Origin of the sequence: Glutamicibacter sp. BW78 (genome assembly GCF_002332245.1) — a bacterium.
Classification (GTDB): Bacteria; Actinomycetota; Actinomycetes; order Actinomycetales; family Micrococcaceae; genus Arthrobacter_H; species Arthrobacter_H rhombi_A.
Genome location: NZ_NRGU01000038.1, coordinates 167,561 through 282,037, shown reverse-complemented (window position 1 = coordinate 282,037; position 114,477 = coordinate 167,561). Strand labels below are relative to the sequence as shown.

General features: G+C 63.3%; 102 protein-coding genes and 1 pseudogene (2 of these 103 only partly in view). 42 read left to right on the top strand and 61 right to left on the bottom strand.

The annotated features are described in order from the left end of the window. Window positions 1–469, bottom strand: partial view of a 2-oxo-hept-4-ene-1,7-dioate hydratase gene (gene hpaH / locus CIK75_RS11595; RefSeq protein WP_087000223.1) — the 5' portion only. It extends 317 nt beyond the left edge of the window; only the first 469 of its 786 coding nucleotides appear in the window; its start codon is at window positions 467–469; the stop codon falls past the left edge of the window. Window positions 470–808: 339 nt separating this feature from the next. Between hpaH and CIK75_RS11590 the strand changes: the two genes are divergently transcribed. After that, a complete protein-coding gene (locus tag CIK75_RS11590; protein ID WP_087000203.1) occupies window positions 809–1,006 on the top strand; it encodes a CsbD family protein in 198 nt (65 codons plus the stop codon). Between the two features lie 144 nt (window positions 1,007–1,150). Here CIK75_RS11590 and CIK75_RS11585 read toward each other — a convergent pair whose 3' ends face one another. The 15 genes from CIK75_RS11585 to CIK75_RS11515 all read right to left on the bottom strand — a co-directional run bounded on the left by CIK75_RS11585 (window position 1,151) and on the right by CIK75_RS11515 (window position 18,351). Next, window positions 1,151–1,777: an FMN reductase gene (locus tag CIK75_RS11585; RefSeq protein WP_096224331.1), complete on the bottom strand. Its 627-nt coding sequence runs from the start codon at window positions 1,775–1,777 to the stop codon at window positions 1,151–1,153. A gap of 88 nt (window positions 1,778–1,865) precedes the next feature. Further along, the gene (locus CIK75_RS11580; protein WP_087000199.1) at window positions 1,866–2,159 is read right to left on the bottom strand and encodes a hypothetical protein; all 294 of its coding nucleotides are present in this window, start codon (window positions 2,157–2,159) and stop codon (window positions 1,866–1,868) included. 136 nt (window positions 2,160–2,295) lie between these two features. Beyond that, window positions 2,296–3,552 (bottom strand): sn-glycerol-3-phosphate ABC transporter ATP-binding protein UgpC, encoded by a 1,257-nt coding sequence (gene ugpC / locus CIK75_RS11575; RefSeq protein WP_096224330.1) that lies wholly within the window; start codon window positions 3,550–3,552, stop codon window positions 2,296–2,298. A 31-nt stretch (window positions 3,553–3,583) separates the two neighbouring features. After that, window positions 3,584–4,426 carry a carbohydrate ABC transporter permease gene (locus tag CIK75_RS11570; protein WP_096224329.1) on the bottom strand — a complete coding sequence of 281 codons (843 nt, stop codon included), beginning with the start codon at window positions 4,424–4,426 and terminating at the stop codon, window positions 3,584–3,586. Next, a complete protein-coding gene (locus CIK75_RS11565; protein ID WP_096224328.1) occupies window positions 4,426–5,385 on the bottom strand; it encodes a sugar ABC transporter permease in 960 nt (319 codons plus the stop codon). The genes CIK75_RS11570 and CIK75_RS11565 overlap by 1 nt, the downstream gene beginning before the upstream one ends. 46 nt (window positions 5,386–5,431) lie before the next feature. Further along, window positions 5,432–6,745, bottom strand: coding sequence for an extracellular solute-binding protein (locus tag CIK75_RS11560; RefSeq protein WP_096224327.1), 1,314 nt, complete (start codon window positions 6,743–6,745; stop codon window positions 5,432–5,434). 312 nt (window positions 6,746–7,057) lie between these two features. Continuing rightward, window positions 7,058–7,321, bottom strand: coding sequence for a Rho termination factor N-terminal domain-containing protein (locus CIK75_RS11555; RefSeq protein WP_096224326.1), 264 nt, complete (start codon window positions 7,319–7,321; stop codon window positions 7,058–7,060). A gap of 84 nt (window positions 7,322–7,405) precedes the next feature. Further along, a complete protein-coding gene (locus tag CIK75_RS11550; RefSeq protein WP_096224325.1) occupies window positions 7,406–9,040 on the bottom strand; it encodes a molybdopterin-dependent oxidoreductase in 1,635 nt (544 codons plus the stop codon). Between the two features lie 144 nt (window positions 9,041–9,184). Beyond that, window positions 9,185–10,042 (bottom strand): anti-sigma factor, encoded by an 858-nt coding sequence (locus CIK75_RS11545; RefSeq protein ID WP_096224324.1) that lies wholly within the window; start codon window positions 10,040–10,042, stop codon window positions 9,185–9,187. After that, on the bottom strand, window positions 10,042–10,623 hold the full coding sequence (gene sigK / locus CIK75_RS11540; RefSeq protein ID WP_087000186.1) for an ECF RNA polymerase sigma factor SigK: 582 nt from the start codon (window positions 10,621–10,623) through the stop codon (window positions 10,042–10,044). Before sigK ends, CIK75_RS11545 begins: the two co-directional genes overlap by 1 nt. 129 nt (window positions 10,624–10,752) lie before the next feature. After that, window positions 10,753–11,442 carry a fasciclin domain-containing protein gene (locus CIK75_RS11535; protein ID WP_096224323.1) on the bottom strand — a complete coding sequence of 230 codons (690 nt, stop codon included), beginning with the start codon at window positions 11,440–11,442 and terminating at the stop codon, window positions 10,753–10,755. Between the two features lie 333 nt (window positions 11,443–11,775). Next, window positions 11,776–14,319: a hypothetical protein gene (locus tag CIK75_RS11530; RefSeq protein WP_096224322.1), complete on the bottom strand. Its 2,544-nt coding sequence runs from the start codon at window positions 14,317–14,319 to the stop codon at window positions 11,776–11,778. A gap of 135 nt (window positions 14,320–14,454) precedes the next feature. Next, window positions 14,455–15,621, bottom strand: a complete 1,167-nt coding sequence (locus tag CIK75_RS11525) for a hypothetical protein (RefSeq protein WP_241895419.1) — start codon at window positions 15,619–15,621, stop codon at window positions 14,455–14,457. 370 nt (window positions 15,622–15,991) lie between these two features. Beyond that, a complete protein-coding gene (locus CIK75_RS11520; RefSeq protein WP_241895418.1) occupies window positions 15,992–16,684 on the bottom strand; it encodes a TetR/AcrR family transcriptional regulator C-terminal domain-containing protein in 693 nt (230 codons plus the stop codon). A 455-nt stretch (window positions 16,685–17,139) separates the two neighbouring features. Beyond that, window positions 17,140–18,351 (bottom strand): aromatic acid exporter family protein, encoded by a 1,212-nt coding sequence (locus tag CIK75_RS11515; RefSeq protein WP_241895417.1) that lies wholly within the window; start codon window positions 18,349–18,351, stop codon window positions 17,140–17,142. A 265-nt stretch (window positions 18,352–18,616) separates the two neighbouring features. Between CIK75_RS11515 and CIK75_RS11510 the strand changes: the two genes are divergently transcribed. From CIK75_RS11510 to cls, 3 genes are all read left to right on the top strand, one after another. Then, window positions 18,617–18,859 carry a hypothetical protein gene (locus tag CIK75_RS11510; RefSeq protein ID WP_096224320.1) on the top strand — a complete coding sequence of 81 codons (243 nt, stop codon included), beginning with the start codon at window positions 18,617–18,619 and terminating at the stop codon, window positions 18,857–18,859. Then, entirely contained in the window at window positions 18,856–19,053 is a 198-nt protein-coding gene (locus CIK75_RS16075) for a hypothetical protein (protein ID WP_143413339.1), read from the top strand. The genes CIK75_RS11510 and CIK75_RS16075 overlap by 4 nt, the downstream gene beginning before the upstream one ends. Window positions 19,054–19,130: 77 nt before the next feature. Continuing rightward, window positions 19,131–20,594 carry a cardiolipin synthase gene (gene cls, locus CIK75_RS11505; RefSeq protein WP_096224319.1) on the top strand — a complete coding sequence of 488 codons (1,464 nt, stop codon included), beginning with the start codon at window positions 19,131–19,133 and terminating at the stop codon, window positions 20,592–20,594. Between the two features lie 32 nt (window positions 20,595–20,626). Here cls and CIK75_RS11500 read toward each other — a convergent pair whose 3' ends face one another. Beyond that, complete coding sequence (locus CIK75_RS11500; RefSeq protein ID WP_158225960.1) at window positions 20,627–21,826, bottom strand: MFS transporter; 1,200 nt, start codon at window positions 21,824–21,826, stop codon at window positions 20,627–20,629. Between the two features lie 109 nt (window positions 21,827–21,935). Between CIK75_RS11500 and CIK75_RS16070 the strand changes: the two genes are divergently transcribed. Both CIK75_RS16070 and CIK75_RS11485 read left to right on the top strand, forming a co-directional pair. Continuing rightward, complete coding sequence (locus CIK75_RS16070) at window positions 21,936–22,544, top strand: XRE family transcriptional regulator (RefSeq protein WP_158225958.1); 609 nt, start codon at window positions 21,936–21,938, stop codon at window positions 22,542–22,544. Between the two features lie 81 nt (window positions 22,545–22,625). Further along, on the top strand, window positions 22,626–23,981 hold the full coding sequence (locus CIK75_RS11485) for an NAD(P)/FAD-dependent oxidoreductase (RefSeq protein ID WP_096224318.1): 1,356 nt from the start codon (window positions 22,626–22,628) through the stop codon (window positions 23,979–23,981). A 25-nt stretch (window positions 23,982–24,006) separates the two neighbouring features. Here CIK75_RS11485 and CIK75_RS11480 read toward each other — a convergent pair whose 3' ends face one another. The 4 genes from CIK75_RS11480 to CIK75_RS11465 all read right to left on the bottom strand — a co-directional run bounded on the left by CIK75_RS11480 (window position 24,007) and on the right by CIK75_RS11465 (window position 27,346). After that, window positions 24,007–24,681: an alpha-ketoglutarate-dependent dioxygenase AlkB gene (locus CIK75_RS11480; protein ID WP_096224317.1), complete on the bottom strand. Its 675-nt coding sequence runs from the start codon at window positions 24,679–24,681 to the stop codon at window positions 24,007–24,009. Further along, on the bottom strand, window positions 24,678–25,262 hold the full coding sequence (locus tag CIK75_RS11475; protein ID WP_096224316.1) for a methylated-DNA--[protein]-cysteine S-methyltransferase: 585 nt from the start codon (window positions 25,260–25,262) through the stop codon (window positions 24,678–24,680). Before CIK75_RS11475 ends, CIK75_RS11480 begins: the two co-directional genes overlap by 4 nt. Next, window positions 25,259–25,762, bottom strand: coding sequence for a sigma-70 family RNA polymerase sigma factor (locus tag CIK75_RS11470; RefSeq protein WP_096224315.1), 504 nt, complete (start codon window positions 25,760–25,762; stop codon window positions 25,259–25,261). The genes CIK75_RS11475 and CIK75_RS11470 overlap by 4 nt, the downstream gene beginning before the upstream one ends. An 81-nt stretch (window positions 25,763–25,843) precedes the next feature. Continuing rightward, entirely contained in the window at window positions 25,844–27,346 is a 1,503-nt protein-coding gene (locus CIK75_RS11465) for an amidase family protein (protein WP_096224434.1), read from the bottom strand. Window positions 27,347–27,507: 161 nt separating this feature from the next. Between CIK75_RS11465 and CIK75_RS11460 the strand changes: the two genes are divergently transcribed. Beyond that, complete coding sequence (locus CIK75_RS11460) at window positions 27,508–27,951, top strand: hypothetical protein (RefSeq protein ID WP_096224314.1); 444 nt, start codon at window positions 27,508–27,510, stop codon at window positions 27,949–27,951. A 102-nt stretch (window positions 27,952–28,053) separates the two neighbouring features. Here the strand turns inward: CIK75_RS11460 and CIK75_RS11455 are convergent, their stop codons facing one another. The 5 genes from CIK75_RS11455 to CIK75_RS11435 form a co-directional block, all read right to left on the bottom strand. Continuing rightward, window positions 28,054–29,772, bottom strand: a complete 1,719-nt coding sequence (locus tag CIK75_RS11455) for an ABC transporter family substrate-binding protein (RefSeq protein ID WP_158225957.1) — start codon at window positions 29,770–29,772, stop codon at window positions 28,054–28,056. A 43-nt stretch (window positions 29,773–29,815) separates the two neighbouring features. After that, entirely contained in the window at window positions 29,816–31,912 is a 2,097-nt protein-coding gene (locus CIK75_RS11450; RefSeq protein ID WP_096224433.1) for an ABC transporter ATP-binding protein, read from the bottom strand. 2 nt (window positions 31,913–31,914) lie between these two features. Continuing rightward, window positions 31,915–32,838: an ABC transporter permease gene (locus CIK75_RS11445; protein WP_086995551.1), complete on the bottom strand. Its 924-nt coding sequence runs from the start codon at window positions 32,836–32,838 to the stop codon at window positions 31,915–31,917. A gap of 8 nt (window positions 32,839–32,846) precedes the next feature. Continuing rightward, window positions 32,847–33,767 carry an ABC transporter permease gene (locus CIK75_RS11440; protein WP_096224432.1) on the bottom strand — a complete coding sequence of 307 codons (921 nt, stop codon included), beginning with the start codon at window positions 33,765–33,767 and terminating at the stop codon, window positions 32,847–32,849. Window positions 33,768–34,186: 419 nt separating this feature from the next. Continuing rightward, window positions 34,187–36,019, bottom strand: coding sequence for an alpha/beta hydrolase (locus tag CIK75_RS11435; RefSeq protein WP_241895416.1), 1,833 nt, complete (start codon window positions 36,017–36,019; stop codon window positions 34,187–34,189). Window positions 36,020–36,341: 322 nt separating this feature from the next. On the opposite strand from CIK75_RS11435, the gene CIK75_RS11430 reads away from it, so the two are divergent. After that, window positions 36,342–36,869, top strand: a complete 528-nt coding sequence (locus tag CIK75_RS11430; RefSeq protein WP_086995556.1) for a GNAT family N-acetyltransferase — start codon at window positions 36,342–36,344, stop codon at window positions 36,867–36,869. A gap of 66 nt (window positions 36,870–36,935) precedes the next feature. Here CIK75_RS11430 and CIK75_RS11425 read toward each other — a convergent pair whose 3' ends face one another. Then, complete coding sequence (locus tag CIK75_RS11425) at window positions 36,936–37,880, bottom strand: NADP-dependent oxidoreductase (protein WP_158225955.1); 945 nt, start codon at window positions 37,878–37,880, stop codon at window positions 36,936–36,938. Between the two features lie 249 nt (window positions 37,881–38,129). Here CIK75_RS11425 and CIK75_RS11420 point away from each other — a divergent pair, with 249 nt between their 5' ends. From CIK75_RS11420 to CIK75_RS16250, 3 genes are all read left to right on the top strand, one after another. Then, window positions 38,130–38,534: a VOC family protein gene (locus CIK75_RS11420; RefSeq protein WP_086995561.1), complete on the top strand. Its 405-nt coding sequence runs from the start codon at window positions 38,130–38,132 to the stop codon at window positions 38,532–38,534. A 234-nt stretch (window positions 38,535–38,768) separates the two neighbouring features. Then, entirely contained in the window at window positions 38,769–39,713 is a 945-nt protein-coding gene (locus tag CIK75_RS11415; protein ID WP_158225954.1) for an FUSC family protein, read from the top strand. Window positions 39,714–40,199: 486 nt separating this feature from the next. Next, window positions 40,200–40,343, top strand: a complete 144-nt coding sequence (locus tag CIK75_RS16250) for a hypothetical protein (protein WP_158225952.1) — start codon at window positions 40,200–40,202, stop codon at window positions 40,341–40,343. 74 nt (window positions 40,344–40,417) lie between these two features. Here the strand turns inward: CIK75_RS16250 and CIK75_RS11405 are convergent, their stop codons facing one another. From CIK75_RS11405 to CIK75_RS11375, 7 genes are all read right to left on the bottom strand, one after another. Further along, complete coding sequence (locus CIK75_RS11405) at window positions 40,418–42,208, bottom strand: HNH endonuclease signature motif containing protein (RefSeq protein ID WP_096224308.1); 1,791 nt, start codon at window positions 42,206–42,208, stop codon at window positions 40,418–40,420. 143 nt (window positions 42,209–42,351) lie between these two features. Next, complete coding sequence (locus CIK75_RS11400) at window positions 42,352–43,170, bottom strand: ABC transporter permease subunit (protein ID WP_343251901.1); 819 nt, start codon at window positions 43,168–43,170, stop codon at window positions 42,352–42,354. Continuing rightward, window positions 43,160–44,131, bottom strand: coding sequence for an ABC transporter ATP-binding protein (locus tag CIK75_RS11395; RefSeq protein WP_096224430.1), 972 nt, complete (start codon window positions 44,129–44,131; stop codon window positions 43,160–43,162). Before CIK75_RS11395 ends, CIK75_RS11400 begins: the two co-directional genes overlap by 11 nt. Before the next feature lie 92 nt (window positions 44,132–44,223). Then, a complete protein-coding gene (locus tag CIK75_RS11390) occupies window positions 44,224–45,522 on the bottom strand; it encodes a hypothetical protein (protein WP_096224307.1) in 1,299 nt (432 codons plus the stop codon). Between the two features lie 82 nt (window positions 45,523–45,604). Beyond that, on the bottom strand, window positions 45,605–46,867 hold the full coding sequence (locus CIK75_RS11385; RefSeq protein ID WP_206745478.1) for an MFS transporter: 1,263 nt from the start codon (window positions 46,865–46,867) through the stop codon (window positions 45,605–45,607). Next, window positions 46,857–48,098, bottom strand: a complete 1,242-nt coding sequence (locus CIK75_RS11380; RefSeq protein WP_096224305.1) for an amidohydrolase family protein — start codon at window positions 48,096–48,098, stop codon at window positions 46,857–46,859. Before CIK75_RS11380 ends, CIK75_RS11385 begins: the two co-directional genes overlap by 11 nt. 101 nt (window positions 48,099–48,199) lie before the next feature. Continuing rightward, the gene (locus tag CIK75_RS11375) at window positions 48,200–48,544 is read right to left on the bottom strand and encodes a helix-turn-helix transcriptional regulator (protein ID WP_086995590.1); all 345 of its coding nucleotides are present in this window, start codon (window positions 48,542–48,544) and stop codon (window positions 48,200–48,202) included. Between the two features lie 97 nt (window positions 48,545–48,641). On the opposite strand from CIK75_RS11375, the gene CIK75_RS11370 reads away from it, so the two are divergent. The 3 genes from CIK75_RS11370 to CIK75_RS11360 are packed head-to-tail and all read left to right on the top strand — an operon-like array spanning window position 48,642 to window position 51,056. Next, window positions 48,642–49,298 (top strand): NAD(P)H-binding protein, encoded by a 657-nt coding sequence (locus CIK75_RS11370; protein ID WP_096224304.1) that lies wholly within the window; start codon window positions 48,642–48,644, stop codon window positions 49,296–49,298. A 48-nt stretch (window positions 49,299–49,346) separates the two neighbouring features. Continuing rightward, the gene (locus CIK75_RS11365; RefSeq protein WP_086995595.1) at window positions 49,347–50,390 is read left to right on the top strand and encodes an NAD(P)-dependent alcohol dehydrogenase; all 1,044 of its coding nucleotides are present in this window, start codon (window positions 49,347–49,349) and stop codon (window positions 50,388–50,390) included. Between the two features lie 9 nt (window positions 50,391–50,399). Then, window positions 50,400–51,056 carry an SDR family NAD(P)-dependent oxidoreductase gene (locus tag CIK75_RS11360; RefSeq protein WP_096224303.1) on the top strand — a complete coding sequence of 219 codons (657 nt, stop codon included), beginning with the start codon at window positions 50,400–50,402 and terminating at the stop codon, window positions 51,054–51,056. A 14-nt stretch (window positions 51,057–51,070) separates the two neighbouring features. Here CIK75_RS11360 and CIK75_RS11355 read toward each other — a convergent pair whose 3' ends face one another. From CIK75_RS11355 to CIK75_RS11340, 4 genes are all read right to left on the bottom strand, one after another. Then, complete coding sequence (locus CIK75_RS11355) at window positions 51,071–51,766, bottom strand: HAD family hydrolase (protein WP_096224302.1); 696 nt, start codon at window positions 51,764–51,766, stop codon at window positions 51,071–51,073. A gap of 77 nt (window positions 51,767–51,843) precedes the next feature. Then, window positions 51,844–53,394 carry an iron ABC transporter permease gene (locus CIK75_RS11350; protein WP_096224301.1) on the bottom strand — a complete coding sequence of 517 codons (1,551 nt, stop codon included), beginning with the start codon at window positions 53,392–53,394 and terminating at the stop codon, window positions 51,844–51,846. 2 nt (window positions 53,395–53,396) lie between these two features. Then, window positions 53,397–54,464, bottom strand: coding sequence for an extracellular solute-binding protein (locus tag CIK75_RS11345; RefSeq protein ID WP_096224300.1), 1,068 nt, complete (start codon window positions 54,462–54,464; stop codon window positions 53,397–53,399). Window positions 54,465–54,583: 119 nt separating this feature from the next. After that, a complete protein-coding gene (locus CIK75_RS11340) occupies window positions 54,584–55,666 on the bottom strand; it encodes an ABC transporter ATP-binding protein (protein ID WP_096224299.1) in 1,083 nt (360 codons plus the stop codon). A gap of 424 nt (window positions 55,667–56,090) precedes the next feature. Between CIK75_RS11340 and CIK75_RS11335 the strand changes: the two genes are divergently transcribed. After that, window positions 56,091–56,453 carry a metalloregulator ArsR/SmtB family transcription factor gene (locus tag CIK75_RS11335; protein WP_096224298.1) on the top strand — a complete coding sequence of 121 codons (363 nt, stop codon included), beginning with the start codon at window positions 56,091–56,093 and terminating at the stop codon, window positions 56,451–56,453. Continuing rightward, window positions 56,450–56,929 carry an SRPBCC family protein gene (locus CIK75_RS11330; RefSeq protein ID WP_096224297.1) on the top strand — a complete coding sequence of 160 codons (480 nt, stop codon included), beginning with the start codon at window positions 56,450–56,452 and terminating at the stop codon, window positions 56,927–56,929. The genes CIK75_RS11335 and CIK75_RS11330 overlap by 4 nt, the downstream gene beginning before the upstream one ends. Before the next feature lie 27 nt (window positions 56,930–56,956). Here CIK75_RS11330 and CIK75_RS11325 read toward each other — a convergent pair whose 3' ends face one another. Then, on the bottom strand, window positions 56,957–57,529 hold the full coding sequence (locus tag CIK75_RS11325) for an OmpA family protein (protein WP_096224296.1): 573 nt from the start codon (window positions 57,527–57,529) through the stop codon (window positions 56,957–56,959). Further along, window positions 57,526–58,170, bottom strand: a complete 645-nt coding sequence (locus tag CIK75_RS11320; RefSeq protein WP_086995615.1) for a hypothetical protein — start codon at window positions 58,168–58,170, stop codon at window positions 57,526–57,528. The genes CIK75_RS11325 and CIK75_RS11320 overlap by 4 nt, the downstream gene beginning before the upstream one ends. A gap of 101 nt (window positions 58,171–58,271) precedes the next feature. Between CIK75_RS11320 and CIK75_RS11315 the strand changes: the two genes are divergently transcribed. The 3 genes from CIK75_RS11315 (at window position 58,272) to CIK75_RS11305 (ending at window position 61,743) form a co-directional block, all read left to right on the top strand. Beyond that, window positions 58,272–58,652 (top strand): MerR family transcriptional regulator, encoded by a 381-nt coding sequence (locus CIK75_RS11315; protein ID WP_096224295.1) that lies wholly within the window; start codon window positions 58,272–58,274, stop codon window positions 58,650–58,652. Window positions 58,653–58,870: 218 nt separating this feature from the next. Continuing rightward, window positions 58,871–60,382: a SulP family inorganic anion transporter gene (locus CIK75_RS11310; protein ID WP_096224294.1), complete on the top strand. Its 1,512-nt coding sequence runs from the start codon at window positions 58,871–58,873 to the stop codon at window positions 60,380–60,382. Between the two features lie 98 nt (window positions 60,383–60,480). Then, complete coding sequence (locus CIK75_RS11305) at window positions 60,481–61,743, top strand: amidohydrolase family protein (protein WP_096224293.1); 1,263 nt, start codon at window positions 60,481–60,483, stop codon at window positions 61,741–61,743. A 135-nt stretch (window positions 61,744–61,878) separates the two neighbouring features. Here CIK75_RS11305 and CIK75_RS11300 read toward each other — a convergent pair whose 3' ends face one another. Continuing rightward, entirely contained in the window at window positions 61,879–62,865 is a 987-nt protein-coding gene (locus CIK75_RS11300; RefSeq protein WP_158225950.1) for a type II CAAX endopeptidase family protein, read from the bottom strand. 133 nt (window positions 62,866–62,998) lie between these two features. Between CIK75_RS11300 and CIK75_RS11295 the strand changes: the two genes are divergently transcribed. Both CIK75_RS11295 and CIK75_RS11290 read left to right on the top strand, forming a co-directional pair. Beyond that, window positions 62,999–64,264 (top strand): histidine kinase, encoded by a 1,266-nt coding sequence (locus CIK75_RS11295; protein ID WP_096224291.1) that lies wholly within the window; start codon window positions 62,999–63,001, stop codon window positions 64,262–64,264. Next, on the top strand, window positions 64,252–64,932 hold the full coding sequence (locus tag CIK75_RS11290) for a response regulator transcription factor (RefSeq protein ID WP_096224290.1): 681 nt from the start codon (window positions 64,252–64,254) through the stop codon (window positions 64,930–64,932). Before CIK75_RS11295 ends, CIK75_RS11290 begins: the two co-directional genes overlap by 13 nt. A gap of 31 nt (window positions 64,933–64,963) precedes the next feature. Here CIK75_RS11290 and CIK75_RS11285 read toward each other — a convergent pair whose 3' ends face one another. From CIK75_RS11285 to arsB, 3 genes are read right to left on the bottom strand one after another with little or no spacing between them, the layout of a single operon-like run. Continuing rightward, entirely contained in the window at window positions 64,964–66,244 is a 1,281-nt protein-coding gene (locus CIK75_RS11285) for an FAD-dependent oxidoreductase (RefSeq protein ID WP_096224289.1), read from the bottom strand. Then, complete coding sequence (locus tag CIK75_RS11280; RefSeq protein WP_096224288.1) at window positions 66,234–66,698, bottom strand: arsenate reductase ArsC; 465 nt, start codon at window positions 66,696–66,698, stop codon at window positions 66,234–66,236. The genes CIK75_RS11285 and CIK75_RS11280 overlap by 11 nt, the downstream gene beginning before the upstream one ends. Beyond that, window positions 66,695–67,786: an ACR3 family arsenite efflux transporter gene (gene arsB, locus CIK75_RS11275; RefSeq protein ID WP_086995640.1), complete on the bottom strand. Its 1,092-nt coding sequence runs from the start codon at window positions 67,784–67,786 to the stop codon at window positions 66,695–66,697. The genes CIK75_RS11280 and arsB overlap by 4 nt, the downstream gene beginning before the upstream one ends. A 111-nt stretch (window positions 67,787–67,897) precedes the next feature. Between arsB and CIK75_RS11270 the strand changes: the two genes are divergently transcribed. Together CIK75_RS11270 and CIK75_RS11265 are read left to right on the top strand one after the other, a co-directional pair. Continuing rightward, window positions 67,898–68,284 (top strand): metalloregulator ArsR/SmtB family transcription factor, encoded by a 387-nt coding sequence (locus CIK75_RS11270; protein WP_096224287.1) that lies wholly within the window; start codon window positions 67,898–67,900, stop codon window positions 68,282–68,284. 40 nt (window positions 68,285–68,324) lie between these two features. Next, window positions 68,325–68,720, top strand: coding sequence for a hypothetical protein (locus tag CIK75_RS11265; protein ID WP_086995646.1), 396 nt, complete (start codon window positions 68,325–68,327; stop codon window positions 68,718–68,720). Between the two features lie 6 nt (window positions 68,721–68,726). Here the strand turns inward: CIK75_RS11265 and CIK75_RS11260 are convergent, their stop codons facing one another. Continuing rightward, entirely contained in the window at window positions 68,727–71,567 is a 2,841-nt protein-coding gene (locus CIK75_RS11260) for an FAD-binding and (Fe-S)-binding domain-containing protein (RefSeq protein ID WP_096224429.1), read from the bottom strand. A 118-nt stretch (window positions 71,568–71,685) separates the two neighbouring features. On the opposite strand from CIK75_RS11260, the gene CIK75_RS11255 reads away from it, so the two are divergent. Both CIK75_RS11255 and CIK75_RS11250 read left to right on the top strand, forming a co-directional pair. After that, the gene (locus CIK75_RS11255) at window positions 71,686–72,447 is read left to right on the top strand and encodes a GntR family transcriptional regulator (protein WP_096224286.1); all 762 of its coding nucleotides are present in this window, start codon (window positions 71,686–71,688) and stop codon (window positions 72,445–72,447) included. Between the two features lie 39 nt (window positions 72,448–72,486). Beyond that, a complete protein-coding gene (locus CIK75_RS11250; protein ID WP_198962438.1) occupies window positions 72,487–73,329 on the top strand; it encodes an NAD(P)-dependent oxidoreductase in 843 nt (280 codons plus the stop codon). Window positions 73,330–73,349: 20 nt separating this feature from the next. Here the strand turns inward: CIK75_RS11250 and CIK75_RS11245 are convergent, their stop codons facing one another. After that, window positions 73,350–74,276 (bottom strand): LysR family transcriptional regulator, encoded by a 927-nt coding sequence (locus CIK75_RS11245; RefSeq protein ID WP_086995656.1) that lies wholly within the window; start codon window positions 74,274–74,276, stop codon window positions 73,350–73,352. 140 nt (window positions 74,277–74,416) lie between these two features. Here CIK75_RS11245 and CIK75_RS11240 point away from each other — a divergent pair, with 140 nt between their 5' ends. The 8 genes and pseudogenes from CIK75_RS11240 to CIK75_RS11205 all read left to right on the top strand — a co-directional run bounded on the left by CIK75_RS11240 (window position 74,417) and on the right by CIK75_RS11205 (window position 83,971). Next, window positions 74,417–75,616: an FAD-binding oxidoreductase gene (locus CIK75_RS11240; RefSeq protein WP_086995658.1), complete on the top strand. Its 1,200-nt coding sequence runs from the start codon at window positions 74,417–74,419 to the stop codon at window positions 75,614–75,616. 43 nt (window positions 75,617–75,659) lie between these two features. Then, on the top strand, window positions 75,660–77,042 hold the full coding sequence (locus CIK75_RS11235) for a VOC family protein (RefSeq protein ID WP_086995661.1): 1,383 nt from the start codon (window positions 75,660–75,662) through the stop codon (window positions 77,040–77,042). Between the two features lie 54 nt (window positions 77,043–77,096). Next, entirely contained in the window at window positions 77,097–78,623 is a 1,527-nt protein-coding gene (locus tag CIK75_RS11230; protein ID WP_086995664.1) for an aldehyde dehydrogenase family protein, read from the top strand. A gap of 101 nt (window positions 78,624–78,724) precedes the next feature. After that, window positions 78,725–79,888 carry a Glu/Leu/Phe/Val dehydrogenase dimerization domain-containing protein gene (locus CIK75_RS11225; protein ID WP_096224284.1) on the top strand — a complete coding sequence of 388 codons (1,164 nt, stop codon included), beginning with the start codon at window positions 78,725–78,727 and terminating at the stop codon, window positions 79,886–79,888. Window positions 79,889–79,963: 75 nt separating this feature from the next. After that, window positions 79,964–81,481, top strand: a complete 1,518-nt coding sequence (locus tag CIK75_RS11220; RefSeq protein WP_096224283.1) for an alanine/glycine:cation symporter family protein — start codon at window positions 79,964–79,966, stop codon at window positions 81,479–81,481. A 31-nt stretch (window positions 81,482–81,512) separates the two neighbouring features. Continuing rightward, entirely contained in the window at window positions 81,513–82,529 is a 1,017-nt protein-coding gene (locus CIK75_RS11215) for an ornithine cyclodeaminase family protein (RefSeq protein WP_158225949.1), read from the top strand. A gap of 1 nt (window position 82,530) precedes the next feature. After that, window positions 82,531–82,877, top strand: a pseudogene (locus tag CIK75_RS11210) (VOC family protein). 326 nt (window positions 82,878–83,203) lie between these two features. Further along, the gene (locus CIK75_RS11205) at window positions 83,204–83,971 is read left to right on the top strand and encodes a hypothetical protein (protein WP_096224281.1); all 768 of its coding nucleotides are present in this window, start codon (window positions 83,204–83,206) and stop codon (window positions 83,969–83,971) included. A gap of 111 nt (window positions 83,972–84,082) precedes the next feature. Here the strand turns inward: CIK75_RS11205 and CIK75_RS11200 are convergent, their stop codons facing one another. The 7 genes from CIK75_RS11200 to CIK75_RS11170 form a co-directional block, all read right to left on the bottom strand. Continuing rightward, entirely contained in the window at window positions 84,083–85,111 is a 1,029-nt protein-coding gene (locus CIK75_RS11200) for a sugar phosphate isomerase/epimerase family protein (RefSeq protein WP_096224280.1), read from the bottom strand. Between the two features lie 52 nt (window positions 85,112–85,163). Beyond that, the gene (locus tag CIK75_RS11195; RefSeq protein ID WP_241895415.1) at window positions 85,164–86,285 is read right to left on the bottom strand and encodes a Gfo/Idh/MocA family oxidoreductase; all 1,122 of its coding nucleotides are present in this window, start codon (window positions 86,283–86,285) and stop codon (window positions 85,164–85,166) included. Between the two features lie 32 nt (window positions 86,286–86,317). Beyond that, window positions 86,318–87,157 (bottom strand): carbohydrate ABC transporter permease, encoded by an 840-nt coding sequence (locus CIK75_RS11190; RefSeq protein ID WP_096224278.1) that lies wholly within the window; start codon window positions 87,155–87,157, stop codon window positions 86,318–86,320. Next, window positions 87,150–88,154, bottom strand: a complete 1,005-nt coding sequence (locus tag CIK75_RS11185) for a sugar ABC transporter permease (RefSeq protein WP_096224277.1) — start codon at window positions 88,152–88,154, stop codon at window positions 87,150–87,152. Before CIK75_RS11185 ends, CIK75_RS11190 begins: the two co-directional genes overlap by 8 nt. A gap of 44 nt (window positions 88,155–88,198) precedes the next feature. Then, window positions 88,199–89,524: a sugar ABC transporter substrate-binding protein gene (locus tag CIK75_RS11180; protein WP_096224276.1), complete on the bottom strand. Its 1,326-nt coding sequence runs from the start codon at window positions 89,522–89,524 to the stop codon at window positions 88,199–88,201. A gap of 129 nt (window positions 89,525–89,653) precedes the next feature. Continuing rightward, window positions 89,654–90,760 (bottom strand): Gfo/Idh/MocA family oxidoreductase, encoded by a 1,107-nt coding sequence (locus tag CIK75_RS11175; RefSeq protein WP_096224275.1) that lies wholly within the window; start codon window positions 90,758–90,760, stop codon window positions 89,654–89,656. Further along, complete coding sequence (locus CIK75_RS11170; RefSeq protein WP_096224274.1) at window positions 90,757–91,485, bottom strand: sugar phosphate isomerase/epimerase; 729 nt, start codon at window positions 91,483–91,485, stop codon at window positions 90,757–90,759. The genes CIK75_RS11175 and CIK75_RS11170 overlap by 4 nt, the downstream gene beginning before the upstream one ends. Before the next feature lie 239 nt (window positions 91,486–91,724). On the opposite strand from CIK75_RS11170, the gene CIK75_RS11165 reads away from it, so the two are divergent. Continuing rightward, window positions 91,725–92,915, top strand: a complete 1,191-nt coding sequence (locus CIK75_RS11165; RefSeq protein ID WP_096224272.1) for an ROK family protein — start codon at window positions 91,725–91,727, stop codon at window positions 92,913–92,915. Here CIK75_RS11165 and CIK75_RS16245 read toward each other — a convergent pair. Continuing rightward, on the bottom strand, window positions 92,912–93,058 hold the full coding sequence (locus CIK75_RS16245; RefSeq protein WP_158225948.1) for a hypothetical protein: 147 nt from the start codon (window positions 93,056–93,058) through the stop codon (window positions 92,912–92,914). The genes CIK75_RS11165 and CIK75_RS16245 overlap by 4 nt on opposite strands. Window positions 93,059–93,342: 284 nt before the next feature. Here CIK75_RS16245 and CIK75_RS11155 point away from each other — a divergent pair, with 284 nt between their 5' ends. Further along, the gene (locus CIK75_RS11155) at window positions 93,343–93,783 is read left to right on the top strand and encodes a hypothetical protein (protein WP_096224269.1); all 441 of its coding nucleotides are present in this window, start codon (window positions 93,343–93,345) and stop codon (window positions 93,781–93,783) included. After that, a complete protein-coding gene (locus CIK75_RS11150) occupies window positions 93,780–94,076 on the top strand; it encodes a VOC family protein (protein WP_343251900.1) in 297 nt (98 codons plus the stop codon). Before CIK75_RS11155 ends, CIK75_RS11150 begins: the two co-directional genes overlap by 4 nt. A gap of 83 nt (window positions 94,077–94,159) precedes the next feature. Here the strand turns inward: CIK75_RS11150 and CIK75_RS11145 are convergent, their stop codons facing one another. Together CIK75_RS11145 and CIK75_RS11140 are read right to left on the bottom strand one after the other, a co-directional pair. Beyond that, window positions 94,160–94,348: a hypothetical protein gene (locus CIK75_RS11145; protein ID WP_096224267.1), complete on the bottom strand. Its 189-nt coding sequence runs from the start codon at window positions 94,346–94,348 to the stop codon at window positions 94,160–94,162. A 236-nt stretch (window positions 94,349–94,584) separates the two neighbouring features. Next, a complete protein-coding gene (locus tag CIK75_RS11140) occupies window positions 94,585–95,406 on the bottom strand; it encodes an APC family permease (RefSeq protein ID WP_096224265.1) in 822 nt (273 codons plus the stop codon). Between the two features lie 1,178 nt (window positions 95,407–96,584). Between CIK75_RS11140 and CIK75_RS11135 the strand changes: the two genes are divergently transcribed. Continuing rightward, window positions 96,585–98,069: a DNA cytosine methyltransferase gene (locus CIK75_RS11135; protein WP_158225947.1), complete on the top strand. Its 1,485-nt coding sequence runs from the start codon at window positions 96,585–96,587 to the stop codon at window positions 98,067–98,069. 786 nt (window positions 98,070–98,855) lie between these two features. On the opposite strand, the gene CIK75_RS11125 is transcribed toward CIK75_RS11135, so the two are convergent. From CIK75_RS11125 to CIK75_RS11105, 4 genes are read right to left on the bottom strand one after another with little or no spacing between them, the layout of a single operon-like run. Beyond that, a complete protein-coding gene (locus tag CIK75_RS11125) occupies window positions 98,856–99,752 on the bottom strand; it encodes a hypothetical protein (protein WP_096224260.1) in 897 nt (298 codons plus the stop codon). 1 nt (window position 99,753) lies between these two features. Continuing rightward, complete coding sequence (locus CIK75_RS16065) at window positions 99,754–101,628, bottom strand: hypothetical protein (protein ID WP_143413337.1); 1,875 nt, start codon at window positions 101,626–101,628, stop codon at window positions 99,754–99,756. Beyond that, the gene (locus tag CIK75_RS11110; RefSeq protein ID WP_096224254.1) at window positions 101,612–102,622 is read right to left on the bottom strand and encodes a PD-(D/E)XK motif protein; all 1,011 of its coding nucleotides are present in this window, start codon (window positions 102,620–102,622) and stop codon (window positions 101,612–101,614) included. Before CIK75_RS11110 ends, CIK75_RS16065 begins: the two co-directional genes overlap by 17 nt. Then, a complete protein-coding gene (locus CIK75_RS11105) occupies window positions 102,615–105,257 on the bottom strand; it encodes a Z1 domain-containing protein (RefSeq protein WP_143413336.1) in 2,643 nt (880 codons plus the stop codon). The genes CIK75_RS11110 and CIK75_RS11105 overlap by 8 nt, the downstream gene beginning before the upstream one ends. Before the next feature lie 331 nt (window positions 105,258–105,588). On the opposite strand from CIK75_RS11105, the gene CIK75_RS11100 reads away from it, so the two are divergent. Next, window positions 105,589–107,271, top strand: coding sequence for an NERD domain-containing protein (locus CIK75_RS11100; protein WP_096224250.1), 1,683 nt, complete (start codon window positions 105,589–105,591; stop codon window positions 107,269–107,271). A gap of 1,238 nt (window positions 107,272–108,509) precedes the next feature. On the opposite strand, the gene CIK75_RS11090 is transcribed toward CIK75_RS11100, so the two are convergent. Beyond that, on the bottom strand, window positions 108,510–110,153 hold the full coding sequence (locus CIK75_RS11090) for an MFS transporter (protein WP_096224246.1): 1,644 nt from the start codon (window positions 110,151–110,153) through the stop codon (window positions 108,510–108,512). A 103-nt stretch (window positions 110,154–110,256) separates the two neighbouring features. On the opposite strand from CIK75_RS11090, the gene CIK75_RS11085 reads away from it, so the two are divergent. The 4 genes from CIK75_RS11085 to CIK75_RS11070 form a co-directional block, all read left to right on the top strand. Beyond that, entirely contained in the window at window positions 110,257–111,486 is a 1,230-nt protein-coding gene (locus tag CIK75_RS11085) for an MFS transporter (RefSeq protein ID WP_096224245.1), read from the top strand. 224 nt (window positions 111,487–111,710) lie between these two features. Next, window positions 111,711–113,015, top strand: a complete 1,305-nt coding sequence (locus CIK75_RS11080) for a potassium transporter TrkG (RefSeq protein WP_342744367.1) — start codon at window positions 111,711–111,713, stop codon at window positions 113,013–113,015. Continuing rightward, complete coding sequence (locus tag CIK75_RS11075; protein WP_241895414.1) at window positions 113,008–113,706, top strand: TrkA family potassium uptake protein; 699 nt, start codon at window positions 113,008–113,010, stop codon at window positions 113,704–113,706. The genes CIK75_RS11080 and CIK75_RS11075 overlap by 8 nt, the downstream gene beginning before the upstream one ends. A gap of 81 nt (window positions 113,707–113,787) precedes the next feature. Beyond that, window positions 113,788–114,477, top strand: the 5' portion of a protein-coding gene (locus CIK75_RS11070; RefSeq protein WP_096224241.1) for a metal ABC transporter substrate-binding protein. The gene runs 267 nt beyond the window's last position; the window shows 690 of its 957 coding nt (coding positions 1–690); it begins with the start codon at window positions 113,788–113,790; its stop codon lies off the right edge, out of view.

Genomic DNA, 114,477 nt, shown 5'->3' with positions numbered 1-114,477 from the left:
TGATGGTGTCCACAATCGTCCGCCCCTCCATTTCGATCCGTGAATCCAGGATCTCCAGGGCGGGGGTGACGTATTCGGTGGCACGCAGCACGTCGAAGATCGTGGCGTTGGGGCCGGTGATGTCCTCCTTGAGGACAAAGGCCAACTCCACTTCGACGCGCGGATGGGTGTACTGCTTCCATTCGATGCTCGAGGCGTTCTCCAACACCATGTCATCGAAGATGATCCCGTAGTCGGGTTCGGTGATCCCGGTGGCGGCCTGCATGGCCCGTGAGGTGAGGCCGATCTTGCGGCCCGCCAGGCGTCTCCCGGCGGCTTCATGACGTTCGCGCCATAAGTTCTGGACCCGGTAGGAATCCTCGATGGTCATCTCCGGATACCGCGAGGTCAGCCGCTTGACCGGGGTGCGGCTGCGGCCGGCCTCGACCAATTCGTCGGCGATGGAAGTGATGGTCTCATCGTTGAGCATGTCGGAAAAACCTTCCTGATCCTGTCGGGCGGAGGGGCTGCGGGACGGTGATGGGCACGTGATGCCGTCCACCCACATCCTGCAGACATCGTATACGATCCACCGCGTGACGGACGTCATATCCCGACTTCCATCGTGCCCCAAATTCCTGCATCCGCACCATGGCGGCGACCCACCCCCGAAACCTCGAGCGCAGAGCACTTTCGCAGGCCCCCGCAGCTAGACGTATCCGTTGCACGGCGTTAACGTGGAAGGCAGGTGCACGGCCTTGAAGTCGTCGGCCGGCACCACGACTCCACGGAGTCGCTACCTAAGCAAAACCGATGAGAGGAATGCGCAATGGGTTTGGGAGACAAGATGTCCAATAAGGCCGAGGAGCTCTCGGGCAAGGCCAAGGAAACATTTGGCAAGGCCACTGACGACGAAGGCATGCAGGCAGAAGGCGTGGGCGATCAGGCCAGCGCCGGCGCCAAACAGGCAGGCGAGCACGTCAAGGATGCCGCGAAGGACGTCAAGGACGGCTTCACCGACAAGTAAATCAAAGCACGACGGCGGCGCTGGATTGGCTCACGGCATCTTCCCTTGAGGGGGTCTTGGAACGTGGGCGTGCCTGGCGTTAGCGGTTGAATGGACGTGAGGGGCGGACCGATTGGTCCGCCCCTCACGCGCGTCTGCGGATTTTTAGGTTTCGGGCCGGATATCGGCGAGCAGCTGTTCGAACGGCAGCGATTCCAGCGGGTTCCGGTGTGCCGCCGAGACGCCATGTCGGCCTCCCAACGCCCTGGCCAGTTCGGCACCTGCCCGGTCGGAGCGCTCTGCCAATGCTCCGGTCCCACTGCCGTGACCCCAGTCCCCGGGGGCAGCGAAGACCGCGGTGGGCATGGTGTTGGCCCTCAGGTAGCCGAAGATGGGACGCATGACATAGTCGATCACCATCGAATGCCGTGAGGAACCTCCCGTGGCGGCCAACAGGACGGGCTTATCGTCCAGGATGGTGGGATCAAGGACGTCGAGGAAGGATTTGAATAGGCCGCTGACCGAGGCGGTGAACACGGGACTGACGGCAATCAAGGCGTCGGCCGAGCCCACCTGCTCAATCGCCTTCGCCACATCAGGGGAAACCCATCCGGAGACCATGGCCTTGGCGATATCCACGCCCAACTCGCGTAGCTCGATGACGGAAACCTCTGTGTCGATTCCGTCGCCAGCCAGGGCGGCGACCGTGGATCTGGCCAACTGATCACCGAGCATCCGCGACGAAGAGGGAACTCCTAGTCCACCAGAAACGACGACGATCGATGCGCCCATGAGGGCCTCCTGCCACTGAAGTTGATTCTCTGCCTGCGCAGATAGAACCATGGACGTGGCAGGAGTATTCCTCCGGGCAGCGCCTCAGCTAGTCGGCCGGATGATGTTCGCGTGAGTTTCCGGTGCTAGCCCCTGGACGCGGCGGGAAGCTCAGGCTCAGCCGTTTCACAATGCCATAGGCCAGCATGTACATGCCGATCAGCAGGCCGAAACCGAGCGAACCTCCGGTATCCGCATTGCCCAGGACTGCCGCGTTCAGCAGCGCGCAGATCATCAGGACCAGTAGTCCGCCGGTAGCCATCGCGCCACCTCGGACACGGAAATCAGCGGTGGTGCCGCGTTGCCGACGGCCTCCAGTTGGAACCGTATGTGTGAACCCCATGACCCTCTCCTTCGAAAGCCGATTCGGCCCCGGACGAGCCGAATGGGTACTTCCACGGTAGGCCGGAAACTCCCGGTCCACAAGGGAGGCCCCGCCGGCCCCTCGAGCGGGGCCGGCGGGGGTGGAGCGTTTGCGGTCAGCCGGCGTCGGCGGCGTCCTGGGTGGCCCGTTCGATTTCTTCGGCCCGTTCTTGGTTGGCCTCCTCGGTCAACGCCGCACCGGCCTCGGCATCACGGGTCAGGTTCTCCCCTGTCGCGGGATCGAAGACGTGCAACCGGCGGGTATCGAGCCAGAGTTCGGAGACCCGTCCCCCACGGATCCGGCTCGCCGCGTCCAGGGTGACCACCACCTGCGGGCGCAATTCGTCGGCATCCAGATCGCGGGCCAGGGAATCGAGCATGTCCTTGACCTCGGGTGATGGATCGAAGTCGATGTACCCGTATTGTTCGTTGCCCAACCATTCGGTGTGGGTCAGTTCGGCGCTGAACGCGTTGCCGTGGACCAACTTGGTTTCCTCCACCAGGGAGGCATCCTCAAAATACTCGGGACGGATGCCCACGAGCACCACGTCCTTGCCGGCGGCCGTGGCAGCCGTCGCCTGCGGGACCTCGAAATCCCCGATAGCGGTCTTGAGCACATTGCCTTCGACGGTGGCCGGCAGGAAGTTCATCGACGGGCTGCCGATGAACCCGGCCACGAAGATGTTCGCGGGCTGTTCGTAGAGTTCGCGCGGTGAGGCGATTTGTTGCAATTCGCCCTTCTTCAGCACAGCCACCCGGTCGCCCAGGGTCATGGCCTCGGTCTGGTCGTGGGTGACATAGACACTCGTGGTGGCCAGGCGCCGCTGCATCTGGGAGATCTCCGCCCGCATCTGGCCGCGCAGCTTCGCGTCCAGGTTCGACAACGGTTCATCGAAGAGGAAGGCATCGGCCTGGCGCACGATGGCCCGGCCCATGGCTACGCGTTGGCGCTGCCCACCCGAGAGGTTGCCGGGTTTGCGATCGAGATGGTCGGTCAGTTCCAGGGTCAGGGCCGCTGCCCGTACCCGTTCCTGGACGTCGTCCTCCGTGAATTTGCCCTTGGCCAGCCGGAGCGGGAAGGCGATGTTTTCGAAGACGGTCAGGTGCGGGTAGAGGGCGTAGTTCTGGAAGACCATGGCCAGGTGTCGGTCGCGGGGGGCCATGTCGTTGACCCGCTGATCGTCGATGTACAGGTCACCACTGGTGATGTCCTCGAGGCCGACGATCATGCGCAGCAACGTGGACTTGCCGCAGCCTGACGGACCGACCAGGATCACGAACTCCCCATCGGCGATGTCGATGGAGATGTCGTTCACTGCCGGGAACCCGTCGTCGTACTTCTTGACCAGGTTCTTCAACGTAATCGATGCCATGGGTTGTCCTCTGCTTTCTCGGATCAGGGCCTCAGCCCTTGACTGCGCCCTGGGTCAGGCCTGAGACGATCTGCCGCTGGAAGCCCAGCACCAGGAGCACCACCGGGATGGTGACGATGATCGCGGCAGCGGAAATCGCGCCGGTGGGTGATTCGAATTGGGAGGCGCCGGTGAAGAACGCCAGGGCCGCCGGAACCGGTCTCGCCGCCTCGGTGGAGGTCAGCGAGATGCCGTAGACGAAGTCGTTCCAGGCGATGAAGAAGGCGATGATCGCCGTGGTGAAGACCCCGGGGGCCGCCAGCGGGACGATCGCCTTGCGGAAAGCCTGCCAAGCGGTGGCCCCGTCGACCTGGGCTGCTTGTTCCAGCTCCCAGGGGATCTGCCGGAAGAAGGCCGCCAGCGTCCAGATGGAGATCGGCAAGGTCAGTGACAGGTAGGGGATGATCAAGCCGAGCCAGGTGTCATACAGCCCGATGGTGCGCCAGACGTTGAACAGCGGGGTGACGATGGAAATGACCGGGAAGATCGAGACGGCCAGCGCGGTGGTGAGCACCATTTTCTTGCCCGGGAAGTCCAACCGGGCAATCGCGTAGGCACAGAGGGTGGCCAACACGACGGCGATCGCCGTGGAGATCAGCGTGATGCCGATCGAGTTGCGCAGCGAGGTCAGGAACAGCCCTTGGGCGTCACCGACGAGAATCTGTTCGTAGTTGACCCCCGACCAGTTGGTCGGCAACAGTTTGCCGTTGGAGAGGTCACTGGGCTCCTTGAAGGAGGTCGCAAGGATCGAAAACACCGGGAACAGGGCGTAGACGGCGACGACCAACGTGATGCCGGCCCAGATGAGCCGGGTTTTCGTCGTGGTCTTCTTCATCACTTGCCTCCCTGGTTTCCGGCGAGGTCAACCTTGAACAGCTTGATTGCCACGAAGCAGATGATCAGCACACACAGGAACAGCAGGACCGAGATCGCCGAACCCAGTCCGATCTCCAGTCGTCCAATCGAGGTGCGATAAGCCAACAGCGAGAGCACTTCGGTGCCATAGGCGCCGTTGGTCATGATGTAGACGTTGTCGAAAATTCTGAAGGCGTCCAGCGCCCTGAAGAGCACTGCGACCATGATCGCCGCCTTCATATTCGGCAGAATCACCCGCTGCATCCGCTGCCACCAGGTGGCCCCGTCAACTTCCGCGGCTTCGGTGAGCTCATCGGGGACCTGGGCCAGACCCGCCAAGAGCAGCAGCGAGATGAACGGGGTGGTCTTCCAGATTTCCGAGGCCATGATCACGAACAGTGCCGACCACGTCCCGGCAAACCAGTTGGTGTCTTCGCTGATTCCGGGAAGCCAGTTGAACCAGTGGTTGATGAACCCTGAGTTGATGTCGAAGGCGTAGAACCAGGCGAAGGCCGAAACGACGGTGATGATGCCGTAGGGAACGAGGATGGCGGTGCGGACGAACCCGCGGACCGACTTCAGCGCCTTATGCATCACCAGCGCGAGCGCAAAGCCCAGGATCAGTTCCACCACGACGGTGATGACCGTGATCAGCGAGGTGACACCCAGGTCCCTCAAGAACACCGGGTCGGTGAGGATGACCCCGTAGTTCTGCAGCCCGATGAAGCTCTTGTCCCCCGGCGCGGTGAGCCGGAAATTGAAGAGGGAATCCCAGACGGCTTGGAGGATCGGATACAGCGTGACCATGAGCATGACCACGAAGGCGGGACCGGCCAACATCCAGCCCAGACGGCGTTCGGCCCGGCGTCGTTCGGAGAGGACGACGCCGGTGTCGGCACGCCGTCGCCCGCCGGGTTTGGTCTGCACGGGGGTACTCATCTCGCCTCCTCCCGGAACTGGTTGGGACCGTTGATGCTTTTGCGCCTCATAGCAGCCTCTCCCCTCGCAGGACAGCGATGATGAAGTCGGTGGTCTTCTTCGGCGTCGTGGCCGGATCGACCCCTGACGGTGGCGCCCAGTTCTGCTGGATGCCGGTGGAGACCTCGTTGTAATACGGGGTCTGCGGCCGCGGAGCCGAATGCTTCAACGATTCCCTGATGGTCGGCGCCATGGGGAATGCCTTCTTGATCGACGGATCGTCATAGGCCGTCGAATCCGAGGGCGGGTTGCCGTTGGTCACGAAGTATTCGACCTGGTTCTCGGGCTTCACAATGCACTCGATGGCCTCATAGGCGAGGTCGGGATGGGTGCTGGCCGCCCCGACGCCGAGGTTGATGCCGCCCAGTGGTGGACGGGATTCCTGGTCGGATTGGGTCCTGGGGTATTGCGCCCACCCGATGTCCTTCACAAGTGACTTCTCCAGGCTGCCTGCCTTGACGCTGGCGTTGGTGGCCGGCCAGACGAAGGGCCAGTTGACCATGAAGGAGCCCTTTTTGCCCTGGAAGAGCAACATCGACTCGTTCTCGGCCTGGGTGGGAAGGCCAGGGGATCCCAGCCCTTTCTTGCCGATCGTCGAGACGATCTCGGCGGCCTTCTTCCCGGCCTCCGTCTCCAATCCGAGTTTCACATCATCGGCTGCGGCCTCGGGGTTTTGCACAATATGCCCGCCACTGGATTCAACCAGGGCATTGACCCAGACGGTCATCGACTCCGCCAGGGCACCCTGGACACCGAGGTACTTTTCCTCCTCTTGGGTGGCTTTGATCAGTTGGTCCCACGTCACCGGCTTCGTCATATCCAGCCCGGCGGCCTTCGCCACGGATTTGCGGTACCAGAGGATTTGGGTGTTGGCCCAGAAGGGAACGGTGACCAGTTCGTCCTTCCACTTCGCGCCGGCCAAGGCACCGTCGAGGGTGTTTTTCGTTGTCTTGTCCGCAGTTTTTTGTGGGACCGGCGCCAGGAAACCCGGTTCGGCGAGTTCGGGGATGAACGGCGGGTCCAGGCTCATGATGTCCAGCGAGGTGTCCCCCGCCGCCAAACGCCGGGCGAGTTGTTCACGCTGGGTCGCGGCATCGGAGGGAAGCAGTGAGGTTTCAATCCGGTATTTGCCGCCGGCGGCAGCGGTACAGGTTTTGGCGATCGCCGCTTGGCCACCGTCATCGGGGTTGATGTACCAGGTCAGCACCGGCGTCGAATCCGGGGCGCCGCAACCGGATAACAGCATGGCCGAGGCAACGGCGGAGACCGCGACCCAGCGGGCACGGCGCCGGAGGCGGCCGTGTTTCGAATGTTCTGGCATCAGTACGAGCCTCCCCGTCAACGTCCGAAAGACCCGAACAAATCCGGTCTGACCGGGTCGTTCACCCGACCTTATGCCTTCGGCGTGATTTGCGCCACACTCCGAGGGTTCGTGTCTCGGGGATGGGTCGGCGGCACTGTTCAGTCGTCGTCGCCGGCTGTGGCTTCCGACTCAGGGAGGTCCTGCCCTTCGGAGGTCTCGTGGCCCGCCTCGTCCGGCGGGAGGGCCTCAAGGGTTCTGATGGTTTCGCCGTGGCGGCGCGGCACATCAACCAACCGTGGGAGCGGATGCTTCGGGAGATCTTCCGTGGGCTCAGGAATTGCGCAACGCCTTAATGAGTTCGCCCTTTTTCAGCTCCGTGTAGCCGGTCAGGCCAATCTCGCGGGCGCGTTGGGTGAGCTGCTGGACGGTCCAGTCCTCATAGCTACCCGCTTCACCGCCCCGCTCCCCCACCTCGGATCGGCTGTCTCGTGCCGCCGCATTGGCGATACGCGCTGATTTTTGTTTCGAGTTGCCCTCATCGCGCAAGGCCTCATACATTTCCTCGTCCTTGATGGGTGAGGTGTTCTCTGCCATGGCGGTTCCTCCTCCTTTAGCTGGTCCGTCTCCTCCAGACTACGGATTCACCGGTGTCGGTCAATGGCGAAGATATCCTCGCGATCACCCCACGGTGAACTGGACCCGCTGCCAACCGCTGGCTCCGTTGGGGACCGGGTCGGCACGTTTTTCGGTTTGGACCGTACCGTCGGCGTCGATGGCCCGCACGGTGGCCGAGTGGGTGCCTTCCTTGGCGCCTTTCCACTCATAGGACCATTGGCGCCAGGTATCGACGGAGGCTTCGGTGGCCATGTCGACCTTCTGCCACTCACCATCGTCGATCTTGATTTCCACACCCTTGATGCCTCGTGTTTGGGCCCAGGCGGTCCCACCGAGCATGACGGTGCCGGCGCTGACCGTCGAGAACGGCCGGGGCACATCTACTCGCGAGGCAAGTTTGATGGGGCCGTGATCGTCCCAGCCGCGGGTCGTCCAATAGGCTGCCTTATCGGCGAACCGGGTGACTTCCAGGTCAACCACCCATTTGGTGGCCGAAACATATCCGTAGAGCCCGGGGACGACCATGCGCACCGGGTAACCGTGTTCGAGCGGCAGCGGTTCATCATTCATTCCCACGGCCAGCAAGGCCTGACGATCATCGGTGAGTACCTCCAGCGGAGTGGAGGCACTGAATCCGTCGATACTGGTGGACAGGACCATATCGGCACCCTGCTGCGGGCGGGCCCGCTCCAGGAGCTTGCGCAACGGGTAGCCCAACCACTTTGCGTTGCCGACCAGATCACCACCGACGGGGTTGGAAACGCAGGTCAGGGTCAGCCACGTTTCGTCGAGCTCCATGCCCAGCAGCTCGTCGAAGCCGATGCTGAATTCTTCCTCGACCATCCCGTGAACCCGCAGGGTCCAGCTGGCCGGGTCGATGCGGGGAACCGCCAACGCGGTGTCGATCCGGTAGAAGGAATCGTTCGGCGTTACGAAGGAAGGCATGCCCTTGACCTCGGCGCCGACACCCTCGGGTAGTGGAGTGGCTTGGTTGGCCGGACGGGGCAGACGTAGCGCTTCACGGGTGGTCGCGGCCGCGTTGCGGACCCCCGAGAGGGCACGTCCACCGGCAAGCATCACCCCTGCTCCGACTGCCGTCACGATGGAGACGGTCAGGAATCTACGTCGGGAGGAGGAGGCCGGTTTCCGTGCCTGATCGCCGTCGTGTTCTTCGGCCTCTCCGGGCGATGTCCGGGAGCCGACCTGGGCGGAGGAGGCCGCAAGGCGGCTGACGTACAGCAGGGCGGCAATGCCAGCCACGGCGCCCACGACGGTCGGTACGATATCCAGGATGCCGGTGGCGGGACGACTGAGGACGGCGGCGGCCATACCGACCGCCAGCACCAGGATCGCCCCTTGGGCCAGACCGAACCTGCTGCGGGCCAGCAGACCGATTGCGGCAGCGACGAGGGTGGCCACAATGCCCATGGAGATGAAGAGCGCCAGTTTGTCGTTGGTGCCAAAGGTGGCGATGGCGAAGTCCTTCAGCCACGGCGGGGTGATGTCGATGAACGCCCCGCCGAGGGCCACCAAGGGCGAGGAAGAAGTGGAAAAGAAGGCGGAGATGAGCTCGGCCACCCCAAAGAGCAGCCCGGCGGACACCAGTCCGGCAAGAGCGTGGGGCCACCGCCGCAGTAGGGTGCGGATTCTGCCTCGAGCCGCGGTACTTCGACCGGGCATTTCCTGCGTTTCCATCATGCGCCTTCCATCCTGCCTTGCGGCCAGCAGCCCCTTGCGGGGGCGACCAGCCTGCTTCAGATGCCAGGGACTGCCTTTCGGACCCATGGATCACAGAAGATTCGGAGCCCTGGCCGATCTGGATTGGAAGGAGGCAGCTGGAACTTAAAGTTTCTGCAGGACGATGGGTTCGGTCGTGGGCTGCGGCGATCCGCCGGCCGGCTCCACGGTGATCCCCACGTGGGTCGCCGAGGACAGGCCCCCTTCCATCAGGGCGGTATCCGTTGACCCGTTGGCGAAATCGAGCATGCCCATGGGAGCCGCCCCATCATCACCAATGAGCCAGAGTTCGTAGCCTTGATCTTGCGGCAGCTTCGGCAACCCTTCGGCGGTCAGCGCGGCCAACCCGGCCGACGCGGAATAGGTCACCGTGACCTGTGCGCCATCGTCCAGCGACTGGCTGGCCGATTTCACGTCGTCGGACGAGAAGATCCGCAACATTTTCTCGTTGCTTTGATCCAGTGCGCTCATCTGGTTCTGCAGCTGGTCCTGCTGATGGTTCTGGTTGATGACAACACCGGTCAGCCCGCCGGAGGTCACCAGAAGGGCAGCTGCGGCTACGGCCAGGTATTTGGTCCCGTTGCGGCTACCGGTGCCGGCCGCCCGTCGTCGTGCCCGGGCGGACCCCAGGTCCAAGACGTCGGGGGTGACCGGGGTGGCCTCGCTCGGCGCCTCCGTTTCGGTGGTCACGGAACCTTCACCGGTCGTGGCCGCCGAGTCATCACTCACGGCAGGCAGTTGTGGGGTCTGCCGGATGGCGGCCATGATGTCCGCCTTGACTCGTGGTGGAGGAGTCACCGGTGCCGTGTGTTCGGCCAGCCGGGCGGCTGTTTCGCTGAGCGAGCGAACCTCGCGCAGGGTTTCCTCGGAGTCCAAGGCGGCGTCCTCGAAGGATTCGCGTTCGCCGGCTTCCAAGGCATTGAGTGCATAGGCACCAGTGAGTAGGTGCAGTTGCCGATCCATCACGCTACTCCCAACTGGTCTCTGAGTTTGATCATTCCATCACGGATCCGAGTTTTCACGGTTCCCACCGGGGCTTCGAGCATCCCGGCGACTTCCTGGTGGGTATATCCTCCGAAGTAAGCCAATTCGATGGCTTGGCGCTGCGCTACCGAGAGGCATTTCAAGGCCTCTTGCACTCGCTCGCTTTCCATACGGGCCTCGACGGTTTCTTGGACGTTGTCGTAGCTTTCCTCGAATCCCTTGACCCCCTCGCGGAGGTCGCGATCCTTGCTGCTTTGGCTGGCACGGACCCGGTCCACGGCGCGGCGGTGGGCCATCACCATGATCCACGAAGTGCAGCGTCCCCGGTCGGCGTCATAACGAGCTGCGTGCTGCCAGATCTCGACGAAGACCTCCTGCAGGACCTCTTCGCTTTGTGACTCGTCTCGCAGAATGCGACGGATCAGACCAAAGACCCTGGCCGAGAGATCGTCATAGAGTGCCCCGAAGGCTTCTTCGTCGCCCTGGGCGATCCTGCCGATGAGTTCTTCATGGTCCAGGGGTGCGGGTTCGTCCGCTGTCCGGGCCCATGGCAATCTCATACCTGACAGTCTCGCATGACTCCCACCTGCCTGAATACCAATTCCCTTCCCCCATGGGTACCTCTTCGGGGTACACCACCGGCTCCGACGGCTGCTGCCGCCGGAGCCCGTGGCGATCCAGCTGCGGCCCTACTTCTTGGCGGCGTCCGGCATCATGACCTCATCGATGAGGTACACGGTGGCGTTGGCGGTCTGGACACCACCGCAGATGACGGAGGCTCCGTTGACCTTCATGTCATCTCCGCTGCCGGTGACCTTGACCGAATCACCTTCGACGGTCTTGTGGGTGCCGTCAATCTCATCGGGGGTCATCTGGCCGGGGACCACATGGTAGGTCAGGACCTTGCTGAGCATGTCCGAGTCCTTGACGACGGCGTTCAGATCCTTCTCGGGGATCGCGGCGAAGGCGTCATCGACGGGGGCGAAGACGGTGAACTCGTCACCATTGAGGGTGTCGACCAGGTCGACGTCCGGGTTCAGTTCGCCGGAGACGGCCTTGGTGAGCGTGGTGAGCAGCGGGTTGTTGGATGCTGCCACGGCTACCGGGTCCTTTGCCATACCGGCGACGGATCCTTCGCCGTCCGGAACCTTCTCGGCGTAGCCGGCGCAGCCGGGGCCGATCAGGTTGGCTGCCGGGTCCATCTCCGAGGCGGAGGAAGAGGATTCGGACATCGGTGCCGAGGAGGAGGATTCGGACATCGGTGCCGAGGACTCCGCCGAGCCGGCGTCGCTGCCGCCGCCGGAGCAGGCGCTCATGGCGAGCGAGCCCACTGCCATCAGGCCGAAGAGTGCTGCGTACTTGCGATTCATGGTCTTCATGACGTGTCTCCTTGCTGTCACGGCCAGCGGCCGTGCTTGCTTCCCGTTCCCCAGTGACGGGGGTGGGCTGTCATGAAGTCATTCGGAGCCCGGCAGGATATGGATTGGAACGAGGTGAAAAGTTTTTGAATTTCTTTTCCGCCACCCCCGATGGCCGGCCCATACCATTTCTGCCGGGCCGTGCCTAGGGGGACCCATGGGGAGTTCTCCCCATGGCGGACTACCCGCCGGTAGCCTAAAGTCGTTTCCACCGGCACCGGAGCTGTTTTCCCCCCAAAGTTGCTCCGGTGCCGGGCCTTTTAACTGGGCCCTCAGGCAGGGAGCCGTTCGTGCTCAGCGCAGTCGCCGACGCACCTCCGAGAAGCCCCGCACATAGGCGGTGGACTCCAGATAGTCCCCATGGGTGGCCGGCAGGAATTGGTAGGCCTGTTCCTGATAGGAAGCAGCTTCGATGTCTTCTCTTCCCCCACCCCCGAGATAGCGGGCAGGGAACCCCAGCGGGTCCGTCGGCCGGTAGAGGTTCAGCCACCGCTCCCCCAACAGAGTTCCCAAGGACCCCTGCAGCATCACGGCAGGGCCCGGATCCGTTTCCTCGGCGATCTCCCCGGCCAGCGTGGGAGGCCAGGGATTATGCGCGGTAGGTGACGGCGGGCCTGCAGGGACCAACGAGAGCTCACCGGGGCCGCAGACACCGGGGAAGAATCGGGCGAAGTAGCGTCGCAATTGGCATCCGTAACTCAACATTCCGATCCGGTCCTGGTCTTCCTCGGCCAGACCGCGGGCCGGTAGTTGGAACAGGGCACAGACGGCCAGCACAATCCCCATCGAATGCGCCGATACCACCAGGCCGCGTTCTTCCGGCACGGCGGCACCGGGCATCGTCCCCCGGGCTTCTTCCTGCGGATGTTCCCCGGTCGTGGCCTGGCGTTCCTCGGCAAACCAGTCGACGATGCGGTCGGCCAATTCGGGCACCACCCGCTCGGCGTAGCAGGAGGGCCCAAAGGGATGGGCCTGGGTGGGCAGGAAACACATGAGGTCCCACAACAGTCCGAGCGGGCGGGAGTCAGAGCGCCGCGACAACAGATACAGCGCCGCCACCGCGATCATGCCGGCCCACAGTCCTGCGTCGCCGAGCCCCCGGAGCAACGGCCACAGGCCCCCGGTCGTCGTCCGGTCAGGGCCCCAGGAAGGGATCAGCGCCAGCAGGCCGACGCAGATGCCGATGAATACTGCCCAACCAATCCATCCGATGAACACCTCCATGCGGCGCAGCAGGGCTGCCTGACGGCGCGCGTGGTGGACCTCCTCGGCGGAGTGGGTGATCATCGGGCTGGTCGTCCAGGTCCCTGCCTGTCGGACCAGGTGTTCACGAATCGCCGCGATTTCGGCAGCCCGCAGTTTCCTTCCCCTCCGGTGAATGGCTGCCTGGCGCAGGGCCAGCCAGGACAGTGCGGCCAGCAGGAACAGGAGAAAGCCTGCTCCTTGCAGGACATAGACCAACGGCGGTTTCGGGCCGCGTAACACCCATCCCGCACCCAGGACGACGGCGAAGGACAGCAGGAGGGCGAAGCCGGCGGCCAGTGACCCGAGGATGAACGGGCCACGGCCCTTCCACCCCAAGTATTTTCGCCCCTCCCCGGGGTCGCTCCCCGAACCGTCCGCCTTCCCTGTGCGGGCCGCCCATTCGGCACCCACCAGCAGGGCCACCAGCGTAACGGCCAGGGCGAGGACGACGACCATGGCCGCCGAAGCTCCGGCGCGGGTTCCGCGTCCGGCCCCGGGATCAGCGATCCCGGCGGCGAGGACAGCGACCAGGAGGCTCGTGCAGAGCACCAGGTAGGCGGCATGGCGTCGTGGCACATCCCCGGCGATCTGGGCCTGGGGTTTCACGATCCAGACGCAGCCGCCCAGCGTCAATAGCACCGCTAGTCCGGTCGCCACCGGCCAGACGGTCCCCGCCCAGGCTGCCGCACCACTGGCCGACTGCCACCCGTCGGCATGGTCGAACGCGAGGATCGCTGCCAGCCAGGCCAACGCAGCCCCGGTATGCAGGCGGCGCAACCGCTCCATCCCCGAACCGACCAACCACAGATCGCGTTGGGCCAAAAGCGGCGCATCGGGCCGGAGCGCCGATGCCGAACGAGGCGGCACCCGTCCCGGACGTGAGGGACCGGTGAGATAGCGGGTTCGCCCGAGCATCGGCAGGACGACGACGGCTGCCAGTGCCAGCAACGGCAAGCCCAGCAGCAGGGCATCCCGGGTTCCTGGTCCCAGCTCGCCTAGGGGTGCCAGCACGATCCGCGCCCCCGGGCAGCTCAGCTCCACCCCGGCCCCGATCGCTGTGGTGCCCGTGGCGAAGCATTGTCTGCCGATCATGTCTAAGGCCACCGTGGCCGCGGTGGTCACGAAGAGCAAGCTCAACAGCAGACCGTAGAGCCGCATCGTTCCGGCCCCCAGTCCGGTGCTGATGGTCCTGGCGATCCAACGATGTTCTTCGTCGGTCGAGTCCTTCTTCTCGGGGGCTTCACCGGTGCCAATCCGACTCCGGGACCAGTAGGCGGTGTTCGCCAGCCCGTAGGGGGCCAGCGCAAACCAGAGGAGCTTGACGAGGGCATCGCCGATTCTGCCCAGGGAGGGGATCCCGGTGAACCGGGACAGGCGTCCCCAGGCGTAGGCCTCGACGCGCCGGTCGGTCGGAGCGTTGTCGGGGGCCGGCTGGCGATAGGTGGAAAATCCGGCAAGTTGATCCCCGCGGATGGTTTCGACGCGTTGCGGCGTCGTTTCGAGCATCTCGTAGGACGGCGTGTTCAACACCCCATGGATGCGCAGTTCCAGTAGTTCGGACGTACTTCCGTGGTGTTCCCCGTCGGTTCCCATCGTGGCCCCTTCCGCCTCCTGCCCACGAGGCCAGTGAATCACGATCCAGCGGGTTCCGCCTTCGAGGCCGCGAGCAGCCCGGGAGGCAGGGGTGGGTGCCGCAGCCTCCGGGGACGGCCCGTGCCCGCATCCGGCTCATTCCGCAGCGGCGCTGCCGGTCTCGCGCTCGACGGTAATCTGCCGCCGCTCGTACTCCCTGTTGCTGAAGGTCGCCTGTCGAACGATTTCAGGGTCCGTCAGGCTGGAGCCCACGGCGCCGGCAATCGTCCCCATCGACGCCGAAAGCCACGCAAGGTTGAGGTAGTCGGCGGCCACGGCCTGGTGCCCCAGCTGGGCGCCGAGGTAGTCGATGTTGATTACCACCAGACCACCGATGTAGATCACGATAAAAAGACCGATATACATGGCGGCAACAGCGATGAACACCGTCCCTGTCGTGGCGGCATTGTAGACAACGTGTCGTTCACGGCTGCGGGCACCTTGCGGGCGTTCCCATAAGCGGTGGGATCCGATCAACCAAAGCGACATGATGGTCACCGACAAGCAGCTGATGCCTGCCAGCCTCCAGGGACTGAGGTAATCGGCCATGGACCAGATATTGGTGTAGAAGATGCCAAAGGCCCCCGTCGCGATGGCCGCAGCCATCGATGAGGAAAGTTTGGGCACCAGCCTCAGGGGGCGGTTGCTCCGGACCATCCCCGCCAACATGGCGAGCCTGCCCACAGGCCCCTTCACCGTTTCGACGGTGTCCAGCGATTCGGGTCCTTCCGTTCCGTCATCCACGGTGACGATATCGCGGATCGGTGACAGTGGTTGGGCCTGGGCTCCGCTGCTCCCGGACTCGTTGTAGAGGGCGATGATGGCTCGAACCACGATGCTTCGGAGTCGCCTGAACCCGGCCATGCCGAGAGTCGGCAGGACGATCATGGCCGAACCATGCGCGATGTTGAGCGTGGACATCAGTGGTTCGTCGAGCTGGTATTTCGGCAAGTCGGTGACATAGACGAGGTAATCCCAACGGCGCTCTTGGCGCAGCATGGGCGATGTGGCGACCAGCGCGACCGTGCCATCGGTGTCCAGCGGCAAGGAAGATTCCTCCACGACGACGACCCACTCGTGCGGTTCGTCGACCTGCCGTGAAAGGAGGTCAGGCAGAATCTTGGCCAATTTCTGTGCCTGGACCAACGGGAGACCGGGGTCGGCCATGAGCCCAACGGTCACGGTATTCGGCTCAAGGTCCGGGCGCTTCTCCTCTTGGGTTGAGTCCGCCATCGGGACCACGTCCTGCTCGCTGGTGTCCATGGGACCACTACTCCTTAGGGAATGTTCTTGAATCACCGCGACGGGCTGACGAGGCGTCAGCCCGGAACGCTGAGGGGGCACAATGAGGAGGCTGATCTGCAGCTTTAGGAAGTCAATGTAGCTGTTCGGACCGCGTATCGGAAGATCATTGGCTCACGGATGACCGCACTGGAACTGCTCGTCTCCGGGGCTACCTCCAGTGGGCATATCCGTTGAAATCTTGACAGCATAACAAGCGTGTTTACTTGGCAAGCTTATGGTGCAAACATCAAGAATGCCGACTGAATCCCGGGCTCCTCGTAGCTTCAAAAATTTGTGCCCAGACCAGCGAGCAACAGGGCTGGCCCCTATTTGCCATTCCGAAGCCACCTCAGGACTTGAGCAGCTCGATGCGGTTGAGGACGTCCTCCAGAGCCATGTCGAACTCCTGCTCGTTCCAACTCTCCGCCAAGAGCGACTGCATGCGGTGAAGGTTCGGGTATCCGCCGAGATCGGCTCCCCGGTTCTCCTGCGGCACTGCGCCAGCGTGTACCCCTTCACCCTCGAGGGAAACATGGAGCAGTAGGTTTCCCAGCAGAAAACTACTGAAGGACTGATATGCCTCGGCCGCGCGCCGATCGGAAAATCCGGAGGTGGTCAGCGCAGCCAGGAAGGACTCGATCCATGCCAAGCTGCGCAACGGGGGTCTAATCCACGGGGCACCCGTCGGGCGGGTGGCGAGGATGGGAAAGACTTGCGGATAGGCAATGGCCAGTTTCCTCAGTCCGTGGGCCAGACGAACCAGATAGTCCTGCCACCCTTGGCGTGGATCCACGAAGACGTCGGGGTCTTCTTGGAGTTCCATCAGAACCTGCTCGACGATGCCGTCCAGCAGATCTTCGCGGGACGGGACGTAGCGGTAGAGGGCCATGGCTTCGACCTGCAGTTCCTGCCCGAGCCGGCGCATGGTTAGGTGCCGCAGGCCATGTTTTTCAATGAATTTTGCTCCGGTCTCGAGGATCAATTCGCGGCTGAGCGGCGCCCTGCCCCGCTCAGCAGCGCTTGAAGGCATCTCCGGTGCCACGAAACCCCCCTAATATGAATCGTCGCGTGCAAGTCTACGACGTGGGATATTGCCCCTGCCAATCAGCCGGGAGGTCGAACCTGATCGGAAGAAACAAAAAAACGGCCATCGCGACATCCAGGAGCCTGGGTGTCGCGGCAGCCGCCTCGTCCCGCGGATCGGTCAACGACCGCTCCGCGGGACCTCGGGAAACGCCTAGACGCGGTTTTTGATGCCGCGCAAAACCCACATCACGGCACCAATCACGAGGATGGCGATTCCAATCCACAAGAGGAATTTCGCAGCCTCCACTGCGACGCCCAGTACAAGCAGAATTACTCCGACAATGATCAATGTAAGTACTAGTCCCATAACGTTCAGTTTACAGGATAAACCGCACCCTGTCACTACCGTCAGTCAGCCAAACCACACGTCATCCCAGGATCAGACGCAAAACCCATCTAGCACCCCGGCAACTACTTCTCGGGGTTGCTCCGACTCGCATCACGCGCTTCCCGGGCGGAGGCGACGTCGTCGACGATGACCACGATATGTCGCAGGCTGGTGATCAGCGCGCCGTAGAGTGGCCACCTGCGCTGGGGAAGTTCATGGTCCTCGGACATCGTCGACGCCAACGAGGTCAACCGGTCCGCCAGTGGTTCGACGTCGGCATCGGGGTCGGAGATCGATCGGCCGCAATCGCGCACGAGGATCACCCACTGTTCCCGGAACCGCTCGTCCCATTCACCGGAGGCGTACGTGGCGTCGCGCAGGGTGCGGGCCAGATGCCGCAAATGCGAGATGCCTTCATCGACCCTGGAGAGGATGTGCTCGTAGCTGACCTCTTGGCTGGACGCGGGCTTCCCGTTTTTGGCCGCTCGTGAGCGGCGCAGTGCCCGCAATCCACCCCGCGGGTTGGCACGGCGGCTTTCCCTGGCGAAGCGGACGGACTGCCACGCAGAGTTCAGCTCATCGGACATCGACTGGGTCTCCGAATACCAGGCGTCGGCCCGCTCCGTGTCCCACTCAGCGGAGAGCTCGTCCGCCATGTTGCCCAACACCTCCCCCATGCGCCGGTTGATGCTGTCCACATAGCGCGCCGCCTGCTGATCGCGCAGCGGGGGGATGATCAACAGATTGACCACCACGCCCACGGCAACCCCGAGGCCGACCTCGATGATCCGGTCGAGCAAGAGGGGTTCCTGACTGGAGAACCCGCTGCCCAGGATGAAAACGGCGGTGGTGGCGATGACCATTCCCTCGTCCCGGATCCACGAAACGCGTGCCCCAACCAGTCCGACAAAGAGAGCCACGGCAAACGTCCATGGTTCGACGCCGAGGTAGTTGCCGATCACGAACGAGAGTCCGACGCCGATGACGGAGGCCACGGTCGTCTGCACGCCATGGGACAAGGAGCGATACACCGTGGCGTGCACGGTCAACAGGGCAACCCACGGCGAGAGAAACGGCAACGGTGACTCCAGCACACTCGCCGAGAACCACCACGCTCCCGTGGCGGCGACCACTGATTTGAGGATCTGGAGCAGGTCGGTGACGAAGTCGGGGCGTTTCACCAACTGCTCGAGCCAGTGGCCTGCCCGGTGCATGACACCGGCGGACGCAGCATCGCCCCCGGTCCAGTCGGCACCCGTGCGCGCGCCGGGCTTTCCCGTCGCAGCTGTGGACATCATTTTCCCCTTTCGACTGGCGCTCGACGCGATCCGCGCCGCTCGAAGCAACACCGACACTACCTGTTGGCGCTACTGACCAGAATCCTGGAAGACACCGCAGGGAACGTCCTGGTCTTCGATGACCTGGGCCCCGCAACCATTGACCCGCCGCGCGGGCCAATGCTTCACTTCACACAGGACGCTCGGGGTACTCACCAAGCCTGTACCGCGCTGGCGCCGCCCATCGCGTGTGGGCGATCCGTCCGAACATTGGAGCAGAGCCATGTACCAGGAACAGCCCCTTCCGGAAGGCAGGGTGTCGATCCCCGGCGATCCGACGCAGCCGCCCATGCATCCCGAGCCCAGCCCGAGCACCGTCCCGGCCACCGACCCTCCCACCTCACCGGAGCCGGCCGAACCATGGCCAGAACCGTCCATCGACCCCATCGAGTTCCCGCCGGAGCCCCAGACCGATCCCCAGCGCGAGCAGGTCCTCCGCGACCCGGCAGGGTGGACGGGAGCATGAGCGAGCGACGAAGGACTCCTTTGCAGCGCGCGGAGCGCCGCCAAGCAGGCCCGCATAGCGGCGAAGAGGATGATTTCCGGAATATGACCCGGCGGCGCCAAGAAACCGAAGAGAAGCTTCGGCGGCACCTTGAAAGCGAACGCGATGGTGTTGCGGTAGAGCCCGACGAAGAACAGAAGGAGCCGGAGCGCTAACCAGCCGGCGGCAACTGCCGGTTCCCAATGACGGGCGCCTCCTTCCGGGTTCGTCCCCGGCGTGACAGGCTGAATCCATGATCTCCCTCGACGCCGTCGACACAGCTGCCCTGCTGCTCATTGGCCTTCACGCCGTTTTGGGTACCGTCGCCATCGTGCTGATCTCGGCCAACCGCCGTCCGTCCACGGCGGTCGCCTGGCTGTTGGTCATCATCTTCCTCCCCTTCCTCGGTGCACTGGTCTTCTTCCTCATCGGGCTCAGTCGGCTTCCCCGCAAACGCCGTGAGAAACAGCGGCAGGTCAATGAGCTGATTCTGGAACGTACCGAAGGGCTGCACCGGGTCGGCAATAGTTCCCAGTGGCCAGACTGGCTGCGTTCGGTGGTGACGCTCAACGAGAATTTGGGCGCCTTGCCCATGGTCGGCGGCAACCGCATCGATCTCCTCGACGACTACCAAGGTTGTTTCGAAGAGATGGCCCGGGATATCGACACCGCCCTGAACTACGTGCACGTCGAGTTCTACATCTTGGTCCACGATGATTCCACGGCACCGTTCTTTGCAGCACTCGCCCGCGCGGTGGCCCGTGGGGTGAAGGTCAGGGTGCTTTCGGACCATGTATCCGGCTTCATGGCTCCGCACCGTCGACATACCCGGACGGTGCTCGAGCATCTGGGAGCCGAATTCCACACCATGCTCCCGTTGCGCCCCTGGCGGGGACAGTGGCAACGTCCCGACCTGCGAAATCACCGCAAACTCGTCATCGTCGATGGACATATCGGCTTCACCGGGTCGCAGAATATGATCGACGCCGGATACCACAAGGCCAAAAACGAGAAACTCGGCCTGCACTGGCATGAGCTGATGGTTCGGCTGGAAGGCCCTGCGGTACGCGAGCTCGAAGCTGTCTTCGTCACCGATTGGTTCAGCGAAACGGATGAGCTGCTCTCGTTGGACACCACGCCAGTGGTTCTCCCCGAAGAGTCCGGGCTCCTCGATGCCCAGGTGCTACCCAGCGGCCCGAGTTTCGAGAACGACAATAACCTCAAGCTCTACGTCTCCCTGATCCACAAGGCCGAACACCGGATCGGCATCACCAGCCCATACTTCGTGCCCGAGGAATCGACCTTGTTGGCGATGATCACCGCGGCGGCCCGCGGTCTGGACGTCGAACTCTTCGTTTCCGAGATCGGGGACCAGAAATTGGTCCACCATGCCCAACGCTCTTATTACGAGGCCTTGCTGCGCGCCGGGGTGAAGATCCACCTCTACGCTTCGCCGACGGTGCTCCACGCCAAGCACTTCACTATCGATGACGATGTTGCGGTGATTGGTTCCAGCAATATGGACATCCGGTCCTTCAGCCTGAACATGGAGGTTTCCGTGATGATCCAGGGTCACGATTTCGTTCAGGGCGTGCGCCGTATCGAGGACGGCTACCGGGCCAATAGCCGTCAACTCGTTCTGGAGGACTGGACGGACCGCCCGGCGGGCGAGAAGATCCTGGACAACCTGGCCCGCCTCACTTCCTCGCTGCAATAACCTCCCCGCACCACAGCCTGGGGGAAGGGTCCTCAGGCGGCCTTGGTGTAGCCCGCGTCGATCAGCTCGTCCACCGTTTCGGGGACGCCCGGCTGGCCGCGTTTGACGGCCACGGCGACCCCGAGCGTGATCACGGCCACCACGGTGGCACCCACGAATGCCGCCTGGGTTCCTGGGCCGTCGATGAGGGCCCCTGCCACTGCTGAGCCGAGGGCAACACCGATGAGCTGCGCCGTCGTCGTCCATCCGAAGGCTTCGGCCACGTCGGCCGCGGGAACCCCCGATGAGGTCATCTGGGTCAACGCAGCAATCACCGGGGCGACCCCGAGGCCGGCCAGGAAGACCGTGCCCATGAGCCACCAGAAGTCCGTGCTGACGCTGGCCAGCGCCAGGCCGATGACGACGACGACCATGCGCCGTGCCGTGCTGTAGCGGTTGATGCGCTTGCGGCCCAGGTAGAGCCCTGCGGACAGTGAGCCGACGCACAGGACCCCGAGGATGATGCCCGACTGCGCTCCGCCTTCACCGAAGGTCGCCACGACCGAGGCCTCGACCATCGAGATGCAGCCGCAAATCAGGAATCCGATGACCGCTGCCAGTCGCAGGGCCGGCGAGCGCAACACCGAGCCGAAACGCCCCGTGGGCGGCGCAGCGACGGCACGGGAGATCTGTTCGGTGGTGATGAACCAGATGCCACCGCCGGTGACGAAGACCGCGGCCATGACCACACCCAGCGAGGTGTTGATGGTCAGGGAGACGAACGTGGTCAGTACCGGCCCGAGGATCCAGATGATCTCCTGCAGCGAGGCGTCGAAGGAGAACAGTGCCCCGCGGGCACCGGGAGCCACCAGCGAGGGGTAGATCGAACGGGCCGCCTGCTGGAACGGAGGGGTACTCATCCCGCTGATGAAGGCAATCACCGCGTACGCCGTCACGGACAGCCCGGGAAGCGCGAGCACCAGGATCGATACCCCGGAGAGCACCAGGGTGACCAGCAGGACCCGGTGCATACCGAAACGGCCGAAGATCCGACTGCTCAGCGGCCCGGCGACTGCCTGCCCGATGGCCAGTGCCGCCAGGACGAGCCCGGCGGCGGTGTAGGAGTCGTGGACGTGCTCGACGTGGATCAGCGCGGCCAACGCGAGCATCCCTGCGGGAAAACGCGCGACCAGTTGCGAGACCACGACGCGAAGGACGCCAGGGGCACGGAAAAGATCACGGTAGGAAGTCATCGAACCAGCATAACGAAGAGTGCACAATACTGCACTATGCAGTGCATCACCATGGGGAGTTGATGTCGGTTTGGCGTAGCATGGTCTCCGCTCCATGAAAGGAACCTCCGTGACTGGCAACCAGGACATCGCCACGCTGATCGGCCAACGCATTCGCGCCCGCCGCACGGCCCGCCAATGGTCCCTCGACGAGGTCGCCACCCGTTCCGGGGTGAGCCGTCGAACACTGGTGGCCATCGAACAGGGTCAGGCGAACCCCTCCATTGCCGTGCTGTCCGGCATTTCCGACGCGCTCGGGGTGGCCTTCGCCTCCCTCGTGGATGCCGGCGAACCCGATGCCTTCCAGGTCCGCAGGGCCGGGGAAGGACCGCTGCTCTGGGAGGGGGACGACGGCGGGACCGCGCATCTGGCCGGCAGCCTCGGCGGTGCCAATGTTTCTGAACTCTGGGAGTGGCGCATGGCGGTGGGTGAATCCCACCACAGCACCCCGCACCCGCCGGGCACACGGGAGTTGGTGGCCGTGCATTCGGGCAAACTGACCCTGGGGGTCAACGACACCTCGGTGGTCTTGGCTGCCGGGGATTCCGCCACCCATGGCGGGGACATCGAGCATAGCTACACCAATGACGGACGTTCGGCCGCCGTCTTCTCCGTGGTGGTGCATTACCCGGCAGCAACGATGTTGGAGGACCCCACCGGACCGTTGAGCCTGGCCTAGCTCTCTTGAGCATGCGACGTCCGCACCTCGATCGCGGGCCCACCCCTGTCCCCCACCCGTCGAAGATGGGACGGTGGGGACATGGAGAACACTTTTGATGTCATCATTCTGGGCATGGGACCCGGCGGCGAGGTGGCCGCTGGTCGTTTGCTCAAGGCAGGACTCAACGTCGCCGTCGTCGAGCGCGAGCTGATCGGTGGCGAATGCGGCTATTGGGCGTGCATTCCCTCCAAAACGCTCCTGAGACCGGCACAGGTCCTCGCCGAAGCCCGTTCAACTCCCGGGGTCACCGGCGCCGAACTCGACTGGGCAGCGGCCAGCGATTACCGGGATGACATGATCCGTCACCTCGACGATTCGGCCCAGGTGAAGGCCTACGAAAAACGCGGTGCCACCGTCATCCGAGGAGCCGGCCGCTTTACAGCACCCGGGCACGTTTCGGTCGGCGAGAGGGCGTTGGAAGCCACCCACGTCATCGTCGCCACCGGGACGACGCCGGTGTTCCCTCAGCTACCGGGGTTGGAAGACATCACGGCCTGGGCCAACCGCGAGATCTACACCGCGACGACGTTGCCGGCCCGTGTCGTCGTCGTCGGGGGTAGCGCCGTCGGGGTGGAGACCGCCACGTTCCTGGCCCGTTTCGGGGTGGACACCACGTTGGTCCACCGTGGTTCGGCGTTGCTGTCCCGCGAGGAACCGCGCGTCGGGGAATTGACCCTGGAACAGCTCGAAGGGGCCGGGGTCCGCGTCCTGTTGGATTCCTCTCCCACCCGCGCACGACGCGATGGCGAGGACAGCGTGCTTGAGCTCGAGGGCGGGGACGTGCCCGAGGTATCGGCAGACGTCGTCGTGTTCGCGACGGGACGGCGCCCGAACACCGGTGACCTGGACGTCGAAGCCGCGGGCATCACCCTCGGGGAGAAAGGCGAGATCGCCGTCGACGGTTCCTGTCGGGCCGCCGCGGGCGTCTGGGCCATCGGTGACGTCAACGCCATCCTGCCCTTCACCCATGTGGCCAAATATCAGGGACGCATCGTCGCCGACGCGATCCTGGGCCAGGAGCGCACCGCCCACTATGACGGGATTCCGCGGGTGGTCTTCGGCATCCCCGATATTGCCTGCGTCGGGCTAACCCACCAGCAGGCCACGCAGGAGGGCCTCTCGGTGGAATCCGTAGAACTGGATGTCACCGCGGCCTTGGCCAAACCGTGGATCGACGAACCCGAACCGGCTTCGCGTCTGGGCCTGCTCGCCGACACCAAGCGGCAGGTATTGGTCGGCGCCTGGGCGGTGGGTCCCGATGCAGCCGAGTGGATCCACCATGCTGCGTTGGCCATCCGCACCTCGATCCCGATCGAGACGCTGCGTGATCAGGTCCCCCAGTTCCCGACCTTCCACGAGGCCTACCTGGAAGCCCTGGGCCGCTTCACCTTCTGAGCCTCGGAGTGGCCCGGGCGCAGCGCTAGCTCAACCCGGTTTCGCGCAAGGTGATGTTGATGCGTCCGGTCTCCAGCCCGCAGCCCGCGGGGGCCGTCTCCGGATGCACCTTGGTGACCCCGTGGTAGGCGAGCCGGGAGGGGCCACCGAAGACGAAGAGGTCCCCGGAGACCAGGTCAATGTCCTCATAGGGTTTATTTCGGTTCTCCGTGTTCCCGAACCGGAAGCGGCAGGTGTCCCCGATGGACAGCGAGACCACCGGGGCCCGGGATCGTTCGTCCCGGTCTTGGTGCATGCCCATGCGGGCGGCGTCGTCGTAGTGGTTCACCAGGGCGGTGTCCGGGGTGTAGGCCTGCCCCGCCTGCGGGTCGCCGGTGGCCTCGAGAACTGCCTTGCGCCCGAGCCGGACCAGCCAGTCTGGGACGTCCAGCACCCGGTTGCCATTCACGTCCACCGCTTCACGTGTGTACTCATAGGGTCGCCAATGCCATCCCAGGCAGACGGTTTTCACGCTCATCTCATGTCCGCCGACCCGTGCCGAACGGATCGGTACCGGGCCGTTGACCCATTCGTGGAAGCGGTCAACGATCCAGCGCTGCTGGTCCAGCCTTAACCAGCCGGGCACCCACATCGCCCCGGGAGCCAGCTCGCGGCGCGGCCGGTGCAACAGGTCATCGCCGAACAGTGCCTCGCCGCTCATGCCGCGGCTTCCAGACCCAGCAAGGCCTTCTTGGCCTCCAGCCCGCCGATGTATCCGCCCAGTGAGCCGTCCGTGCGCACCACCCGGTGGCAGGGCACCACGATGGGCAGCGGGTTTCTGGCACAGGCGGACCCCACGGCACGAACCGCTTGGGGATTCCCCACCGAGTCGGCGACCTGCGCGTAGCTGAGGGTCTGGCCGTAGTTGATGTGCGGGAGGTAACGCTGGACCTCGAGCCGGAAGCCGGCCGACAGCGAGCGGTCCAGTTCCAGATCGAAGTGCCGGCGGTGACCGGTGAAGTATTCCTCGACTTCACGGGCCGCCTCGTCGAGCCGGGCCGTGCCGCGCAGGATGCGGGAGCCCAGGCGCGACGCCAGGGTTTCGACCACGGTGTCGAAGTCCTCGCGTTCAAAAGCTACCCGCACCAGCCCTCGTTCGGTGGCAGCCAGGAGCAACGGGCCAACGGGGCTGTCCACCATCCGGTAGGCCACGTCGAGGAGGTCTGCGGCATCGGCCCGTTCGGCCAAGTCCAGTCGCAGGGACGCTAGATGCGCCGCCTCATGGGGGGTGTCGGTGTTCATTTGAGAGTTCCTTCCCGGAAGGCGTCGGCCCCGTAGGTCCGGCGCAGGGTGTTCAATCCGTCGGCTGCTGCACGCCTCACGGCCTCGGCCGTACCGCCGATGAGCTCTGCCGTTTCGGTGTGTTTCATGCCGCCGAAGTAGTAGTAGGCCACCGCGAGTCGTTGACGGGTGGGCAGTTGCCCCACCGCGGCCCAGAGTTCGGGCTCGCCCGTCCCCGGGTTGCCCCACGCAGAGGCCGGCTCGGGCAGGTATTCGGCAGGAACTCCCTGACGGGCGCGGGTTCGGGTCACGTCGATGGCCTTGCGGTGGGCGACGGTAACCAGCCAGGCCTGCATATTCGTCTCCTCATCGATCCCGGGCCAGGCCTGCAGTGCTGCCAGGAACGTCTCGGACCAGGCGTCGTCGGCATCGGCTCCGGCCCCTAGGACGGCACGGCAAACGCGCAGCACGGTTCTCCCATGCCGTTGAACAACGGTTTCGAATGCCTGTTTATTCTTCATCACCCTGTAGACGCCTGACGGAGAGGAAACGTGAGATGCGTCTTTCAGCCTATTCTCCTCCAGGGCCCCACCAACTGCCGTTCACCCCTGTTCGGGGCCAACCGTGATGATCGGGCCTTGGGCTTGGCCGGTCCCGGGCACCAGATCAGGTCGCTGTCCGCCGCAGCCGGCACGGGCTTCGAAGGCCCGCGCGTAACGCAGCAGTTCGACATCGCGGTAGTGGTTAGTCGCCAACTGGAAGCCCACCGGGAGCCCTGAGGAACTCAGTCCTGCCGGGAGGGCCAGGACGGGCACCCCGGTCGCTGAGAGCAGGGAGGCGGAGCGCATCCAGTCCAGGTACGACGTCGATGCGGTCCCGTTGATTGCTGCCGGATAGCGCAGCGTCGCGTCGAAGGGCAGGACTTGGGCCGCCGGGCTGAGGAAGAGGTCGTAGCGGGAAAAGAAGTCTCGGGTGCCTGCGGCCAGTCGGGTTCTGGCCGCTGTGGCTTCGATGAGTTCGGTGGCGGTCAGCGACCACCCGGCATCGACGTTCCAGCTGACCTCCGGCTTGATCTGGTCGCGGTGGCTGTCCACCAGCGGGCCCAATCCTGCGGCGAAATCGGTGGCCCGCGTACGTGCGAACACCAGATCCGCCCCCGTGAAGTCGATGGAGGCTTCCTCGACGATCGCACCGGCCTCTTCGAAGTGGCGCATTTGGCTCCGCAGCACCTCCAGGACCTCGGCCTGTACCGGGACGCCGAGGCCGAAGTCGGGGCTCCACCCGATCCGCACCCCTCGCAGATCGCCGGGATTCCTACCGCCCCCCGCTCCCCCGGAGCCTTCGAAGATCCCGGCAAAGGAAGCCCCAGTCAGCGGCGCCGAGGGCAGCACCCGCTCGGAGGGACCAGCGGTGGCCGCCATGAACAGCGCAATATCCTCCACGGTCCGGGCCATCGGTCCGGTGCGCGAGAGCCAGGCCCAATCGTTGTCGACGGCGGGCATCGGGATCACCCCGTGGGAGGGACGGAACCCGACGACATGGCAGAACGATGCAGGAATGCGTAGCGAGCCTCCCATATCGGATCCATCACCCAGGGGTTGGATGCCGGCGGCGAGGGCTGCGGCCAGCCCGCCGGAAGATCCTCCGGCACTGAGTGTGGGGTCGTAGGGGTTCGTCGTCGTCCCGAAGACCGGGTTGAAGGTATGGGAGCCCGCGGCGAATTCGGGGACGTTGCTCTTACCCATGGAGATCACTCCGGCGGCACGCAACCGCGCAATAATGGGCGCATCATCGTCGGGCACGTGGTCGGCAAACAGCGAGGAGCCCTGAGTGCTGCGCATCCCGGCCACGTCGTGGGTGTCCTTATGTGTCATCGGCAGTCCATGCAACGGCGGCAGGTCGGCCCCGGAGAGCGTCAGCCGGTCGGCCGCATCTGCGCGATCCAAGGCTTCTTCTGGTGCCAGGGTGACCACGGCGTTGATCACCGGATTCACCTCGGCAATGCGGTCCAGCTGGGATTGCACGGCTTCCCGGGCTGAGAGGTCCCGACGGCGGATGGCACGCACCAGGGAAGTCGCTGACATCTGCTGGAGTTCGTTCACTATTTCCCCGGTTTCGTGGTGGCTACATTGACCTCCAGTGTCCACCGTTGCCCTGCTGTCGGGAACACCCGCCGAGCAGGAGCGTGTGCCACAGCTCCGGGCTCGACAGCCGCGTGGGGCTCGGGTCCTTGGAATGGCCCCTCTGACATGGCAACGTATCCTCCATGGCAGGGACACCTCCGGATCAGACGTCCGAACCGTTGGGGGTCGGCGGCGTCGCCGTTTTGGCCCTGTTCCTCGCGGGTAGTGTGCTGTTGGTTTCGGTGCCGTTGGGCATCGGTCTTGGTGCCGCCGCGGCCCTTCCCGGGCTGGGTGATTTCAAACCCGGGGTGCTGCCCTGGGGCGCTTTGATTCTGACCGGTTTCCTGCTGGCCTGGCTGGTGGCCGATGAAGTCTTGGAGTTCGCCCTGAAGCTGATCCTGCCCCGGGATCTTCGGGTGGCCCGGGAGGTCCTGTCCCTCCTCGGAGGGCTGGCCGTCCTGACCGGCTTATTCACCTTGGTGGTGACATCCACGCTGACCGCATTCGTGGCCGCCGCGATCGCTTCACTACTGCTGCTCGCACTGAAACCTGTCATTGACCGTTTAGAGGCCAACGCACCGCGTTAGTTGGCCGTGGTCGGGCTGCCGGTTCCCCACAGAGAACCAGCGGCTTAATGAACTGTGGCCGACCCCTCAGCGGGATCGGCCACAGGCATCTGTTGGCTGAGTCTACTTCTCCCAGCCGATGTTCTCCGGTTCTTCAACCAACCAGCCCGAGGGGCCATAGTTGGCCAGCCCCTTCTTGACGGCTGACATATCAGGTCCATTGCTCAGCGGAAGGGTACCGAACTGTGCGAGGGCCTTGGTTTCAGCTTCATTGGCGAGTTTCAGCGCCTCGTCCTGATCAGCAACTGTCGTGACCTTCTTCATCATTTTATCGACCTCGTCGCTGCCCACACCCGAGAAGTTGCTTTCGGAATCCGAGCAGTAGAGCTGGCAGGCCCAGGCGTAACCGTAGGGGTCGCCCTGGCTCCAGCGCATGATGATCACGTCGAAGGCACCACTGGTGACCGTCTTGGAGAAGTCAGCACTCTTCTTATTGTCGATCTCCATCTTCAGTCCGGCCTTCTTGGACATCGACTGCTGGGCGCGGGCCCGGGCATCCGAGATCGGGTCATCGCCGAAGTTCACGTATTTGAACTCAGCGACCTTTCCGTCCTTGGCGTAGTAGCCGTCATCATTCATGGTCCAGCCGTTGTCTTCCATGAGCTTCTTGGCAGCGTCAACGTCGTGCTCAAAGCCGTCCAAGTTGTCCGTGTAAGTCGGCATCCAGGGGTAGAGCACCTCCGAGCCCGGAAGCGGCTCTTCCCAATCGAGGCCCTTATAGGCGATTTCCTGGAGCTGCTTGCGATCGGTCGACAGCGAGAAGGCCTTACGGGCATAGTCGTTCTCGAACAGCGGGCTGTCCTGCCCGAACGTGTACACGGCGACGGAGCTGTCGAAGCCGCGCCGTAGCTGAACGTCTTCCATGTCCTTGATCTGCGCCAGACGGTCCGCGGTGCCAACGCCGGTGGCATCGATCTCTCCATTTTGGAAGGCGTTGATGGAAGCGGAGGATTCCATCTGTTTATAGACCACCTTGTCCAGCTTCGGCTTCTCACCCCACCATTCGGGGTTGGGTACCAGCGTCAGCTCGGTTTTGGAGTGGTCGCCAACCTTATACGGTCCGGCGCGCAATTCGTTGTGGGGGTCGTTGACCCAGCCGGTTTTGTAGAACTTTGCGTCCAGGTTCTTCGGGTGTTCCAGGTTTCCGAAGAGCGTCTCATAGGGGTAGAACGACTTCTTGAAGGTGACGATGGCTTCCTTCTCGTTCTCACCTTTCTTCACGCTCTCAATGTTTTCGTAGCCGTCGGTAGCTGCCGGGTTGTACTTATCCGACTTACCGCTCTGGGTCTTCCATGTGGTTTCAAAGGCCTTCCACGTGATCTGGTCTCCGTTGTTCCACTTCGCGTCCGGGTTCAACACGTACTTGACGGTCTCGGGATCTTCACTGACCAGCTCGGCCGAGAGCAGGTAGTCCTTGTCCGGGCTGGCTTCTCCACTTTCGGTGAAGTTCCACAAAGTCGGAGAGGTCCAATTATCGATGTTGGTCGTATACACCGTGTTGCCATCGATGTTGAATCCGTTGAAGTTCGGCGGAATCTCACCGATGGACAGGGTCAGCGTCCCACCATCCTTGACAGCGTCGCGTTCCTGCGGGTTGTTATAGAGCTGCCCAACCTCGGGCTGGGGTAGCGGATCGGTGTTGGGTGCGACGCCGGCGGCCGGTTGCTTCGCCGCCGACTGATCAGCGCCATCGCTGCCGTCGCCATTATTCGCGCCACCGCAAGCGGAGAGCGCGAAGACGGAAGCCGTCGCGGCGACCGCCAGGATCTTGTTCATTTTCATACTTGAAACTCCCATTCAGCTGGGGACCGGTTGGTCCCGGTCCTCATTTGATTTCCATCGGAAAGTGGCATGCACGTTGCTGGTCTGTTTCCCCTTCTTTCACTAGATCCGGCTCGTCTGCCTCGCATACCGCGCGATCGGCTTCCGGAAGCATCTTGTAAGTGGGACATCTGGTCCGGAAGCGGCATCCGGAAATCCGTTCGGTGGAGCTGGGGAGCTCACCGGTGAGCATGATCCGCTGGCGCTGGCGCTCCACCTGCGGGTCAGGGATCGGTGCCGCCGACAACAACGCCGCCGTGTAGGGGTGGCGCGGCTGGGTGTAGACGCTCTCGACGTCGCCGATCTCCACGATCCGCCCGAGGTACATCACGGCGACGCGGTCGGCAACATGGCGGACCACCGAAAGATCGTGCGCCACGAACAGGAAGGAGACCCCGAGCCTGGCCTGCAACGATTCCAGCAAGTTGATGACCCCAGCTTGGATGGAAACGTCCAAGGCTGACACCGGCTCGTCCAGGACCACCAGAGACGGTTCAATGGCCAAAGCCCGGGCGATGCCGATGCGCTGTCGCTGTCCACCGGAGAACTGCTCCGGGAAGCGGTCCACGTGATCCGGGTTCAGTCCGACCAGTTCCATGAGGATCCCGAGTCGCTCATTAATGGCTTTCTTGCTCCAGCCCTGGGCCTTCAGCGGCTCGGCGATGACGTCGTACACAGGCATCCGTGGATCAAGGGCGGCCATCGGATCCTGGAAGACGATCTGCAGATCCGACCGCAGCTTGCGCCGGTCATGAGCACTGAGTTCGGAGACGTCGCGCCCCATCAGGACAATGCGTCCATTCATGGGTTGCTTCAGTTGCATGATCTCCAGCAACGTGCTGGTCTTCCCGCAACCGGACTCCCCCACCAAGGCGAGGGTCTCGCCCTGACGGATATCTAGGGTGACCCCGTCCACGGCGCGAACAGTACCGGCCTTGCGGCGAAGCATACCGCTGGATAGTTCGAAATGGCGTTTGAGGCCCTCGACTTCCAGCACGGTCCCGCGTTCTTCACGGGGGACGCTGACGTCACGTGGTGGAAGCTCAGGTATCGGATAAACGTCGGTGTATTTCAGCCCTTGTTCGACGATCTCGTCAGCACGGATGCAGGCAGCATCGTGCGGGTTGGGCCCACCATGGGCGACCAAGGCCGGTTCGGCCTCCGTGCACTGGTCTACGGCGATGGGGCAGCGCTCGGCAAAGGGGCATCCCGGAGGAAGGATCACCGGCGAAGGCGGGTTCCCCTCGATCGGTACCAGCGGGCCAGAAGTGCTGCGGTCTGGACGGGGAACTGCGGCCAGCAGACCCATGGTGTAGGGCATCTGCGGGGCACCAAACACCGCGTCGACCGTTCCGTGTTCCACTGGCTTGCCGGCGTACATGACCATGACGTCGTCGGCCATATTCGCCACGACCCCGAGGTCATGGGTGATCATGACGACGCCTGCTCCGGTCTCACGCTGTGCAAGCTTCAACACGTCGAGGACCTGGGCTTGGATAGTGACGTCCAACGCCGTCGTCGGCTCATCGGCGATGAGGACCTTCGGGTCATTGGCAATGGCGATGGCAATCATCACCCGCTGGCGCATACCTCCGGAAAACTGGTGAGGGTAGGCCTTCAAACGTGCTGCAGGATCGGAGATTCCCACCAGATCCAATAGTTCCATGGAGCGCTTCATGACCTGGTCGCGGTTGAGGTCCTGGTGAGTGTCCAAGGCTTCGGCGATTTGCTGGCCAATGGTGAAAACCGGGGTCAATGCCGACAGCGGGTCCTGGAAGATCATGCTCATTTCAAGGCCTCGCACCGATGACATCTCCCGGTCGTTCAGCCGCAGCAGTTCGCGTTCATCGAGTCGGACGGATCCGTCGACGACGGCTGAACTGGGGAGAAGTCCCATAATGGCCAGCGAGGCGGCCGACTTCCCGGAACCCGATTCACCGGCGATGGCCAGGGTGCGCCCGGGCAGTAGGTCGAAGGAGACTCCTCTGACGGCCCGCACCGGGCCAGCTTCACTGCCGTAGCTGACTGTCAGGTCCCTGACGGAAAGGACGGGTTCTGTTGACGATGCCCGCGTATCACCGAGTTCTGCGGGATGGGTCATGGTCATGCCTTGCCTCCGGATTCCGACGAGGGGTCCAGGGCGTCCCGCAGGCCATCCCCGATCTTGGTCATGCTGTAACACAGGGCGAGCAGTAGCAGCGCGGGCGTCAGGAACATCCATGGGGCGGTCATCAGCGTCGCCGACCCTGATTTGATCAATACGCCCAGGGAAGTATCCGGAGGGGTGATCCCGAAACCAATGAAGGACAGGCCCGTCTCCGCTTCAACGGCATAGACGACACCGAGCACGGTGTGGATGATCAGGATCGAGCCCAGGTTGGGGATCATATGACGCCAGAGAATAGTCAGCGGTTTCACCCCCATGTATCTGGCGGCTGCCACGTATTCACGGTCGCGGAGAGATTGGGCAATGGAACGAAGCACTCGTGCATAGCCGATCCATCCGAAGAGCATCAGCGCGAAGGTCAACCAGATCCAACCGCTCGTTCCCGTTGATTTGGACACCATGATGGCGAGCAAAAAGAACGTGGGCACGACCAAGAGCATGTCCAGGATCCAGGTCCCGATCGTCTCGGACCAGCCTTCGACGTAGGCGATGGCTGCCCCGACGAAGGCAGCGATGACGGTGATACCGATGGAGGCGATGAAACCGATCATGAGGGATCGCCCCAACCCGCGGGCCGACAGAACGAACAGGTCGCCACCGACGATGTCGGTACCCAACCAATGCTCGGCGCTCGGTGGTTGCTTGAGGTTCAAGAAATCTGGTTCGTCATAAGCCCACTCCGTCATGTACTTCGCGAAGATGGCGTAGAAGACCATCAGCAGGACGATGACGACGCCGATGACAGCTTGCTTATTGCGGCAGAAGCGACGCAGGATCAGCCGGTGCTTCGACGTGCGCTTAACGGTGATCCGGGTTTCGCTGTCTTGGTTGGAAAATTCAACGCTCGCATTAGTAGTCATGGGGCCCCTTAGGAGATCCGGATCCGGGGATCCAGGAAGGCAACGAATATGTCAGCGAGAAGGAGTCCCGCGCAGGTGGCCACGCCACCGAGGAATGCCACGGCAACGGAACCGTTAATGTCGTTCTTGGAGAGGCTTTCGATGAAATAAAGGCCGGCTCCGTGGATCGCGAAGATCTGCTCCACGAACAGTGCGCCCGTCACCGTCCCGGTGATCGAAAACGCAATGCCATAGGCGGTGGGAATCATGGACGTCCTCAGTGCGTGACGACGGATGGCGACATTCTGCGGGACCCCTTTGGCCCGGGCGGTCCGCACAAAATCGGCATTCATGGTGTCCAGCAGGTAGGTGCGTTGGGTGAGGTGGAACCCCACGTAGCCCACCAAGGTCAGCACCAGGGTGGGTAGGAAGAGGTGTTGCACGTAGCTGAAGAATGTGCCGTCCCCCAAGCCCGTCACAGCGAACCAGTGGAGATCGAATTTTTGTTGCAGGGTCAGATACGTCAAAACGACCAGCAGTGCCAGGACGAAGGACGGCATGACCAAGAAGACGGCACTAACCGAGTTGGTGACATGGTCAAAAGCCTTGTATTTGCGGATAGCCGCTCTGACGCCAATGGCAATGCCGATGATGATCGCCAACACCGTAGAGATGGTGACCAGTTGAACGCTAACCCAGGCCCGGTCCCAAATAATCCCGCTGACTGGCTCCCCCACAGGGCTGTAGCCCCAATTCCAGTGGAGGACGATATCGGTGAGCCAATTCCAATAGCGCTCGAAGATCGGCGTCTGATCGTTGATACCTGCATAGTCCAACGAGGAGTTGATCGATTCTGCCGGGGGCTGTGGTCGAAGAGCCAAGTAGTTGGAACGCGGGTCCAGGAACCAGGACGCTAGGAAGTAGACCCCGCTGGTTGCCAGGAACAACATGACTGTGTACGAAGCAAATCTTCGGGCGATGAATTTCAGCAAACGTGGTTCCTCTGGAGCTAGTGGGCCGTGGACCCCGGCGTCGACTCTGACGTCCGGAACGAAGCCCTTGACCTCAACCACCCTGCCAAGGATGGGTGATCCGTGTCACGCTCTCTGAAGCAACAATTTCATAACGGAGTCACGTGAACCTTACAAAGTAACTGAATACCCCATAACTGATTGAGTCCCACGAATGACTTATGTGTCACCATTGTAAATATTCGAGCACAGCCCCACTCTGACTTTGCAAGTTACCGAAAAGTCCTAGTCGAAAACAGGTGGACCGCCCACGGGTAGCTTCCTTCTGCCCACGAAAGAACCCCCCGGACCCGCCCAGGAAGAGGACAAGGAACCAAGGGGTTCTCCACGGCGTCGACTCAGGAACGCGGGACGGCTCCTGGGATCGGCGGGACCACTGGGGGCAGCCCTCGGTCCGGTGTCATCCGGCGATTCTCCTGCGCATCCTGCTCATCGAGCGGGACGGTGAACGGCTGGATATCACCCTCACAGACGGTGCCCTGTGCCGGCAGTTTCCCCTTCAAGAGGTAGGCGTCCACGGCGCCCGTCGCGCAGTCCGACGTCCCGTAGGCCGTGTGGCCCCAGTTGGTGCTGGAGAGCAGGCGACTCTTGGGCAGCAATGAAGCGGCGTTGACTGCCCCGTCGTAGTTGGTTGCGGGATCCCAGTAGTTGCCCACGACGAGCACCGGGTTGGCCGTGTCATGATCGAAGGTCCCGCGATAGGAGTCTTCGTCCCGAGCGGTCCACGTCGAGCCCGCACACGGCGCTGATGACCACGTCCACAACGGCCCGAAGTCCGGAGCCAGAATCTGGGCATAGTCCGCGTAATTGGTCCAGTTCCCGGCCCGGTACGGGTTCGTCCCATCGGTGCACAGCACGGATTGGAACGCCTCCGGAGCATTGCTATAGGGGAAGGCCCAACCGGCTGACTTGCCGATGCGTTGTTTCGCCTTTGCTTCCGCGCCCGCTGCCTGATCCTCCTCGGTGATTCGCGCAGCCAGATCCTTGCGGGCTTGGCTCTGGCGCCTGGCCAGTGCACTGCCTTGCGCAGCAGGTTCGGCCATCAGCGCGGATACCTGGGCAAGTAATCCATCCACGGTTGCCCCGGCATCGGGTGCATATAAGGAATTCAGCATCAATGACGTCAACATCGCATAGCTGAGCTCGAAGGTTTCACCTTCGGCACTGACGACCAGTGGCTCCTTCTTCAACGACGCCACGATGGCCTGATAGGCCTTGGCCGGTTCTCCATCGGCGGACAACTGGCAATAGTCTTCGCCGGCAGCTTTGCACCGTTCGAGGATTTCCTTCAATGCCTTGGCTGCACCCTGGCCGGATTTGATGCGTTGGGTCTGCGGGAGCGCCTTGTTCCACTTCGTACCGGCCCAGCCTTCCGGGTCCAGCACACCGTCGATGACCACCGCACGAACCCGGTCGGGGAACATGTTGGCGTAGACATTGCCCAGGTAGCTGCCATAGGAGAAGCCCAGGAAGCTGAGCTGTTCATCCCCGACCATGCGCCGAAGCAGATCCATATCCCGGGCCACCTCGGCAGTGGACATGGATTCAGAAAGCGGGGTTCCCGTGCTCGCGCAGGCTTGGCCGAACGCCTCAGAGGAACTGATGTAGGCCTTCTTTTCGGACTTGGTGAACGGGAAGGCGACATTGAAGCCCTGCAAGGCATCGGACTGCTGACCCATATTTTCCCAACAGGCCACGTTGTCACTGAAATTGGTTCCGCGGGGGTCGAACCCCACGACGTCGAAACGTTGGCGGAGTTCGGGACTGAGGAAGAAATCCGCCGAAGCAGCCATCTGCACGCCGGAGCCGCCCGGTCCTCCGGGATTGAGGAACAAGGTTCCCAACTTTTCGGCCTTGCTACCGGTGGCTTTCAGCCTCAATGCGGCGACGTCGGTCGTCTGCCCCTTGGGCTTGTCGTAATCCAATGGCATCGGAATATTCGCACAATCGGCACCTTTGGCGATGTCGGTGCAGTCGAACCAGTCGGCCTGAGGTGTGGCCACACGGTCGACTTTCTGGGCCTCCGTCTTCTGTGATGGGGCCTGCGGGAGAGCCGCCGTTGAGGTCGGGAGCGGGGTCACCGCCGTCGCGGCGCCAGCGGACGCCGGGGCGACGAGCAGAGTTGCGGCAGCCAGGAAAGCGCAAGGGCCGGCCCAGCGACGGGCGGTCACTGGGCACATCCCGTTGGCAGTTGACGGTTCGGAGCAATCGGCGGTGCCTTGTATTTATTTTCCATGCAGTCAGGCTATGGACAACATCAACAAGGGGGCAAGACAAGTCAGAAATCTTTACACTTAATCTGTGATGACAATTCGTTGACATCGTTCCGCGGAAAATACCTCTCCGTTCTCGCTGCACGCACTATCAATCCTTCCGGCCCTCGCATGGAAGCGCGCGGAGTAGGGCGCACGATAGTCATTGCTCTTCGGAGCTCGTCGCCTTTCTCGGTGGAGAGTCGGGCAGCACGCTGGGCGAGGACGATAGATTGGGCCCATGAGCTACCGCATCCGCCAAGCCATCCCCGAAGATGCCGATGCCTTGGTGGACATGCACGCCGCTGCTCTCGAAGAGAGCTACCGGAGCCTCATGCCCCAGATCGTTTTCCACACCGTCGGCGTCGAGCGGAACGAGCGCATTCAACGGCGCCGCTCCTTCCTCAACGGTACAGATCCCCACTTCCTTGCCCACGATGGAGCCGGTTCCGTCGTCGGGTTCGCCGAATCGGGCCCCGGACGCGACGAGCAAAAACCCTGCACGGTGGAGCTATATCGCATCTACACGCTGGCACGGACCCATGGAAGCGGGCTCGGCTCCGACTTGATTGAGGCCTGTATTTCAGATGCTGCTGCGTACTTATGGGTCTTGGAACAGAACCCGCGCGCCCAGGCGTTCTACGCCAAGCACGGCTTTCGTCCGGACGGGACCCGGAAGCGGCTGCCCGCCGCATTCAACGAGCTGCCAGAAATCCGCATGGTCCGTCCCGCGGGATTTGCCCCGCGCGCCAGCCAACAGTCCAGCTGACCCCTTCCAACAACAGGAACCAGCCCCCTCGGGTCTATCTACGGTGATGATCCGCGACCTACCCGTCTAACGCTCAGTGAGATCCGCGACGATGAGTAGCGTTTTTCCGGGAGTCGTTTTGTCCGCGGCAAATGCCTCGGCGGCCCGCACCAACGGGAGGGTCGTTCCGATCCGCAGGATCACGTGGCCCGCGTCCACGGCGGCGACGAACTGCTCGAGCACCTCGGTCACCGGAACGCTGATCTGGGTCTCAGCGGAAATCCCTGCGGCTGCCGCGACAGCTTCATCATGCTGAGTCGATAGTGAGACCATCGTCCCGCCCGGACGTAGAAGACCGTAGTACGGTGCCGGGTCCAGGCCTGGGGAGGCATCCAGGATGACATCGACGGCGGAGAGACCCTCCCGCCATGATGAGTCGGCATAGTCGTAGACTTCCGAAGCCCCCAGCGCGAGCACATCTTCATGATCTGCGGCACCGGCCGTAGCGATCACCTTGGCACCGATGGCCTGCGCCAGCTGGACGCCCAGGCTACCGATGGCACCCCCTCCCCCGAGTACCAGCACCGTCATTCCTGGAATGATTCGCAGTGATTCGATGGCTTGCAGGGCACTGGCTCCGACCAGTGGCAGCGTTGCAGCTTCAACTAGCGGCAAGGTCTTCGGGGCGTGGGCTGCGAATACTGCAGGACCCACGGCGTATTCGGCGAAGGTACCGGAACCGCCCAGCGCCACCCCGGCCTGCCCGATGACCAGGTCGCCGACTGAGAAACTCTCCACACCGGGACCGACCTTTTCCACGATCCCCGAATAGTCCGTACCCAAGGTGATGGGGAAGTCCAGCGGCATCGCCTCGGCCATGTACCCCAGCGCAATGCCGGTATCGACCGGGTTAATGCTCGCGGCGGCCACCCGGATGAGGAGTTGCCCCTCGCCGACCTGGCTCGGGCCGCCGGAATCGGCGACAATCACCTGGTCGGTGGGCCCGTACTTCTGGATCTGGATAGCGGTCATGCTCGGCTCCCGGAGTGGTTTTGGCCGACGGTCATCACCGACCATCGACGTGGTTGCTCCACCCTGCCACGATCGGCCCACGCCCACCAGCCGTGACCTGCTCGGACTCCTTCGGATTCGAGAAAACTGACGTCGCATATGCCGTTTCTGACGTCTGAGGAGCGGCCGACAGCCCGGCGGCGTCTTGAAATAAACCCGACGGCGAGGACACTGTAGGGATCAGACCGATGAGGAAAGGCTGACCCTGACATGTTGCTCGATGGCATCAACCACGTAGCGCTCATCTCCAAGGACGTCGAACGCCTGGGACGCTTCTACGAAACCGTTTTCGACGCCAAGGTAGGCGAAACCCGGGACCATGGACCGGGCGAAACGATGACCAATATTCGCATCGGACCGGCCACTGAATTGAACGTATTCGTCATCGAGGGCAATGCCGAGGCCGAACGACAAACCCCCATGTGGGGGCGTGGGCGCCTTGACCATGTTGGTCTGGCAGCAGTTTCGGCCGAGGCCTTCGAAACTATCCGCCTGCGACTCGTGCAGGCGGGGGCCAGCGACGGAACCGTCAATGACTTCGGTACGCAATACAGCATGTTCTTCCGGGATCCCGACGGGCTAGAAGGGGAAGTCCTGATGCTTAAGAGTCCGTAGCCCTTCCTCGGACACCGGCGGTCACGGGATACCCCGAGGGCCGGTGTAGCAGGTCGCGTAGCAGGTCGCAGGGAGACTCGGTGAAGAATCTCCGCTGCGATGAATGACGTTCGCCAACCGTTTCAAACCTCATCGCACCGGTATTCTCGTGGCAGCTGCAGGGTCCTGAAACCGTCACTTCCTTGGAAGGTGGCAGCCCTGTCTTCCACCGGCCGCTCCAAAGGTAACGAGAACATGACCATTTTCAGCCGTCCCCAGCCAGGGACCCTGCCCATCACGCTCAAGCTCCTCGCTGCCATCCTGATCCCTTCCGCCCTCGTGAGCGTGCTGGCGGGTACGTCAGCCAGCATGGGTTTCGGCATGGCCGTAGGTTTGGGCATGGCTGTCACACCTGTGAGCCGGCCACGCCAGATCGCTGCCTTGATCGTCGTGGGTGCCGTTTTGGGTGCCTTGGCGTCCTGGGCCGGGGCAACACCATGGGCGATAGCGGCTCTCATGTTCTTCTCTGCAGTGCTCTTCGCCATCGCCAACCAGCGCTCCGCGGGGCTGCTGTCCCTCGCTCCGATCATGGTGATCCTCTTTGGCCCTGGCCCCATCGACTTGAGCTGGTGGTCCGCGGCTCTGTGGATTCTTGGTGGCGGGCTGGTCGGCTTCTTCATCACCCGCCTCCTGAAGTTCCAGGCGCCTACCCTCCCCGTAGATCGGCGCAGCGCCTGGGAACATGGGTTGGCTGTCGGCATCCTCTGTGCCGGGGTCATGTTCTGGAGCCTGACCTATCACGTGCCGCACGGCTATTGGATCGCCGTGACCGTGCTGATGGCGCTGCGTCCTCTGGCCGACCAGCGGCGGGAAACACTCAACGGCCGGCTGATCGGCACTTTCCTGGGGGCGATCATTGCCTTGTTGGCCGTCCTGTTCCTCCCGCTGTGGGCTGCAGTGGTCGTCGCGGTGCTATGCCTCTTTACCCTGGTTTGGTACACGATGGGCGGTGCTTACCTGATGCAAGCCCTGTCGTTGACACCTATGCTTTTGATCTTCGCTTCCCTCGGTGACGTCGACCGTGGATTCGAGCTGACCATCGAGCGGGTAGTTTTCACGGTCGTGGGAATCGCCGCGGCCGTCCTGGTCGCCCTCCTTTTGCGCCGGTGGGCCTCCCGCCGAGAGGCAGTTTCCGACTAGGCTCACCCCACCTTGGGCACCGTTCTCCCGACCTTGGCGAAGGCTGTTCCTCCAGCACCTCTTGAGGGGTCGTGGCTAGCCTTCCGCGCAGGGCGAACGATACGAGCACGCCCACTCCGCCACAGGTCATTGCCCACCCGAACGTCTGTTGAAATCCTGCCGCGAGCGCTAGCAGAAGAAGCGCCCCGTCTTGTTGGGGGCTCCCCGCAGCAGTCCCCCACACGCCGTCGCGGCGCGGCTCTGGTGGCAGCACTCCTCGACGGCACGTGGGCAGAGCTCCGCGACACGGGATACGACCGCTTGACGATAGATTCTGGGGCCGAGCGCGCCCCGACGAGCCGGACCGTTGTCTATCGGCGGCGCCCCGGGAACGCCGAATCCATCCATGCTGCGCTAGCCCATGCTGGCGCACGCCGCAAGGTCTCGGTGCACCATACAGGAACGCTGGGCGGGTGCTAGGCCGAGACCGGAACAAGGATCGACGAATTGCATGATGCTTTCCTCTCGGGACGCTGCATCACTATGCAACAGATCTTGGGTCATGCCGTGGCTCGCGATGAAGTCGATCCCGATGAAGTCGCTGAATCCAGCGTTGACGAGATCTTCCTTCCCCTCGTGCTGAGGAAATAACCTGACGGCTTTCTCTGAGACCGCATGCACTCGAACGTTTCCCCTACCCGCTTCTGTCCCTGGAATGCCCGAGATCAGAAGGGAATGTCCTCCGTGCCTTGCCGCGGTCCGGTTGAGGTGCTCTGCCACGGGTCTGCCGCTTCTTCGCGGATGAGGTTGCGCGGTTCGCAGGCACCAGCTTCGCGGTCCAGCCGCCGACGGCGAGCGCCCCGGGCGTTACTGGTTTTGGCATAGCGACCGAATTCAGGGTTTTCGCAGGAGGAGTCCGGAACCTCATTGACCTTGCCCCAGGTCACGTACTTCGTGGACGACTCCGGGATGTCTGCTGCCTCCGGCTCGTTACGCACGCGGTGCTCTCTTGTGCCGGAGGCCCACGGGGCGGCCGGAGCCGTTTCCTGTCGTGTACCGAACAGGCTGGTGGCCACGACCGTGCCGTGGGTCCCCTCCTCAAACTCGAGCAACCCCCAGGACTTGAGTCGGTGGCAACGTCGGCACCTAAGATACAGATTGCCCAGATCCGTGCCGCCGCCCTTCTGCCACTCCCGATCATGGTCCACATCGCAGTCCTCCACCCGGCCCGGGCACCCCGGGGTGCAACAGCCTCCGTCCCGGAAGCGCAGGGCCGCCCGTTGGGCGGCGCTGGGCCGGTATTTGCTTTGTCCGAACTTCACGATGGCCCCGGTCATCGGATCGGTAACGACCCGCCACCAGGTTTTCGCCGCAGCCATGAAACGTGCCGCAGTCTCCTGATCCACTGCTCCGCCACCGAGCACTGCGGGCACTTCGGCCCCGGGCGGTAGTTCGGCTGTACCGACCTGGATGGGGTTGCTTTCGGTTTCGGCGGTGGGGCCACCCGGCAGACCGGGAAGCATCGTGGCCGGGATCGTGACGAAGACTTCGGGCTGGATCGAGGCCAGACCCTTCCCGGTCGGGCCCTCGAGCAGCAGGTCCATGAACACATCGGCACGCAACTGCTCCACGGTCCGCTGCTCGACCGGGTCATTGCTGGCCTCCGGAGTTGTGCCGTGGATTTCTTCGGGATGCAGCAGATCGGCAGCAGAGGCCGGATCGGCTTTCAGCACCCTGGCCATGGCATCGATCCTCGAGAAGATGGCGTGGCAGCCGGCCGTGGGAAGGAAGGCGGAGAACCAGGACATCCCGTCAGCGTCTTCATCGAACATGATCCGCCGGTCCCGCATGGCAGTGCGCGAGCGCTTGGTATAGGAGAGCCCGTAGTACTTCTCCAGCAACTGCCGGCCCCGGGTGCGCAATTGTGCCGGCGACTTCCCCGGAGCGGTGGCCAACATGTCGGCACCGAAATCCCGCCGCGCGGCCCGAGCCAGCTCTTCGAGCCGGGCCTTCTCCCGTTCCCATTCCTCACGGGTGGCCTGATCTGCTTCCGGGGGCAATGCCGGGAGCGTTTCAGGAACGATGTACTTCAGCTGTTCGAGGATCTTCTGGACATGTCCGCTCCCCAGACGTCCCGAGGCCAGGGAGTCGATGACTTCAGGGGTTTGCCGGACCAAGGTTTCCGCTTGGTCAAGAATGCGCTGCCCTTGTCCGGGCGAGATTCCGCAGACCAGTGCGACTTCCAGCGCGGCGCTTTCCGTGGCGGCCTGTTCGGCCATCCGACCGGTGCGCAATGAAATCCCCATCCCCGGTTCCCCAGCTAAGTCATCCAGCAGGGACGGCACCGCTCGGTGTGCTTCGGTATGAAGCATGGCGGCGGCCTTGAACTTCTCGGCCTCTGCAAAACGGGCCAAGGCTTCGGCGGCTCTCAACCGGGTGGAACCGTCCACGGCGAGGCCGGTGGACCGGGCGATATCCCACCCGTCGACCACCACCGCGCTCGTGTTGTGTTCCATGCCTCCACTCTGTCAGGGGTCGGGATTCCGATCGAGGGTGCCCCTACGTGCTGGGGATAAGGTGCCAGCTGGCCGACCTGTGAGGGGTTCGTGAGTGGAATACTGCCGCGATCCGAAGCCAACCGGCTTCCGTTTGACGCCCTTCAGGAGAGGATGTCCTTGGTGCTCAGCCGCCCATAGGCCAGGGCACCGAAGACCAGCACGTAGCCGCCCTGCAATACGGCGTTCTGGCCGAAGGACCCCCATAAAATGGGCTCACGCAGCAGATCGGCAAACCCGAACCACTCATGGGTGAACAACCAGGGGTGCAGCCAGTCCAATTGGGGCAGCTGGCCCAGGATCTGGGCAGCAACCGAGAGCACCGCGGTGGCCGCCATCGCCCCCACCGGAACATCCGTCAGCGTGGAGATGAACAGACCCACCGCTGCCAGCCCACAAAGGGACAAGGCAACATAACCGGCGATCAGCACAATCCGCAGGACCGCGGCGCCCAGGGCAAGGGTGTCCCCGGACAGCAAAGTCACCGGCCCCACCGGGAACAGTGCCGCGCCGATGAGCAGTCCACAGCCGGCCACCGTCAATGCCGCGGCCAGGCAGAAAACCAGTGCCCCGATGTACTTCACCAACAGCAGGTGGGCCCGTGAAGCGGGGGCAATGAGCAAATAGCGCAGCGTTCCGTGCCCTGCTTCTCCGGCAATGGTGTCTCCCGAGACCACGGCAACGGTCAGCGGCAGGAACAACGGGATGCACATGAACATCCCCACGATCGCCACGAATAATCCGTTGCCGGCCACCTGGTCCAGGAACTGCGGGCCATGGCCCGCTGGAACCTCCGAGGAGGTGAGCCGGACGGCGACGGCGATCAGGACCGGAACGGCTCCCAACGCCGCAAGCATCGCCCACGTACGCCTGCGTCGAAACACCATCCCCAGCTCTGAAAGCAGCAACGCATTATTGGGCAAGATCGAACCCCTCCCCCGTCAAGGCCACGAACCGTTCCTCCAGGCTGGGCCGCTCAATGGCGAAACCGCGCACCCGCACCCCGGCGGCCACCAGTGCTGCAACAATCTCCTCGGCGGTGGCAGCCCCCTCGGGGACGGCCACCCGCACGACGGCGGTGCCTGCCTCGGTACCGATCTCCGTCGCCGAAGCGGTTGCTTCCCTGGTTTCCAGATCACCGAGCCCCAGCCGGGCCAATACTGCGCGAGCTGCGTACTCATCGGGGGTTCCAAGGACCGCATAGGCGTTACCGTCCGAGCGCAACTCCTCCAAGGTGCCGTGAGCCACCCGGTGGCCGGCGCTCATCACCGCTGCATGCGTGCACATTTGCTCGATCTCGCTGAGCAGGTGGCTGGAAATGAAGACCGTGGTCCCGGCTCCGGCCATCGACGCGATGAGGTGACGGACTTCGCGGGTCCCCTGCGGGTCCAAGCCGTTGGTGGGTTCGTCCAGGACGAGTAGCTCGTGGTCGGTGGCCAGGGCATTGGCGATCCCGAGTCGCTGCTTCATCCCCAACGAGTAGGCGTGCACGGCGAGCCCGGAGGCCTGGGACAGCCCGACGGTTTCCAGGGCGCGATCCACCCGTCGTCGCCGGTCCCTGGCATCGGCCCGGGGGTTGGCGGCGTCCAGGCGCAGCAGGTTCGCCCGGCCGGATAGGAAAGGGTAGAAGGCCGGGCCTTCCACGAGGGCACCGACCCGCGGCAGCACGTCCTTCGACGCGGTGGGCATGGGTCGGCCGAGCACGTTGATGGTTCCGCTGCTGGGATTCGCGAGCCCGAGCAGCATCCGGATGGTGGTGGTCTTCCCCGACCCGTTGGGCCCCAGAAAGCCGAAGACCGAGCCGTGTGGGACGGCCAGATCCAGGTTGTCCACCGCGTGCCGGCGACCGAAGGATTTGCTCAGCCGACTGGTCTCGATGGCCAGTTCGCCGGTGTTGGCCGTGGCGGCGACTGCGTTGGCGCGGCTTGCCGTGGCGGCGACTGCGTTGGCGCGGCTTGCCGTGGCGGCTGCGTCGGTCACCGGGCCTCGGCCTGGGCCACCGCCTGCAGCCGGGAGAGCTGCACGGCGCCGAGGACGACGCGGCCGTCATCGGTGATGAGGGCGTTGACCAGCGAGGTGTGGAGCAGCTTCCCGCCGTCGACTTCGGTGGCCAGGGCGTTGAGCATGGCGGAGTCCTTCAGCTCTGCGGGGACCTCGTCGGCGGGAATGATGGCGACCGTATCCCAGCCTTCGCCGTCGGTCACGTCCTGCGCGCCGTCGCTGGGCCAGTGTCGGTCACCGCGTGGGGCATCCGAGGGCGCCGGCCGTTCATGCTGCGTGCCGAAGGTGTGCCGAGGCCAGTTCGTTGACTTGTCGCCGGGTTGGGGAAGCTTCTTCTCGGTCACGGTGGCGTTGGCCGGCGGGGTGAAGTCGAAGCGTGCTGCGTCGGGGGCCTTCGGAGTGAAGGAGGTGAAGGCCACGTTGATGGCCGGGGCGTCCTGGTCGACGGCGGCCACGGTGACCGCCAGTGGGACGCCCGTTTCGGCGTCAATGCCGATGGTCACCTCGTCCACGAGCGTTTTCTCGGATTTCGGGTCCAGCACCAGGTTGTAAACGGCCCGCCCGGCGACGGTCGAGCCCTCCTTCACGGAAACCTGGGTCGAGGCTTCGGCCGCCGACAGGAAGGTCTCGGCCAGCTCCGCCGGCGTGCGGGTCGCGACATCGCCCGACTCCGCGGCACCTGACTTCCCTGCGCCATGGACTTCATGGGCGGCGGAAGGCTGCTGCGGCAGGGTCATGTGCACGGCCTTCTTCTCCGCCGAATCATAGGTCCACAGGCTGGTGCCGTTGAGGATGACGTCTTGTTCTTCCATATCCCCCAGGACCTGCAGCCGGGCCTGATCGGCGCCATCGACGTAGATCCGTGCCTGGTGGGTGCCGGAGACCAGGTTCAGCAACTGCGCCAGTTGCGCATCGCTGGAGCCACCCGAGTCGCGTGCACCTGCCGGGCCCGAAGCCGGGGCGGAGGTCGAGGCGCCCGGCTTTCCTCCGCTGTCAGACTTCCCTTCGTCACCCGATGTGGAGGGGGCCGGAGGACCGAAGGAGGCGGGGGCGCCGGCGTCGGGCAGTGCCGGAAGACCCAGCCGGGTGGAGGTGCCGAACTGGCCGGAATACGCTTCGAGGTGGGATGAGGCCATCAGTTCGATGACTTGTTCGGGCGTTTTGGTGTCCAGCTCGGGGGCAGCAGAAGCTGACACGTTGGCGCCGACGGCCACGGCGGCAATCACTGCCGGGATGGCTACGGCCGGCATCCATTTCTTGATGGCTGGTTTCATGTCACTTTCCCGATCGGCACTAACCCCTGCCCCTACGGTACGCCGGGAACCGGAGCAGGGCGAGGGAAAGCGGGGCCACGGCTCAACGGGGCCCGGAACCCACCGGCTCGTTGCGCGTCGCAGGCCGCTGCCCGATCGCCGGTCGTCCGGCCACGGCAATGACCGCCGCTCCGAACACCAGCGCCAGTCCCGCCATGATCCACAGCCCGGCATCCCAGGAACCGGTGGACAGGCGCAGCGAGCCCACGACGGCGGAACCCACGGCGGCCAACACGAAGCCGATGCCCTGGGCCAGCGCCGACAGGGTTCCTGCGGCGGCGGGGCTGGCTGCCTTGGCGACCAGCAGGGACATGGCCACCCCGAAGGCACCGCTTTGCAGCAGTCCCAGGACGGAGACCAGCGCGAAGGCCTGCCCGGGGACGACGACGGTCAGCCACAGCACGCCGCCGGCGATACCGACACCGATGACGACGGCGGTGACCCGCAGCATGATCGGACGGACCACCAGCATCGGGGTGACCAGGGTGGAAATGAAGCCCACGACGCTGAACCAGGCCAGCAGGTTCGCCGCGGTTCCCGCGTCGGTTCCTGCTTCACCCAGCACCGTGGGCAACCAGCCGGCCACGAAGAAGTACAGGACGGCCTGGAGTCCGAAGACCACCACGATCAGGGCGGTGGTCCAGCGCTGTCCGGGGGCCCGGGGCACCACGCCGTAACCCGTGGATGACCTGCCCGTCCACGCCTCGGAGTCCTCGACGGCCCCGTGCGCTGCGGCGCGGCGGGCCAGGTAGAGCACGATGCAGGCCAGGGCAGCCAGCAGGGCCCAGACACCCAGGGCGACGGCGGCGGAAACCGCGTCGGAAAGTTGCCGGGTCAGGGCCGCGCCGAGGGCCGCCCCCACGGCGAACATGGTGGTGGCCACCCCGATGGCCCGGGGCGTCGCCTGGAGCTGTTTGAGGTATTGCGGCATCAGTACCGAGCCACCCATGATCGCCGCACCGGCCACCAGGGTGCCGGGGAGCAGCAGCACCGGGACGAGCACACGGAGCAGCAGGGCCAGGGCGAGCACCCCCATGGAAAGTAGCAAGGCACCGTTGACCCCGAACCTGCGGGCCAGCCGGGGCACCAGCGGGGCGCTGAGCCCGAAGGCGGCGACCGGCAGGGAGGACAGGACGACGATCCCGGTATCGGAGACCCCCAGCTGGGCCGGCAGCTGGTCCAGGACCGAGGCGACCGAGGTGATGGCCGGACGCAGATTCAGCCCCACAGCTGCCGCGGCGAACAGGCCCAGCAGGCGGGCGGCCCGCATGGAAGGCGGCGAAGGCGGCGGCGTGTCAGCTGACATGGAGTCCATCGGCGACGACCCGCCCGTCGTGCACCACGGTGCGGTCGGCCTCACGGTCCATGATGGCGCTGGTCACCGTCTCCCCCGGGCAGAGCAGCAGATCCGCGCGATCGCCCACCTCAAGTCCTGGCCGGTCGGCGACGCCGGTGAGACGCGGGACGTTGCGGTCCATGATCGAGGCACCGCCGATGGTGGCGATGGCGGCGCAGTGGGCGATGTCCTCGTCGCGGCGCAGTTGGTGGGTGAAGGCCAGTTGCCAGGTCCGATCCAGCAGGTCGGCGTTCCCGTAGGGGCTCCAGTAGTCACGTTGGCCGTCCTGGCCGAGCCCGACCCGAATCCCTGCCGCGCTCATGGCTGCGAGGTTGAACTGCGGGGCGGTCCGCGCCGGGGCGATCGTGGTCCAGGAGATATCCAGTTCGGCCATCTGCTCCATCATCGCCGCGGTCACCGCTTCGGAGACGGCACCGAGCTCGTAGGCATGGGAGAGCGTGACCCGCCCCTGCATGCCCAGGGCGCGGACCCGTTCACAGACCAGCTCGGCGCTGAAGACGGCCAGCTGGCCGGGTTCGTGGAGGTGGATGTCGATATCGACGTCGTACTTTTGTGCCAGGTCGAAGACCACGTCCAGATGCTTCACCGGATCCCGGTCCAGTTGGCAGGGGTCGATCCCACCCATCACGGTGGCCCCGAGCTTTAACGACTCCTCCAGCAGGTCAATGGTCCCGGGCTCAATGAGCAGACCGGCCTGCGGGAAGGCCATGATCTGCACCTCGGCGGCGTGGGCGTACTTTTCCCGGGCGGCGAGCACCGCCTCGAACTTCTCCAGTCCGGCGTCCACATCGATTTGGGCGAAGCTACGCACCCGGGTGGTGCCGTAGGCGATCATCCGTTCCAGGGTTCCGGCGACCCGTTCGGGCAGCGGGACCTCGGCGTGACGCCAGTTCTTCCGATCGTTCATCATCATGGCCCACACCCCGGCACCGCCGGTGTGTTCGCGGAAGGGCAGCCCGATCCGGGTGGAGTCCAGGTGGACGTGGACGTCGGAGAAGGACGGCAGGAGCAGGCGTCCCCGCCCGTCGAGCTCTTCGGCTCCGGTGGCCTGTGCTTCGGGCGCGGAGCCGACGGGCCTGCCGTGGGCTCCTGCGTGGGGCCGGATCGCTACGATCCGGTCGCCTTCGAGTTCCACGTCGGCGGCTTCCCCGCCCCATGGCCTGACATTGCGGATCAGCATCGCCGAAACCCCTCTCTTTTCCGTATCCCAAAAGTATCATTCCAAAATTGGACCTGGGGAGAAAGGGGTGGGGTCCTGCGTTCGGGCCGGACGGGTGGCGGTTAGCCCTCCTCGGGCAGCGGACCATCCACCGGCGCTTGGGCGGCAACAATGGCCGGCAAGAGCCCGGGGAAGCGCTCTTCCAGGCAGGCTGCGCGCAACGAGTTCAGGATGGCGGTGCCCTGGTAGCGCTGCTCGATGACTCCCGCTTGCCGCAGTACGCGGAAGTGGTGGGTGGAGGTGGAGCGGCTGACCGGCAGGTTGAAACCGATGCAGGCCTGGTCTTGATGCCCGCGGGCGAGCTGCACCACGATGCGCCGGCGGATCGGATCGGCCAGGGCAGCCAAGACGGCGTCCAAGTTCAGCTCGACGGTTTCGGGGTGCTCCAGGGTGCGGGGGGAACTCATCAACCCATCCTCCAGTGCAGGGGCTCATTCGCTAATACGAGAACCATCGTACTACGCTAGTCGTCGTACTTCATTCCAGACCCTTGAGGAGGAAGTCATGCGTATTTTCCAGATCGGCGCCGCAGGAGGCGTCGGCCGTCCACTCGCCCAGCTGCTCACCGCCCGCGGCGAGGACGTGACCGGAATGCACCGCAAACCCGAACAGGCAGAAGCCATCACCGCCACGAACGCCACAGCAGTCCCCGGTGATCTCGTCCAGGACACCGTGGCCGACCTGGCCGCAAAGATGTCTGGGCACGACGCCGTCGTCTTCTCCGCGGGAGCCCACGGCGCCGGGACCGAACAGACCACCCTGATTGACGGCAACGGGCTGAAGAAGGCCGCCGAAGCCGCCGAACAGGCAGGGGTCAGCCGTTTCGTCCTCGTCTCGGTCTTCCCCGAAGCCGGCCGTGGACCGGATTCCCCCGAAGCCTTCGAGCATTACATGCGCATCAAGAAGGATGCCGACGTGCATGTGGCAGCCACCGGGCTGGAGTGGCTGATCGTGCGCCCCGGCACCCTGGTCGATACCGCTGGAAACGGCAGGGTCACCGCCGGGCCGGCGATCCCCTATGGCACCATCCCCCGCACCGACGTCGCAGCCTTCATCGATGCCGCACTGGCCAAACCCGCGTTGAACCGCGTCATCGTCGAACTGACCGGTGGCAACACCCCGGTGACGGAAGCCGTCGCCGCCCTGACTTCCACCCCCTGATTCCCCTACCCTTCGCCGCATCCCCTGCGGCACCTAGCAAAGGACACCATGCTCACCGTTAACGCCTACGCCGCCCCCGCAGCGAACGAACCCCTGATTCCCACCACCCTTCAACGCCGCGACGTCGGGGTGAACGACGTACTCATCGACATCAAATATGCCGGCATCTGCCACTCCGATATCCACACCGTCCAGGGCGACTGGGGCGATCAGCACTACCCGCTGACCCCGGGCCACGAAATCGTGGGCTATGTCTCCGAGGTCGGCTCCGAGGTCACCAACCACCAGGTGGGCGATCAGGTCGGGGTCGGCTGCCTGGTCAACTCCTGCCGCGACTGCGAAAACTGCCGGAAGGGCGAGGAGCAGTTCTGCACGGGCGGCAACGTGGGCACCTATGGCGCCGTGGACCGCGATGGAAGCATCACCCAGGGCGGCTACTCCACGGCCGTCGTCGTCGATGCCGACTTCGTGCTGCGTATCCCCGAGGCCCTCGACTTCGCTGCCGCCGCTCCCCTGCTCTGCGCCGGCATCACCACCTACTCACCGCTGCGGCACTGGAACGTGGGACCCGGCTCCCGCGTGGCCGTCGTCGGAATGGGCGGCCTGGGCCATGTGGGCGTGCAGATCGCCCACGCCCTGGGCGCCGAGGTCACCGTGCTCTCGCAGACCCTCTCCAAGCAGGAGGACGGGAAGCGTTTCGGTGCCGACCACTACTACGCCACCTCCGACCCGGAAACGTTCACCCAGCTCGCCGGCTCCTTCGACTTCATCCTGAATACGGTCAGTGCCGAAATCGAGCTCGATGCGTACCTGTCGCTGCTGGCTCTGGACGGGACGATGACCAACGTTGGCGCTCCCCCGGTCCCGCTCTCGCTGAACGTGTTCGCGCTCATCGGCGCCCGCCGCTCCTTCGCCGGTTCACTGATCGGGGGCATCCGCGAAACCCAGGAAATGCTGGACTTCTGTGCCGAACATGGTGTCGAGGCCGCCACCGAACTGATCGGCGCCGAGCAGATCAACGAGGCCTACGAGCGGGTGCAGTCCTCAAAGGTCCGCTACCGCGCCGTCATCGACACCTCCACGCTGGACTAGGACGACACCATGCAGAAGCAGCTCATCGCCATCGTCGGGGCCGGATCGGGCGTCAGTGCCGGTGTCGCCCGGAAGTTCGGGGCCGAGGGATTCACCGTCGTCCTGATGGCCCGTCGAGCCGAGGCGCTGGACGAGCGGGTGGCCGAGCTGAAGGCCTCCGGCATCCAGGCCCATCCCCTGGTGGCCGACGTGACGGATCCGGTCTCGCTGGCCGCTGCCTTCGCCACCGTGGAGGCCGAGTTCGGCACCCCCGATGTCCTGCATTACAACGCCGGGGCCATCACCATCGGCACGCCGTTGGAGGTGTCGGCCGCCGAGGTGGCCGGGGACTTCGCGGTCAACGTCCTCGGTGCGCTGGAATGCGCCCACCTGGTGGCACCGGCCATGAGGGAACGCGGTTCGGGGACCTTGCTGTTCACGGGAGGGATGCTCGGGGTGAACCCGGTGGCCTCGAGGGTCTCGGCGGCCATCGGCAAGGCAGGACTGCGGAATCTGGTGTTCACCCTGGCCGATGAGCTCGCCGCGGACGGCATCACCGTCGGTACCGTCACCATCGGCGGTGTGGTGCAGGCGGGGACGTTCTTCGACCCCGATGCCATTGCCGGTTCCTTCTGGGACCTACATACCGGGGCGGAAACCGGCGAAGTACAGTTCGTCGAGTCCTGAGCGGCCCGGCGCGCTCAGGAGCCGTCCCGGGCCGCGTCGAGCAGGCGTCCCAGCGCGCTGACCTGGAGGTGCGCGAGGAGGTCGGCGGCCTGCTCGTGCACTTCGAGGGCGCCGGCTTCACGCAGTTCGGCGGCGCTCGTCCCGCCGCAGGCCAACCCGATCACCGGTAGGCCCAGTTTCGCGCAGGCGTGAACATCCCAGACGGCGTCGCCGATGAAAATCGCCTGTTCGGCCGCGACGCCCGCGGATTCCAGCGCGGCCTCGACGATATCCGGTTCGGGTTTGCTCGCCGAGGCGTCGGAGGAACTCGTGGCCGCGGTCAGAAAATCATCCGCGTCGATGGTCCGGCGCAACACCTCCAATTGGGGGCCCTGCGCCGAGGACGCGAGAACGACGGCGGCGCCGGCCTCATGGCAGGCACGGAGCAGTTCCTTGACCCCGTCAAAGCGGGTCAGCTGTGGCCAGTGGGTGGAAAAGATCGCCGCATGGGCATCCTTCAGCGCCTGCTCCTGGTCAGCATCGACGTTCTCCCCCACCACGTGGGATACGAGTTTGTCTCCGCCCATGCCGATGGCCCGGTGGATGCGGGACATCTGAACGGTGTGCCCGTGCTGGCGCAGTGCCTGCCACCAGGACACGGTATGCCAATAGGTGGAGTCGACCAGCGTCCCGTCGACGTCGAAAAGGACTGCGTGGCGGGGTGCGCCCATGGGATGTTTCCTTTCGGGGGCCAGCTAACCGATGTCGTCAGTGTATCCAGTCGCTCCCGTCCGCGGCAGTCTGCGGTTTAGCGCACGTAGCGCAGGGTGCGGCGCACGATCAGGAAGACGGGAATGGACCCCAGGATCACCAGCATCAGGGTGTATGGGGCGGCCGCGGTGAAGTCCAGGGATTCCCCGTTGGTGGTGGACCACAGGCCGGTGGCCAAGGTGTTGGAATTATAGGGCAGCAGCATCAACGTGGTGGTCAACTCCTTGCTGGCATCCAGGCCGACCAACAGGGCGCCGGTGACCACGCCGGGTAGTGCCAGCGGCAGCGAGACCCTGAAGAATCTGCGGAAGCTGCCCGACCCCAGCGAGGCGGCCACGTCGTCGTACTTCACCAGGGCCGCCTGCATGCCGACCCGCTGGTTGCTTACCGCCAGCGGGAGGTAGAGGATCACGTAGGCCAGCACCAGCAGGGCAGCCGTCTTATACATTCCGGGCAGCAACCGGGTGGCCAAAAAGACCAGGGCGAGGGCCAGGATCGCGTTGGGGACCGAGTGGGCCACCCAGATCGAGCGTTCGGTCAGATGGGAGGAGACGGAGGGCTTCCGGCTGACCCACCAGCTCACCGGGAAGGCCAGGATGGTGGCGAAAAGTGCGGCCCATCCGGCGTAGCCCAGGGTGGAGCCCATCGCGGCGAACACATCGGGCCAATGCACGACGGCGGAACGGTGCGGTGAGGTCAGCCCGCGCACGGTCATCAACGCGGTGGGCCCCAGAGCCAGCCCGGGAATGAGCAGGGCGGCGGCCATGACCAGCGGTTTCGCCCCGCGCAGTCGCCAGCGTGAGGGCGGGCGGACCGAACCGCTGCCGACCGAACCGGGGACGGTGCGCCCGGAAAACGCCCGGTTGGCCAGCAGCACCCCGAAGGAGAAGACGGCCAGCAGCACAGAAATGGAGCGGGCCGAGGAGTAGTCACCGTAGTCGATCATTTCGGCCATGATCGTCGTCGTCAGGGTGCGTTGGCGCAGCTGGACCATGGCTCCGTATTCGGAGAGCACGTGAAGCGCCACGATGAGCACGCCGCCGGCCAAGGCCGGGCGCAGTTGCGGGACGACGATGCGCCCGAAGACTGCGTGCGAGCGGGTCCCGAGGCTGCGGGCCACTTCCTCCTGGGCGGGGTCGGTGTTGCGCAGGGCGATCACCGCTGGCAGGAAGACGTAGGGGTAGAGCGAGAGCGAGAGCACCGCCGTCGCACCGGCGAAATTGGTGACCAGGTCGGCCTGCGGGAAGAACATCAGGTTGGCCGAATAGGCGGCGTAGGCGCTCACGAATCCGGGAACGGCCAGCGGCATGGCAAAGAGCACCGTGAGCAGCTTGCGTCCGGGGATGTCGGTGCGCACCACCAGGGTGGCCGCCGCGACGCCGAGGACGATCGACAGAACCGAGACCGAGACGGTCAGCCCGATGGTCCGGGCGATATCGGGGACCGTGGTGGGGAAACTGAACAGCTGCCGGATGTCGGCGAAGGAGAAACCGGCGATGAACAGGTAGCTGACCGGCAGCAGGGATAGCACGCCGACGGCGACCGCAAGGGTTGCGGTCGCCGTCGGCTTTCTGGTGCGGGTGGGCAAGGCTAGCTGGACATGCCCAAGGACTTCAGCAGGTTCTCCGCTTCGGCCTGGTCGGCCATGATGTCCATATCGTATTCGGGGGACTTGATCTCATCGAGGGAGCCGACGATCTTGCTTTCGGTGTCCTTGGCGACCGGGTACTGGGCGCCCGAAACGTCAATGTCACCTTCGGCGATGAGCTTCTGCCCGCCGTCGGCTGCGGTGAGCCATTTGATGAAGTCGGCCGAGGCTTCCTGCTGCTCGGAGGACTTCATGACGGCTGCGCCGGAGGAGAGGATCAGGTTGCCGGCGTCGGCTTCCGGGAAGTGGTGGATCTTGGAGGTCATCTTGTCGGCGCCGCCGACCTCATCGGCCTTGATCCACCAGTAGTAGTGGTTCGACAGGCCCATGGCGTGCTTACCGGCTTCGACGGTATCGCGGACGTTGCCGTTCTTCTGCTCGTTGACGCCATTCTCCTTCAGCCCCTCCAAGAACGTCTTGGTCTTGGCTTCACCGATGGTGGAGATCAGGTACTGGGTGGTGGCCACGAAGGCGCCCGAGGGGGCCCAAGCGAATTTGCCCTTGTATTCGGGCTTGTTGATGTCCATCAGCTTCTCGGGAAGCTTGGCTTCGTCGATCTTTTCCGGGTTGTAGTAGAGCACCCGGGTGCGGGCCGCGTAGGCCGCCCACTGCTTCTTCTGCGAGCTCAGGCCCGGCTGGATCTGATCCAGGGTGGCCTGGTCGATGTCGGACAGCAGGTCCTTCTTGCCCAGCTGGGCCACCGGGCCCGGATCCTCGGAGAGGAAGACGTCGGCGGGGGCTGCCTTGCCTTCGGCTTCGATCTGGCCCACCGTGGCGTCGGCCTGGATGTTGAACTTCACACCGGTCTCATCGGTGTAGGCCTTGGTCAGGCCCTCGATCAGTTCGGCGTGCTGGTCGGTGTAGACGGTCAGCGTCGTGTCTTCGGCCGCGGCACCGGAGTTCGAAGCGCTCGAGGCGGCGTCGGTGCCACCTGCTGAACATCCGGTCAGGGCTGCCAGGGAAACAACTGCGGTGACGGCGAAAACCCGCCGGGAAAGAGTGGAGAACATACGAATACGTCTGGACCTAACTCGTTGGTGCTGCATGAATGGGTACGGACCGCGCTGGCGCACGGGAAAATTCGGCGTCGACGACGCTCAGCTGATGGGGTTCAGGGGTCCTGGTGGGCCTAGTAGGTGCATACCGCCCGGTCCACCGAAAGCGTCACGGACTGCCCGACATCGAAGGCCTGGTCCCCCATCACTCGGACGGGAACCCGCTCGGGCAATTGTGGGATGGCAACCTGCAGGACGCCGTCGTGCCCGTAGAAGGACTGGTCGACGACGGTGCCGACGACCCCGGGAAGGCCAACGCCTTCGCCGGCTCCGCGCACGGTGATGTTTTCCGGGCGGATGAGCACGTCGCAGAGGCCCGGGCGGCCATGCCAGGAGCCGATGGCGAGCTCCCCGAACGCGCAGGAGACGGTGGAACCGCTGGTGCCGGTGGCGGCGCCGCAGGGAATATCCCCGTCGACGACGACCGCGTCGCCCAGGAAGCGGGCCAGTTCGATATCGCAGGGTCGGAAGTAGGTTTCACGCGGCTTGCCGGCCTGGACGACCTTGCCGTGGCGCATCACCACGAGGTGGTCGGCCAGGGTCATGGCCTCTGCCTGATCGTGGGTCACCAGCACCACGGTGGCGCCGATGTCACGCAGGAGGTTGCGCACTTCTTCGCGCAACGACTGGCGCAGGTAGGCGTCCAGGGCGGAGAAGGGCTCATCGAGCAGGATCACCCGCGGATTGGGCGCGATGGCCCGGGCCAGGGCGACGCGTTGCTGCTGGCCACCTGAGAGTTCATGGGGGCGGCGAGAACCGAGGTGATCGAGCCCCACCAGTTCCAGGACTTCAGCGACGCGGCGATTGCGTTCGCGGCGGGGCTGGCCGGTGAGACCGAAACCGACGTTCTGGGCGACCGAGAGGTGGGGGAAGAGTGCCCCGTCTTGGGGGACGATGCCGACGCCGCGTTCATGGGCGGAAACCAAGGAGCGTCCGTTGGCTGCCACCTCGCGGCCGTCGATGCTGATGGTGCCGGCACTGGGGTCCTCGAAGCCGGCGATGGAGCGCAGCAGGGTGGTTTTCCCGCAGCCCGAGGGGCCCAGGATGGTGGCGAATTGGCCTTCGGCCACGTCGATGTCGACCTGGTCCAGTGCCTGCGCCGGCTCTTGTCCGGGGCGCCCGGAGAAGGTCTTGCTCAACCCACGAATCGTCAACACATCTTCAGGCTACCCGAGGAAGGTTACCCATACCTAACGAAGGTGACACTTCCTACATCACATCCATGTGCACTTATTCGTAGACCCGCTACTTCTCAGCCCTGATCAGTGATTTCCACGCGCCGGTTCACTGCGCGCCCCAGGGGTAGGACGTCAATCGCCACCCGTGAAGCAGGCGCAGAGGATGACGATCGCTGGCAAAGCGTTACGCCGGGACCCGAGGAAAACAAGACATCACCACGTCGAGGAAGGGCCAGAACGAGCCGATTGCCGATCATAGGTCGAAGTCGGTTGAAAGCCCAACCGCCGGGTGGAAGTCACCGCCCAAAATGCAGGAGCCGGCAACACCCCTTGACCGTAGGCCTCGGGCCCCCTATCTTTTGAACAACCTAACGGTTTATCAAAAGAAAAGTTGACGAGTGCCATGCGAAGCGCAGAAGACGACCGCCTCGACCGGGCCTTCCTGGCCCTGGCCGATCCGGTTCGGCGCCGCATCATCGCTCGCCTGAGCCGGGGGCCGGCCACGGTCAACGAACTGGCGGATCCCTTCGAGATCAGCAAGCAAGCCGTCTCGAAGCATATTCGGGTCCTTGAACAGGCAGAACTGGTCACCCGTAGCCGGGATGCCCAGCGCCGCCCCGTCCACCTGAACCCCGCACGGCTGGAGGCCCTCACCGGGTGGATCGATCAGTATCGACTCACCCAAGAGGCCCAATTCCGCACCCTTGATGCCGTGCTCACCCGTATTGCCGCGCCCCGCGGCCGGCATGACAAGGAAGAATCATGAGCAACGAATTGCATCTCCATGCCCCCGAAAACCTCCCCTTCGTCGAGTACACGAGAGACTTCGATCATGCCGTCAACGACGTCTTCCGCGCCCATGTGGAAGCGCAACTGTTGGCGCAATGGCTCGGACCACGGGAGCTGAGCATGGAAGTCGACCACTTCGACGTCCGCACCGGCGGAAGCTATGGCTACCGCCATGTCGACCCTGAGGGGAATTCCTATGGCTTCAGCGGGAGCTACCATTCGGTCCGAGAAAACGAACTGATCATCCAAACCACCGAATTCGATGGATTCCCCGATGACGTCACCCTGGAGGCCCAGCGTTTCGAGGACCTGGGCGAAGAGCGCTGCCGGCTCAGCGGGCAGATGGTGTTCCAAAGTGTCGAGGGCCGCGACGGCATGGTCGCCTCCGGGATGGAACAAGGTTTGGCCGAGGGATACGAGAAGATCGACGAACTCATCGCCTCCGAACGCTAGACCCGGATCGACTCTAGGTGCTGCCAGCTAGCCCTGGTAGACGATTTCTACGCGCCGGTTCGCTGCGCGCGTCGAGGGATCCTGGGGATCCTCGCGCTTGACGGGCCGCGAATCGGCATGACCCTTGACCGTCGCCTTGAGGTCTGAACGCTTCTTGGCGACGGCCTCGGCGACGGATTCGGCCCGGTCGGTGGAGAGCTTCTGGTTATCGACCTTGCCCTTCACCGAATCGGTATGACCGTCGATCTTGATCTTCGCCCCCTTCGGAACATCCTTCACCAGCTTTTCGATCCGCTGCGCCGCGGTACCGGGCAGTGTGGAACTGTCGGGGGTGAAGAGGATGTCGGTCGAGAGGGTGATCGTCGTTTCCTTGTCCTTGGTCTCCACCTGCTCGACCTCGGAGACCGACCCCTCGAGTTTCCAGGTGTGCACTCCCCGTGTCGGATCCCAGACATGCACCGACTTCGCCAGTTGGGCCTGGGTGGGCTCGGGCAAGTCCTCGGCCTGGGTGGTGTCCGCGACGGCGATCGCCGGGGCCACCATCAGCGAGACCAGAACAACAACGGAGCCGCGCAACACGCGCTTCGAGGTCCTACTCATCGTTGGATCGGCACGTTCGTGAACTCGGGCAGGTCACCGAACAGCCTGAGATCCACCGTGTCGATCTCGTCCTCCGGCGCCGCATACATCCCCCACCAGATCACCGGCTCGCCGTTGGTGGTCTTGGTCTTCAGGTGGTCGACTGTCCATTTTTTGCTCGATTCACTAATGACCGAGTATTCCTTCAGATGGTCTCGGTCGATCAGCAAAGGCTCGAACGCGTCGTCTCCAGTCAACTTGTACATCCGCAGGGTTTCCGAGTCGCTGACAGAGGAAAAGTCGGGCGTCATCACTAACGTGAGCTTCATCGTCTCCCCTTCCACCTTGAGGGATTGAACCCCGAACGTGGTTTTGTCCTTCGTGCCGGGAAGCTGGTACTCCTGCTCAGCCAGCACCTTGGTCGTATCCATCTCAGCGACTCCGACGCCGGAGTCCTCCTCCACATTCCCGCCATCGTCGCTGGAGGCACTGGCAGTGGCTGCCGGTGAGGGAGCGTCACTCTTCGGCTCGGAATCGCCGGCACTACAGCCGGAGAGCAAGGTTGCCGCGAGGGCAACGGTCACGAACAGGGGCCAGGTGCTTTTCATCGGGTCTCCGAGCATCGAGTGATAGCGCAGATCAAGACCGCGCCCGTACAACATTGAATATACTCACCAGCTTCGTCGCCCGCTCACATCTGCGACGGCCAGCCGGCCCACCCAGGCGCTGGTAACGTGATGAGCCGACCAGCGACGGAGGATCCATGCCGCAACACACCCCGGGCCGCACCATGCATATCGGCGAATTGGCCGAGCGGACCGGCCTGTCACTGCGCACGATCCGGCATTACGACGACGTGGGACTGCTTCCGGCGAGCGCCCGGACCGACGGTGGTTTCCGGGTCTTCACGGAGACCGACGTCGATCGCCTGACGCATATCAAGGCCATGAAACCGTTGGGGTTCAGTCTCGAGGAGATCACCGAGTTGCTCTCCATCGTCGAGGAGCCCGCTCCCGAAGCCGGGCGGTCAAACCGTGCCGGACACTTTCTGGACCGTGCCCGCCACGAACGCGAAAAGCTGGCGCGCTATCTGGCCCAGGCCGACGAGCTCATCACCGAACTCGAAGGCCTCGCCGGCGCATGAGCCCCGGTGGATCCCTGCGTCACCTCCGCACCGCCCAACCCTCACGTTAGGGTAGAGTTTACTGCGGCCCGTTTCACGGTTGGTCCCTCGAAACCAGCTCGAGGCACCGCCGGTGTTTTGCCCGGCCGCGCAGCGTCGCGCACCCCAGAATTCCTGCAGCCCCGCCTGCTGCACCCCCGCACTTTGCCCGCTGATGTTTGATTCGAACGGAGGCCCGCGTGGCCATCGACACCCCCAGCACGACGCTGACGCCCGAAGAGCGCCAGTCGGTCCTGCGCACCTTGAAGTCCCCGCGCCTGCTCAAGACCGAGATCCTGGCCGGGCTGGTCGTGGCCTTGGCGCTGATCCCCGAGGCCATCGCCTTCTCCATCATCGCCGGGGTCGATCCACGCGTCGGATTGTTCGCCGCTTTCACCATGGCCGTCACCATCGCCTTCGTGGGTGGGCGTCCGGCCATGATTTCCGGCGCCACCGGTGCCATCGCCCTGGTGATCGCCCCGCTGGTGGCCAGCCACGGGACCGACTACTTCATCGCCGCCGTCCTGCTGGCAGGACTCCTGCAAATCGTGTTGGCCGTCCTCGGGGTGGCGAAGCTGATGCGGTTCATCCCCCGCCAGGTGATGGTCGGCTTCGTCAACGCGCTGGCCATCCTGATCTTCTCGGCCCAGGTCCCCGAACTGCTCGGCGTTCCGTGGCTGGTCTACCCGCTGGTGGCCCTGGGCCTGCTCATCGTCTTCGGCCTGCCGAAACTGACCACCGCGGTCCCCGCCCCGCTGGTCGCCATCGTCGTGATCACCCTGATCACCGTGTTGACGTCCATGAACGTGCCCACCGTCGGTGGCAAGGGAGATCTTCCCGATTCCCTGCCGGGCCTGGTCTCCCCGAACGTCCCGCTGAGTTGGGAAACGCTACAGATCATCTTCCCGTTCTCCCTGGCGATGGCCTTCGTGGGTCTACTCGAATCGTTGATGACCGCCAAGCTCGTCGATGACGTCACCGATACCCGCTCGAGCAAGACGCGCGAGTCCTGGGGCCAGGGCGTGGCGAACATCGTCACCGGGCTCTTCGGCGGCATGGGCGGTTGCGCCATGATCGGCCAGACCATGATCAATGTGAAGGCCTCCGGCGCCCGGACGCGGATCTCCACGTTCCTGGCCGGTGCCCTGCTGCTGGTCCTGGTGGTCGCCCTGGGCGATATCGTGGCCCTGATCCCCATGGCTGCCCTGGTGGCCGTGATGATCTTCGTCTCCGTGGCGACCTTCGACTGGCATTCCATCAAACCCTCCACACTGCGGATGATGCCCAAGAGCGAAACCACCGTCATGGTCGTCACCGTGATCGGCACCGTGGCCACCAACAACCTCGCCATCGGCGTCGGCGTCGGCGTACTCACCGCCATGGTGCTCTTCGCCCGCCGGGTCGCACACTTCGTCACCGTCGATCGTGATCTCGAGGAACACGACGGCGAACAGCTCGCCACCTACCGGGTCCACGGCGAACTGTTCTTCGCTTCCTCCAACGACCTGTACACCCAGTTCGACTACGCCGGGGACCCCGAGCGCGTGGTGATCGACCTGCATGATTCCCACCTCTGGGATGCCTCGACCATCGCCGCGCTGGACTCCATCACCGAGAAATACGAGAAGTACGGCAAGGCGGTCTCCGTCCAGGGGCTGAACACCGCCAGCCTGGAAATGCGCCGGCGGATGGCGGGCAAGCTCGGCGGCTAGCCGACCTTCCTCCAAGTCCGGTGCATGAGCCGGGGGCTAGAGTCCATAGCAGGCGTGGACATGAGGTTCATGCGAACTGCTCGTCTCCGGAGGTCCCGATGCCCAGGACATCCACGGTTTTCACGAATGCCCAGGTCTTCGACGGGGTGGCCTTCCTTCCGGAGCCGGCAGACGTCGTCTTCGAGGACGGCCGCGTGGCAGCTGTCGGCCCCGGCGCCGGGGATGCGGCCCCACATGCCTCGGCCACCGTCATCGACTGCACGGGCAAGACGGTGCTGCCCGGGATGATCGACCTGCACATCCATGTCACCTCCTCGAACCCGGGTTCGTTGCACGCCGTTGCCGAGCCGTTCTCACTGCAGTTCTACGAGTCCGTGCACAACCTCGAGGCCACGTTGCGGGCGGGGATCACGTCGGCCCGCGATGCCGGTGGTGCCGACCTGGGCGCCCAGGTAGCCCAGGCTTCCGGGCTCATCCAGGGGCCCCGCCTGCGTCTGGCGATTTCGATCATGTCCCAGACCGGCGGACACGGAGATTTCTGGCTGCCTTCGGGGGTCTCGGCCCCCGCCCTCGGTCCACACCCCGGACGGCCCAGCGGGGTGGCCGACGGGGTCGAAGAAGTGCGCAAAACGGTGCGCACGATGCTGCGCGCCGGGGCCGACCAGATCAAGATCTGCTCCACCGGCGGGGTCCTCTCCCCCGCCGACGATCCCCGCCACTCACAGTTCAGCCCCGAAGAGATCCGGGTCGTCGTCGACGAAGCCGAAGCCCAGGGCAAGTACGTCATGTCCCATGCCCAGGGCACCGCTGGAATCCGCAATGCCCTCGATGCCGGCGTGCGGACCATCGAACACGGCATCTATCTCGACGACGAGACCATCCAGGTCTTCCTGGACCGGGGCGCCTACCTGGTGCCCACGCTGGCCGCCCCGGCAGCGGTCATCAGGAAGGCCGAGGCCGGAAACAGTGGCCTACCGCAAACCGTGATCGACAAGGCCTACCGGGTCCACGAAGACCACCGGGGCTCGGTCGCCCGGGCCATTGCGGCCGGAGTAAAGATCGGCATGGGCACCGATTCGGGGGTCGGTATCCATGGCGAGAACCTCGAAGAGCTGGCCCTGTTGGCCGACGCCGGGATGTCACTGCAACAGGTGTTGGCGTCGACGACCTCGGTGGCCGGGGAGCTGATCACCCCGGAGCACTCGGTGGGTCGGCTGGCCGAAGGTTATCTGGCCGATGCCGTGGTGCTCAACGGGAAGCTCGAATCCACCGGGCAGTTGGCGGACCTGCACTCCATGATCGAGCGGGTTTTCCAGGACGGTGTCGAGCAGTTCGGCCCCGAATCCCGGCCCCGGAACTGATGTCACTGCGGTGCAGCGCGTGGCATGCTGATCACATGAAACGTGCCGCGCCGATCCTCCGGCACAGCCACCACCGACAGCGCCGCGGACCGGTTCCCCGAGGACGTCTCCACGGTCACCGTTCAAGGCCGCGACCTAGAGAACGGTTACGGGGGCTCGACCCTGGAGGTCAGCCTCGGGAACTGAGGGGCGGGTGCGCTGGACCTTGCGTGCTGTCGCCAGTCTGGCCAGGACCAGGACGGTGGCGACGGTGACGGCCACCGAGAGGAGCAGGTCCACGATGCCGACATCATCGGCGTTGGCGTCGGCGACCCCGAAGGCGACGAAGGCGAAGATGCTGGCATTGGTGACGATATGCAGGGCGATCGCCGCCTCCAGTCCTCCGGTACGCCAGCTCAACCAGCCGGCGGCGATCGCGAAGACGGCGATGTCGAGCTGACCCAGCAGCTCGTAGTCGTGGCCGAGCACGAACAGCGGCACCGGCAGCAGGATCGCGAAGGCCGGATGCCGCAACCAGCCACCAAGGGTCTGCATCAGATAGCCGCGGAAGACGTACTCCTCGGCAGCTGCCTGAAACGGGACCACCAGCAAGGCGGCAGCCAAGACGGCCAGGGTCCTGCCGCCGTCGTACATGAATTCCCCGCCCTCTTCGGTGCCGGGCAGGAACTGTGCCACCAGTTGGGCGATGACGTTGATCCCCAGCGCGGCGCCCAGACACCAGAGCAGCCAGGTCCAGCGCAGTCGCCCGGTGACCGAGGAGAGCAGACCGACGGGCCGTGTGCCTACGATCAGCGTGGCCAGCCAGAGGGCCGGAATCATCAAGGCCAAGGAGACGAGCAGGGGGATCAGGACGAAGGGGTCGTTCATGTCCGGGACTCCGGAGCCCAGCAACACTCCGTCCATGATGCGTTCGAATCCGGGGCTCAGCAGCCCGACGATGACGACAGCCAAGAAGGCGGCGATCATGAAGCCCACATAGAGGCCGGCCCCGATCACCCCGACCAGCAGCGGCTTCCACCACCGGTATCCGGCCCCGTCGCGGGCCAACCGGTGATAGGCCAAGGGCGAGGCGTCGCCGGTCTCGATGGTCTGCGATGGCTGAGGTGTGTTGGTGCTCGTCATGAACCCATCCTTTCCCATACCCCGCCGTCACCGCATCGACCGTCGGAACGAAAAACATCGGGCCCAAAGGATGAGTGCCAAACCGACCGTGGGGAGGATGTCTGCGCAGTACCGGCTGGATAGGGTTGAGCCTATGACCACCGCCGAACTTCCTGCCCCACCCCAGTCCCGCCTCCGCCGGGCCTGGAGCGGTACCTGGCGTCTGGTGGTCGCCGTGCTGCTCGGGATCGTCGCCTTCGCCGTCGTCTATGCCCCGGTCTTCGAACTGGACCCCTCAGGGCCTGCCGGGGAAACCTTCGGTGTGCTGATCTTTGTGGACCTGGTCTTGGGGCTCCTCTGCTTCCTCCTGTATCCCTTCAGGCATCGGGCACCGCGCACCCTCACCATCCTGCTCGTGGTTTTCGCCTCGTTCTCCACCCTGGGCTCGGCCGCCGCGATGCTGGCTCTCGTCTCCTTGGCCACCCGACGCCGCTGGGCGGAAATCATCATCGTCTCGGTGCTGTTCATGGGCGCCTCGTTTCTCGTGGAAACCAGCATGCCCCTGCTGCCCGGGGAGGAACCCCTGGAGCCCTGGTGGCTTGTCGTCCTTTTCGTCGTCATCTTCACCGCCGTCCTGGTCCTGACCGGGATGTATATCGGTGGGCGCCGACAGTTACGGGCCGCTCTGGAGGCTGAGTTGGCCAGCAACCGGCGCAGCCAAGACGCCCAGTTGGAGCAGGCCCGCGCCAACGAACGCACCCGCATTGCTCGGGAAATGCACGACGTACTGGCCCACCGGCTCTCCCTGGTGGCCCTGCATGCCGGCGCTCTGGAATACCGTACGGACCTGCCGGCCGAACAAGTCAGCGAGGCCGCCGGGGTGATTCGCGCCAACGCCCATCTGGCCGTCAGCGAACTCCGCGAGGTCCTGGGTGTCCTGCGTGATCCGGCGACCGTCTCAAACGAACCAAACTCCACGACTCCCCCGCCCACGCTCGGACGCCTCGAGGCCCTGCTGGCCGAAAGCCGGGAGGCCGGAACCCCCACCGTCCTGGAGGGGAACCCGCCCGGAGCCACCGAACTGGAGGCACTGGATGAAACGAGCAGCCGGACCGTGTTCCGGGTCCTGCAGGAGGGGCTGACCAATGCCCGCAAGCACGCCCCAGCGCAGACCGTCTACGTGCGGTTGGCCGGTAACCCGGGTGGACGGCTCACGGTGTCGCTGCGCAATGGCCTCACCGACAGGACCCGTGCGCTAGTGCCAGACGTCAAAGCCACTGGCCCCAACGCTGCCCCGGCCTCGGGCATGGGACTGACCGGACTCTCGGAACGCGTCAGATTGGCCGGTGGATCGCTGAGCGCCGCGGACGACGGCGAGGGTCACTTCGTCGTGGAGGCTTGGGTCCCATGGAACCGGTAGATACGAGCATCAAGGTGGTGCTGGTCGATGACGAGAACCTGGTGCGGGCCGGGCTACGGCTGATCCTGAACGGGGATCCGCTGATCGAGATCGTCGGCGAAGCCGGCGATGGTGTTGCGGCATTGGACGTGATCCGCGATGCCCTGCCCGACGTCGTCCTCATGGATGTGCGCATGCCGACCATGGACGGGCTGGCGGCGACCCGGGAACTGCTCGCCCGGGACCCCGAGCTGAAGATCCTGGTGTTGACGACCTTCGACACCGACGACCTGGTGTTGCAGGCTCTGGAGCTCGGTGCCAGTGGCTTCCTCCTCAAGGACACCCCGCCGGCCCGCCTGGTCGAAGCGGTGCATCACGTTGCCGGCGGCGGGTCCATGCTCTCCCCCGCGGCCATCGGACATCTGGTCACCGCGGCCACCGCCCACCGGGGCCAGGCACAAGCCGATACCGAAGCCACCCGCAAGATGGCCCTGCTCACCGAGCGTGAACGAGGCATCGCGACGGCTGTGGCCCGGGGGCTCTCCAATGCCGAGATCGCCGAGCAACTCCACATCAGCATCACCACGGTGAAAACCCATGTGGGGCGGGTGCTGGATAAGCTCGGCGCCGAGAACCGGGTGCAGATCGCCCTGCTGGTTCACGACGCCGGCCGGGGCCTCAGCTCCTAGCTTCGCCCGCAGTGACGGTGCGGGCTACCGCTCAGCCGGAACACACACCGGTGGATGCCAGTTCCAGTTCCACCGCATCGGCGGCGCACCGGTCCCCGGATAGCGCGGCGGCCACGGAGCGGACCTGTTCGTAGCCGGTGGCCAGCAGGAACGTGGGCGCCCGGCCGTAGCTCTTGGCCCCGACCAGGTAGAACCCGGATTCGGGGTGGGCCAGCACGGACTCCCCGTGGGCCGGGACGGTGCCACAGCTGTGGAACTCGGGATCAATCAGCGAACCCAGTGCCCGGGGTGCCTCGACCGCTGGATCCAGGTCCAGGCGCAGTTCGGCCAGCGGCCGCAGATCGGGCCGGAAGCCGGTGGCCGGAACCAGCGCGTCGACGGTGAGTTCCCGTTCGTCTGCTGTCAGGACGCTCAACCGTTCCCCGGAAACCAGCCGGGTGATCGAGAAGTTCTCTTCGATGGTGACGTCGCCGGATTCGACCAGTCGGCGCAGGCTGGCCCCGAGTTGTCCGCGGGCCGGGAGCTGGTCTGCGGCTCCGCCGCCGTAGAGCCTGACCGGGTCGGCGGTGCCGCGCAGGCCCCACAGGATGCGGGTTTCGGGGTGGCGTTGGCGCAGCCGACCCAGGCTGATCAGGGTGTTTGCTGCCGAATGTCCGGCACCGAGGACCATGACGGTTTTGCCCGCCAGCCGGTCTTGGTCCTCGCCGAGTGGGTCAGGTAGTGGGGAGGTGATGAACCCGCACCTGCGGGCTTCGGCCTCGCCGAGGGCTTCGAGGCCCGAACGTCCCACGGGGTTCGGGGTCCCCCAGGTTCCTGAGGCGTCCAGGACGGCCCGGCCCAGGATCTCGGCCTCCCCGCCGGGTGTGGCGACCCGGATCAGGAACGCGGTGTCTTCGCGGCCTGCGGTCCGGGTGCGGTCGAGACCTTTTCCGTCGTCGTGGACGCGGGAGACGTGGGTGACGCGGTGGTTATACCGGATGCGGGGCGCCAGTTCGGGGTGTTCGGCCAGTGGCACCAGGTACTCGGAGACGAGTTCGGCACCGGTGGGCAGGTGGGCTTCGCGAGGTGTGTGCCAGTCGGCGGCGTAGCCGGGGGCCGGGGTTTCCAGGAGCCGGCGTGCGGCCGGGTCAATGTTGTAGCGCCAGGTGGAGAACAGTTTGATATGCCCCCAGTTGCTGATGGCCGCTCCCGGGGTGGCGCCGGCTTCGAGGACCAGTACTTCCTGGTCTCGTTCGCGCAGCTGGGCGGCGGCGGCCAGGCCGATGGGGCCTGCGCCGATGATGATCACCGGCAGGGTGTTGTCACGATCCATGCTGTGTTCCTCCTGTTTGCTGTTGCGTGGTTTCCACCGATTCGGCCCCCGGCAGCAGCTCGGCGATCAACGTCTGGACCCGGGTGTGGATGTCATCGCGGATGGGCCGCACGGCGCCCACTCCTTGTCCTGCAGGGTCGGCGAGCTGCCAATCCTCGTAGCGTTTGCCGGGGAAGATGGGGCAGGCGTCGCCGCAGCCCATCGTGATGACGACGTCGGATTTCTGAACTGTCTCAGTCGTCAGGACCTTGGGCTGTTGGGTGGAGATGTCGATGCCGATTTCGGCCATCGCCGTCACCGCTGCCGGGTTGACGCCCTCGGCGGGTTGGGAGCCTGCCGAGCGGACCTCGATGCGGCCTGCGGTCAGCTGCTGCAGGAAGCCGGCGGCCATCTGGGAGCGTCCGGCGTTGTGGACGCAGACGAACAGGACGGAGGGGGTGTGAGTCTGGCTCATGCGCTGACCTTTCGTGGGGTACCGGTGGTGAAGAATTTGCGCGACCAGAGCGCCACATAGACCAGCCCCACCAGAACCGGCACCTCGATCAGGGGCCCGACGACTCCTGCCAGTGCTTGACCGCTGGTGACCCCGAAGGTGGCGATGGCGACCGCGATGGCCAGTTCGAAGTTGTTTCCCGACGCGGTGAAGGCCAGCGTGGTGGTGCGTTCGTACCCCATGCCCAGACCACGCCCGATGAGCATCCCGGCGCCGAAGACGACGGTGAAGTAGATGAACAGCGGGATCGCGATGCGGACGACGTCCAGGGGTTGGCCGATGATCGTATCCCCCTGGAGGGCGAAGAGCACGACGATGGTGAACAACAGGCCGTAGAGGGCGAAGGGGCCGATCTTGGGCAGGAAGGTGCCCTCATACCAGTCGCGGCCCTTGGCTCGTTCACCGAAGGTCCGGGTCAGGAATCCTGCCACCAGCGGGATGCCCAGGAACACCAGGACGGAGAGGGTGATCGTCCAGACGGAGAAGCCCGCGCTGGTGGTCGGCAGGCCGAGCCAGCCGGGTAGGACCTGGAGGTAGAACCAGCCCAGGGCGCCGAAGGCGACAACCTGGAACACCGAGTTGATGGCCACCAGGACGGCGGCGGCTTCACCGTCTCCGCAGGCCAGGTCGTTCCAGATCAGGACCATGGCAATGCAGCGGGCCAATCCCACAATGATCAGCCCGGTGCGGTATTCGGGCAGATCGGGCAGGAAGATCCAGGCCAGGGCGAACATGAAGGCCGGGGCCAACAGCCAGTTCATGACCAGGGAGGTGACCATCAACTTCCTGTCGCCGATGACCCTCCCGGTTTCGTTATAGCGGACCTTGGCCAGGACCGGATACATCATCACCAACAGTCCGATGGCGATGGGCAGGGAGACCCCGGCGACCTGCAGGGAATCCAGCGCTTCCCCCAATCCGGGGATCACCCGTCCCAGTCCGAGCCCGACGGCCATGGCCGCGAGGATCCAGACGGCGAGGTACCGGTCCAGGGTGGAGAGCTTCTTCGTGACGTGTCCGGTGTCGGCGGGCACGGCGGTGCTGTTCATGGTGTGGGGCTCCCAGGGTATATATCGACGAACATCGATGTGTCGAGTATGGTGGTCGATATCGACAGATGTCAATCTCCCGATCGGGAGCGCCAGAAAGCAGGGCAGCTCATGTCCACGTCAGCCACCGGCCAGGTCCCAAGGGGCGCCGGCCCGGCATCCACTGCCACGAAACCGGCACCGGGGTGCGCATCCTCCCCCGCCCGTATTCCACTGGAGATCGAGGAAGCCGAAGCGCTGTCCGCCTCGTTCAAGGCGCTCGCCGATCCGAGCCGGCTACGGATCCTGTCCATCGTGGCTGCCGACACCAACGCCGAGACCTGTGTCTGCGATCTGTCCGAGCCGCTGCAGTTGGGCCAACCCACGGTCTCCCACCATCTGAAGATCCTGGTCGACGCCGGCTTCCTCCACCGTGAGAAGCGCGGGGTCTGGGCCTACTACTCCCTGGTCCCCGGGGCCTTGGATCACGTGGCGGAGACCTTGGCCGCGGGGCTCTAACCGCTTCATTCGTTTTCACGCATCCGCGTAGGCTCAGCACATGATGACTCCCCGGCTGCAGTCCCTCATCGAAACCTTCGATGCCATCCCCCACCCCGACTGGGTCACCATCGTCCTGACTTCCTGCCTGAAGCGGTTGGGTTCCGGCGGCCCGACCGCGTGGGAATGCGTCGAGGTGTTCGACGCTTGGGTGGACAAGGGCGCGATGTTCATCGTCTACACCTCCCCCTGGGGACCCACTGTCGGGCTAATGCGCGGTGCAGAGGATCCGGACTGTGAGGATCCCGTCGAGCAGGGTCAAAACATTGCAGATTTCGACGTCGCCGAGCCGTTGGGGACCTACATCGACCGTTTGACTTTCGACGCGAATGGACTGGGCTGGTGGGGCGATCCGCTGGTGGGAACCGTATTGGAAAATGGGAGCGCCTTTTTCTAACGGCGTTTAGGTCTTCTTCACCAGAGCCTTCTGCAGCACTTCGGCGAGGTGGAGGCCATCGACTCCTGTGCCTTCGGTGATCTGCGTGCGGCAGGAGAACCCATCGGCCAACACCAGGTCCCCTGCTTCCCGGGCTCGAATTGCTGGGAAGAGTTCGCGTTCGCCCAGGGTCTTGGACAATTCCGCATGCCCCGGCTCGAAGCCCCAGTTGCCCGCTAGGCCGCAACAGCCGGTTTTGATCTCTTCTTCACGCACGCCCACACTCCGCAGCACCGTTGCCGCGGGACCATGGTCACCCTGCGAGCGTTCATGGCAATGCACTTGGCTGACCGCCGTGGCGTCCAATTCCTCGAAGGGCCACTCAGTGCCGGACTCTCCGTTGGCCGGGACCCGGTGTTCGATGAGCTCGCCCAAGGACACGACGGACTTCGCCATCAGGGCCGCCCGGGGATCATCCGGCAGCATCTCCGGCAGATCGTGTGCCAGCAGGACGGTGCAGGAAGGTTCCAAACCCACCACCGGATATCCAGCGCGAAGATAGGGCTCCATCACATCCAAGGTTCGGGTCAGCACCTTCTGTGCCATATCGAGTTGTCCGGTTGAATGCCAGGTCAGCCCGCAACAGACGAATCCCTGGGGCATGACCACGGTGTAGCCCAAGGCTTCGAGCACCTCGACGGCGGCCAGCCCCGGCCCCGTGTCCAAATGATTGGTGAACGAATCGGGCCACAGCACCACAGTGCCTGCATCGCGGGTCCCCACTCCGGCACGGGGGCCATTGGATGGCTGACGACGGGCGAACCACGATTGGAGACTAGACGGCGCGAAGGAAATCATGGCTCGGCTGGGTTCGATGCCCCCAAGTTTCTTGACCAGCTTCTCCACTGTGCCGATCCCCAGCAGGCGGTTGGTCACCGAGGCCATCCCGGGGATCCGGTGCAGCACATGGGTCAGCAGCGGCAGCCAGCCCATGCTGTAGTGGGCCATCGGCCGGATGCGCCGCTGGTAGAACTTATGCAGGAATTCCGACTTATAGGTCGCCATATCCACGTTGACCGGGCATTCACTGGCACAGGCCTTGCAGGACAGGCAGAGATCCAAGGCATCCTTCACCTCGGTGGAACGGTAGGCCTGGGGCAGGGATTCGCCCCGGAACATTTCAGAGAGCACCCGGGCGCGGCCGCGGGTCGAGTCGACTTCGTCTCCCGTGGCTTGAAAGGAGGGGCACATGGCCCCTTCGTCGGATCGGCAGGCACCGACCCCGACGCAGCGGTTCACCGCGTTCACCAGTGAGCCGCCGTCACGGCTCAGGGCTTGGACGGGAAGCAGCTCGAAACTGCGTTGGCCGGGACCGGGGCGGACCCGATCGTCAACGACCTCGGGGTCAACCAAGACCCCGGGGTTGAAGATCCGTCCCGGGTCCAGGATGTTCTTGAAGGTGCGGAAGGCCTCCAGGGCTTCGCGGCTATAGATCCGGCGCAGCAGTTCGGAGCGAGCCCGGCCGTCACCATGCTCCCCTGACACCGAACCGCCATAACGGGCAATCGTGTCGGCGGCTTCCTCCATGAAGGAACGAAAGTCGGCGACCCCCTCATCGGTTCCTAGCGTGAAGGAGAGCCGGATGTGGACGCAGCCCTCACCAAAGTGTCCGAAAGGGATTCCGCGCAGCCCGTGCCGGTCCATCAAGGCGTACAGATCACGCAGGTAATGGGCCAAATGCTTCGGTGGCACCGCCGAGTCCTCCCAGGAGGGCCAAGCCTCCCCACCGTCGGGCAGGCGGGTCACGATGCCGGCGGCGGCCTCACGGATGCGCCAGAGCGCCCGGGCCTCCGCATGCTCGGTGACCACAATCGATGACGTGGCCGTAGTGACCGAAGCAACGAAGTCTTCGGCATTTCCCCTGGCCTGCTCGACCGTATCGCCGACGGCCTCACAGAACAGCCAGCCTCCGGCGTCCTGCCCGCCGGCCGGATCATTGACCCCGGGCAGCTCCGAGCCCGCCAAGTCCTGGCCGGGGCGTGAACGCAAGGCTTCGAGCAGGTCGTAGCCCATGCCTTCGGCGGTCGTCATCCCGGTACCGCGGACCACGGCCGCGGCCTCGGCGGCATCGAAGACGGTCTCGAAGGCCAGCACGGCCAGCGCGCTGGCCAGTGGACGCTTGACCAGCTTCACGGTCATCTCGGTGATGATCCCGCAGGTCCCCTCGCTGCCGGCCAGGGCCTTGGCGGCGTCGAAGCCGTTCTCGGCCAGCAGGTAGTGGAGCCCGTAGCCGGAGACCTGGCGCGGGAACTGCCCCAGCTCGGTCCGCAGGGTCTTCAGGTTCCCATCCCGCAGCGCCAGCAACTTGGCGTTGATTTCGGGATCGTCGGTACCGTCGGGTCCAAAGACGACTTCCCGGCCGTCGGCGAGCATCAAGGTCACCGATTCAAGGTTCTCCGCCGCGGTCCCCCACTCCAGTGAATGTGAACCGCAGGCATTATTGGCCACCATTCCCCCAATGGTGCAGCGGCTATGCGTGGAGGGATCCGGGCCGTAGGTCAGCCCGAATTCCCCGGCTGCATCGCGGAGCTGGTCGCAGATCACCCCTGGCTGGACCCTAGCCGTTCGCGCCTGGGGGTCAATGGAAAGAATCTGGTTGAAGTAGCGGGAGGTGTCGAGTACCAGCCCTTCCCCGATGCCGTTGCCGGCCACCGAGGTTCCTCCACCACGCATGGTGATCGACCAGTTCTTTTCGCCGGCCAGGGCGACGGCACCGCGGAGATCTTCAACGCTGCGCACTTCCAGTACTGCCGCGGGAAGGCGCCGATAGATCGAGGCGTCCGAAACGTAGGCGGCCCGGGTGGTCATGTCCGTGCGTAGTAGTTCATGGATCGTTCCCGGGGGCACCGCCTTGAAGGGGTTTGGCGCTAGTTGTTCCACTGCTGCTCCTCACGATCACGACTTGAATTAGAGTAACATGTTACTTATGAGCATCCAGTCTTCGGCCCCCGGCACCACGAGCAACAGCCCGGGAGCCGGGAACGCCCCTCCCGTCACGAGGTCGTTGACCGAGCAGGTCATGGACTTCGTGCGCACTGCCACAGCCTCGGGGGATCTGCGTCCCGGCGAGCTCTACAGCGTCTACCAACTGGCTGAACGTCTGGGTTTCTCACGATCCCCGGTCCGTGACGGCCTCCTGCGGCTCGAAGAAGCCGGTTTGGTGGAGTTCGCCCGCAATCGCGGCTTCCGCATCATCCCCACCACCCCGCAGGACGTGGCCGAGATCTTTTCGATTCGCCTGGCTTTGGAAGTCCCCGCAGCGCGTCGGGCCGCGATGGCCTGCAGCGATGAACTCGCTACCGCCCTGAAGGCACTGGAGGCCAGCATGGCCCGTGCTGCGCGGGCGGGCGATGACGAGTCCTTCTTCGCCGATGACCAGTACTTGCATGACCTGCTCCTCGAAGCGGCCGGAAGCCATCGCGCCCGGGAGGTGGTCAACCGCTTGCGGGTATCAACCCGGCTGCTGGGGGTCTCCACCGCCGGCAGACAGCGGACCTACGAGGACATCCTGAACGAGCATGCGCCCATCGTGGCAGCAGTCAGCGCCAACGATCCACAGTGCGCTGGGCAGCTGATGAGCGAACACCTGGCCACCACAGGACGGCTACTTCTGGCCCAGGCTGCTGCTCGGCAGGACCTCGATATCGACGCCGCCCGCCTCTGGGATGAACTGACCCGGGGCTACTAGCCAGCAGCTCCGGGCCAAGCATTTTTGTACACTCGGGGCATGACACAGACTTCACCAACGGAAGATGCCGCCGGCATGGAGGATTTCACGGGCCAACGGTGGATCGTCACCGGGGCCGCCGGAAGGATCGGCCGCCCCCTCCGTCGGGCCTTGGCCGAGCTGGGAGTCAACCTGGTCTCGGTCGATGTGGCCGACACCGAGCCGGTGGGGCCCACGGACACCGTGGTGCGGGGCGATGTCGAGGATCTCAAGACACTCGAGCAGACCTTTGCGTCAGCGGATGGGGTGATCCACCTCGGCGGCATTTCGGACGAAGCGGACTTCCATGACCTCGCACAGGTCAACATCGTCGGGACCTACCATGTGCTCGAAGCCGCCCGCCGGGCCGGTGTGCGCCGGGTCGTCTTCGCCAGCAGCAACCGACTGACCGGCTTCTACGACGTGGATACCGAGCTGACGGTCGACATGCCTGCTAGGCCGGATGGTTTTTACGGGGTCTCCAAGGCCGCCGGCGAAGCGTTGTGCCAGCTCTACTCCGATAAATTCGGCCTGAGCACCATCGCCTTGCGCATCGGAACCTACCTCTCCGAACCCGCATCACCGCGGCATATGCGCACCATGCTCAGTCCCGGGGATGCGGTGCGCGCCTTCACGGCGGCCATGCGCACACCGCAGCACCACGGCGTCTTCTATGCGGTCTCCAAGAATTCGGAACTCTGGTGGAACCTTGACGCCGGCAAGACCCTGGGTTTCGTTCCCGTCGATGATGCGGCAGAGCATGGTGTCCTCGAGGCCATCGACCCCGGGACCCCTCAAGGCGGTAGCTTCGCCTCCGCCGAGTATTCGCTGGACAGGATGAGATCCGAGGGCGTCGGCGACTGAGGCCTCGGCGGCAGCTCCCTCTAGCGTGGAGCCTCATCCGGCTGCCGGGTTTCCATGAGGCTGCCGTTCAGGATGGTCTCCAGGGTTTCAACCACCCGGCGGACCGAGCGGCGCTGCATATGGCTGGCTTTGGCCAGGGTCACCAGCGACCTACTCGATCCCGAAGCCAGAGCCAGCGTCTGCAGGCGCAGTGGGTGGACAATCTGCATCAACGGCGTGGTGATCGACATCCCCACCCCGGCCTCCACCAGCGCGAGTACGAGGGCGGTATCGGTGATGCTGTGCACATCATCCAGCTGGGCGCCCTGACTCAGGCACGCCTGCCGGGCAGCACTGCCAAATGCCGTTTCAGCCGGAGGCAGGATCCACGTTCGTTCTCGGGTCAAGTCCATTCCCGGGTGGAGCCCGGCATGGTCATTGCCGGCCAAAAGCATCGGTTCGGTATGCAGGACCACTCGCTCCAGATCTCTGCCAACCATGTCCGGTAGCTGGGAGTACTCGACGGTCAAGGCAACATCCACCGCGCCCGATCTGACGTATTCAGCGTCGCGTTCGACATCGATTTCATGAAAGATCACCTCCAGATCCGGATCGGTGACGCGCAGCGCATCAATCAGCGGCTTGCAGGCGATGGCGCCGACCGTGGCGAAGATCCCCAAGGTGACCACCGATTCGCTGCCTTTCGAATCATCATCCACGCTGCGCACCGCATCCTGCTCTGCCGTCAGGAGCGGGCCCACATGTTTGAGCAGTTTGATCCCGGCATCGGAGAGCGTCACGCCCCGCCCGTCCTTGATGAACAGGGCGGAACCGACTTCCTGCTGCAGGGCCTTCATCTGCTGGGAAACGGCCCCGATCGTATATCCGGCATCGTCCGCGGCCGCCGTCATACTGCCGGTGCGGGCGACGGCTGCGAATAACTTGAGTTGGTGGAGCGTCCAGTTCATGCCTCGACCCTACCTATAGTTTCACTAAAGCAATTGCTCAAAAAACAATAGCTTGTGTAATAACCGCTCTCGGGGGATGGTGATTCCAGAAGAAAACATGACGTGGGTCACTCCCACGGTTCACATAGGAAGGAGGGGACATGGCCAGTTTGCTCACCGACCTCACCCCAGAGCATTCGACAGATCTACCGGAATCCGCCGACGTCGTGGTGATTGGCGGCGGCGTCATCGGCATGAGCGTCGCCTACCACCTCGTTGAAGCCGGAGTTCAAAATGTCGTTCTCCTCGAGCGCGGCGCCTTGGGGGCCGGTTCTTCTGCCAAGCCCCTCGGCGGGGTGCGAGGTACGTTCTCCGACCCGAACAACATCCGCTTGGGTCGCCACAGCCTGGCCAAGTTCCGCGACTTCGAGTCCACCCACGGCATCGACATCTCCTTCCGCGAGGTCGGTTACCTTTTCCTGTGCCGGACCCCCGAAGAACTTGCGGCCTGCGAAGCCAGCGTGGAGCTACAGAACAGCCTCGGCGGCAACAGCCGCATGGTCAGCCCGCACGAAGCCCAACGCATCAATCCATACATCGCCCCCGGGGCCTTGCTCGGCGCCCAGTTCTCCCCCGAGGACGGGCTCGCCTGCCCCCGCAGCGTGGTCGACGGCTACGCATCGCTCTCCAAGGAACTCGGGCTCGTCATCGCTGACCGGACGCAGGTCACCGGCATCGAGGCGTCCAATGGTTCCGTCGAATCCGTGCAGACCTCGCGCGGGACCATCCGAACCACCTCGGTGATCTGCTGCGCCGGGGCATGGTCCGCCTCCATCGGGAACATGGTCGGCGTCGACCTGCCGGTGGTGCCGGTCAAGCGCCAGATCGGCATCACCCGGCCCGACGGCGGCCCCACTCCCCCGGTGATTCCCTTCACGCTCGATCTGGGCACCACCATGTACTTCCATAACTACGATGACCAGTTGCTGCTCGGCATCTCGAACCCCGGACAGGAAAAGGGCTTCGACCGTGATTTCAGTTTCGACTGGGTCCCGGACTTCAACGCTTCGGCCGAGATCTGCGCACCGGCGCTGAGCGATCGCGAACTGGAGCACGGCTGGGCCGGCCTCTATGAGAACACCCCCGACAGGAATGCCCTGATCGGGGCCTCCGAAGACGTGCGCGGGTTCTCCTACGCCACCGGTTTCTCCGGCCACGGCTTCCTTCAGGCCCCTGGCGTCGGGGAGATCATGGCCGATCTGCATCTGGGCCGCGAATCATTCATGGACGCCTCCGGGTTCTCCGCGGAACGCTTCAGCTGCCAGAACGTCCCGCAGCTGAACGAAGTCCACATCATCTGACCAGCCCCCACCCCGACCACCACACCTCGGAAAGGAAGAACACGTGCCGTTTCTGCACACTTGGCAACTACGAGCCGAATTCGCCCTGCGCCTGTCACAGATGTATGGCGAAGAGGTTCCGGCATACAACACACTGGTTGAGGTCTCCAGCCACGTGAACCAAGACTTCATGGATCGCCACGGATCCGACGCCGAACGGCTGGGCACCTTGGAGCGGGTCACCGCCGAACGCCACGGCGCCATCCGCGTCGGCTCACCTCAAGAGCTGGCGTCAGTCGCCCGCGTCTTCGCAGCCTTCGGCATGCATCCGGTCGGCTTCTATGACCTCCGCGATGCCTCGTCGTCCTCGGTCCCGGTCATCGCCACCGCGTTCCGGCCCGTCGATGAGGACGAGCTGGCCAAGAACCCCTTCCGGGTTTTCACCTCGCTGCTGGCTACCGAAGACCCCCGCTTCTTCAACGAAGAACTCCAACGCGAGCTGCGGGAGTTCATCGACTCTCGCAGCCTGTTCCCTGATGGCCTGCTGGAACTGGCCGACCGTGCCACCGTCGGCCAGGGTCTGGACAGCGATGAGGCCGAACGGCTGCTCCACCTGGCCACCAGCGTCTTCCAACTCTCCAGCGAACCGGTCGATGATGCCTGGTACCGCAAGCTCGAGGCCATTTCTGCGGTCGCTGCGGATATCGGCGGAGTGTCAAGCACCCATATCAACCACCTCACCCCCCGCGTGCTGGACATCGACGATCTCTATCAGCGCATGGAGGACCGCGGAATCAAGATGATCGACGCCATCCAGGGCCCGCCGCGCTGGAACGGCCCGGATGTGCTGTTGCGCCAGACCTCGTTCCGCGCCCTGGACGAGGAACGAACCTTCCGTTTCGCCGACGGGAGCGAAGGACAGGGAAAGCTGCGTGTCCGCTTCGGCGAAGTCGAGCAACGAGGAGTCGCCCTGACCCGGAAGGGACGCGACCTCTACGAGGAGATGAACGCCGAAATCGACCGCCGAATGACCTCCGGGGACAGTCGCTCCCGGGTATCCGAAACGGTGTGGCAGGAAATGCTGCCGGGCACGGATGCCGAATTGGCAGCACAGGATCTGGCCTTCTACACCTACTCATCCAGCGCGTCGCAGGGCGAGGTTCCGGACGGCGCCAGCCTCGCCGAGCTGGTCACTGCGGGAACCGTGGAGCTCAATCCCATCGTCTACGAGGACTTCCTTCCCCGTTCGGCAGCTGGGATCTTCCAGTCCAACCTGCGCGAGGCCGGCCAACGTGACGATGCCCAGGAGGGAACCCTCTACGACATGGACCGACTTTCAGAAATCATCGGTCTTCCCATCAAGGATCCGGTGGACCTGTACCGGGCCCAACAGGACGCCTCGCTTTCCGAACTTGAAAAACAACTCGGTGTCACCCTTCGGCAATAGCCCGGAGAACACGAAACACACGTAACCCACGCAGAAAGAACCAGGAGTCACACCATGCAGACCACCGAAACCCGCCAGGACAACCTCCTCCAGTCAGTCGAATCCGCTTTGACCGCCTGCGGCGTCACCGTCACCGAGGGTGAGGGCATCGGCGCCCGTTCCCCGCTGACCGGCCAGACGCTGAAGAACCTGAAGAAGAGCACGGAAGCCGATCTCGAATCCATGATCGGCCAGGCCCAGGAGGCCTTCACACAGTGGCGCGATACTCCGGCGCCGGTCCGCGGCGCCCTCGTCAAACGCTGGGGCGAGCTGCTCACCGAACACAAGGAAGACCTCGGTGTCCTCGTCACCGCCGAGGCCGGCAAGATCACCTCTGAGGCCAATGGCGAAGTTCAGGAGATGATCGATATTTGCGAACTCGCCGTCGGGCTCTCCCGTCAGCTCTTCGGCAAGACGATGCCCTCCGAGCGCAAGGGCCACCGGCTAATGGAGACCTGGCACCCGCTCGGTGTCGTGGGCATCATCACCGCCTTCAACTTCCCCGTCGCCCCCTACGCCTGGAACACCGCCGTCGCCCTGGTGTGCGGCAACTCGATCGTCTGGAAGCCCTCCGAGATGACGACGCTCTCGGCACTGGCCACAGATGCCCTGCTCGCACGGGCCGTGAAGGAAACCGGGGCACCTGCCGGTCTGCACCACGTGCTGCTCGCCGACCGTGAACTGGGATCCAAAATGGTCTCAGACTCCCGCTTCCCCCTGATTTCGGCCACGGGGTCGACCCGCATGGGACGGACGATTGCTCCCCGGATCGCCGAGCGCTTTGGCAGCAGCATCCTGGAACTCGGCGGCAATAACGCGGCCATCGTGGCGCCATCGGCCGATCTCGATCTCGCCCTGCGCGGTGTGGCCTTCGCCGCCGTGGGCACCGCCGGCCAGCGCTGCACCAGCATGCGCCGTCTGATCGCGCACGAGTCGGTCGCCGACCAGCTCGTCGATAGCCTCGCCAAGGCCTACCCGACCCTGCAGATCGGCAGCCCCATGGAACCCGACACTCTCGTCGGCCCCCTGGTCAATCAGGGTGCCTACGAGAACATGCAACAGGCCATCAAGAACGCCCTGGCCGAAGGCGGCGAACTGGTCTGCGGTGGGGATCGCGTGCTCGCCGACGAGTACCCGGATGCGTTCTACGTGGAACCGGCCATCATCCGCATGCCCTCACAGACCGCCACAGTGAAAGAGGAAACCTTCGCCCCGATCCTTTACGTGATGACCTACACGGATCTGGACGATGCCATCGAGATGCACAACGCGGTCCCGCAGGGCCTGTCCTCGGCGATCTTCACTCAGGACCAGGGTGAGGCCGAGCGCTTCATCAGCTCCGCCGGCTCCGATTGCGGTATCGCCAACGTCAATATCGGCACCTCGGGCGCGGAAATCGGTGGTGCCTTCGGCGGCGAGAAGGAGACCGGTGGTGGCCGTGAATCCGGTTCCGACGCGTGGCGCGGGTACATGCGCCGGGCGACCAACACGGTGAACTACTCCGGTGAACTGCCCCTGGCCCAGGGGGTCGAGTTCCTCTAGAACCACCGAACACCCTACAGGCACGGCCCACGTCCGGGCCGTGCCGGCCACGGCCACACCGGCGAACTTCAGCACACCGCAGACCAAGGAGTAGCAACGACATGTTTGACCTGATCGATGACTGGGGCCCCGAGAAAGTCGTGCTCGTCAGCGACACCAAAACCGGGATGCAAGGCGTTCTGGTCATCGACAACTCGGCCCGGGGCATGGGCAAGGGCGGCACCCGCATGCAGCCGAACGTCAGTGTCCAGGAAGTCGCCCGACTGGCCCGGACCATGACGTGGAAATGGGCTGCCGCCGACCTCTTCTACGGTGGGGCCAAAGCCGGAATCAAATTCGATCCCACCTCCGCGGACAAGGAAGCTGTACTGCGTTCCTTCGTCAAGGCGCTGCGCAACGAGGTCCCCCGCGAATACGTCTTCGGGCTCGACATGGGGTTGACGGAAAACGACGCCGCCATCATCAACGACGAGCTCGGCGATCGGGGTGCCGCCGTCGGCACCCCTGCCGAACTGGGCGGGGTCGCCTACGACCGGCTCGGAGTCACCGGCTTCGGGGTGGCAGAGGCCGCCGACCAGGCAGCAACCGACGTGGCACTTCCGGGCAAACGGGTCGTCATCCAAGGCTTCGGGGCAGTGGGCCACGCTGCAGCCAAGCGCTTCGACGAACTGGGGTACACCGTCGTCGGACTCTCCACCGCCGTCGGTTCCATCCACGCCCCGGACGGACTCGACATCGACCGGCTGCTGGCCCAACGCGCCGAACTGGGAGACCAGTTGGTCGATGAGTATCTTCCCCAGCGCATCGCCCCGGGCTCGGAGCTCTTCCTGGACTGCGACATCCTGGTCCCCGCCGCCCTGCAGGACGTGCTCACCAAAGACAACGCCGGTGATGTCCGGGCCCGGCTGGTGACCGAGGGGGCGAACCTGCCGTCCAGCGACGGGGCGCGGGCACGCCTCCGGGCCCAGGGAACCGCAGTGGTCCCGGACTTCATCGCCAACGCCGGAGGCATCGTCGCCGCCGCCTACGCGATGGAAGGGCGCTACTCTGCCTTCCGCCCGGATACCGCCCCGATCATGGCCACGGTCTCCGAGAAAATCCGTAGTAATACCTCCACGGTGTTGGGGCAGGCCCGCCTGCGCGACACCACCACCCATGAAGCAGCCTTCGCCATGGCCAGAGACCGGGTCCGCGCGGCCATGGATCTGCGCGGCGCCCGGCTCGGCGGTGCGCAGCCTCGAGAAAGGGTGAACATCAAGCTCTAGAGGGCAGAACTGCTCGGGGCGCGATCAGGTGCGGCCACCGGGGTACAGACCAGACCTAGTCAAAGGATCCACGCAATGAACCTCCCCCTGAATGCCGTCCCGGTGGCGGCCAGCATCGATGAAACGCTCGAGAACGCCATCGGGCCGGCCGTCGAATGGCTGGAGAACATCGTCTTCGCCTCTTTCCCGTTCTTCGGCACCGAGCTTCCCTTTTTGATCATCTGGCTGTTAGCCGGCGGCATCTTCCTGACCGTGCTCCTGAAATTCCAGCCGATTATCGGAATGCGCCATATGATCCAGATCGCGCGTGGACGCTTCAACCGCTTCAGCGATCCGGGCGAGACCACTAGTTTCCAAGCCCTGGCTACCGAGCTCTCCGGGACGGTCGGGCTCGGCAACATCGCCGGTGTGGCCGTGGCGATCACCATTGGCGGTCCCGGCGCAACCCTGTGGATCATCATTGCCGGTTTCCTCGGGATGAGTCTGAAGATGGCAGAGGCCACCTTGGGCGTCATGTTCCGCCGGATGAATAAGGACGGCACGGTCTCCGGCGGTCCCATGTATTATCTCGAAACCGGACTCGCCCACATCGGCAAACCCAAGACCGGTCGGGTGCTGGCCATGTTGTATGCGCTGCTCATGATCTTCGGTGCCATGGGTGCCGGCAACATCTTCCAAGCCAACCAGGTCACCGCCCAGCTGACCGCCGCCACCGGTGGAGAATCCAGTTTCCTGGACGGCCGGGGTTGGATCGTCGGTGTTGTTCTGGCCGTCGTCGCCGCCGCCGTGATCTTCGGCGGAATCCGCAGCATTGCGCGCTGGACGAGTAAGCTCACGCCCATCATGGCCGTCGTCTACGGCCTGTCGGTGATCGTGATCCTGATTGCGAACATCAGCGAGCTGCCCCATGCCATCGTGCTCATCTTCGAGGGCGCCTTCACGGGTAACGGTGTGGCCGGCGGTGCCGTCGGCGTGGCCATCGTCGGTATCCAGCGCGCGTTGTTTTCCAACGCGGCAGGTGTTGGCTCGGCGGGTATCGCCCACTCCACGGTCAAGACCAAGCGTCCGGCTCAGGAAGGCTACGTCGCCTCCGTGGAACCCTTCATCGACTCGGTCATCATCTGCACCATGACGGCCCTGGCCATCATCGTCACCGGCCAGTACGCGGAAACCTCCGCAGACGGCGTGGGACTCACCTCGGTGGCGTTCGGCACCGTTGCTGCCTTCTTCCCGTACATCCTCACCCTGTGCGTCCTGCTCTTCGCGTTCTCCACACTGCTGAGCTACTCCTACTACGGCAAGAAGGCGGCCGGTTACGTCTTCGGCAACAGCAAACGTGTGGAGCGCATCTACGACGGTGCATGGATCGTCATGATCGTCGTCGGATCGTCGGTGTCGCTGGATACCGTCGTCGCCTTCTCGGATGCCACCTTCTTCCTGCTGACGGTGCCCAATATCCTGGGCATCTACTTGCTCTCCGGTGTCCTGCGCCGCGAGATCCTTGGACACCGGGCGGATCTCGACGCTGGCCGGATCCCCGAGGTGGCCGAGCATGAGCGAAGCACCGTGGCCAACATCGACCAGAAAGCATAGTCCTCGGACGCGTTGCAGAAGGAGAACACCCATGACTGGTAGTGACGGACTCGACCTCGCCCAGGACTTCCTGCCCACGGCAACACCGGATCTCTTCGGCCCCGAACGGTGCCGGGAACTGGTGAACACCCGGCAGGCTGTTGACGCCATGAAGGAGACGCTGCTGGCCGGTTTCGACCCGGAACACGATGCTCCGCGGACGCGGGTGGCCACGGATACCGGGGAGATGCTGCAGATGCCCTCGACCTTCGGGGACTACGTGGGGACCAAGATCCTGACGTTGACGCCGGGGAACGTGGTCGAAGAGCTGCCGATGATCCAGGGGGTCTACGTCCTCTTTGCCGGAAGACAACAGAATCCGGTGGCCGTCCTTGACGGTGCCACGCTGACGAATATCCGCACCCCCGCGGTCTCGGCCTTCGGCGCACTACATCTGGTCACCAAGACAGGTCCGCTGACGTTGACGATCGTGGGCACTGGGGTCCAGGCCTGGGAGCATGTGCTGGCCTTGACCTCGGTGCTGGACATCGGCGAGATCCACATCGTCGGCCGGGACCCGGGCAACGTCAAGGAGCTTGTCGAGCAGGGGTGCAGCCGGGGTTTCAGCGTCCAGGCCAGCGACGCAGCCGACGCGCTGCCGGTCTCGGATGTGGTGGTCTCCTGCACCAGCGCCAAGGAACCGCCGTTCGACGGCGCGTTGGTGGCTGACCACGCCGTGGTCGTCGCGGTGGGGTCCCACTCCCCCGAACGCAGGGAGCTCGACGACGGCCTGTTGGCCCGGTCCGGCATTGCCGTCGAGTCACTGGATAGTTCGACCCGGGAGGCCGGGGAGATCATCCAAGGCCTCGACAGTGGGGCCATCTCCGACCGGTCAAGCTTGGTCACCATGCGCCAGCTGGCCGAAGGGCACACGCTGCCCGAAGGCCAACCGAAAATCTTCAAGACCACGGGCATGCCCTGGCAGGACCTGGCCGTGGCCTCGGCGATCTATGAGGGGGCAGCAGCCAAAGTGAAACTGTCGTCCACCCAGAGAACTGACAGGACATGAGATTCCCCTGACCAGAGTGTTCGTCGACGACCAAGCGAAGGCTGAGCGGTTCTCAACCGAGGTGCTCGGCTTCGTGAAGAAGAACGACCTAGCGGTGGGTACCGAAGGCGCGGAGCTGCGTCTGGAGCCCAGCGGTCATCCCGCCGCCAAACCATTCAAGGAGGCCTTGGTCGCCGACGGGATCCCGTTCACCCAGTTCGCCGTCGCGGATGTCCAAGCCGAATACGAGCGCCTCCGCTCCCTCGGGGTGCGCTTCACCCAGGACCAATGACCATGGGGCCGGTGACTACCGCGGTGTTGGACGACACCTGCGGGAACCTCATCCAGATCGCCACGCTGCCTGAGTAACCCCGCAGGTACAGCACGTGGCATAAAGGACGACGGCGATGTCTGTCTAACGCCGACGTCTTGCGAACTCGTCCCCATTTTTTCCAGCCCATTCTGCTTCGTAGCGGCTGCTGCGAGCTACTCCAGCGATATAACAAGAGCATCGAGTTTCATGCAGCGCGGTCTTGGTCGGGTTCTTCACGTATGGGAACCTCAACGTTCTCCAGAATCTTTCCCCCGCGAAGCCAGCCACACCACGGATTCTCGGATAGATTGTCCCTGTGGCTGTCACGTATACTAGGGATATCGTTCCCTGAGTCTGGCGGCGGCCAAATGGGGAGGAAAACATGCCCGCGGATTGGTACAGCCCAGTTCTCGTCTTCCTGGGAACCGCTGCTTGGCCAGCGGCATTCCTACTCGCCATGTGGCTTTTCCGCAGCCCCATCGGACGATTCATCGACGAAATCACCCAGCTCGAGATCATGGGGAATAAGGCAACAAGATCTGGCAACCAACTTTCAGAATCGCTTCGGCAGGATGCTCTCGAGGGCCTCGGAGGAGTCGAGGGCTCGGCTGATCCGGGCAATACCCCCAAGGACGATGTCGCCGGCGCTGCGGTCGCCCAAACTCAATATCCGAGCTTCACGCAACGAAAAGCTCGGCAGAACGCAGCGCAAAGCGAAGCTGATGAGAAATCCGAACAGCAGCTGCTGCAATTTCTCGGTGACCAGATCTACCAGAAACTGCTCAACACGAAACGGCAAGATAATACAAGATCTCCAGCGGTCAGCGCGGAACTCGTCCGGACGGCCTACAGCGATCTGCGCCTCGGTGTGCGCTATTTGGGACAGCATCGGTTGGGTGCCGACAAGATCAGTGGAAGCAGTTGGCCGCTTGCTTCCGCCGACGAGATCCTGAAGCGCTTAAAAGCGCCGCAAGAACAGATCGATCTGACCCGCCAAATCCGCCGGTTAGAAGGCCAAGTAAAAAGCAAAGCCGTTCGCGTCGACGGTCGTGGAGCTGGCGACTTTGTTCAGACCGCCATAGACATCCACATCGCCATCTACGAATGGGCCGGCATCGAAGTTCAAGCTACCCGCCGCCGCCCGTCATGATCACCAGTACAGAGTGCATCAAACGTCACGTCATTCTTCTCAGCGCACGAGTGATTACTGCTCCGCTTCTCGAGCCCGAGCGATGAAACCACACCTTCCACGATCAGCGGCCTACTGGTTCGAGAACGCAGCGTCGAAGGACGCCTCCGGCCGCTTCCACAGCAGTTCGCGAATTTTGCCGACTGCTTCGGCGGCACCGTGCAGGCGGTCCATCCCCGCGTCCTCCCATTCCACCGAGATCGGGCCGTCGTAGCCGATATGGGCCAGTGCTCGGAAGGCGTCCTCCCAGGGGATGTCACCGTGGCCGGTGGAGACGAAGTCCCAGCGCCTGCGGGGATCGCCCCAGGGCAGATGGGAGCCCAGGATCCCGTTGCGGCCCATCGGCGGGCGCAGGCGGGTGTCCTTGCAGTCCACGTGGTAGATCCGGTCGGCGAAGTCGCTGATGAACCCGACCGTATCGATGCCCTGCCAGAACATGTGGCTGGGGTCCCAGTTCAGTCCGAAGGATTCGCGGTGTCCGATGGCCTCCAGGGTGCGCACGGTGGTCCAGTAGTCGTAGGCGATTTCGGAGGGGTGGACCTCCAACGCGAACTTGACCCCTTCGTCGTCGAACACGTCCATGATGGGGTTCCAACGGTCGGCGAAGTCCTGGTAGCCGGCGTCGATCACCTCGCCGGGGACGGGAGGGAACATGGCCACGTATTGCCAGATCTTCGATCCGGTGAAGCCCACGACGGTATCGGCGCCGAGTTTGCCGGCCACCCGGGCCGAGCGCTTCATATCCTCGGCGGCGCGTCGGCGCACGCCTTCGGCCTCGCCGTCGCCCCAGATATAGGGGCGCAGGATCCCCTGGTGGCGGAAGTCGATCGGGTCATCGCAGACGGCCTGCCCACCCAGGTGGTTGGAGATGGCCCAGACCTTGAGACCGTGACGGTCCAGGATCTCGAGCCGCGAGGCCAGATAGGCGTCGTCCTCATCGGCGCGCTGCAGATCCAGGTGATCTCCGGAGGCGGCGATCTCCAGGCCGTCGTACCCCCAGTCCGCGGCCCGTCCGGCCAGCTCCTCGAAGGGCATATCGGCCCATTGGCCGGTAAACAGGGTGACGGGTTGCTGCGTTGGGGGCTGCGGTGTCACGGTCATCGGTTCCTCCTGTGGGTGCGGGGGTGAAGGGGTGGAGTTCAAGATCAGGGGCTCACAGGCTATGTTGCACGGCCGGGTGATCGGTGACCGAGGAGACGTCCACCCACTGACCCGTGGCCGCGGAGGCCAGTACCGCGTCGGTGATGATGCTGGCCCGCAACCCGTCGGCGAAGGTCGGCATCCCGGCGGGCGATCCGCCGCCGATGTGATCGTAGGTATCGGCGATGAAGGCCGCGAAGGCTTCACGGTAACCCATGGGGTGCCCTGCAGGAACGGTGGAGAGTCGCTGGGCATCGGGGACCAGTTGCGGGGCGTCGCGGGCCAGGATGGTGGAACCGGCCCGGCCGCCGAGCCAGAGTTCGTCGGGGTGCTCCTGATCGAAGACCACGGAGCCCCGGGTTCCGGCAATTTCGAGCATCAGGGCATTTTTCCGGCCGGCGTCGACCTGGGAGACCATGAGGCTGCCGATGGCGCCGCCGGCCATCTCCACGATGCACACGGCCGAGTCCTCTGTTTCCACCACCTCTCCCCCACGGGTGGGGTGGGCGATCCCCAGCCGGGCGTTGACCCGGGCAATGCGTTCGCCCGAGACGAATTCCAGCAGGTCCACCAGATGGGAACCGATATCGCCGAAGGCCCTGGAGGGTCCCCCGGAAACGGGGTCCACCCGCCAATTGGTTTCCTGGTCGCAGAGCATCCAATCCTGCAGGTAGTTTCCCCGCACGGTGAGCAAACGCCCGATCCCATCATCGGCTGCCTGGTGCCTGGCTTGCCGGGCCATGGGGTGGAAGCGGTAGACGAACGGGACCGTGGCGGTCAGCCCGGTGCGGGCCGCGAGCTCGGACAGCTCCCCGGCTTCCTCCCGGCCGGTGGCCAGCGGTTTTTCGCAGACCACGTGTTTGCCCGCGTTCAGGGCCGCCCGTGCCTGGGCCGCATGCACGGCATTCGGGGAGCAGACATGGACGACGTCGACCCGGTCCAGGAGCTCCTCGATGGAGGACGATGCGTGTGGGATTCCCAGTTTGGCGGCCGCTTCCGAGGAGCGGTCGGGGTCCGAGGACATCAGGGTGACGATCTCGGCGCCGGCGGCCCGCGCGGCGCGGGCATGGGTGCTGGCCATGAAGCCGCCGCCGACGATCCCGACTTTCAGCGGTGCTGTGGATGTGGTGCTCACGGGTGTCTCCTGCGCAGATGGTCGGGTCGTGGTCATTTGACGGAGCCGGAGGACAGCCCGGCGATGAGGTGGCGCTGCACGAGCATGAAGCCGATGAGGACCGGCAGCGAGACGACCACCGAGGCGGCCATCAGCTGGTTCCAGTACACGTCGTTCTGCGAGGCGTAGGAGCGCAGCCCGATCGCCAGGGTGCGGGTGGAGGAGTTCGTGAGCACCGAGGCGAAGAGCACCTCGCCCCAGGCGGTGATGAAGCAGTACACCGATACCGCGACGATGCCGGGCCTCGCGACCGGCAGGACCACCCGGATCAGCGCGCCGAGCCGTCCGGTGCCGTCGATCATCGCCGCCTCCTCCAGTGCCCGCGGGATGGAGGCGAAGAAGCCGGTGAGCATCCAGATCGCGAAGGGCAGCGAGAACGTCAGATAGGTCAGGATCAGGCCCAGGTAGCTGCCCGAAAGCTGCAGCCCCACCGTCCGTTCGATCTGGGTGAAGATCAGAAACAGCGGCAGCAGGAACAGGATGCCCGGGAACATCTGGGTGGACAGGACCACCAGGGAAAACGTGCGGGCCCCCTTGAATTCGAAACGGGAGATGGCATAGGCGGCCATGATGGCCAGCACGACCGAGAAGAAGGTGGCGCTGACGGTGACGATGAGGCTGTTGACGAAGTAGTCGGCCAGCGGGACGGTCGTCCAGATGTCCAGATAGGGCTGCAGGGTGATGGTGCTGGGCCACCAGGTGAAGAGCCCGCGCACATCCTCGAGCGGTTTCACGCTGGTGATCAGCACGACATACAGCGGCAGGATCACGATCGCGGAGAGCCCGAGCAGCCCGAAGGTGCGCAGGATCCGGAATCCACGGGTTTCAAGCATCGGTGCTCTTTCCCTTCGGCATGACGAGTCGGATGTAGAAGGCGGAGGCGATCAGCAGCACGATGAGCAGCAGGACGCTCATGGCCCCACCGACGCCGAAGTTCCAGTTGCTGAAGGACTGCTGGTAGATCAGCGGGGAGATCAGTGTTGCCTCCGGTGGGGAGGCCGGCCCGAACAGCACGTAGGGGACGTTGAACTGGTTGAAGATCCACAGCGAGAGGATCAGCAGCAACACCGTGTTCGCGTGGCGGATCATCGGCAGGGTGATGTTGGTGAACTGCTTCCACAGGCTCGCCCCGTCCAGCGCTGCGGCCTCATAAACGTCGCCGGGGATGTTCTGCAGGGCGGCGAGCAGCATCAGGAACGCGAAGGGCCAGAACTGCCAGACCGTCACGATCACCATGACCCAGAAGGCGTTGGAACCCAGTAGCCAAAACGGCCGGTGGTCCAGGATCCCCAGGTCATCGACCAGCAAACGGTTGATGACGCCGTCGCGCTGGTTGAACATGAACGCCCAGGCGATGGTGCCCACATAGCTGGGCAACGCGTATGGGACCAGGAACAGGGTCCGCAGGAAGCCGCGGCCCCGGAAGCTCGAGGAGAGCAGGACCGCGGCGAACATCCCGATGCTCCAGGCCAGGCCCACCACGATGATGGTGAACAGCACCGTGCGGCCGAGGGCGTCGTAGAACTGGCTGCCGATCGGACCGGCGGGGTTGAGCCCGTCGACGAAGTTCTGGAATCCGATGAACTTCGCCTGCACCCAGTTCGCGATGCTCAACTGGGTCAGCGCGATGAACGCAATCCAGACCCCGAGGGCCATGGGGATGATGTGGATCAGCAGTTCCATGATGCTCGCCGGGGCGACGAGCAGATACGGGAACAGGTCCTTCTTGCGTTTGCGGGGCGTTGCGGCCGGGGCCGGGCGCCCCGCGGTGGGGGTGCCCGGATCCGATGCGGCCCGACGGCGTTTGCCGGCTTCGAGGGTGGGGCCCATGGTCAGTCCTTTCAGCGGATTCGACGAGGGGTGGGCGGAGACGGTTACATCTGCGAATTCGCGTTGTCCAGCGCCTTCTTCACGTCCGCTTCACTGACCTTCTCGCCCTGGGCGATCTTGGCGAAGAGGTTCTTCACCGCGGTGCCGACCAGGGTCTCCATCTGGCTTTCTGAGGGGTAGAGGGGCATCGGCTGGGCATGGTTGGCCAGGATGTCCTTCTTCAGCGTGATCTCGTCTGATTGGAAGGCCTCATCGTCGTAGGCGGCGGTGACCACCGGCAGCGCGGTGTATTCCTTATTCAGGTAGATCTGCTCATCGTCGCTGGTCAGGTGCTTCACGAAATCGACGGCCGCCGCCTTGTTATCCGAGTTGTCGAAGACCGAGACGTTGATCCCGGCGACGTGGCTCTGCGTACCCTCCAGGCCGGTCGCATCGGCGGTCATCATCGGAACCGGCGCTGCCTGATAGTCCTTCATGTCCCGGGCGTTCAGGGTCTTGCCGGGGGCCTGATCGAAGAACATGGCCGACTTTCCCGCCGCGAAGTCCTCGACCATATCCGAGCCGTTCTGAGCCTCGGCCATGGAGGGGTTGACCACGCCGTCGGAGCCCATCAGCTGGACCCACTGGTTCACGCCCTTGACGACTCCGTCGGTGGCGAACTGTGGCTTGCCGTCGGCGTCGTACAGGGATCCGCCGTTCTGCAGCCCGCGGATGAAGGCGGCGTGGGCGTTATTGGTGACCGAGGCTCCGGCCAGGGACACGCCCCACTGATCGGTTTTGCCGTCGTCGTTGGTGTCCTTGGTCAGCTTCTTGGCGTCGGCGACGAAATCATCCCAGGTGGCCGGCGGGCTCTCGATGCCGGCCTCCTTGAACATCTTGGTGTTGTAGTACATCGAGTAGCTCAGCCCGTAGAGCGGGACGGAGGTCGGCGCCTTGCCCTCGGCTCCACCGGTGGCCCAGCTGGTTTGGACGAAGCGGTCCTGCCCGCCGATCTTCTCCAGCGGATCGCCCTCCCAGGGCATGAAGGCACCGGAGGCCTGCAGGGAGACGGCCCAGGTGTTGCCGATGTTCAGCACGTCGGGGCCATCGCCTGAGGAGACGGCGGTGAGGATGCGGTTGTAGAGGTCGCTCCACGGGATGACCTCGAGCTCGACCTTGGTGCCGGTCTCCTCGGTGTAGCGGTCGATGGATTCCTTTAGCACCCGCTCGTCGTCGGTGACCGAGGTGCCCTGGTTGGAGGCCCAGTAGGTGATGGTTCCGCCAGCCTGGGCGTCACCGACATCATTCGAGGCCGAGTTTCCGCAGGCCGAGAGGCCCAGGACAAGGGTTCCAATGGAGAGGGCGGCTGCCCATTTCTTGGTCGTTTTCATGGTGGTTTCTCGTTTTCTTCTCATCGGGCGGAGCCCGGGTGCGGTGAGGTGCAGGGCAAGCGGTGGCTAGGTGGCCTGTTGCTGGGGTGGATACGGAGGGATGCGCCGGGGTTGGCCCGGTGTGTTTGATCAGACGGAGCTGCTGGCCTTCGACGGGTCCCAGTCGGCATCCAGCGGTTCGGAGGCCTCGACCGTGCTGGTCACATCGACGAATTGGCCGGTGCCGGCGGCTTCGGAAATGGAGACCATGATGTCCAGGACGTGGAAGGCCAGCGCGCCGGGAACCCGTTCGGGGCGCCCTTCGCGCAGGGCCTGGGCTATTTCGGCGACGCCGGTCCCCCGGGTGAACAGCGAACCTTCGGCCTCGATGACCCGCGAATCGTCCTCACCGGTGTGGAGGGTGGTGGCGCCGTCGAACATATTGGGGTCGGGGAACACTGCGGTGCCCTCGGTGCCGGCGATCTCGACGAACCCTGCCCGTGGGAGTTTCGAGTCGAAGCTGAACACCGATTGTGCGCTCGCCCCGGATTCGAATTCGATCAACGCGGAAATGTGGGTGGGCACCTCGACGGGGAATTCGGTGCCTGCCTTCGGTCCCGAGCCGATGGTGCGGGTGGGGCGGGCCTGGGAGGCGGTGGCGGCGACCCGGCGGACCGGGCCGAAGACCTGGACCAGCGTGGTCAGGTAGTAGGGGCCGACGTCGAACATGGGGCCGGCGCCCTGCGCGAAGAGGAATTCGGGGCTGGGGTGCCAGGATTCGGGGCCGGGGACCTGGAAGAGCGTCAGCCCGGTCAGTGGCTGGCCGATGGACCCGGCGCGGACCTCGCGCAGTGCGGTTTGCAGGCCGGCACCGAGGAACGTATCCGGGGCGACGGCGACGCGGACTCCGGCCTGGTGGGCGGCGTCCATGAGTTCGCGTCCTGATTCGCGGTCCAGGGCGTAGGGCTTCTCTCCCCAGACGTGTTTGCCGGCACGGACCGCTTGGAGGGCGACCTCCACGTGTACTGCCGGGATGGTCAGGTTGACCACGATCTCCACGTCGGCGTTCTCCAAGAGTGCCTGATAGGAGCCCGAGTTCGGGACTCCCCATTTGGCTGCCTGGCTGGCGGCGCGTTCCTCGTCGAGGTCGGCGATGAACAGGACCTTCAGGTCGGGGAAGCGGGTCAGGTTCTCCAGGTACTGGTCGCTGATGGTTCCTGCGCCGACGATGCCGACGCCCGTGGTGGTGGTGTTCATTTGGTGCCTGCCAGGAAGTTGTAGGAATCGGTGACGGCTTGCAGGACGTCGCCGTTGAAGTCGTCGAGTTCAATGACGCGGAGTGCTTGGGGTGCGGCGGCGAGGATCTCGGCGATCGGCATGGAGCCGGCGCCGACGGCGACCTGTTCCTTGTCGTTCTTGGTCTTGGGTCCGTCCTTCACATGGAGGGCTTTGACCCGGTCGCCCAAGCGGCCCAGCAGCGCCGGGGCGCTTTCGCCGCCGACTTCTGCCCAGTAGGTGTCCACCTCCAACACGACGGCGTCGCCCACCTCCTCGGCGAAGACCTCCAGGGCTGCGGTTCCGTCGATGCGGTTCTCGAGTTCGAAGGCGTGGTTGTGGTAGCCGATGGCCAGCCCGTGGTCGGCGGCCTTCGCAGCGATGCCCTTCAGCTCACGGGCAATGCCGGCAACGGATTCGCGATTGGTCCAGCGGGACTCCTCGATATGCGGGTCAATGATGGTGGAGATGCCCAGTTGCTTCGCTGCGGCGAAGACGGCGTCCAGGTCGGCGTCGATGAGCTTAACATGTGCCGTCGGAGCGGAGAGCCCGAGACGGGGCAGGTGCTCGGCGTATTCGGCGGCCCGTTCGACGAACGCGTAGGGCTCGACCTGAGTGAAGCCGATGCCGGCCATCGCTTCAAGCGTTCCGGGAAGGTCCTCGGCCAAATGGCCGCGGACCGTGTAGAGCTGGACGGACGGTGTCATGAAAGGGCTCCTCGGTGCTGCGCGGACTATCGGGACTACTGCTAATGCGACCGTTGTCGTGATGGCGATCACATCAACGTTGGATTGAGCGTACGATTACTTTTGACGAACGTCAAGCAAAAGATGTAGACATATACTCATAAGGTGATTCTCGGCCACTCCCCCTCCCCAAGACGGGGAATGGCGAATCTACTGGCATGATCGCTGCAAGCAACCGACGACGTACGAGAAGAGGGACCATGCCAATCGACACGGCGGAGAACGGCACGGCCGACCTGGCCAAGGCCGGCGAATTCCTGCAGTTGCTACGCGACGGACGCCCCCGGACCCGCGCCGAGTTGGCGCAGGTCACCGGAATGGCTCGATCCACCGTGGCGTCCCGCGTGGACACCCTCCTGCAGCTCGGCTACGTCGCCCCGGTCGGCGATTCCACCTCTACTGGCGGTCGCCCACCGTCGCTCTTCGCACTCAACCCCGACGCCCGCGTCGTCATCGGCGCTGACCTGGGGGCCAGCCACGCCCGCGCCGTGCTGGCCAACCTCGCGGGGGAAGTCAAGGCCGAATTCTGGGAAATGCTGCCCATCTCCAACGGCCCCGAAGCCGTCGTGGGTTGGCTGGCCCAGACCATCGGGCGGCTACTTGCCGAGGCGGGATGCACGACCAGCGAGCTTGCGGCCATCGGCGTGGGACTCCCCGGACCGGTGGAGTTCCAGACGGGCCGCCCGGTCAGCCCACCGATCATGCCGGGCTGGGATGGCTACGATCTGCCCGCGAGGCTGCACCAGGACTACGACGTCCCGGTACTGGTGGATAACGACGTGAACATCATGGCCCTGGGCGAACACAAGGCGAACCTACCCACCGATCAGGACATCCTTTTCGTGAAGGTGGCCACTGGCATCGGCGCCGGCATCATTGCCGGCGGGAACCTCGAACGCGGAGCCCAGGGAACCGCAGGAGACCTCGGGCACGTGCGGGTCCCCGGCGGACCAGAGACCCTGTGTACCTGCGGGAATGTCGGGTGCTTGGAGGCCGTCGCCAGCGGTCCGGCCATCGCCCTGAAGTTGGGTCTGACCGCCGAACCGGGACAGAACATCCCCTCACTCGTGGCCCAGCAAGTGCGCGACGGCGATGCCGCCGCCATTGCTGCGGTGCGTCAGGCCGGTCGGGACCTAGGCAGTGTGTTGGCCACCTGCGTCAGCCTACTGAACCCCTCCGTCATCGTCGTCGGCGGCTCATTGGCCCAGGTGGGTGAGCACCTGCTGGCTGGCATCCGAGAGGTGGTCTATCAGCGCTCGCTCCCCCTGGCCACCAAGCACCTGCGCATCATCGCGTCCAGCTCCGGCTCCCACGCCGGTGTCTTGGGCGCGGTGGCCTTGGCCTCAGAATTCGCGCTGTCTCCGAAGGCAATTGAGACGAGGGGCAGCTAACAACTCATCCAGCCGTCAACGACGTCGTGCCCGAGAATACCGGCGAGATGTTGCAGATGCCCTCGATCTTCGGGTAGTACGTCGGGGCCAAGATCCTGACGTTGACGCCGTGGAACCTGCTCGAGGAACTGCCGATAATCCATGGGGCCTACGTCCTCTTGGCGGAAGACAACAGAATCCGGTGGCAGTTCTCGACCGGGCCACACTGACGGAATATCCGCATCCCTACGGTCTCGGCCTTCGGCGCCCTACACCTGGTCACCAACAAGGGCCCGCTGACCTTGACGATCGTGGGCACCCGGATCCAAGCCTGGGAGCATTTGCTGGCCTTGCCCTCGGGCTTGGACTTCGGCGAGATCCACATCATCGGGCCGGCCCCGGGCAACGTCAAAGAGATTGTCGAGCAGGGGCGCAGCAGGGCTTCACCATGCGGGCCAGCAACGCCGCAGACGCGCTGCCGGTGTCGGATGTCGTGGTTTCCTGCACCAGTGCGCAGGAACAGCCCTTCGGTGGAGCCCGGGTGCTCGACCACGCAGTGGTCATCGCTGTCGGATCACACTCCCCCGATTACCGTGAGCTCACCGATGGCCTGTTGGCCCGTGCCGGCAATGTCCTCGAGTCACTGGATAGTTCGACCCGGGAGGCCGGGGAGATCATTGAGGGGCTAGACAGCGGAGCCATCGCCAATCGGTCGGCCTTGGTCACAATGCGCCAGTTGGCCGGAGGGCACGCTCTGCCCGCAGGGCGGCCGAAGATCTTCAAGATCACGGGCATGCCCTGGCAGGATCTGGCCGTGGCCTCGGCCATCCATGAGGCGGGAGCGATCGGAGTGACAACTTCATCCAGCCAGAGATCGGACATGTCATGAGAGTCCACCTGGCCAGCGTGCTCGCCAACGACCAGGCGAGGGCCGAGCGGTTCTACGCCGAGGTGCCCGGCCTCGTGAAGAATAACGACATCCCGATGGGTACTGACCGTTGGCTGATGGTTGTCTCCCTCGAGGATTCAGAGGGCACCGAACTGCTGCTCGAACCCAGCGGTCACGCTGCGGCCCAGCCCCATAAGGATTCCCAGTTCGCCGACGGGATTCCCTTCACCCAATTCGCCGCCGCCGATGTCCAGGCCGAGTACCTAGCGGACTTGGGTGCGCGCCTCACGTAGGAGCCGCTGACCATGGGTCCGGTGACCACTGCGGTGTTGGACTGCACCTGCGGGAACCTCATTCAGATCGCCACGCTGCTGGCCTAGACCCGGCTGGTTCCAGGACACATCATCACGGGATTCCTGGTTTCCTCATCGAGAGTGACGTGGGGCAGCCTGCGCGCGACCACTGGGCCCGCACCGAGCAACACCATGATGCCGATTGAGAACAGCCCATAGGACTTCTCGCCCACCAGCGTCGACAGGTTCAACAGGATGATACCCAGGAACAAGGGCAACCCTGCAAGACCGAGTGATGGTGCAGCGCGACGACGAAAGCGGCTCCCACCCCGTTCATCGCGTCAGAAGAAGGCCAGCACGTCCATGGAAGTCGCCGACAGCAAGAGAACCGCGCCGGCTGAGGCGATCCCCCGAGCCAGGTGCAGAGCTGGGCGATCGGCTCCAACCGCAGCACCGCAGCAACAGCCACCAGCACCGTCACGATGCAGGCGGCCGCCGCCGAGGCGTTCTACGGAGCTTGGAAACGAGGATGTGCGATCCCAATCCGCTGACCCGGCACCCCGCGTCGACCCATCTGGAACAGATAGCGGGAAGCGATGTTGAGGAACGCCAGTACGCATGCGAACAGGCTAGTGACAAATTGCAGCTGCACCACATGCGTGCCGACGGCCCCGAGATAGGTCTGCGTCGTCGAGTTGCGGATGGTGCCCGGGTTCTGCGTGGTTTCGGCGACGACACGGCTTTCCCCGTTAGCACTGATCAGCAGCCAGCTCGAAACAGTGTAGAAGACCCCAATGGTCACCAGGGAGAGGTAGGTGGCCCGCGGAATGGTCAGCTCCGGATCGCGCACTTCGTCCCGGAAGACCGCCGTGGCTTCGAATCCGACGAAGCTGAGGATGGCGAAGAGGATACCCGTTCCCGGGGCACCCGAAAAGATCTGTGAGGGACTGACGATACCGGTGGCGAAGCCTTCAGGACCTCCTCCGGAGAGGACGACGACGGCGTCGAGCACCAGCACGATGGCCACTTCCGCGAGCAGCAGGATCGCCAGCAGTTTTCCGGAGAGTTGGATGCTGCGATGTCCCAGGATCGCGACGACGGCGAAACCAGCAGCGGCCCACACCCACCAGGGAAGCGTCGGGCCCCCGTAGGAGGAGACCAGTTCCGCCAGTGCCGGGCCGAAGAGACCGAAGACCCCGGCCTCGAGGGCCAGGTATGACAGCAGCGCAGCGAACGCCGCACCGAGGCCGGCTCCGCGGCCCAGCCCCTTGCCGACGTAGGAATAGAGGCCCCGGCAGTGGGCACGAAACGGGTCATCTGGGTGAAACAGATGGAGAACCGCAGCAGCACCACGGTGACCACGACATAGGAGAACGGGAAGCCGGTTCCATTGCCTAGCGCGATGCCCAGCGGAACCGGCCCACCAATGGCGCCCAGGGGTGACGCGGCGACGACGATGAAGACGACCGAGGCGGTGCCGAGATTGCCCCGTATCGGGGAGCTCTCGACCCTGCCAACCGAAGTGCGCGCAGACGAGGGAAACGCCGCAGTCTGTTTACTGGGGGTGGTTTGTCGGGGACATGGCGTCTGCTTTCGGTGTGCGAACAGTGAACTGCCCACCACGCTATGGCTAGAGAAACCCGGCACAGCCCGACGTTAATAGCCGGGTACCCGAATGAACCCACATGACTCCAGCAAGGTGCTGTCGCGTCCTTTGGAGACACCCGATGAAACGGATAGGCGTCATGTTCGACATAGAACGATCCGACGCGGAAATCGTTCGCTATGAATTATCAGCCAAACAACGATGGCATTTGTACGCCAAAAACAGCGCCTCTGCCCCCTCTCGTGGGAGCCCAGCAGCGAAGCCCCTTCGACCCCTGCCGCAGAAAAGGTAAAGTGTCTGCGCATATGAAGTACGATGCAAACCTATTGGTCTCGTGACGGCACAACTAAGAATCAAAGTACCTAGGAGTGCAGCCCCTCCTAAGGAGTCGCTCCCAGCATTCCCGGCGCAGAGCCCCGACGCCGACCTGAAGGTTCCGGCGAACATCAGAGGGAACCACCTAGGGCTTGACGCGCATTTCACTCTGAAACTGGAACTAGCCGCCGATCTTAACAGAAATACGCTGGCTGAGTTTCCCAGTTACCACGCGACTGCGATGCCAGCCTAGGAGCCGCAGCTCGGAAGGCGATCACAGCTAGACTAGGCTACCAACAGCCTGACTAATGCCATTGAATTTACTGTCGAACGTCACCGGCTGCGCATTGGCCCAATGGGTCCATGTCAGGAAAATGCCACCACGAAAATCAGTGCATCCGAATCCGGAACATCGACGTCCGCCCGGGACTACCAAGATGGTCATAGTTGCGATGCAAATGCCCAGTACCTCGAGCTGTGGTCTCCAAGCACCTACCCTTCATCTGTCTCTACATGGAGTGCTAAGGACAGGCAGTTTCCCTGGTACCGTGTTAAGGCAATATACACATCTTCTCGAAAGTAGCCAGATGATCCCGGTGATCGATGTTTTCGCTGGCCCGGGTGGGCTAAACGAAGGATTCTCTAGTGTCCACGACGGGGCTGGCAACACGGTTTTTAGGACTGTTGCGTCTATCGAAATGGAGAAATCAGCAGTTGCGACGTTGCGGCTCCGAAGCGCCATTCGCTCGACTAAATTAGAGTCCGACGGAGCTCTTTCCGCTGTCGATGCGTTCGCTGAGAAACAGATCGGCCTGGCGGAGTTGATGAATGACCCAACGTTCGCACGCAACTACGTGGCGGCAACTTCAGAAGTCCATGCTTTCGAGCTAAGCCCGTCGACCCGGGAAACTTCAGATTCTATGATCCGAACAGCTTTGGGTCCTTACCCCGAGCAGCCCTGGGTCCTTATCGGGGGCCCTCCCTGTCAAGCATATTCACTCGCAGGGCGCTCTAGGCGTGTACACGACGCTTCGTTCGAGGACGATCACAAGCACTTCCTGTACCGCGAGTACCTCCACATTATTCGACAGCACAGGCCCACCGTCTTCGTCATGGAGAACGTCAAAGGCCTGTTGTCTTCCTTGAATCGCGGGGAACGGATCTTCGATTTAATTCGTGATGACTTAGAACAGCCTGCTGATGACCTCGAGTACGACTTATATTCCATGGTTTCAGACAACACGGATCTAGACGCCGAGGATTTTATAATCAAGGCAGAGCGGTACGGCGTGCCACAGCGACGGCACCGACTCATAATCGTAGGCGTCTTGCGCGGAAGTGGCTTGAAGCGGCCTAGGATCCTAGACCGCAGCGATCAACAAGTAAGCGTCTCCCAAGCGCTGGTTGGCCTCCCTGAACTTCGTTCTTCAGTCTCCCGAGCTAACGACCCCGAGGGCGTTCTTTGGAGAGAAATTTGGCAGACTATGAGCCAGATTGCCCGTTCTTCCGGACACGAACTCCTAGGAAAGCCAAACCTCACTGTTGAATCAGCTGTGCCCTCCGCCAAACCGTCGAACTTTGTCAACGGAGCCCAAGCAACTTACTTTGATTTCATCAAGGCGAGGAGCACTGACTCCTCACCGACCTGGAACCATCATTCGCGTGGGCACCGCGGGGATGACCTCGTTAGGTATGGTCTGCTGAGCGCTTTGGCAGCCAAAACGTCTGCAAACCCAAAAGTCAGGGACTTAGACAAACAATTCTGGCCGAATCACAAGAACATAACCGACGAGGTCGTCCCATTCCAAGATCGATTCCGTGTCCAGTTAGCTGGTACCCCAGCGACTACAATCGTCTCGCACATTGCTAAGGATGGACACTACTACATTCATCCGGACCCCAGCCAGATGAGAAGCTTCACTGTCCGAGAGGCGGCACGATTGCAGTCTTTCCCAGACAACTACATCTTCCTAGGAAACAGAACTCAGCAATTCACCCAGGTGGGCAATGCTGTTCCGCCCCTACTGGCCAGAAATATCGGAAAACGCATCGCAGAAATCCTAACTGAGTAGTGTGCGATCACTCTTCAGTGGTCACCCTCTTTGGAAACGTGTTGCCCCGCTTCTCGGAACGCCACGTCGACCCGAAACTCCAACTCGGATGTCGAAAGTGCATGAACTGAAATGTAGGTTCGTTCAGCCCTGATAAGGATAATCGCTTTGCGAAGCGCCTTGTTTCGATTGACGGCCGGATACTCTTGCTCGAAACGCCACATCCCGTCGCGAACTGCTCTTGCCAACCTTCTGTTATTCGACACGGTGGCTCGCTCCATGATCTGAAAAAAGTCGTCTTCAGCAAGTGGCGTGTTTAAGTCGGGCACCTCTGTAAGGTCTGGGCCTAAAACATGCGCGCGCTGCCATAGTCTCCTCAGAACATTCCGTCGGTGCCCAAGAATCCGGTTTCGTGAACGGGCTGGAAACCGCCAAGGACCCAGCTCCGGGACAACGGTCAAGGTCAAGAAAGACCAGACGCCTTGTTCTGCCGCGTCGCCCGGAACAATCCCCATGTTCGCGTAGAGATAGGTCCCACACACACGGTCAAATTCAGCCTGTGACCGATTCGAAAGTTCGCAAGGGTACCCAAACTCAATACAAATCTCCCTAAGGTCCGCCCTTAGTCGGGCTAATTGACTAGGCGGGACCGGCATCCCACCTGCTGCCCCTGGTGCAGCATTCGGGTGTTCGAGTTCCGATCGCTTTTTTAAGTCGGTCAAAGAGAGCTCACAGTACTCTTCATAGAGTTGTTGCGCGCGCATAGAGTCCAAGCGCGGGTACAGCCAGTTTTCTGGCGGGGGGCTACTAGTCACTCTCGCCTCTCATGTGTTGAATCTCTGCTTCAAGTAATCCCGGCGAGGTGCCCCGCAGATCTGCCAAATGACATATATCCGCTTTCGGCCAAGTAAACGCAACCGCCCTCCGCAGTCCGCCCATGACGCTCTGATCATCGAAGTCTAAATTAGAGGAGACTACCTCTTTAGTTGCGAGCGCCGTCGCAATAATTCGTCGGGTGACATCAAAATCGAGGTGCCGCTGGAGAGCCACAGTGGCCTTTGAGCCGGACCCTCTCAACATATCGCGAACCTCAGCGTGCGCTGTGTTGAGCACGACGTGGACGTTGGAAAGAAAATTTGCTTGCAAATCTGAATCGTCGATATAAATCTCCCACAACGCGTTGGCCTGAGACGGCCGACTCGAGGAGAAGTCTTCGGCATAGGTGGGAAATTGCGCCCCGGAACCTTCCAAAATGAATCTGTCCTGATGTGACCACAGGATCGATCCAGGCCTTTCTGCTCCAAGTGGAGAAGTTGGGACAGGATCAAGCACAACCAATTCGATGCTGATTGCGCACGTCCTAGACAAGTTCTTTCCGACCAAAGTCACTTCAATTGGTATTGGCAGCTGCGTTCCAGCTTGGATACGAACTGGGTCATTGGTCAGAGCAACCTCCGCGTTTGCGGACTCTGACGTTGCCGAAACTAACACGCCCAGAGTACTTTTGGCATCCAAATGGCTGGCAAAAAGTAATTCACCGATATCGAACTCAATAGTTCCTCGAAGGTCCAGCACGGTGCGGAAATCCCAGTATTGCAGCTCAGGAGCTAGTCTCTCGGCAAACTCCGCCTCCGACAAGTACCAGCCATCGAAGTTGACTGACTCGGGGGCGGGTTGCCGAAATGGGAAGGTAGCCAGCTTCATGTCAGCTCTCCAGGCTAGTGTCGACATTCCACATAATGGCATAGCGCCCGCTATTGGTGGCTTCTAGAACAACTGACACGGGGTCTGTTGCGGTCAGCGTCTCAATGATTTTCTGCGTATCTGTCATGCGCTCCTCACCATCCAGCGTTAGCTTCGTAATCGTCAAAGTCTCGTCTAGATCTGAGTCGAAGTCTGAGGCCCCAAGCGCAACACCAACCTCAATACTCAATTGTGTCCGTCCGGGAGTTGAGCCGGGTATCAACCGAAACTCAGCACGAGACAAATGGACACCAAATTCAACATCAGCCTGTGCCTGAATAAGTTCCAAGCGAGGCTTGACTACGCCCGACTTCACGGACGTTGCTCCTCCGGGAGAATCTGTGGCGCCTTTGCCGGATCCAGGGCTCCCGAGAACAATATGCGACAGCCTGTCAGCAATAAGTGCTGTGCTATCGGTAGCGACGTTGCTCCGTGCCTCCGGCAACCACCGTGTTTCCGCACATCGTCGGATGTCCGACAAGGCCTTTCGAACGATGTTTCTTTCATCGCGATCGGGTATACCAGCCGAATTCCATGAATCATGTGTCGACGGTTCTGCGTGGGAGAACACTTCGTCGTAATCGTCCTCAACCCGAAAAACTCCCGCCCACTCCAGAACGGGATCGCTTGCCACTGGACCTTCTAAGTATGTGACGACTAGTTCTGGCGTCCGGAGTAAGGCAATGTGATGAGCTGCTCGGTCAGCAAAGGGCGATGCCCCTCTTGGAATATCCTCGTCGCTTTCAGAATTCTGAATGTTGAGTTCGCTGGGTGCCCCATCATCAACTTCCGCGCGCGTCTCCGTCGCAAAGGCAGCCGTGCCTAGCCGGCCGATACGTTTGGAGTGCCTCGTAATCGAATCAAGCTTAAAGGCCAAGGGCTCAGCCCTGTCATGTCGCATTGCTTGATAAATATCAACAAAATGTTGGAGAGGTGGTCGCTCTTCGGGCTTGGGCAGTCGGACAGGCAGTCCGTCGAGCTTCAAACAACACCTCATTGGAATTTCGTCGCAAGCATTCGGCACGATTTTTGGCCACAGATTCCACAAGATGGCGTCCGCCATGTAATTGATCGCTTGTCGACGTGTTCTTCCAGCTAAATCTGGCGCAAGGATCAAAATATTAGTTCCAAGTTCATCGTCTTTGAAGGCTGGCATCCCAATCGCTGCAGCAAGATGTTCCGCATCTTCATCTAAGAGGGGAAGAATCGCCTCGTGAGCTACCTCACCCCACCAATGACGGCCGGTAAAACGCCGCCCTCCTCGGGTGAATCCCTCACCAACAGCGGCCGCGATCAAACGATGCTGAGGGCTTCCGTTGTGCATAGTCCGAGTACTAACCACGATAGTTCTTACCTGCGAAGCCACAAACGTGATCGTCTTGCCAAACCCGTACGATCCACCAGTGTGCGCTCCACTTTTTGGCATACCAGAATTGAGTATGAAATTTGCCCAATCCTTGTTGTTGTCAGTTGGTACCTCGTCAGCGCGAAGAGGCCCTCCCAATCCATGCGTGTTCCTATCAGAGATTATGAGCGCATCGACGTCTCCCTGAAAAAAGTCAAGAAACGGAGGCATCTCTGGCGAAGCGTCTTGAGAAGAAAATACATCATCGCGGAGGACTCTCTTGGCAGCACTCGAGATCTGTCCAAGACTGATCTCGAAATCTACCGGAGTGCCATTTTCGAGTCGTGCATCCCAACTGTTCTGTGCGGCTTCACGGACGAGAACGGACAATGGATCTAAATCTGGCTTCCCTAGGAGCTTGTAAAATCCTTCTGCCGAGAGACCGCCGGATGGTGAAAGCGGTTCGGCAAACCAGTCAAGAGGCATGGTCATATTTCGCCATGCGTCGCATCAGTGACTCTGCTTCGTCTAAGTCCAATGCAGCCTCGACCACTCCTACAAGGTCGATCGTGTAGCTGACGTTCTCAATTCCTGCGGGGAACTTGCCTGCAGCAAAGGCCGCTGGAACCAACTTTGGAAAATTCTCTGATTCGACATCAAACAACCAACTATCGATAAGAGCAAAGCGGGAATTGTCGTAGATGCCCCGATACTTTTCACGATACCCAGCCTGGAGCAGTTTTTTGTCTAGCTCCGATCCATCAACATTGAGGTCACGAATACGATCGATTTGATCTGGAATAGACCTTCCTTCATGTGCAGATTCGAAACGCATAAAGGACACAAATAGTTCTCCGTCCGGTTCGGCCTCTAGCTGTCGCTGCCCGTTTATCTTTGCCCGCATGCCATTTGCTGCCAGTGTTGATTTAGCTTCGATTGCACATCCAGGCAGACGAAAGTCATGTCTATGCTTTAGTGGCCCGCTCCATACATCAGTCCTTCGGGCCGGATCATTTTGAACGATCCGCTCTAAGATCATGAGTTCTCCCAGCAGCCCCAATTGCTGGGGCAGCGACAAGACTGCGGACTCTTCTGCCATAGCAAACAGTGACCGCCAACGCTCAACGTGCTGGACAACTTCCGTTGACGCATTTCCCGAGCTTGGCAATTGCTCGAGCAAATCCCCGGCAAAAACAAGGAATACGTCGTTTAGGGAAGGCTCTTTGCAAGTAACTCCGACATATCGAATCGAATCAATTTCCTCAACCACTACAGCAATTCGAGCGTCTTCTTTCGAACTTGCAATCGATTCGGCTGCTCCGAGAGGCACCAATACTTGGAAGCCACCATCTGACCTTAACGCAGCAACGCATTCGCCAGCTTCGACCTGCCTCCCCAGACCGAGGCACAGGACTCGTCCAGAGCTTTTGGCGGCCTCTGAACTCAAGGCTCCCCACGCTGACTTAACCGAGTAGGGGCTATGCATCCAGGCTCACCTCATCCAGAAATCCTTCAGTATCCTCGTATGGCAAAGAATCGCCAAGCTCGTCTTGATCGCTTGCGACTGTTGACTTGGCCATTTTTTCGGGAACTTCAACATGGATCATGTCGGTCGGCAGTGACCGCGGAGCGGCGCTTGGCAGCGACAATGCAACTCCAACCAAGTTACCTACTGCATCTAGTGCAATTCGGCGCTCATTCTTCCTAGTTCCGCTTGGTTCATCCTTCTTAGGTTTTGAAGTCTTGTCTATTGGGTACACGATCAGGAGCGGACTAGCGCTTTGATCCCGTGCGTCTCTAATCTTCGCACTCGTCTTCGGTGAAACAGGCAAGTCTACGGAGAAGTCGGACGTCGACGTGATGGCTTTCAAATAGGCAGTCTGAATGGGATAGTCTCCGCTAGCCGGTACAACCCTCGAACGCGAGAAGGGATTGAATGTCCAACGTCCCAAAGTGGCTTGCTTGCCTTCATTGGGATTTGCCCGGCCGATCACCGCGACGTTCCAAGATTCAAGATAGCTATGCTCGAGTTGCGCTCGGATGTACTTGGCGAGGACTCCGTGTCCCATCTCGGAATTCGGGTGAAATGCGTAGTCGTCAAGAAACGTCAACACCAAATCGACAGGGACATGCCTAGCTATAAGCGTCCCGCTGTCGAACTGCTCGTGCACCGCCGAGTCCGTCCCCAGAGCCCCAATGAGGTTCTCTGCTGCAGACCAATTATCAGCGACTGTTGTCTCGGAGAGATGACTGAAGTAGGTCGTTTGCGGTGTGGCGCCGCTAAAAGATGCCTCCGCAGGAATGGCGAACTGCATCTTCAATCTAGAAGTGACTTGCATTTTCGGGTGAAGCATCAGCCGAACGGCAAAATTTGATGGTGAGATTTTCTCGTCGCCATACGCTTCTATGTCTTGGCGGATCGATGTCTCAAGGTCTGAGAGAAATCTGAAGTCTTCGGCCATAGTTGCCGTCGTCCAAATTCTTGGCAAATCTGCGTATCCGGGCCGATAGCCGAACCACCGTCCCATTTGGAGAGCCGAATCGTACATCGTCGTGTTGCGGAGGAAGAACGACGAAATCAATCCTTCAAGCGTCAATCCACGAGAAAGTGTGTTGCCGCCAACGGCTATTACCGTCGCTGGTTCGTCGCCATAGATGAGGCGATCAGTTGAAACACCATTGTCAGCGAGAACGTGAATGTCTGCCAGCACGTCTGATACCGTCCGCGACATGTCTCCAAACCCAATGGTACGGAGTCCGTGATTTTCTGCCGGTTCGGCTGATGTCTCCTGGTTCCATTGTTCTTCCCATTCTTCAACGTCCCCGCTCGACCATTGTGCAGCTAGTGCCTTGAGATGTTTTTTAATCACCGGCACGAATTGCAGCTGAGGCTCGACTCTGAAAGTCGTGTGTACGAGCATGCTCGAATGGGCCACCTCGCCTGAGCGAACTCTGCGCGCCGCCGTTGCCATGACGAACCAACGGATGGCAGCCGCTAGCGACTTGGACACCGACGGTGAATATGGCACCTTCGACGACACCACGTACCCAGCGCTTTCGTCATCGGGAACGTACCGGATCACGTTGACACGGTCCTCGTCTTGCTCTTCCTCTTCGGTCACCGCCCTGCCGAACAGCTCTTCCGCGCCAAAGTATCCTGACGGTTTGGGGAGTGAGTAGATGAAATCCTTTGGGTAGATCCCGTCAACATCTTTGGGGTTTGCGAGTACGTTCGCAAATGGCGTTGCTGAATATCCGATGTAGGTCACTTTGGGGAAATCCAGCAGTTGCTTGAGTTTGGCGTGGATTACGGACGTGTTCAGTTCGGCGTCCTTGGCTGTATTAACGCTGGCTTGGTCTGCCTCGTCGTCAATTATCAAGATTGGGCAATCGTTGAGTGCCCCTTTTTCGTGGGCCAACTGAAGCCATTCCACGAGCTTCGTCAGACGAGTAACGTTCTTCTTCACGACGGCCAACAGGTTCAACTTGCTGCCAGCCATTAGAGGGAGGGCTTGGACAGGATTCCCGAAGTCTGATTGGGCGCTGGTGAGACTAATCCAGTTGACCGGGTCGAGACCAACAATCTGACCTTCAAGGCGCATTTGAGTCTGCCGCCTTAGCGAGTTGTGGACACCCGACAGCACGATAAATAGACGGTAGCCGGCGTCTGCGGCCTTCGCGATAGTCGCGGTGAAATTAGCTGTCTTGCCGGACTGGACGTAACCAAGCACGAGCCCTCGAACCGACGAGCGGGCCTGATGGGGGTCAGCGCATCGCGCAACAACAGCTTGGGACGTGGCGTCGAGGGATTCGACAGTATGAGCCCACTTCGGGTTTCCCTCGAGGTGCTCTTTCAGCGCTTCCCATGTGCCGTTGGCAAAGGTCCCGCCGTCATACCACGGCTTCCATTCAGGGTTCTGAATTACATGGCCATCGCCCATCCCTGGCGTGTATATAGCTTCAACGAGTTTGAAGTACGCGTCGCTCGCTTGTTCTACGACTTCTGGGTCGATCTTGAGGCTGTGAAGTAGCCAAATTGCTTCCTCTGGGCTCTTGCCCGCCATAGTCATCAGCTGAATTTGCTGCAAGGCAGCTTCTGCCTGCAAAGTGAGCTCGCTCAAGTCAATCCCCCATTTGTTCAGTACGAAAACAACCGACTGGCTGCAAGCGCTCCGTCTGCCGAAGGCAACCACGGGATGCTCGCTCCCATATTATGATGCCACTCACAACAATATAGAAACTCGTCGAAGAATTCTGCCGTTGGCAAAGAGTGGCGCCCCCCTTAGCCAAAATTGCCAACGAATCTCAGCTGATTTTGATCATACGGGCGTAGTTTCAGAAGCCACGTTCCTCGTCCTGAGATGGCTTGGCACAAGTGGAAGCGCTGGCAAACCACCTATGTTGCGGCCAGGCTAGCGTGATAGACAGGGCAGCCATAGCTGAGGAGAAGACATGGCACGGAGCATGCCAAGCGAGCCGGAGTTCAGGCTAGGACAGGAGGCCGAGCAGGCCGTCTGGAGGCGACTCTGCGACGCGTTGCCCGAAGACGTCGTCGTGGCTCATTCGGTTCAAGTTCGAAATGGCACAGCCGAGCACGAAATCGACCTTCTCGTCCTATGGCCAAACGTCGGACTGGCTGCCATCGAGGTTAAGGGTGGTCTGGTCAGAGTCGAGAACGGCCAATGGATCCAATCCGACCGCAAGGGTGGACATCGTATCCAGAGTCCTATCGCCCAGTCGCAAGGAAGCTCCCATGCACTCTCCACTTGGCTCGAGAGCCAGCTGGGGGCCAAGATCAGCAGTCGTTTCGCCTACATGGCTTGTTTCCCTTATACGAAGGTTCAAGCAGATTGGTCTATGGCAGGGACGCCGCGTTCGCTGGTAGTCGATCAAATGGACCTCGCCGAGGACCTTTCGGCTTGCGTACGCACTGCCATCGAGCAGGAGGGCGGGGGCGCATCCGGTCTGGCTCCATCATTCCTGGAACGCATATTGGTCCATCTCCGAGGTGACCTGGCCACGCAACGCACCGTAGCCGGTGACGCCTCCGAAATCGAGGACGAACAGAACAGCCTGACGGAACGCCAAGCCACCCTCCTTTCGGCCACCCGCTCACTCCCCCGCGTCAGATTCCTCGGTGGTGCAGGCAGCGGCAAGACGTATCTGGCGTTGAGGAAAGCAGAGCAGCTGTGCAGGGAAGGCAATCGCGTCGGCGTCTTTTGCTACAACAAGGGACTTGGGCTCTACCTGAAGAACGAGGTGAATCGTTGGCGCGGGAACAAGCCAGTATTCACCGGAGAGTTCCACGAGTACGCGCTCAAAGCCGGCGTGCCGTTCGGAACCGGCCAAGACTACTACGACGCCGATATGCCTCGTCTCCTGCGCGAAACTTCTGCGAATATATCTGCGTCCGAAAAGTTCGACGCCGTCATCGTTGACGAAGCCCAGGACTTTGCCCCGCTGTGGTGGGAGGCCTTGTTGTCTCGGATGTACGACCCCCTGAACGGGAAAGTCTATGCGTTCATGGACGATCGCCAAGACGTCTATCGCCGGTGGGATGGCGAAGGTTTCGGAGGAGCCTTCAAAGAAGGCATTCCCTTGGTTCCGATTCACGTCGACGAAAACCTCCGCAATACCCGCAAGATCGCGGAGATATTCAGGCCGTTCGCCGGTGAGTACTTCAAGCCAAGAGCAAGTACCGGTTTGCCCGTACGTGTTGCGCCCAGCACTACCGATAGTGCTCTAGATACGGCCAGCGATTGCTTGGATGCCCTCATCGACGAGGGATGGGCCAATAACCAAATAGCCCTACTGACGACCAACCGGCGCCACCCCATTCACCAAGAACACTTCGAAAACGAGACCATTCCCGAATACTGGCAGGAATTCCACCGCAACGAGGCGGAATTCTACGGCAATGTTCTGGGTTTCAAGGGGATGGAACGCTCGGTGGTGATCCTTTGCGTTGACGGATTCCGTGACATGGAGCGAGCAGCCGAACGTCTCTACGTCGGTCTGTCCCGTGCGCGTTGCCTGTTGGTCATTGTCGGCGATCCTGAACTGCTAATCAAAGCAGGCGGAAGGGAAATGGAACTTGCGTTGCTTGGTGCCGAGCAGTGGGAGCTTGAACCTTGAGGAGACCAGCCCATATTGAGAAAGCTCACAATTGCCAATCAAGATTCACAGAGCTCAGGCAGAGATCCTCACCAAGTTTGCCGACATTAGTCCAGAACACCTTTGGAAAGGCCCCAAAGTGCCCGCTTCAAAAGAAGATAGAATGACAGAAGTTCAGCGTCTGCGTGAGCAGGGATTATCCTACAAAAAGATTGCTGCTCAAGTGGGTGTCCATGAGTCCACCGTCGGCGACTATCTATCAACCCTCAGAAGCAGGAAAGCACTAAATACCGCCAGTGCGAATGCCTCCGATTTGAGTGCTTCGGCATCCCCAACTTATAGCTCGTCTATCTCGTGGACTTCCCTCCTGGCTCCCGAAGCCGCTTTGCAATCGACTCCTAAGAAGCCCGGAGTCTACAAGGCGTTTCTCCTATGCGGATTTCCAAGCGAGCTCTCCTGGCCCGAGGGGCTGTCTGCGATATGCCCTGGAGACATCGTGTATGTCGGGAAAGCAACGGATCTCAGGACACGGCTGAAACATCATCGTGCCAGTAGCGCGCGTTCAAGCCTCCGACGAACTTTGGCGTCTCTCTTCGAATATCAAGGCATATGGTCCGGCAAGTCCAGCCATCCGAGACTCTCACCGACTGACGAGGCAAAGCTCACGCGTTGGATGTCAGAAAATTTGCTAGTCAGTTTTACAGAGTTGGAAGCCGGAGAATCTCCCACGTCATTGGAAAAGAGCTTGCGTTGTTCATTGGCTCCCCCATTCAACAAGGATTCATTGTCAGCCGAGCAGTCTTACGTCGAATCCATTGGCAGAAGATGGAGGGAGTCGGCGGTCCTGAACATGTGATCCGTTGAAAGGTTCCCAGTCGTGATCTGAGACCCAATAGTGGAGTGTCCTTTCGCAATGCCAACGAACTTACGTGAAGTCCACGCCTCACTTCGCAAATCAAGAAGAACCAGCTCTTTGTTCAAGCCCACTACTATTCTGGAGGCCCGCCAATGGCCCGTATCAATTCTTTGCAGCAAGGCAAGCAAAACGTCAAACGGCACCCAACTGAAGTCGATTGCTACTGGCAAGTCATCGATGGTCCCCTAGAAGAGAAGCTGATCCACCTCTCCACGTTCGGTTCCGTGGCCCGGGCATCAGTGCCCAAAAGCAGCCAATCCATGCAGTTGGACGCGTCGGCGGCACAGAACTTGGTAGATCTCCTTCGACAGGTTTTCCCGACCGTTCACTAAAGTTCGGGTTCCTAGTCGAAAGAGTTTCTGCAGCAGATCTTCCACAACGTCCAGACGACGTCGACGGCGTAGACGAAGACCCAGATCCGCAGGGCAGCCGCCAGGAGGGCAACAAGGTCGAATGGCCCGGTAACGGCATGGATGACCCCACGGAACGGGAGGATCGCTTCTTGCCCGATCCCGACCAGCGCCTCCGGGTTCACCGAGGGCAGGAAGAGCAACCCGAGGACGACGGCGGTCCCGAAGAGGGCCGTATGCCAGAGCAGGTCCACCAGGAGCTGCCGTCGGCTCTTCTCCGGCTTGGCCTCCTCCGAGGCCACGTTCTCTTCGTCTTCTGCGTCCAGGCCCACATCCGCTGCGTTGTCCGGAGTCTCGATGGGCGTTGGGACCAGCGCTGTCGGCTCAAGAGTGCGGGGCTGATCCACCGCGCCGAGCCGGCGCACTGCTGCCGGCACCAATGCCGCCCCGGAGAGGATAACCACCGCGAAGACGAGGCAGGCCATGAGCCAGGATCCGGCGTCGTACAAAAATCCTGCCGCCAGTGAACCGACCATGGCCCCGGCTAGGGTGCTGGCTTCGTAGAGACTTAGCCCGCGGCCGAGGTGCCGGGGGCCTACTGCCTCGGCGATGACCGCCTGCTGGATGGGCATGATGGCCGCCCAGGCGGCCCCGGAGAGCACCCACAGCCCAGCGATCACCAACGGAGTGGGCGCTAAGCCGAGGCCCGCGGCGAAGATCGCACTGGCCACTGAACCGAGGATCAGGATTTTCCGGCGCCCGTACCTGACGACGGCACGGTGCAGAAGGGGTGGCAGGATACTCATGGCGATCGCCCCGGGCAGGAAGATCAGGGCGATTTGAAAGGGCTCCAAGTCGAAGTGACGCTGCAGCTGCAGAATCATCAGCAGGCTGATGGCGGCCTCCGCGGCCTCGACGATGACCACTGCCAGCAGCATCGGGCGTAGCTTCCGACCCACCCCACCCAGATTCAGGGAGGTCAACGCCGTTGCGGAATCGTTCTCGGTTCCTTCCTCCCCACCGCCAGCAGGTTCAACGGGCACGGCAGGCAGGACCCGCCGCCCCGGTGAGGTGGCCAGCACCACGGCTGCTGCGAAGGAACAGAAGGCCAGCGCGAAGAACACCGAAACATAGTTGGTCACCGAGAGCAGGACGACCGCCGGAACGAACACGACCCAGCTGCCGTATTCCTCGGCCGAGAGCAACCGGGCGAAGACGCCCGAGTCTATGTCCAACCGTTCGCCCACGATGGCCCGGATCGCCACCCACAGGAAAGCGCCTCCCACCCCGGACACGGCTGCTGCCGTCACCGCCAGAGGCAACCCGGAGGCCAGCCCGAAGAGCACGCAGCCGACACCGATGGTCGTTGCGCCTGCTGCCGCGATGCCGAGGCGTCCTCCGCGGTCAACCAGGGTCCCGGCCAACGGTCGGGTGAGCAGGGACACCAGCACGTCCACTGCAAGGAGCACCCCGGTCTGGGAGGCCGAGAGGCCCAGGACGGCCCCGGCGAACAGCGGCAGGACGAAGTCGATGAACGTTCCCGTGCCGCTAGTGAGCGTGGCACTGGTGAGCACCCTGCGTTCGCGGCGCAGCAACGTTGGCGCGCTGGCGAGATCCGCGTCATCGCGACGTGCCATCAATACCCACCCCCAAGTTCGGCGCCATGTGCACCGTCACAGGCACTCTACGTGCCCCCGTCATGCAGAGCGGTGAGAACTGAAAACAGCCTACGGTGGATACGTGACACCCGACCCGCTTGAGACCGCAGACACCGCGACTGCCACCGGCCCTTCGACCACCGACCGGCGCGCGCGACTGGCTGTCTCGCTGCTGTTCCTGACCAACGGTGCCCTGTTCGCCAACCTGCTCCCTCGCTATCCGGCCATCAAGGACGGACTCGGGCTCTCAAACGGTCAGTTCGGTGCCGCCGTCGCCGCCTTCCCGCTCGGAGCCCTCATTGCCGGCTTGGCGGCGGCCACCCTGATCCGCCGCTTCCGCTCCTCGAGGGTCGCCGTAGCTGGCACGATCCTCACCGGCACCGGCATCCTGCTGGCCGGACTGGCCCCGAGCTGGGCGTTGCTCGCCGGCGCACTGTTCATCGCCGGGGCAGCCGACGCGATCACCGATGTTGCCCAGAACTCCCACGGCCTGCGGGTTCAACGCCGCTATGGTCGGTCGATCCTGAACTCCTTCCACGCCGCCTGGAGTGTGGGCGCGGTCCTGGGCGGGCTGATGGGGGCCGCGGCCTCCGGACTCGATATCCCGCGCGGCATCCATTTGGGGCTCTCACTCATCCTCTTCAGCGCCCTCGCCCTCTACTGCCGCCGCACTCTGCTTCCCGGTCCCGAACCGACCGGGATGGACACCGCGGACCAGCATGACGACGGCATCCCCCGGGCCCGCATCTCCCGGCTGGCCACCTACGGGATCCTCGCGGCACTGGTCCTGGTCGCCACGGGCGGCTCGATCATCGAGGATGCCGGCAACTCCTGGTCGGCCATCTACCTGCACGATTCCCTCGGCGCCGTCGCACCGGTCACCGCGCTGGGCTTCGTGGCCCTCATCGGCTGCCAACTGGTGGGACGGCTCATCGGTGACCAGCTCTTCGATACCTTCGGCCAGCGACTCGTGGCCCGCGCCGGGGGTGCCATCGTCGTGGTCGGGATGGGACTGGCGCTGGCCTTCCCGACCATCCCGGGCACCATCATCGGGTTCGGGCTCTCCGGCTTCGGCATGGCCACCCTGATCCCGGCAGCCATGCACGCCGCCGACGAACTCCCCGGCCTACGCCATGGCACCGGGCTGACCATCCTGGGCTGGCTGATGCGCGTGGGATTCCTCTTTTCCCCACCGATCGTGGGTTTCGTCGCCGACCGCACCAATCTGGCCACCGGGCTGCTCATCGTCCCGCTGGCAGGGCTGCTGGTCATCGTCTGCGCCGGGGTCCTCCCCCGCAAGACGAGGACGTAGACACTCTCCTCCCCCGGCACTGAGCCACCACCGACGAGTCCCCTGTTCCGGAGCACTCGGTGTGCTGCTACTTTGTATCCATGCACTTCAGGGCCCGCTGGAAGCGGCGAATACGCCGTGTCACCGCGCCGGTCCTTTCTCGAACCGCGACATGGACCCGACGTTGGCGTCCCCACCGGAGTACCGCGGAGCAGTTGCACCGACACCGGCCGAATTCGCCGGCCTTGGCGATCGTTGCCGGTTTCTTCACCGCGCTGGTCATCGGAACCCTTCTGCTGATGCTCCCGATCTCCAAACGGGGCCCCGGGGGCGCCGACGGCCTGGACGCCTTATTCACTGCCACGTCGTCGGTGTGCGTCACCGGTCTCATCACCGTGGACACCCCGACGTATTGGACCGGCTTCGGCCAGGTGGTCATCCTGGCCCTGATCCAGATCGGCGGGTTCGGCGTCATGGCCTTCAGCGCCCTGCTGGGAGTCCTGCTGGCCGGGCGGCTGGGCCTGCGGGCCAAAATCCAGGTCGCTCAGGAGACCAAGTCCGCGGGATTGGGTCATGTGGGACGGGTCCTGGTCGGTGTTCTCAAGATCGGCCTGCTGACCGAGGCGGTCGTGGCAGTGCTCTTGGCGCTTCGATTCTTTCTGGGCTACGGCTATGCTCCCGCACGGGCAGTGTGGGAGGGAATCTTCCACGCGGTCTCTGCCTTCAACAACGCCGGATTCGCCCTCTATACCGACAGCCTCAGCGGTTTCGTCGGCGACCCATGGATCTGTCTGCCGATTGCTGCGGCCGTCATCACCGGTGGGCTCGGCTTCCCCGTCCTGTTCGAGTTGCGCCGGCAGTATCGCCGGCCTGCCCGGTGGAGCATGCACACCAAGCTCGTGCTCTCGGGTTCGGCCCTCCTCCTCGTGGTCGGAACGGCGTTCTTCACCGTGGTCGAATGGACGAATCAGGCCACCCTCGCAGGATTGCCTACGGGCCAGCGGTTCCTGGCCGCCTTCTTCCAGTCGGTCGTCTCACGCACTGCAGGATTCAACAGCATCGATATTTCCCAGATGCACCCGGTGTCGTGGATGGGCACCGACATCCTGATGTTCATCGGCGGCGGGCCTGCAGGCACGGCGGGCGGCCTGAAGATCACCACCTTCGCTGTGTTGTTCTTCATCCTCTGGACAGAAATCAGGGGCGGGGCCGCCGTGAACATCTTCGGCAAACGACTCTCCAGGTCGGTCCACCGCCAAGCCATCACGGTGGTGCTGCTGGCCCTCGCACTGATCGTCATCTCCACCATGGTGCTGATGTTCCTCAGCGATTTCGGTCAGGAACGCCTCCTCTTCGAGGTCATCTCAGCGTTCGGGACCGTGGGCCTGTCCACCGGGATCACCGCTGCACTCCCCCCGGCCGGTCAGCTCATCCTCGTCGCCCTGATGTTCATTGGGCGACTGGGACCGGTGACCCTCGCCTCGGCTCTCGCGTTGCGCAGCCGCGCACCGCATTATGAATACCCCAAGGAAAGGCCGCTCATTGGCTAGGTCACCACGCGCAGGACGCCCACCTCAACTACCCCGGAAAGCCCGCACCGTCGCGGTCATCGGCCTGGGCAGGTTCGGGGGCGCGCTGGCCCTTGAACTTGAAGCCCAACGCACGCAGGTCCTGGGCATCGACCTCGATGAGGACACCGTCCAGTCGTTCAATGGGCTGCTCACCCACGTGGTCCGGGCCGATGGCACCCGCGAGGAGACCCTGCGCGAGCTCGGGGTCGATGAGATTGACGTCGTCGTGGTCGGGGTGGGCAACGACATCGAGGCCAGTATCCTCATTGCCTCGCGTCTGGTGAAGTTCGGCAACACCGAGATCTGGGCCAAGGCCATCACCGAACCCCATGCCGAAATTCTGGGGCAGCTTGGCATCACCCATGTCATCCGCCCTGAACACGATATGGGCCGGCGCACCGCCCACCTGGTCCGCGGTGGCATGCTGGACTACCTCGAAATCGAAGATGACTTCGTCATGGTCAGGACCCGCCCGCCGGAAGCTGCTCAGGACCGGCCGCTGGGTGTGCTGGGGCTGCGCGAAAAATACGGGGTCACCGTGGTCGCAGTCCGTGGACCTGATGGCGCCTGGCAGCACACCACGGCCCAAACAGTCCTGTATGCGGAGGACGAGATCATCGTCCAGGGCTATAAGGACGCCACCGAAGCGTTCTGCCTGCCCCGTACCTGAGTTTCTCGGCTTCCGCATCAAAACATAGTGTTTGGTGCTCCAAACTTTTGTTTTCTGAGTACTTGATCGTAAAGTACAGATATGCACATCCCTCACTTTCTCTGGCCAAAAACCGGTAGGCGCCGCCCCGCTGCCGCCGCCGCCCTGTTGGCCGCGACCCTGGGCCTGACGAGCTGCAGCGCGGCGGCCTCGTCCACCGGTGGCGACGACTCCGACCTGCCCGTGGTCCTGACGACGTTCACCGTCCTGTCGGACCTGGCCACCAATGTTGCCGGCGAGCACCTGCAGGTGGAGTCGATCACCAAGCCGGGCGCCGAAATCCATGGTTATGAGCCCACCCCCGGGGATATCAAGAAAGCCTCGAAGGCCGATCTGATCGTGGACAACGGCATGAACCTTGAAGCCTGGTTCGAAAAATTTGTGGACCACTTGGACGTCCCCCATATGGTGGCCAGTGAAGGCGTGGACGTCATCGACATCAGCGAGGACGAACAAGCCGGGCTGCCCAACCCGCACGCCTGGATGAGCCCCGACAACGCCCAGCTGTACGTCGACAACATGGCCGAGGCCTTCGGGGAACTCGCCCCCGAACATGCCGATGCTTTCCTCGCCAACGCCGAGGAATACAAAAACGAGATTCAGCAGGTCGGCGACGATCTCGAAGCCGATCTGTCCACGCTGCCGAAGAACGAACGGGCACTGGTCACCTGCGAGGGTGCCTTCTCCTACCTGGCCCGCGACGCCGGCATGACCGAGCAGTACATCTGGGCG

What these genes read in the sequence shown, in the direction of transcription:
- CIK75_RS11360 (WP_096224303.1), top strand. Translation starts at nt 50,400, where the DNA reads ATGCAGAAGCAGCTCATCGCCATCGTCGGGGCCGGATCGGGCGTCAGT.
- CIK75_RS11190 (WP_096224278.1), bottom strand. Translation starts at nt 87,157, where the DNA reads ATGCTTGAAACCCGTGGATTCCGGATCCTGCGCACCTTCGGGCTGCTC.
- arsB (WP_086995640.1), bottom strand. Translation starts at nt 67,786, where the DNA reads ATGAACAGCACCGCCGTGCCCGCCGACACCGGACACGTCACGAAGAAG.
- CIK75_RS11440 (WP_096224432.1), bottom strand. Translation starts at nt 33,767, where the DNA reads ATGTTGTTCCTGGCAACCAGCGGGGTCTACTTCCTAGCGTCCTGGTTC.
- CIK75_RS11585 (WP_096224331.1), bottom strand. Translation starts at nt 1,777, where the DNA reads ATGGGCGCATCGATCGTCGTCGTTTCTGGTGGACTAGGAGTTCCCTCT.
- CIK75_RS11355 (WP_096224302.1), bottom strand. Translation starts at nt 51,766, where the DNA reads ATGGGCGCACCCCGCCACGCAGTCCTTTTCGACGTCGACGGGACGCTG.
- CIK75_RS11325 (WP_096224296.1), bottom strand. Translation starts at nt 57,529, where the DNA reads ATGAGTAGGACCTCGAAGCGCGTGTTGCGCGGCTCCGTTGTTGTTCTG.
- CIK75_RS11125 (WP_096224260.1), bottom strand. Translation starts at nt 99,752, where the DNA reads ATGAAGCTGGCTACCTTCCCATTTCGGCAACCCGCCCCCGAGTCAGTC.
- CIK75_RS11370 (WP_096224304.1), top strand. Translation starts at nt 48,642, where the DNA reads ATGCGTATTTTCCAGATCGGCGCCGCAGGAGGCGTCGGCCGTCCACTC.
- CIK75_RS11295 (WP_096224291.1), top strand. Translation starts at nt 62,999, where the DNA reads ATGACCACCGCCGAACTTCCTGCCCCACCCCAGTCCCGCCTCCGCCGG.
- CIK75_RS11455 (WP_158225957.1), bottom strand. Translation starts at nt 29,772, where the DNA reads ATGAAAATGAACAAGATCCTGGCGGTCGCCGCGACGGCTTCCGTCTTC.
- CIK75_RS11475 (WP_096224316.1), bottom strand. Translation starts at nt 25,262, where the DNA reads ATGAACACCGACACCCCCCATGAGGCGGCGCATCTAGCGTCCCTGCGA.
- CIK75_RS11580 (WP_087000199.1), bottom strand. Translation starts at nt 2,159, where the DNA reads ATGGGGTTCACACATACGGTTCCAACTGGAGGCCGTCGGCAACGCGGC.
- CIK75_RS11535 (WP_096224323.1), bottom strand. Translation starts at nt 11,442, where the DNA reads ATGAAGACCATGAATCGCAAGTACGCAGCACTCTTCGGCCTGATGGCA.
- CIK75_RS11485 (WP_096224318.1), top strand. Translation starts at nt 22,626, where the DNA reads ATGGAGAACACTTTTGATGTCATCATTCTGGGCATGGGACCCGGCGGC.
- CIK75_RS11280 (WP_096224288.1), bottom strand. Translation starts at nt 66,698, where the DNA reads ATGAGCCAGACTCACACCCCCTCCGTCCTGTTCGTCTGCGTCCACAAC.
- CIK75_RS11510 (WP_096224320.1), top strand. Translation starts at nt 18,617, where the DNA reads ATGTACCAGGAACAGCCCCTTCCGGAAGGCAGGGTGTCGATCCCCGGC.
- CIK75_RS16065 (WP_143413337.1), bottom strand. Translation starts at nt 101,628, where the DNA reads ATGACCATGCCTCTTGACTGGTTTGCCGAACCGCTTTCACCATCCGGC.
- CIK75_RS11530 (WP_096224322.1), bottom strand. Translation starts at nt 14,319, where the DNA reads ATGGGAACCGACGGGGAACACCACGGAAGTACGTCCGAACTACTGGAA.
- CIK75_RS11425 (WP_158225955.1), bottom strand. Translation starts at nt 37,880, where the DNA reads ATGACCGCTATCCAGATCCAGAAGTACGGGCCCACCGACCAGGTGATT.
- CIK75_RS11205 (WP_096224281.1), top strand. Translation starts at nt 83,204, where the DNA reads ATGCCCGCGGATTGGTACAGCCCAGTTCTCGTCTTCCTGGGAACCGCT.
- CIK75_RS11335 (WP_096224298.1), top strand. Translation starts at nt 56,091, where the DNA reads ATGCGAAGCGCAGAAGACGACCGCCTCGACCGGGCCTTCCTGGCCCTG.
- CIK75_RS11315 (WP_096224295.1), top strand. Translation starts at nt 58,272, where the DNA reads ATGCCGCAACACACCCCGGGCCGCACCATGCATATCGGCGAATTGGCC.
- CIK75_RS11270 (WP_096224287.1), top strand. Translation starts at nt 67,898, where the DNA reads ATGTCCACGTCAGCCACCGGCCAGGTCCCAAGGGGCGCCGGCCCGGCA.
- CIK75_RS11135 (WP_158225947.1), top strand. Translation starts at nt 96,585, where the DNA reads ATGATCCCGGTGATCGATGTTTTCGCTGGCCCGGGTGGGCTAAACGAA.
- CIK75_RS11255 (WP_096224286.1), top strand. Translation starts at nt 71,686, where the DNA reads ATGAGCATCCAGTCTTCGGCCCCCGGCACCACGAGCAACAGCCCGGGA.
- CIK75_RS11230 (WP_086995664.1), top strand. Translation starts at nt 77,097, where the DNA reads ATGCAGACCACCGAAACCCGCCAGGACAACCTCCTCCAGTCAGTCGAA.
- CIK75_RS11260 (WP_096224429.1), bottom strand. Translation starts at nt 71,567, where the DNA reads ATGACCACCCGGGCCGCCTACGTTTCGGACGCCTCGATCTATCGGCGC.
- CIK75_RS11590 (WP_087000203.1), top strand. Translation starts at nt 809, where the DNA reads ATGGGTTTGGGAGACAAGATGTCCAATAAGGCCGAGGAGCTCTCGGGC.
- sigK (WP_087000186.1), bottom strand. Translation starts at nt 10,623, where the DNA reads ATGAGATTGCCATGGGCCCGGACAGCGGACGAACCCGCACCCCTGGAC.
- CIK75_RS11215 (WP_158225949.1), top strand. Translation starts at nt 81,513, where the DNA reads ATGACTGGTAGTGACGGACTCGACCTCGCCCAGGACTTCCTGCCCACG.
- CIK75_RS11100 (WP_096224250.1), top strand. Translation starts at nt 105,589, where the DNA reads ATGGCACGGAGCATGCCAAGCGAGCCGGAGTTCAGGCTAGGACAGGAG.
- CIK75_RS11500 (WP_158225960.1), bottom strand. Translation starts at nt 21,826, where the DNA reads ATGACTTCCTACCGTGATCTTTTCCGTGCCCCTGGCGTCCTTCGCGTC.
- CIK75_RS11265 (WP_086995646.1), top strand. Translation starts at nt 68,325, where the DNA reads ATGATGACTCCCCGGCTGCAGTCCCTCATCGAAACCTTCGATGCCATC.
- CIK75_RS11090 (WP_096224246.1), bottom strand. Translation starts at nt 110,153, where the DNA reads ATGGCACGTCGCGATGACGCGGATCTCGCCAGCGCGCCAACGTTGCTG.
- CIK75_RS11220 (WP_096224283.1), top strand. Translation starts at nt 79,964, where the DNA reads ATGAACCTCCCCCTGAATGCCGTCCCGGTGGCGGCCAGCATCGATGAA.
- CIK75_RS11250 (WP_198962438.1), top strand. Translation starts at nt 72,487, where the DNA reads ATGACACAGACTTCACCAACGGAAGATGCCGCCGGCATGGAGGATTTC.
- CIK75_RS11390 (WP_096224307.1), bottom strand. Translation starts at nt 45,522, where the DNA reads ATGAAACCAGCCATCAAGAAATGGATGCCGGCCGTAGCCATCCCGGCA.
- CIK75_RS11470 (WP_096224315.1), bottom strand. Translation starts at nt 25,762, where the DNA reads ATGAAGAATAAACAGGCATTCGAAACCGTTGTTCAACGGCATGGGAGA.
- CIK75_RS11565 (WP_096224328.1), bottom strand. Translation starts at nt 5,385, where the DNA reads ATGAGTACCCCCGTGCAGACCAAACCCGGCGGGCGACGGCGTGCCGAC.
- CIK75_RS11545 (WP_096224324.1), bottom strand. Translation starts at nt 10,042, where the DNA reads ATGGATCGGCAACTGCACCTACTCACTGGTGCCTATGCACTCAATGCC.
- CIK75_RS11405 (WP_096224308.1), bottom strand. Translation starts at nt 42,208, where the DNA reads ATGGAACACAACACGAGCGCGGTGGTGGTCGACGGGTGGGATATCGCC.
- CIK75_RS11460 (WP_096224314.1), top strand. Translation starts at nt 27,508, where the DNA reads ATGGCAGGGACACCTCCGGATCAGACGTCCGAACCGTTGGGGGTCGGC.
- CIK75_RS11445 (WP_086995551.1), bottom strand. Translation starts at nt 32,838, where the DNA reads ATGACTACTAATGCGAGCGTTGAATTTTCCAACCAAGACAGCGAAACC.
- CIK75_RS11305 (WP_096224293.1), top strand. Translation starts at nt 60,481, where the DNA reads ATGCCCAGGACATCCACGGTTTTCACGAATGCCCAGGTCTTCGACGGG.
- CIK75_RS11420 (WP_086995561.1), top strand. Translation starts at nt 38,130, where the DNA reads ATGTTGCTCGATGGCATCAACCACGTAGCGCTCATCTCCAAGGACGTC.
- CIK75_RS11285 (WP_096224289.1), bottom strand. Translation starts at nt 66,244, where the DNA reads ATGGATCGTGACAACACCCTGCCGGTGATCATCATCGGCGCAGGCCCC.
- CIK75_RS11320 (WP_086995615.1), bottom strand. Translation starts at nt 58,170, where the DNA reads ATGTTGTACGGGCGCGGTCTTGATCTGCGCTATCACTCGATGCTCGGA.
- CIK75_RS11225 (WP_096224284.1), top strand. Translation starts at nt 78,725, where the DNA reads ATGTTTGACCTGATCGATGACTGGGGCCCCGAGAAAGTCGTGCTCGTC.
- CIK75_RS11375 (WP_086995590.1), bottom strand. Translation starts at nt 48,544, where the DNA reads ATGAGTTCCCCCCGCACCCTGGAGCACCCCGAAACCGTCGAGCTGAAC.
- CIK75_RS11415 (WP_158225954.1), top strand. Translation starts at nt 38,769, where the DNA reads ATGACCATTTTCAGCCGTCCCCAGCCAGGGACCCTGCCCATCACGCTC.
- CIK75_RS11150 (WP_343251900.1), top strand. Translation starts at nt 93,780, where the DNA reads ATGAGAGTCCACCTGGCCAGCGTGCTCGCCAACGACCAGGCGAGGGCC.
- CIK75_RS11175 (WP_096224275.1), bottom strand. Translation starts at nt 90,760, where the DNA reads ATGAACACCACCACCACGGGCGTCGGCATCGTCGGCGCAGGAACCATC.
- cls (WP_096224319.1), top strand. Translation starts at nt 19,131, where the DNA reads ATGATCTCCCTCGACGCCGTCGACACAGCTGCCCTGCTGCTCATTGGC.
- CIK75_RS11555 (WP_096224326.1), bottom strand. Translation starts at nt 7,321, where the DNA reads ATGGCAGAGAACACCTCACCCATCAAGGACGAGGAAATGTATGAGGCC.
- CIK75_RS11240 (WP_086995658.1), top strand. Translation starts at nt 74,417, where the DNA reads ATGGCCAGTTTGCTCACCGACCTCACCCCAGAGCATTCGACAGATCTA.
- CIK75_RS11385 (WP_206745478.1), bottom strand. Translation starts at nt 46,867, where the DNA reads ATGTCAGCTGACACGCCGCCGCCTTCGCCGCCTTCCATGCGGGCCGCC.
- CIK75_RS16075 (WP_143413339.1), top strand. Translation starts at nt 18,856, where the DNA reads ATGAGCGAGCGACGAAGGACTCCTTTGCAGCGCGCGGAGCGCCGCCAA.
- CIK75_RS11155 (WP_096224269.1), top strand. Translation starts at nt 93,343, where the DNA reads ATGCGGGCCAGCAACGCCGCAGACGCGCTGCCGGTGTCGGATGTCGTG.
- CIK75_RS11330 (WP_096224297.1), top strand. Translation starts at nt 56,450, where the DNA reads ATGAGCAACGAATTGCATCTCCATGCCCCCGAAAACCTCCCCTTCGTC.
- CIK75_RS11180 (WP_096224276.1), bottom strand. Translation starts at nt 89,524, where the DNA reads ATGAAAACGACCAAGAAATGGGCAGCCGCCCTCTCCATTGGAACCCTT.
- CIK75_RS11570 (WP_096224329.1), bottom strand. Translation starts at nt 4,426, where the DNA reads ATGAAGAAGACCACGACGAAAACCCGGCTCATCTGGGCCGGCATCACG.
- CIK75_RS11380 (WP_096224305.1), bottom strand. Translation starts at nt 48,098, where the DNA reads ATGCTGATCCGCAATGTCAGGCCATGGGGCGGGGAAGCCGCCGACGTG.
- CIK75_RS11430 (WP_086995556.1), top strand. Translation starts at nt 36,342, where the DNA reads ATGAGCTACCGCATCCGCCAAGCCATCCCCGAAGATGCCGATGCCTTG.
- CIK75_RS11185 (WP_096224277.1), bottom strand. Translation starts at nt 88,154, where the DNA reads ATGGGCCCCACCCTCGAAGCCGGCAAACGCCGTCGGGCCGCATCGGAT.
- CIK75_RS11245 (WP_086995656.1), bottom strand. Translation starts at nt 74,276, where the DNA reads ATGAACTGGACGCTCCACCAACTCAAGTTATTCGCAGCCGTCGCCCGC.
- CIK75_RS11165 (WP_096224272.1), top strand. Translation starts at nt 91,725, where the DNA reads ATGCCAATCGACACGGCGGAGAACGGCACGGCCGACCTGGCCAAGGCC.
- CIK75_RS11450 (WP_096224433.1), bottom strand. Translation starts at nt 31,912, where the DNA reads ATGACCCATCCCGCAGAACTCGGTGATACGCGGGCATCGTCAACAGAA.
- CIK75_RS11290 (WP_096224290.1), top strand. Translation starts at nt 64,252, where the DNA reads ATGGAACCGGTAGATACGAGCATCAAGGTGGTGCTGGTCGATGACGAG.
- CIK75_RS11365 (WP_086995595.1), top strand. Translation starts at nt 49,347, where the DNA reads ATGCTCACCGTTAACGCCTACGCCGCCCCCGCAGCGAACGAACCCCTG.
- CIK75_RS11300 (WP_158225950.1), bottom strand. Translation starts at nt 62,865, where the DNA reads ATGACGAGCACCAACACACCTCAGCCATCGCAGACCATCGAGACCGGC.
- CIK75_RS16245 (WP_158225948.1), bottom strand. Translation starts at nt 93,058, where the DNA reads ATGGATTATCGGCAGTTCCTCGAGCAGGTTCCACGGCGTCAACGTCAG.
- CIK75_RS11200 (WP_096224280.1), bottom strand. Translation starts at nt 85,111, where the DNA reads ATGACCGTGACACCGCAGCCCCCAACGCAGCAACCCGTCACCCTGTTT.
- CIK75_RS11480 (WP_096224317.1), bottom strand. Translation starts at nt 24,681, where the DNA reads ATGAGCGGCGAGGCACTGTTCGGCGATGACCTGTTGCACCGGCCGCGC.
- ugpC (WP_096224330.1), bottom strand. Translation starts at nt 3,552, where the DNA reads ATGGCATCGATTACGTTGAAGAACCTGGTCAAGAAGTACGACGACGGG.
- CIK75_RS11550 (WP_096224325.1), bottom strand. Translation starts at nt 9,040, where the DNA reads ATGATGGAAACGCAGGAAATGCCCGGTCGAAGTACCGCGGCTCGAGGC.
- CIK75_RS11560 (WP_096224327.1), bottom strand. Translation starts at nt 6,745, where the DNA reads ATGCCAGAACATTCGAAACACGGCCGCCTCCGGCGCCGTGCCCGCTGG.
- CIK75_RS11515 (WP_241895417.1), bottom strand. Translation starts at nt 18,351, where the DNA reads ATGTCCACAGCTGCGACGGGAAAGCCCGGCGCGCGCACGGGTGCCGAC.
- CIK75_RS11110 (WP_096224254.1), bottom strand. Translation starts at nt 102,622, where the DNA reads ATGCATAGCCCCTACTCGGTTAAGTCAGCGTGGGGAGCCTTGAGTTCA.
- CIK75_RS11170 (WP_096224274.1), bottom strand. Translation starts at nt 91,485, where the DNA reads ATGACACCGTCCGTCCAGCTCTACACGGTCCGCGGCCATTTGGCCGAG.
- CIK75_RS11345 (WP_096224300.1), bottom strand. Translation starts at nt 54,464, where the DNA reads ATGTTCTCCACTCTTTCCCGGCGGGTTTTCGCCGTCACCGCAGTTGTT.
- CIK75_RS11525 (WP_241895419.1), bottom strand. Translation starts at nt 15,621, where the DNA reads ATGGACACCAGCGAGCAGGACGTGGTCCCGATGGCGGACTCAACCCAA.